Here is a 115343-nt window from a genome sequence, read left to right as displayed (position 1 = left end):
TACTAAAGTGAGCGAGGCTTAGGCTTCGCTGTGCAGACAATTTAAAGTATGCTGCCAAGGATAATTGATGCGTGTAGCCCTCAATTGAGGGTTCTTTCTTGATAACAATTACTTCATTCGACCACTACATAAATATAATGGATTATTAACGCCAAATGTCATATTTATTAAATAATCATCTACACGAGGACAATAAATATGACTACCAAATCAGATCAAACATTAAATGAGCAAAAAGAATCTAATGATGACAAAGGGGATCAAGATTCTTATGAGAATACAAAACCAGAGAAAAAGCCTAATGCGGAACCTGAGAATCCGCTTAGAGAACAAAAATAGCCTAAATGTTGAATAAGCATTTTTAGACTGTTTGATACTTAAGGAATGCTGTTTTTTATTAAATCATGAGCAGCATTCATGATAATGTAATTTATTTTTGTATAATAATTACTCATTTATCAATATTTTCTAAACAGATAACTGAGGATTATTTATGAAAATTACATTTAAAAGAAGTTTAGCTATCTTACTTTTTACCTGCATGGCAAGTATGTCTTTTGCTAATACAGCAGGTATGAATCTATCCCAACAACTCAGTGTAGAGAACTTTATCCAGCTTTGTGTATCGAATGCACCTAAAGAATTGACCAAGGCAGAAGCCACGAAATTCTGTAAATGTGAGATGACCAAAGGTGTAGGGATACAGCAGAATAATATGGTAACAGATAAACAGCATTATGAAGCGATAGAAAAATGTACAGGCAAGGAATTGCTTAAAAAAGCAATTGATGCTGGAACTAAGCAGAATAAATAATGTTAGCATTACTAAAGTAGGTGGAGTCCAAGCTTCATCTCATTATTTACATGTTTACAGAACCTCACCTTTTGGGTGTGGTTTTGAGTCAAAACTTTTTATCTAAGATAGAAGCCGAGACAAAATAAGAATATCCCTGGTAACATAGATAGCAAACCAACAGCCTTTGCATCATAATGATTTTTTATATGCTTGTGGAACATATAAGGACCAAAAATCATTCCAGAAAAAGCCAGAGTAAATCCACTAATAATCAAAAATGCTGACATATTCAAACTTCCTTTTATACTACATAGATGGTTTAAGTTAGTGAATCACTTTAATTTCCTTAGCATCATGAATACTTGAATTACCTTTAATATCTGTAACAAGACAGGAACCTTTTAAGCATATATCTGTAAGATAGTATGATATGTACTGGCTTTTTTCATCCTTTATATTAACTTTTGGAAATTTTTTCTCTTTTTTATTATGAATAGTAGCTAAAAAGGATTCTTGTGCAGCTTTTTCACCTTTATAAATAAGTACACTTCCTACATCAAAAAATTTTAGTGTTCCAATCAATAGAAAAATTAATAAAAGATAATGTAATATAAAAGAAAATTGAAATTTTTCATAGATTAGGTTTTCTTCATTTTTTTTATGGTAAGAATAAATATTTTTATTAAATGATATATAGAAATTATTTATTTTAATTTTTTTACTAATTACATTAATGATATAAATGGTTCTAAAATATAAAGATAAATTTTTATGTATATTGTCATTTATGATGGTTTTTTTATAAAAATGTTTATAAATTAAGTAGTATAAAAATATGAAAAAGAATGTAAGTTTTGAAAAGACCTCTAATAATATTTTCTTCCAACCAGTGAGAGTAATGCTTGCAATTAGCGAAACTAGTAGAAAAAGCATAATTAAAGAAAAGAACTTATCAATACCAACAAGAAGACCGTCCATTACCATGCTAGGTATTGGAATATCAAAAGCATTAATACTATACTCAAAATATTTTATATAACCGTAGTTATACCAGTAGCCACACCAATAAAGAAAAATAGTAAAAACTGATGTAATAAATGCCCAGTCGAAATTAATATTAATTTTCATATATCACTCTTTTTTAGAATTTCTTCAATTCACCAGCACAAAGCTAGTATTTCCCCAGATTGCAACCATAAGACAATCACGACTCACCCAGTATATCGCCTAATTTTTAGGACTAAAACTAACAGCCCGAAAAGAAATAGATACCAGAGCGAATCCCCAAAGCTTGCAGAGGGTTGATCTAAGCCATATCGCTTAACCAGTAAGATGATAAAAATAACAAGCAGCGATAAAAATAAAAAATCCACGATATGATCTTCTTCTATTGTTCCACTAACTTTGAAAACAATCTTTTGTTCTGTTCAAAAAATCTAGCTAAACCATATCACAATGCCTCATGATGGGGTATATTATCTCAATAAACTTGTTATATAAGTCAATATTGTGAATAACATGGACAAAAAAACTCAAAATTTTAAACCGTTAAAAATTGTCGCAACGCCTGGGCATATAAAAACTTTAACAGAAGCATCCGCAACTAAGGCATTGAGTGAGCTTATTTGGAATGGTTTTGATGCATCATCTCAAATAGTAACTGTAACACTTAAATATAATTCTATGGAGGGTCTTGACTCTATCATTGTTGAAGATCAGGGTGATGGAATTCCATTTAAAGATGTAGCATCATACTTTGGAGAGATTGGTGACTCATGGAAAAAATTAAAAAAAGATAACTATCATCACCCTTTACATGGTCAAAATGGTAAAGGACGATTTAAAGCATTTTGTTTAGGTGCAGATATAGAGTGGGAAACGACTTTCTTAGATCAGAATAAATATAGTACTTATTCAATTCTTGGTAATCATAATCAAATTGAGGAGTTTAAAACTAGCGATTTAGAAAATAATGATAAAGGTCAAAAAGGGACTAGAGTTATTATTTCAAATTTATTTAAAAAAGCCGATGAATTAATAAAAGATAAAACACTAAATGAATTAACGAAATGTTTTGCAGTATTTTTAACTGAGTATCCAAATTTACAATTGAATTTTAATGGAGTAAAAATAGATCCTAAAAGTGTTCAAATATGCTCAAGAAATTATGATCTAACAGAAGATTGTAGTTATATTACAGATCACTCAGTAACACTAACTATCGTTGAATGGGATATAGAAACTGATCGAGTCATCAATTTATGTTCAGCAAAAGGTATCTCCTTAAATGAATACGAACCAAAAAATAGAATTAAAGCGAAAGGTTTTAATTTTACTGCATATTTAAAAAGTGAATATTTTCAAGAATTAGAAAATACAGGGACATTAGGATTAGCTGAACTCGAACCAACAGTAAAAACTATCATTGATATTGCAATAACGACTATTCAGGCACATTTTAGAAAAAGAATTTCAGAAAAATATAGTGGTATTGTTCAAGAGTGGAAAGATCAAGATATTTACCCATATAAAGATAAAAGTAGTCTGACTTCTGTAGAGAAAGCTGAACAAGAGGTGTTTGATATTCTTGCTGTGAATGTACAAACATTTTTACCAAATTTTGATAAAACTGAAACGACATCTAAGAAATTTATGTTTAAACTAATTGCTCAAGCTATTACAGAAAATCCAGAATCTGTTCAAAAAATTATTACTGAAGTTTTGGGTTTAAGCAAAGAGGATCAAGATAAATTGGCAGAATTATTAAACAATACTGAACTTTCTTCAATTATTTCATCTGCAACGATTGTGGCAAACAGGTTAAATTTCCTAGATGAATTAGAGAGTCTTCTATTTGGGGACAAGACTAAGAAAATCTTCACTGAAAGAGACCAATTACATAAAATGCTTGAAAATGAAGCATGGATTTTTGATGAAAATTTTACTTTATCTCAATCTGAAGAACGTTTAGAAACGGTACTAAAAAAGCATATCTCCAAACTAGGCGATCGTGAAGATACAATAGAAAGCTTTGATCCAGTACTACTCTCAGATGGTAGAACAGGGCGTATTGATTTGATGCTAAGTAAAGTAAACCAAACACGTCATGGAGAGTTTGATTACTTGGTTGTGGAGCTAAAACGACCATCCAAAAAAGTTGATGCTGAAGTCATTGTTCAAATCAAAAAATATGCCACTGCTGTTGCTATGGATGAAAGATTTCATAATGTTCCAGCCAAGTGGACTTTCCTCGCTATTTCTAATGAGTTGGATGCTTATGCGGAAGAAGAATCTAATCAAAGAAATAAACCAAAGGGTTTAATACATGATTCTTCACAGCAGAATATTACAGTATGGGTTAAAACGTGGTCTGAAATTATTGCGAATGCAAGAGCCAAGCTACAGTTTATTAATCAGCATCTGCAATATGAAGTCACACAAGAAAGTTCTCAGAAGTACTTAAAAGAAGTACATGGGAAATATATTCCTAAGTGTATTGATAATATTTAATTTTACTATAATATCTTAAATGTAGTTTAAATTGGAATTTAAAGCACTATATGAAATTGATATATGATTTGTTAGAGTTGGATAAAAGAAATGATATTTCTTATTCAATTGGATTTATTTCTAATATTTTAATTTTGACTTTATTACTTGGGTTTTTTTTGAGTTTTTTAATAATATCTATTTTTTTATTGGTTGCTTTCATCAATAAATTTATTTTAATGATTGTTAGTTCTAATATTTATATGAAATTTATTATATTATTTTTTTTGCTAATACTTTTAAAATTAAGGCAAAAACAAGATCTTGCGAAAGATATTGATATGAAATTGAAAAAATATTTCAATAGACAAGATACTGAAGGATTAATTAAGTATAAAGCAATTATAATGATGTTTTGTGTATATATTTCACTATGTCTTTTAGGATTGATGCTATATAAGTTTACAGGAAATCAGATAAGTAATTCAAATAAATCTGATATTATTAATATATTTATTTGGGCAACCTATCTTCTCGCACCTATTGTCGCTATTTGGGTTTTTAGTGATTGGAGAATTCAAAAGAAGTATGAAGTTAATAAGGAAGTATCTTTAAATCTTCTAACTGTTATTCTAGAACTAGAAAATTGCTTAGAAGAATTAATGGCAATCACTACTGAATTTAGATGTTTAAAAAATGATGATGAGCTTAATTTTTTTGGAAAAAAATGTGATGAATTGTCTTTGAGGTTTATTGATTTAATCAATAAATTAAAATCAAATAACAATATGCATCATGGTTTAGTAAGAGATTTTAAAGGAAATAAGATTATTTCATTAGAAATGTTGAATAGTGCTGATAGTTTTTTTCAAAGTTTAATTGATATGGTTTTTGAGATACATGATAATTATGACTCTGATATTAAATTGAAAAGCATTGTAGATCAATTACTTCAAGATACAATAAAAGCAGTTGGTGAAAATCAAATCTCATATAGAGATTATTTTGGTCCAATTAAAGAATTATTAAGTAGTGAGTGCCAGCCCTATAGAAAAGCATCTTTTAAATTAGACTAAAAGTGTCCAACTTTTGGGGTGAAGTTCATCACGGTGCTTTTTATAATTCACCTAAAAAAATAACTTTTCTGTCAGCGACCCATTCAACACCGCTTCGCGGTTCAATATCGATAAGATAATAATAATTGATGAATAACCAGCCAACATGCTCTTTAAAACTAAAACCATACTGACTTGGATAATCAGACATATTATAATAATTCATGTCTGTCTTTCCAATAAAATCAAAGCATTGTTCACCTAATAATTTGATACATGCGGTGCTAATACTCATTGTGATTTTTAAGCGTGTTTGAAAATGGTCTAAATCTTCTTTTAATATATTAACCAGATCTCTTGGCACCACAAAATCTGGATTTGCATAGACTCTACAACCAAAAGACTTTATGAAATACTTAAATAAATTAGTTTGTTGAATAGCAAAATCTTCTCCATATATTTCTTCAAAATCAATAAAGCGTCTTTCTAAAATTAGTTCACTATTATTCAAAACATATTCAATGAATTTGTCATATGCACGGTCATATGGCTGACTCAGAGTATTATTACATTGCTTACATAAATCTTTTAGATTTTTAATTATATCAGAGTTAGCACCTTGTAATTTAGTTTCTTTACCATTTTTAAAGTGTATGGGTTGCTTTTCATTTAAGTTGCGATATGAGCCTTTGCCATAAGCCCGAACAATATCTGTTTTTTTTAAAGCGTGTTCTGATGTATCTGCAATATTTTCTTCGCATATCCAACATAATCGAAGTCCATTCATTTATTAAATCCTAAGACTTTTTTTCTTGAAATAAGATAAAGTTAGCTTTCATCACTTTTTTTAAATGCATTAGGAAATAGTCTTTCTGCATTAGATCTAATTTCAGAAATCAAAAGATCATATTTTTCGATTTTTATTTTTAATTCACTATTATTTGATTTCTGTTGCAACATAGCCACTAAATCATCTCTTTCAGACAAGTAACGAGAATGCATTCCCATAAGATAGGCAGCAACGATTTGGTTAAGTCCTTCAGCAGGGATTGTTTCAATAAAACTTTCTTCAAGTCGGTACACTGCCTCAGCATTAATAGACCTTCCACTTTCTTTAGCCGCTTCTTCAACTTTTTGTTTAAGCTCAACAGGTACACGTAAGTTGAATTGAGGGTCATTTCTAGCCATTACATAACTCAAATAAATTTTTTATAAGAATATGATAGTACGGTACTAGACACAATATTAGTACGGTGCTAACATTAGTACCGTAATAGCACAAGAGGAACAAATTGTGGCAAGATCAGATACACAAATGGCAGTTCGTATACCGCCTGAATTACATGCTTGGCTTAAAGAATTAGCTGTGAAGCATGATCGTTCAATGAATTATTTAGTCGTGAAAGCGATTAAGCAATTTAAGCAACAAATGGAGATTTGAAAATGAATGCGTTAACAAAGCTGCAACAAGTAAAATTCATGTCTAGTCGTGAAATTTCAGAATTAACAGGTAAACGACATGACAATGTTGTTCGTGATACTCGTCAAATGCTTGGTAGCTTAGATGACTCAATATTGAGTCATGAAGAATATCAAGAGCTTAAAGATAATCGTGGCTATACATCTGAGTTTTTGTTGAATAAAAATCTAAGCATCACTTTGATGACAGGTTATGACGTAAATGCACGGCATAAAATCAATGTACGTTGGCAAGAACTGGAAGCACAGATCAATAAACCAATAGACCCAATGCAACTCCTAGCTAATCCAAACCTGTTACGTAACGCATTACTGACCTATTCAGAGAAAGTCATTGAACTAGAGCAGAAAGTCGAAGTCATGCAACCGACCATAGATGCATTTGATCGCATCGCTACAGCAGACGGCAGTTTATGTCTAACCGATGCAGCCAAAACTTTACAGCAGGAACCACACAAATTTAACAAGTGGCTTAATCTGAATGATTGGATCTATAAACGTACTGGCAGCAAACATTGGGTTGCTTATCAGGAGAAAATCAAATCAGGGTATTTAGAACATAAGGTTAAGGATATTCCAATGCCCGATGGCTCGATCAAGATTTCAGAGCAGGTGAGAGTGACACCAAAAGGCTTAACCAAACTTTCTAAATTATTGGGTAACAACAATGTTTAATTTAGGCAATAAAAAAGCCCTCACGAAACTTGCAGGAATCAAGGGCTTTCAGTTGTCAACATATAGGAATATCAACGATGAATAGTATAGCTCATGTTATACCTGATATGCAAAATTCTGGATCAGAAGAATCGAAACCTTTTGTATATTATGGTTGCGCGGAAAACTTTTTTACCACCGATCAAAATGCAGATGACGCAGATGCTCATGATGTTGCAAATATCTTATTAACACAGGCCTTGGCCACAGCAAAACTTTTGATTGATAACGGTTCAAGTATCAAGTTAGGTTTTCGATTCAGCCATAGCATTATTATTGATGCGATTTCAGGTATGGAAACTCAAATCGAAATGGCATTAAAGGCTTTGAATCACCAAGCACAGGAGCCAAAACTATGAACATGGCAATGAAAGATCAGGTCATCGTGGTTAAGGCAGACTTAAAACACATGATCCAATTATTAGGTTTTGCCAGTGATGTTGCCGGACAGCTTGATGTCATGTGTAAAACCATTGAGGAAAAGGCAGCAGAGCGTAGCGATGTAAAGGCTTTGGCACATGTTGCACGTTGCCACGCAGAAAGCTGGGCAAATCTATTTGATTGCGACCGGGAAGAATATCAGGATAAGTATTTTCCTAAACCTTGATATAATGTGCCTGCTTGAGATAATGGCTTTATGCTAAAATCAGCAGGCATAATCTCAATATGGGATCATATAGGTGATAGATATGAGTAAACGTCTTAAAGATTACAATGTTGATGAGCGTAAGGATCGTCCTGCTATTTCAGGGCAAATTTTACCTATTTCTTTTGGAAAAGACGAAGCGACTAAACGTGTTGTTATGCACAGCGCAAAAAGAGTGATTAAGCAGCATAGAGAAGAAATCCAAGAGCTTGCATATAAATGAATCTGATTAATTCAACATTTGTTATAGCAGTTCATGATGAGATTTTGAGACAGACAGGAGTTGGTCGAGAAGGTTGCAACATTGATAAGCTTGAAGGTGTTTTAAGCCGTATTGACCAGCAGATGTATTACAACAATGTTCAGGATTTATTCGAAATAGCTGCATGGTTTGGTATTGCTTTAGCAAAAGGTCATGCATTTGTTGATGGTAACAAGCGGACAGGACTTGCGGTAATGCTTACGTTTTTGGAAATTCAGGGTGTAACTATTAAGGAACAAACTGGTCTGGATGATCTAATGGTAGATATCGTTGAAAGCCATGATGAGCATGAGATTTTAGCTCAGAAAGTATCAGACTTTTTATATGAATTATCTGAGATTTAAAATGATAAAAAGATACGCCAATTGGTACACTGCGTAATATTTATAAACAAGCTGGCTGGGAATGGAGGTAAATATGTTATATCCAGTATATGTTCATAAAGATCCTGATACTGCCTATGGCTTAACTTTCCCGGATTTTGAAGGCTGCTTTAGTGCTGCTGATGAAATGCAGGATATTCAGCGTATGGCACAAGAAGCGGTAGAATGCCATTTCGACGGTGAAGATATAGCATTACCTGAGCCTTCTAGCCCCGAACAATGGATCGGCGATGAACGCTTTGAAGGAGGGTATTGGTTATTGGTAGACATCGACATATCAAAAGTGAATACAAAATCCGTGCGTATTAATATCAGTATGCCAGAAGCATTGGTAAAACGTATCGATGCGGTTGCCAAGAAACAACATCTTAGCCGTTCGGCTTTCTTGGTAAAAAGTGCAGAGATGGCTTTGCAATAATTAAAAAGTGATTTAAGCAGAAAAAAGGAATCCGCATTGGTTTCTTTTTTTATATAAAAGAGCAGGGCACGTTTTCGGGCACAACTATTATAATCTAATAGAATCTATAAGATTTTAAATATTTGAAAATAAACGAATTAGCCTTTAATAGAAGCTATCCAAAAGTATCGAATATAGTTCGAGTCTCTCCGTCCATATTTTGTAATAAAAGCAATGAAGTTAAATAATTTGGTTTAGAAATTTTCCTCTTAAACTCTATTTTCTTATTTAAAACTAAATCCAGTTTATTTACGTGCTATGGAGATTTCCCTGAACAAAAAACAGTATGTTTTCCGCTCAGCTATGCGCTTATGGTAATTTTTATTATTTTTTTGTATTTTTTGATTTTTTGTCATTTATTTTACTTTATTCATTGTTAGACTTAAGCACTATGAAGAGCATTGGAATATTTTTGAAAAATCATCATTTTTTCTCGGCAAAATTGCATAAAAATGTTTTTTTTCTTTAAAAATTCTGTATGATCGGCTGCCTAGGACTAAGATAGAACAAAGCATTATCCTAAACTAGCTACTATGGTATAAGTCTTAGATTGCTAAGGCTTATTTCTTTTTACCCTTATCTGAGATGGTAATCCGATATGAGCGTATCTTCAAACGATCCAACTGCCAAGACTAATGAATATTATTTGACCCGCCAAAGTCAAATGGAATCAAATGTTCGTAGTTATCCTCGTAAATTACCTTTAGCAATTGCGAAAGCGAAAGGCTGTTGGGTCACCGATGTCGAGGGTAATGAATACCTCGACTGTTTAGCTGGTGCAGGTACTCTGGCATTAGGTCATAATCACCCTGCTGTAATCCAAAGTATTCAAGACACTTTAGCAAGTGGTTTGCCACTGCATACCCTTGATTTGACGACTCCATTAAAAGATGCTTTTACAGAAGCATTGTTATCTTATTTGCCGGGTGGTCAGGAAGAGTATTGCTTACAGTTCTGTGGTCCATCTGGTGCAGATGCGACAGAAGCTGCAATTAAATTGGCCAAGACCTATACTGGCCGCAGTACAGTGATCAGTTTTTCTGGTGGCTATCATGGTATGACACATGGTTCATTGGCAATGACCGGTAACCTGAGTGCAAAAAATGCTGTGAATGGTTTAATGCCATATGTACAGTTTATGCCGTATCCACACGAATACCGCTGCCCGTTTGGGATCGGTGGTGAAGCAGGCGTTGATGCGCTAACGTATTATTTTGAACAGTTGATCGAAGACGTAGAAAGTGGCGTAACCCGTCCTGCTGCGGTGATTCTTGAAGCCATTCAAGGTGAAGGCGGTGTCGTTATTGCCCCAACAAAATGGTTGAAAAAAATTCGTGAAGTGACAGAAAAGCACAATATTGTGTTGATTCTGGATGAAGTACAGGCGGGTTTTGCCCGTTCTGGAAAAATGTTTGCATTCGAGCATGCTGGAATTGAACCTGATGTGGTGGTGATGTCTAAAGCTGTTGGTGGTAGCTTGCCGCTGGCGGTATTGGGTATCAAACGTAAATTCGATGCATGGCAACCAGCAGGACATACCGGTACATTCCGTGGTAACCAGTTGGCGATGGGTACAGGTCTTGCGACTTTAAATACCATCAAAAAAGATAATCTGGCTGAGAATGCACAGCAACGTGGTGACTTTTTACAGGCAGAATTGAAAAAACTTCAAGCAGAATTGCCTTGTATCGGTCATGTGCGCGGTCGTGGTTTGATGATCGGTATCGAAATTATTGATGAGCGTCAGGCACCAGATCATCTGGGTGCTTATCCAGCCGATTCACAATTGGCAGCAGCGATCCAAACAGCATGTTTTGACAATAAACTGATGCTGGAAAAAGGTGGTCGTGGTGGTACTGTGATTCGTTTACTTTGTCCGCTGATTATTACGCAAGAAGAGTGTGAAGAAGTATTGAAACGCTTTAAGAAAGCTGTGGGTGAAGCACTTATTGCTGTACGAGGCGCGCAATAATGGTTGATTTTGCCCAGCATCGTAAAGCGTTATTGTGCAATGATGCACAGTCTATTGCCGATTATCAGTCGGCAATGACTGATGCCGTCAAGGCTGTATCTGCATGGTTGCAAAATGACAAAATGTATACAGGCGGCAGTATTAAGGAATTGCGTGCAGCGATTTCCTTTAATCCGTCTCAACAGGGTATGGGCTTACAACCAGCATTAGAGCGCATGGTTGAGCTTTTCCTGAATAAAAGTCTGAAAGTCCATCATCCACATTCTCTGGCACATTTGCATTGTCCTACCATGGTCACCAGTCAAATTGCCGAAGTGTTGATTAATGCCACCAATCAATCTATGGATTCTTGGGATCAAAGCCCAGCTGGTTCTTTGATGGAAGTACAGTTGATTGACTGGTTACGCCAAAAAGTTGGTTATGGCACAGGTACCGCAGGTGTGTTTACTTCAGGTGGTACGCAGTCCAACTTGATGGGTGTATTACTGGCACGAGATTGGTGTATTGCCAAAAACTGGCAGGATGAAAATGGTCAGCCTTGGTCTGTACAACGTGATGGTTTACCTGCTGAAGCCTTGAAAAAAGTTAAAGTGATCTGTTCTGAAAATGCGCATTTTTCTGTGCAAAAGAACATGGCTATGATGGGCATGGGTTTTCAGTCTGTGGTTACTGTCCCTGTGAATGACAAAGCCCAGATGGATGTTGATGCGCTGGAAAAAACTATGGCGCATTTGCAGGCAGAAGGTAAAATCGTGGCTTGTGTGGTTGCAACTGCGGGGACGACTGATGCCGGTGCGATTGATCCATTACCACAGGTGCGTGAAATCACCCGTAAATATGGTGCGTGGATGCATGTCGATGCAGCTTGGGGTGGTGCATTAATTCTTTCGAATGCTTATAAGCATTGGTTAGATGGTTTATCTTTGTCAGATTCTGTGACACTGGATTTCCATAAGCATTATTTCCAAAGCATTAGCTGTGGTGCATTTTTACTTAAAGATGAAGCAAACTATCGATTCATGCATTATGAAGCGGAATATTTAAATTCTGCCTATGATGAAGAACATGGTGTGCCAAATCTGGTATCAAAATCATTGCAAACCACACGTCGTTTTGATGCATTAAAATTATGGATGACCATTGAGGCATTAGGCGAAGAGCTGTATGGTTCGATGATTGACCATGGGGTTAAACTGACGCGTCAGGTTGCTGATTATATCAAGGCAACAGATGGGTTGGAACTTCTGGTTGAGCCACAATTTGCATCAGTATTGTTCCGCGTGGTACCAAAAGATTATCCGCTTGAGTTTATCGATAGCCTGAATCAGAATGTGGCCGATGAATTATTTGCCCGTGGTGAAGCCAATATTGGTGTGACGAAAGTGGGTGATGTTCAGTCATTGAAAATGACCACCTTAAGCCCTGTCGTGACATTTGAAGATGTTCAGGGTCTTCTGGCATTGGTTCTTGTTGAAGCAGACCGTATCAAGGATGCGATTGCGACTGGTAGCTATGTACCAGCAATTGATTAAGATGCTGTAATTAATGTAAAGAAAGACTGCTTCGGCGGTCTTTTTTTTGTTTAATTTTTATAGTGGATAAATATATAAGAGGTTTAGAGCTTAATTACTCAAAAGAATAATTAAAGAGAAAATATTTTTAGAAGTGAAATTAGATTAAAGATAATTGGTAATTAGCACTTCTTTCGAGCTGCCTTTTACCGTGTTATAGCAGCTATGATTATAATTATGATGTAAATGGATCACATGGTAATTTTTAGCCCACTCGATCAATAGATCGTTGGTTTTTCCCTTATGCACAAGCACATTGGACATGGCGAATTTGATCTTTTGACGATTTAAGCTGTCGAGACAGTCATGTAATTTTTGTTCTTGTTCCTGAGTCCAATCCTTAAATCCTCGATTACCATCATTATAACTGCCCGTGGTGATAAAATAGGGTGGATCCAGATAAACAAAATCATCAGCTGTAAATTGGGTCTGAGTTAATAATTCACAAAATGGCAGTTGCGAGAATGCCACCTGTTTGCTTTTCAGTTGATTTACAAAATGGATGAGTTTTTGTCGCAGTATGGTCGAAAATTGGCTTCTATTTGCACCAAATGGATTGTTATATTGGTGTTGATTATTAAATCTAAACTGATAATTAAAGGAGTAGCACATCAGGGTATAGGGCATCATCGGCTGTTTGTGTCGGTTATAATCCTGACGTAATGTTAAAAAACCTTGTTTATTGTCTTTGCTCAGTTGATATTGGTCAATATAAAACTGAATGCTTGTCAGCAAGTCATCAAGGTCCTGCTGATAGAAGGCTTGAAGAATTTCAATTACATAACAATTAATATCATTGATAATGATTTGATTTGCATTGCTATTGACAGCAACATTCGCGCCACCAGCAAACACATCATAAAACCTTGAAATGTTGTTCGGAAAATGCGGCAAAATCTGCGGCAGTAGCTTAGCCTTACCACCAATATAATTCATCGGGCTGGGGTGAATTGCGCGCGATGCAGATAATTTGATAGATGCAGAATCCATAGGTTACTCGATATATTGCGATTTAAAGTAGCAATAAGACGAAAAAGTTTAGCCTATATTATACTTTTAAGTGGTTATATTTTTAAAAACAGTCAACACACTTAAAGTAATCTATTATGACGGGTTTTCATAGATTCAGCATGATTTTTGCAAAAGTGCCAATTGGCAGATCAGTGTTTGGTATCTTAGATTAAGAGAAAGGAAATAGAGAAGATAATTAAGGTGATGATCAATAATCCTGTGGTTGCGATTGGCTTTAGTGGATTATTGATCTGCCCACAAGCAACTTAGTGCGTGCGTGGTTGAATAACTTGCTGGATTTCCCGACGAGTATAACCACGGGAAAGCAATAATTTTTTAAGACCAGAAATAAGATCAGGATCTTGTGTGGTGCCAAGAATCTGGAAAAGCTGTTCGCAAGATTTCGCAGCGAAATCATTTTCAATACATGTAATATGATTCAATTGGGAATTGTGCTGTTGATTAGACAGAATAAAGCGTTGCAAAAAACTCATATAACAATCATTAATAACCTGACATAGCGCGCACTATACGCTTTTAAAATAAAAAAACAACAGCTGTTAGACTAAAATTAATAAAATATAATTCATTGATTTTTAATATTAAAATAAAATTTATGTGAAATACATCACATCTTTGATGCTTCGATTTTCAGCGAAAAACTGTCAAGTCATGATGAAATTTCTAAAAAATATGGATGCACGTTCGCAATGTGATAAAGATTTTTGTGCACTATTTGAGTGAGATGTAAGTAAAATTTATGCCCGTTTTTTTTGCAGTTGCACCGAAATTGCCCAAGCAATATGCTCATTCACTACTGCCTCATGTTCGCTAAAATGTTGCTGTAGGGCAGCTAAAATCTGCGTGGAAAAAGGGGCATTTCCCAAAGCGACAGCAACATTGCGTTTAAAACTTTGAAATCCGGTACGGCGAATGGCACTGCCTTCGGTCTTTGCCAAAAATGTGGCTTCATCCCATTGCCAGAAATCCAGTAAAGCGGTTTGATCTAGGCCATGCCGGGTTTGAAAGTCATCGAGTGTGGTCACTTTAGCATAGCGATTCCACGGGCAAATTAGCTGACAATCATCACAGCCAAAAATACGATTACCGATTTGTGCACGCAATTCAAGTGGAATGCTGCCTTTATATTCAATGGTAAGATAGGCAATACATTTTCGTGCATCTAACATATATGGTTCAACAATCGCTTGGGTGGGACAAATATCAATACAAGCCGAGCAAGAACCGCAATGTTTACTGGCTGGTGTATCAAAGGGTAATGCCAGACTGCAAAACAACTCACCCAGTACAAAAAAAGAACCGGATTGTCGGTTGATCAGTAAGGTATGTTTACCTGTCCAGCCCATACCGGCATTTTCGGCCAGAGTTTTTTCAAAGATCGGGGCAGAATCACTAAAAGGACGGGAACTAAAAGGACCAATTTTGGCTTCAATACGCTGTGCCAGTTGCTTTAATCGGCCACGCATGACTTTATGATAATCCCGTCCTCGTGCATAACGTGCGATAATGCCAAGATCGGGTTGGTCTGGCACATAACGGGCTTGTGGTTTATCTTGTAAATAATTCAATCGAACACAGATGATACTTTGTGTATCTGGAACAAGCAGGGTCGGATCGGCGCGTTTATCCAGATTTTCTTCGAGATAGTGCATATCGGCATGATAGCCATTGTCCAGATAACGCTGAAAATGTGCCAGTTGATCCTTGGTATCAGGTTTTGCAATTACACAGTCATTAAAACCCAGTGCAATTGCCTGTGCTTTAATCCAGTGTTTTAATGCTGGGGGATCATCACGTAAGCCGAGATCAAGGGTCGATAAAGATTTAGACATGTAAAATCAAAAAGAGATTGCTAAAGATAGAGGGAAAATATGAAAGCGTTGTTTGGATGTCATCCAGTTTATCATAGCCAGTCGGTACAAGCATGGGAGAAGCGATGGTTTGCGGCAAATAATTGTTCCTATGGGCTGATGCAGCAGGCGGCATTGGCCATGACCTTGCAGATTGAAAAAATGCTATATCAAAAGCAACTGGTACATCAGGAGATTCTGGTTTGGTGTGGACAGGGCAACAATGCAGGCGATGGCTATCTGATTGCTAAATATTTAAAACAGAAAAGTTTACATCTGACCATTTATGCACCGCAAGCGGCAATGAGTCAGGATGCACAGCGTGCCAGAGATGAAGCCATTGCTGCCGGTATTCATATTTATTCACAATTGCCACTAGACAAAAATTATAATATTCATGTCGATGCGCTATTTGGTGTTGGTTTAAACCGTCCGTTGGATCAATTTCCACAACAGATCATTACCCAATTGAATACACAACCGGGCTTTAAGATTGCGATTGATATACCCAGCGGTTTGCATCCCAATACAGGTGTACCTTTGCCGGTAGCCGTTAAAACGGATTTGACCTTGTCGGTAATGGCATTAAAATTGGGATTAGTCATTGGTCAGGCACAGAATTATGTTGGTGAATTAATTGAGTTGCCGTTAATTCCCAAGGATGAACAATTAAAACCCAGTGCCTATATTAATTATAACAAACCTGTTTTAGCCAAAAGACAGGCAACACAGCATAAAGGTAGTTTTGGCCATGTGCTGGTAATTGGTGGTCATCCCAATATGGGTGGTGCTGTGATGATGGCTGGAGAAGCAGCCATGGCAAGTGGTGCCGGCAAAGTTACGGTCATGTGCGATGCCAGACACCATACTGCGATTGTGGCACGTAGTCCGAATATTATGCTTAAAGACATTGCACAGACTGATGTTGCTGCATTAAGCAAATTTTTGGCGCAAATTGATGTGGTGTGTTTTGGTATGGGATTGGGACGTGATGCTTGGTCAGAAACCAATTTCCATATGGTAATGAATGCACTAAAACAACACTCTCATATACATACGGTTATTTTCGATGCCGATGCGTTATGGTTTTTGGCACAATATCAACATGATATTCAATTACAAGCGCAGTGGATTGCTACGCCACATTCGGGAGAAGCCGCACGTTTATTGGCGTGTAATGTGGCAGACATTGAACAGGACAGGGTCGCTGCAATTGAACAATTGCAACAACAGTATGCGGGGAAATGGTTATTAAAAGGCGCGGGTTCGTTAACGCTGGAACAAGATTCGCAAGGTGATCTGCATTTGGACATTTGTGCATTTGGCAATGCGGGCATGGGAACTGCCGGTATGGGTGATGTGTTATCGGGTATGATGGCAGGCTTAAAAGCACAGTTTAAAGATGAAATTTCTCTTGCCGAGATTGTGGCTTTGCATGCTTTAGCCGGTGATGAACTGGCCAAACAAGGGATGCGAGGCATACAGGCACAGCATATGGTCGATGCAATTTATCAGGTGGTAAATATTTAGACTAAAGGATATTTATATTCTTTTGATGATGAATGGATGCTCACTTTGGTGAGCATCGTTGCTAGGTGCAATGATTAGAATATATTTGACTTTGTTTTTGAACCAAATAGTGAAGAGATTGAATCGCAAACCTTAAAAACGCAGTTCCAGACTGGCTTGTACAGTGCGTCCCGGTGTTGGCATACCGATTACTGTACCGGGATCAAAGGCATACCGATTGGTTAAATTCTCAATGCTCACATTAAGGTTTGCATGTTGATTTAACTTATATCTGGCAAACAGATCAATCAGTGTATCAGCAGGAATATCTTCTACAGCACGACCAGTAATGGCCGTACCGGCAAACCAACCACGTGGATTGTGTTTTTCCGAATGATAGCGTACACGTGTACCAATACTTAAGTCTTGATCCAGAAAGTTTTTCGCAAGGGTTAAGTTGATCGTACGTTTGGGTGCGATTCGGGTACTGATCAAACTCCAGGCATCGCCTACCGCATTACATTGATTTTTCACCGGACAAATTTTTGCCGTTGCATTAAAGGTTGCATTGGCTTCGATAGAAAAAGCAGGATGTTGATAATTAGCATTTAACTCGGTGCCTTTCAACACAACTTTGTCATAATTTTTAAAGGCCAATAAGTAAGTTTCCCACCAGCCGGAATCAGGGCCGGGCGGTATTGCACCTTGGGATAAATAATCTTTGATATTATTGTAAAAATAATTGAGGCTGACATTTAATTCATCCTTTGCAGTGAACAGATCCGCATATTGTCCCTGAAGGCCGAGTTCTGCATGACGTGAATTTTCTGCCCGAATGGGATTATGTGGATAATAATTAAATGTTTCTCGTGATTCTGTTGATTCAAACAAGCTTGGATTGCGATAGCTATTGCCAAGTTTGCCGTATAGATCAACTTGATCATTGAGATGAAAAGCGGCATGGGTTAAGACATCAACATGTGCTTTATAATCTAGCGTACGCTCCCCGATATAATCCGTGGTTTTCGATTCATGCAGACGAGTGCTTAAGGCAAAATCAGCAATTTTTGTGGCCAGATTGGTGGTCAGAAATGCGGCTTGACTCTGGCGTTTGGCATTGCGTGCAGAATCAAATTCATAGAAATATCTCGGTTGCATACGCTGTTCATCGGCACTTAAGCCATATTCCAAGACAATAGGGAGTGTGGAAAAACGACTTTTATTACTGATCTGTATTGCTGTACGCTCATCTCGATAGCTTGCCCGATATTGGTCTGCCAATGATCCCCAGTTGGTCCATAAGCCATTATGCTGATGCATCTTGGCATCGGTTTTTGCAATATTAATGTTTAAGTCAATTAAGCCATGATTGGCAGGATTATAATGATATTCTGTACTATAGGCATTGACATTGGCATTACCCAATGACCACTGTGCCATCGAATCTCTGCCTGCTGGTGGTGTCCAATAGTCTGGGTAGTTCGGATCATAAGTAGGAGCCTTATACCAATAAGCTGCCAGAACTTCACCTGCCTGTTGCAGATGTCGGCGAAAATTGAGTTCCAGACGTTGTTCATCGGTGATATTCCAGCCTAGTTTCATAATCCCGGATTTATTTTGATAACTGGTATTGACCACTTCCTGTCCCGGACTCACCATAGCACTTTCCTGTTGATAGTTTTCCTTGCCGTGTGTTCCGGCAAAATAATTGCCGACTTTACGCTGGCTATAGGCTGCAACTAGATCCAGTAAATCATTGCGATAGGCAAAAGCGGTAGTAAATGCACCATTATTGAATTTGCTACTGCTAAGATGATTGGTTAATAAATAACGATCCTGCTCTCGCGTATTTTCGGGAATATTGGGTGTCTGGTTATTGTTATAGAGTGTGCCTTTAAGCAAAACCCCGACATTTTTATGTTCAAGTAAAATATCATTAACACTTAAGGTTTTCATTTGTACAGTGCCACCGATTGCGCCTGTGGCATAGCGATTATTGGATGCACCTTTTTCTACGCTGAGCTGACTGATTAAGTCCATATCGATATAGGTACGGTCACTTTCTCCCTGATAACCACGATGTGTATGGGTCGCTTGTAGACTCCCATCAATAATGACAGGTACCCGGCCTTCGCCTTGCAAGCCACGAATCCCGACATCAATTGCGCCAGCTTCATTTCGTAGACTGTTTAATTGTACGCTGGCAATACCAGCAAAAGCATCACCATTTGCTGTACCCCGAAATTGCTGTAATTCCTCCCGACCTTTGCTGGTCGTGCTAAGAATAGGCTCGGCTTTAACAACGAGCACAGGAAGTTGTACCGGTACATCCTCTCGTTTGGCTGCAACCGTAACCAGATCCTGACTGGGCTGTTGTTCCGGTGCGGCTTCAGCATGTGCAGTATCTTTTATGGCGAGAAGATAATTATTATTCTGTTTGATGACATGATAGGGCTGGTTTTGCAGGATTTTGGCGAAACCTTGTGCAACACTGTATTGACCCTGTAATCCTTCGCTACGCTGACCTTTTAGCAGTTCACGATCAAAGCTAAATACCACACCGGACTGGGCTGCAAAGCTAGATAAAACATAACCCAAATCATTTGCTGCAATTTGATAGTTCTGTAGCTGTTGTACAGAAGCTTGTGTCTCTTCAGCATGCGATATTGAAAAGGGGAGAAATCCTAGGCATAACGCCTGCACCAACATTGGCAAGGCTTTTTTACGAAAAATCATGATCACCTCAAGCAAAAATTTGTATGAACATCCTTAATACCCGTTAAGCGTTTAATAAGTGACATGAAAATGATAATTATTTATAAATAAAATTTTAAAGTTTTGTATTTTAAAGTTTTTTAATCTATATCTGGCATTAGGGTATTCCTAATCTATGGATTAAATAAACAGTAAAAGGTAATTAATGTTCAACATGCCTCTGTTTCTTTTGTGTCTGTTGATGCGAAGTTCTGGCTTTTATGACCACTAGCCGTTGATTTAAATAAGTTTGTGCATCTACTGGATAACTTTGTTGTAATGCCTGAATCAATTGATCAAGATCATGTAAAGGAAAAGAACCAGAAACTTTAATATTTTCGATTTCAGGTGCCAGACGGAAATAACGTTTTTGATAACGTCCAAGCTGTTGAATCAGGGTTTTAAGTGGCATGTCATAAGCCATAATTACCTGATTACGCCAAAGATATTGGTTGGGTTGTACAGGTTGTTTATCAAAACTTTGTCGTGCATCGAAACATAATTGTTCGCCAGCATGCACAATCTGTGGCGTATGGGAATCTTTAAGCGTGATTTTAACTGCACTTTCTAATACGGCAACACAGCTTTGTTGCTGTTTCTGCAATTGCTGTACACTAAATACGGTGCCAAGTGCCTGTATATCTGCATATTTGGTGGTGACAATAAAGGGTTGATCTTTGTATGCAGCCAGATGACCTGTCTTAATCCAGATTTCACCATAATGTAAATGAACTGAACGTTGTTGCGCTGTATATTGTACATCCAGTGCCGTACTGGTATTGAGATCCAGTTGTGTACCATCTTGCAGTAAAATCTGCTGTTGTTCTCCAAGGGCAGTGTAGTAATCGGCAAATAAACGATAGTACCAATTGTCCTGCCAGAAATAGATTGCCGTACTTGCAAATAATAGACTTAGTACCAGTTTGCCCAGTATCTTACGACTATGTTGCTGTCCATGTTGTAAAATAGCGTCTGAGTTTTGCGGTACATCATTGAGCACATTGAGCAATTTTTCTGCCTTTTGCCAGGCTTTTTCATGTGCTGGACTGCTGTGTTTCCACTGTTCCAGTTCTTGTAATTGTTGCTGGCTTAATTCACCTGAGCGAATTTTTAAGAGCCATTCGGCGGCTTGTGCGAGGATTTCCTGTTGATTCATGCTGCTGCTTAGTCATCCATCACGGTCAGGCAAATGGTCATGGCTTGCAAAAGATCACGTATTACAGTTCGGGTTGAAATATTTAAACGATTAGCAATTTCTTGTTGGGTGATGCCTTCGAGTTGTGACCAGATAAACACTTGACGTTGTCGTGTCGGCATATTGTTCAATAAATCATTGATTAAACATAATGCTTCAATCGACTGTAATTGCTGTTCGGGTGAAATATGATACTGTTCAGGTTGAGTTGCCAAGGCCTCTTTATAGGCTTTTTCAATTGATTGACGCTGATACCAATTGATCAGAATACCTTTGGCAATGGTGGTGAGTAGGGCACGAGGTTGTTCAAAATGAAATTGTTCGTGCCGTTTCAGCACACGTAAAAAGGTATCATGTGCCAGATCAGCGGCATCTTCTGAATGGTTTAAGCGCTTTCTTAACCACTGATATAACCAAGAATGATGCTCTTGATATAATTGCTGAAACGAATCACGCATAATAAATATTAAATGTAAATGATAACTATTCTCTTAATTGTAGCATAACTGCAACTCGAATGTAAAAATAGAAAGATTTTTTTATTTGTATTGGTATCTGGTTGGTGCTACTGAGACGCTTGTAACATAGCGTGGTGATGTTACAAGCAATGATAAGGACTTAAGGTGATTAATTTATTTTTTCAAAAATAAAATCATTAATCTGGTGTCCTGCTTCTAGTCCACGTTTTTCGAATTTTGTCAGCGGACGCCATTCGGGACGAGGATAAGACTTATTTTTTCCTGCCAGATTGTTTAAACGCGGACGGTGTTCGAGAATATCCAGCATCCATTCTGCATAAGGTTCCCAGTCGGTTGCAGCATGGAAAGTACCACCGACTTTTAGCTTTTGTTCTACCAAAGCCATACGCTCGTGAATCACAAAACGGCGTTTGAAGTGACGTTTTTTCTGCCATGGATCGGGGAAATATAGTTGAATACAATCAATGCTGTCATCAGGCATTTCTTTTAAGACCTGAATGGCATCGGCATCGAGTACACGTAAATTATTTAATTCTGCCAGACCAGCTTCGTAAACGCATTGTGCAATACCTGGAATATGCACTTCAATTCCGACATAATTACGTTCAGGATTGGCCTTGGCCATAAGTACCAGCGAACGTCCCATACCAAAACCGATTTCTACAGTCAGTGGCCGTTCCGGATGAGGAAAAGCCTGACGCAAGTCGCCAACTGGATATTGCAAAATAAATTCCTGATGCTTTTCCAACGCTGTACGCTGTGAAGTATTCAGAGGTGACGAGCGACGCATAAACGTCACAATTTCACGATGTTCGGTAAGATTATCCAGATCTTGGATATCTTGTGTTGTAGCGTTTTGCAAATGATCTGACATGGGGACAAAAAGAATTTAAGAAAAACTGCGCTATTCTAAAAGGATATTCCGATTTGGGCAACTTAAGCTGAAAATACATTATTGATTCAATGAGAAAGATGTTTGTATTTCAGCACAATAGCCCTCATATTATAGTGAAATGGGGCATTTAGAGATTTTGATTTAAAAAACCGATAGTTTTTATAAAAACATTCTGTTTTACCTATCATGGAAAAAAGCCTACTATACAGTTAACGAAATGAAAGACTTTATTATTGGAGAATAAAGATGTTAGACCAAAATGTAAAAACACAATTAAAAGCCTATTTAGAGCGTTTGGAATCTCCCATTGAAATTATCGCCTCCCTCGATGATTCTGATAAATCTGCGCAAGTGAAAGAGCTTGTCGGTGAGATGGCCGAGCTTTCTAATCAGGTGACTGCCCGTTATGATGGTACACATCACCGTCGTCCAAGTTTTGGTATTGCCAAAGCTGGAGAGCAACCACGGGTATTCTTTGCCGGCTTGCCAATGGGACATGAATTTACATCTTTAATTCTGGCTTTGCTACAAACTTCCGGCTATGCACCAAAAGTGTCTGATGAAATTCTGACACAAATTAAAGGGTTGGATTTAACTGCAAACTTTGATGTATTTGTTTCTTTAACCTGTCATAACTGTCCGGATGTAGTACAGGCATTAAACTTGATCGCAATTTACAATCCGAATACCACTACCACCATGGTTGAAGGCGGTTTCTTTAAAGAAGAAGTCGAAGAGCGCAAAATCATGGCTGTACCGATGGTGTTTCAGGATAATGAACATTTCGGTCAAGGTCGTATGACCATTGAAGAAATTGTTGCAAAACTGGATAGTAACTCTGCGGAAAAAGAAGCTGCCAAAATTAATGCCAAAGATGCGTTTGATGTATTAATTGTTGGTGGTGGCCCAGCAGGCGGTACAGCAGCGATTTATGCAGCGCGTAAAGGGATCAAAACTGGTATTGTGGCCGAACGCTTTGGTGGACAGGTAATGGATACCATGGACATCGAAAACTTTACCACTGTACAAAAAACAGTGGGACCAAAATTCGGTGAAGATTTAGAAGCGCATGTTCGTGCCTATGGCGTAGACATCATGAATCTGCAAAAAGTGAATAAAATTACTGGTGCAGATCAAACAGCCAATGGTCTGGTCGAACTAGAACTGGAAAATGGCGCAAAACTTGAATCCAAAGCAGTGATCCTGTCTACAGGTGCACGCTGGAGAAAAATGGGCGTTCCTGGTGAGGTGGAATATGCGACACGTGGTGTTGCTTACTGTCCACACTGTGATGGTCCGTTATTTAAAGGCAAACGTGTTGCAGTCATTGGTGGTGGTAACTCAGGTGTTGAAGCGGCCATTGACCTTGCCGGTATCGTTGAACATGTGACACTGTTCGAGTTTGATACCAAATTACGTGCCGATCAAGTGTTGCAAGATAAGTTACATAGCTTACCAAACACTACAGTCATTATGAATGCGTTAAGTACAGAAGTAGTGGGTGATGGTAGTCAGGTAACAGGTCTGAAATATAAAGATCGTGCGACTGATGAAGAACATCTGGTCGAGCTTGCAGGGATTTTTGTTCAAATTGGTTTGTTACCAAACACAGATTTCCTCAAAGACAGTGCAGTGGAATTGACCAATCGTGGTGAAATTGTGATTAATGAACGCAATGAAACCAACGTTCAAGGTGTATTTGCCGCAGGTGACTGTACCACTGTACCGTATAAACAAATCATCATTGCCACTGGTGAAGGTGCCAAAGCGTCTTTAAGTGCATTTGATTATCTGATCCGTTCCGGTCAATAGTTCATTATTGATAAAACCAAAGTCATGTAAATGGCTTTGGTTTTTTGTTCAGATAGAGCTTTTATTCTGGTTTGATGGTAATAATAGGGATAGGGCGTCTATTTCGCCACCAGCGGAATAGAAAAAAATGATTCCATGTCTTTTGATAGCTTATGCTCATGTCTAATTTTAGAGCATCTTGCTTGAATTTATCGGATTTTATGTCTGATAGATTTAATATTTCTAAACTAATTTGAGGATTAGTTAAAATAGGCGATAACAGTTCTTTAAGTTTTTGTTGGTATGCGGTCATCAGTGATGCTGGACAGTCTAAAATAACGTAGCACTGTGTGCTTAATCCCCAGCAATAGATTTTTTTAATCTGTGTATTTTCTAAACCAAAATCATATAAACAGTTTCTAAAGGTGCGAGGAGGTAAAGCATTTTCCCATAACTGTTCACTAATAATCGGATTCTGTATAGATATTACTGTTAACATCATTTTTTTTAATATTTCAATATCATTATCAAATAATATTACCATTGGTTGTTTTGTGTTTTCTGGGAATAATTGCTGATGTAATTCTGATGGAAATTGAATATAAACGACAGTATTTTCATATTGTTGTTGTACATTTTGGAATAGCTTTAACAAGACAATTTCTAAGTTAAGTTTATGGTATACAATATCTGATTGTTCTGCTTCAACTAACATTGTTGGGGTAGGAGCAAATGCCATTGCTTGAATAATATAAGTTTTTTGTACTATACCTTGGTCATCTTCAACATCTAAAATGCTAATATGGGGAAATATGGCATGTTCTGTAGAATTTTCCATTTCAGTTGATATTGATTTATCACAGCTAAGATAGACAGGGAAATAGAAAAAATGATCCAAATTGGAACTTAGCCAGACTAGCGCATCTACTCTGTTACTTTGTTCTTCCTCATCTCTAAAATCATAAAGAAATTGCATTATAGCCTTATAAGAATTTTTATCTGCAAGAAGATTTTGTTGTTCTTTCATATATTGACCTTTTTATTAATTATTTACATAAAATAAAAAAGTGAGGATAAACCTCACTTTTTATAATAGAAAAATTACTTTTCTACAAAAGCACGTTCAATTACATAATCACCTAGTACACCCATACGTGGTGACTCTTTTAAACCAGCTTTATCCAGCAAGGCAGCAACATCGGTTAAAAAGTGTGGGCTACCACACAGCATGGCGCGGTCTGTTTCCGGATTGAAAGGTGGCAAACCGATTTTCTCAAATAATTCGCCTGTTTCGATTGCTGTTGTCACGCGACCTTCATTTCTAAACGGTTCACGGGTTACGGTTGGGTAATAAATCAGTTTGTTTTTGATATCCAGTTCTTCAAACCATTCGTTGTTTGGCAGTTCATTTAAGATCAGGTCTTGGTAAGCAAGTTCGCTAATCCAGCGTGTACCATGCACCAGAATTACTTTTTCAAATTTTTCGTAGGTTTCAGGATCACGAATCAATGACAGGAAAGGTGCCAGACCAGTACCGGAAGAGAGGAAATACAAGTTTTTACCCGGATTTAAATCGTCATGTACCAGTGTACCTGTTGGTTTTTTTGAAATCAGGATTTCATCACCAACTTTTACTTTTTGCAAAATAGAAGTTAATGGACCATCCGGCACCTTGATTGAGAAAAACTCCAGTTCTTCTTCATAATTGGCACTGGCAATAGAGTAAGCCCGCATTAACGGCTTTCCATTCACTTCCAAACCAATCATCACAAACTGACCATTTTTAAAACGAAGTGCAGTGTCACGAGTAGTTTTAAAACTAAATAAAGTATCGTTCCAATGGTGAACGTGGGTAATACGCTCTACATTAAATGCAGCCATCTATTTCTCAATAATTGTCCAATAAAAACAGTTTGCTATTCTAATCTAAAATGATTCTCGATACACTGAATATAATTAATGGTCTTTATCAAAAAAAATGATGAACAACGTCTTATTATTGCCAGTAATTGGTTATATGCATTCACCTTTTATTGAAAAATTTGGTATTCCACGGCAACCAAATTTAGTAAATTCAATATCTTATGTGGTAATGAATCCACCCTATGACGACCTAAGTGCTTTTATTGGGATAGAACAATTTAGTCATATCTGGTTACTTTGGCAATTTCATGATAATAAAAGAAAAAATCATGATAAAGATTTCCAGCCGTTAATTCGTCCTCCCAGATTGGGTGGTAATCAAAAAATAGGAATATTTGCCAGCCGCAGCATGTATCGACCTGCGCCTGTAGGGTTGTCTGTGGTGCAATTAATTGAAGTAAAACGAGTAGGCAAAGAAACACGAGTTTATGTCAAGGGTTCCGATTTACTCAATGGCACGCCGATTATTGATATTAAACCTTATCTGGTTTATGGAGATGCTGTTGCCGAGGCAAAAAGTGGTTATGCGCAGGAAGCACCGTTATTATTAGCCGTATTGTGGCAGGAAAATGCCCGCGAACAACAACAACGGTTATTAGATACAGGACATTTAACGCCAGCTATACTGTCAGAAATTGAACAGGTTGTTGCACTTAATCCAAAACCTGCCTACCAAACAGATGAGAGCAAAATTTATGGACTGAGTTATGCACATGTCAATGTGAAATTTAGGATATTCACTGATCATGTTGAAATGATTTCTATTGAATTGATCGGAGCATCTTAGGCGTGTATTGAATGGATTGTCATAAAATTGAGATATAAATGTCACAAATATTAAATGTTTGACGGTGAAACTCTAAAAGTTTAATTTTAGGGACACTATATATAATGAAACATCAAGCATTTAAAATGTTAAGTCTGACGGTTGCTTTAAGCTGTTTTATCGGGTTGGCGGGATGTAATGATTCTAATGATGATCAGGAACAAACAGTTGTTACGCCTGAGCAGCCGGTAGATACACGTGATCAACGCTTTTTAGATGCAAAGACAGATGATGTTCTGGAAGTGAGTATCTCGGATTTAAATCCTACCCAGGGTGCTATTGGTTATGATCAGATTTATTATAAATTAGGTCGCTGGCAAGGCGATTGGGAACGTACTACATGGTTATCCAATGATGCACAAGAGCTGGATTATCTCAATAAAACTGTGGGTAAAAAATTTAGTGATTATTGTGAAGATATGGGTGGGGTTGAGGGCAAGGACTTTGAGACCATTGATGCCCTGAAAAAGGCCAAACTTAGTGATCCTAGTACTTTTGCATGTAAAGAACAGCTGGGCTCACAAACAGCCAGTTTAAAAACCGTAGTGGTTGGCTATGACGGTAAACTTTATTTAACCGATGGTCACCATACCATGACGGAATTTTTGGAATTACCCGATGGTGGTAAGGACCTCAAAGTTTTTGTTCGTGTTGCTGGCAATTATAGCGATTCAACCACAGCAGATGAGTTCTGGGCAAAAATGGTTAACAATGGGCAGGCATGGCTGAAAAATGGTGCCAATGAAACCATTACTTATAGCCAGTTACCTAAGAATCTAGGCCTTAAATCTACCAGCAACCCGGATGGAATGGAGAATGATCCGTATCGTTCACTGGTTTATTTTACCCGTGATATTGGCTATAGCAAAGTAGATGGTGCCGCAGATTTTGCAGAGTTCCTATGGGAAGACTGGTTCCATAAACAAATTGAAGCAGGTTCGGTTCCGGCTTTATCGGATTTCCATTTAGATATCAATCAATACACAATTGAAGAGATTCTTGCAGAAACTTCCATTAAAAAGACTTTATTACTGTCAGGGAGTGCGACCGGTTATCAGGCTGCTGTTGCCAATTATTCGATTTTGATGGGATCAACTCAACCTACAGACATTATCTATGGAGATAAAACCGCACAGGATATGGGCGCGCTGGATATTAACACTACGCGTGATAGCGATGATTTTAATGACTTGGTGCGTACAGATGTGAAAAAAGACGGTTCACCACGTACTGGTGGTAAAATCTGGTATGCCATCAAGTATCAAAAATGTGGGGTTCCACAGGATCAAGTTAGCCGTGCGTGTTGGGGCTGGTAATATCAATATAGTTCATTAATCCTGAAATAAGTGAAAGTACAGCTTTAATACATCATGTTATTAAAGCTGTTTTTTATGCCGAATAGAATTTTTTAAATGATGATAAGGTGCTAAGATAAAAAATAAATCTGTTGTATATAAGAGTTACATTGATGCAAACACAATTGGCAGGATTACCGCAACATTTGAAAATTGATTTGTATTGGTGTGTAGAGCAGTTAAAACTGGATCATAAACTCAGTGAAAAAGATGCCAATTTAATTTTAACCACATCTCGATCCAGAGAACAATTAACATGGCATCCGTTGCAATGGATTGCCTATTTTAGTGTGCAGGATATTAGCAGTCCTGAAACAAAATTAACCCTAAACAGGTTATGTCAATGGCTGGCGCAAAAAGCACAGATTGACTATTTTGTGATTGATCCACTTAAAGCAGATGTCAGTCTATTGACTCAGGTTATGTCGCAAGAATTTGCCTTGCGTAATCGCATACTGGCGGTAGAGGTGGATGCCGAACAGGTGGTGATTGGTACCGATCAACCTTTCTCTTTAAGCTGGCAAAATGATTTATCCAATACCCTTAAACATCAAAAACTGGAGATTGTTCTTCTTAATCCGGAGCAATTGACACGTTATTTACATGAATATTATCAGGTTAGTCGGGCAGTGGCGTCAGCACAGGGACTGGGTGCATTTAAGTCGGATAAAAGTGTAGAAGCATTATTACAGCTTGGGGATGTCAGTAATAATCCGGATGCCAATGATCAACATATTGTCCGCATTGTCGACTGGATCTTACAATTTGCTTTCGAACAAAGTGCCAGTGATATTCATCTGGAACCACGTAAAGATATGGGCCGAGTGCGTTTTCGTATCGATGGCGTACTGCATAATATTTATGATATGCCAACCAATATCTTAATTGCAGTGATTGCACGGATTAAAATTCTTGGGCGCATGAATGTTGCAGAAAAACGTAAACCACAGGATGGACGATTAAAAACACGAACACCGAAAGGTCTGGAAACAGAATTACGACTATCCACTTTACCCACCGCGTTTGGTGAAAAGATGGTAATGCGGATTTTTGATCCAGAAGTGTTGGTGCGGTCTTTTGCTCAACTGGGGTTTAGTGGGCAATTACTCGAGACTTGGCAGCAACTGACGGGTCATACCCATGGCATTATTTTGGTCACTGGTCCGACAGGTTCGGGAAAAACCACCACTTTATATTCCACACTCAAGCAACTGGCAACGGATGCGGTCAATGTCTGTACGGTGGAAGATCCAATCGAAATGCTTGAGCCAAGCTTTAACCAGATGCAGATTAATCCAGCAATTGATCTGGGCTTCGCCGATGGAATCAAGGCCTTAATGCGTCAGGATCCGGATATTATCATGGTTGGTGAGATTCGTGATCAGGATACGGCAAATATGGCGATTCAGGCTGCATTAACTGGGCATCTGGTTTTATCAACTTTGCATACCAATGATGCACCATCGAGTTTAACCCGATTGGGCGATTTGGGTGTACAACCTTTTTTATCTGCTGCAACTATTCTGGGGGTGCTGGCACAACGACTGGTTCGAACACTCTGTCCGCAGTGTAAAACGGCTGTTCCTACTGATGTGGTTTTGTGGCAAAAACTAACTCAGCCGTGGAATGGCAATGTTCCTCCTATGGTTTATGAAGCAGTGGGCTGTGAACATTGTCGACATACCGGCTACAAAGGACGTGTAGGCTTATATGAAATGATGCCCTTAAGCCATGATTTAAAACGGCTGGTTGGGAAAAATGCATCTCTGGACCAAATCCGGCAACATGCTTATCAAGAAGGATTGCAGCCATTAAGACTGGCAGGGGCAAAACGTATTGCGGAAGGAGTAACCAGTTTGGAAGAAGTCATGCGGGTTGTACCATTATAAATTGGAGAGTGTTTAATAAATTAATGCGATCTAATTAGATCGCATTAATTTTTCCCACGTGTTGTATTTTATTCTTTGCTACAGTTAAATTTATTTGGTTAGAATTAAACGGTTATTACGTGTTAAACGTAAACGGTATTCTTCACCGGCATGTAAAATGCGAATTTCACGACCCAATGCAAATAGGTTGCTAGAATGTAGCATTGGTAGGTTGTGCTGAGTTTCGTTGCTGCGAGTAAATAAGGTAAAAGGTGCGTTCATTGTCGTTGCTCCGTGGTGTTTGCTTAACGATTTAAATGATAATCATTATCGAATACATCTGTCAATTATTTTCAATAAATTTTTTGTATTTTTTCGTGGCAGATTTACATATTTTTACAATGAGTAGGTAGGAGTTAAAACGGTGCAAAAAGTTGTTCATGTTGCCATTGGTTTGATTATGCATCAGGGTAAGATTTTGGTGGGCTGGCGCGATGAGAGTTTGCATCAAGGTGGATGTTATGAATTTCCCGGAGGGAAAGTTGAAGCACATGAAGATAGTCGCCAGGCGGTGATTCGTGAGATCAAAGAAGAAGTGAATCTTGAGATCATTGTGGTCAAACTATTTCATCGCTTGCAATTTGAGTATCCGGATCGTCATGTCAAGCTGGATTTTTATCTATGCAGATTAAGTGATGCCGGACAACAGGCTTTTCAGCATTGGCAATGGGTAGATATAGATCAATTGTCGCAGTTAACTTTCCCAGCAGCAAATGATGTGATTATCAAACGATTGAACTGGACAAGATATCTGGCGGTGAGTCCGGAAAATATTGAGCAACGTAGGCCAAAAAATAACATTGAATTAGTCTATTTAAGAACCAGCAGTGTACCTGAGCTAAAATTGATTAGGATGCTTCAGACATATTTGCCACAGATCAAATTAATTCTACGTTTACAAGATTATCTTGTCTTGGATCAGGCATTACAACAACAGGTGTTTGCTATTCATTTCAATGGCGAGCAACTTGCACAATGTCAGGATTTGGCAGAGTTTGAGAATATTAATATTATTGCAGCCTGTCATTGTACCGAAGATATTGTAAAAGCCAATCAATTGGGATGTGATGCAATTTTATTAAGTCCGGTATTGGCAACACCAAGCCATCCGGAGCAACAGGGTATGGGTTGGCCGCAATTCCACCATCTTGCAGCACAAGCCGAGATGCCGGTGTATGCGTTAGGCGGTATGCAAATTGAAGATTTACCTGCTGCACAGCAGCATGCAGCTTATGGTATCGCAGGTATTTCTAATTTCTGGACAGCGTGACTTTTTATACGATGCACAATATTGGATTGTTATAAAGAAAAGCGGCTTTTTTTATCGCCGCAATTCGATACCGTCCTAATATTTTGCGATATTTTGCTGTGCTTGCTGGATTAAGACTGCATTATTGCGTAATTGTGCCGATTGCAGAATTTGCTGCCATAGTTGCTTGCGCTGGGCATTATTTTGGGCAAAGGTGAGTCCTTTGCGAGCAAATGCTTCTGCGCTTGTACCTTGTTTTTTCAGATTGGCAAGACGGGCAAGCTCCCGATAAACATCAGCAGATTGAGGTGCGATACGCTGTGCCTGAATCAAATAGTTTTCTGCACTGGCAATATCGTTATTGCGTAAACTTTGCAAATAATCTTCCATCAGTTTTTGATATGCAGCAATCCCACGCCCATCTTTTAGGTTAGAAGGCGCAGTTGTTTGTGGTGGTAAAATCACGCGAGGTGGTACTGATGCTACAGGGGCAGATGGTAAGGGTTGTGATTGGGACTGGATACCATGATCTGGCAATGGTGTGATTTGCACCTTGGAACTGGATTCAGGTGTTTGTTGAACCACAGGCGTTTTATCTTCTGGAATAGGGACAGAAGATTTTGAAACTGGTGGTGTGGTTTGACAGCCTACCAAGAAGGCAGCAGCACATAGCAGCAATGTATAGTGACAGTGTTTCATTAATTGGTACTCCCAATGGTATAGCCACCACGTGAAATCACCTGCGGTTTGGGTTGTTCTGCCGGTTTTGGTGATTCGCTTTCACGGATAAAGTTTTCAATTGCATCACCACTTTGGTGCTGATCTGATGGTGTTGGCGGAATTGGATTGCCAAATTCATCAACATAGCTTTCCTGTGGCATGCTTGATTCTAGTTGATAATGTGATAGACCGCATGCTGTGGCCTGACGTGGAATAGTATTGGTAAGCATAGGGATATACATTGCGCCAGCACAGCCTTGTGCAGACAACAGATTTTGCGTGCTATCAATCCATTGCCACTGTACATCATTTGGTTGTGGAATATTGTTTGGCGTATTTTTAAGCTGTTTCATTACATTGATCCATACCGGCAAGGCACCTGATGAACCTGTTAAACCAATCGGTTTATTGTTGTCTTCACCTAACCATACAACAGTAAGATAGTTGCCGCTATAACCAGCGAACCATGAATCACGGGCATCATTGGTGGTTCCTGATTTTCCGGCCAGACCCAGATTCGGAAAGCTATTGAAACCTGCACGGCCTGTACCAGAACTCATGACCTTTTGTAAACCATAATTGATCAGATAGGCAGTGGCTGGATCAATGGTATTTTGTACCTGCAAACTATAGCGTTGTAAGAGTTGTCCATTGGCATCGACAACCGAACGAATGGTGCGAGTTGGATAATTAAACCCGCCAGTGGCAAAGTTCTGATAAATACCCAAAACTTCCAGCGGAGATAAATTGACTGCACCCAATAAAGCGGAAGGGTAATTTGGAATATCAGATTGTACGCCCAAACGACGTAAATTATTGGTAAATGTTGGTATGCCGGCTTCCCAACCCAAACGAACAGCCGATAAGTTATATGAGTTGGCAAGTGCAGTTTGTAAAGTGGTTAAACCATGTTCTGTCCCACTGTAATTCTTTGGAATCCAGTCTTTTTCCCCGACACCTTTAATCACGATGCTGGTGTCCTGAATCGGGCTGGCCCAATTGTAGCGACCGGATTGTAATGCCTGCATATAAATCACAGGTTTAAGCAATGAACCGACCTGACGTTTGGCATCAACTACGCGGTTAAATCCGGTAAAGTTTGCGGTACTGCCAATTGCAGCAATAATTTCACCATTTTCCGGATGTGATACCACAACTGCACCCTGTAAGCCTGTCAGTTGTTTTGGATTGCGTTTAACCAGTTGATTCACAGTATTTTCAAAACTGTTCTGAATACGGGTCTGTGCGACCGGATCAAGTGTTGTAAAAATGCGTAAGCCTTGATTAGTTAAATCATTTTCCTGATATTCCTGTTTTAACTGGCGGCGCACAATATCCATAAAGTCTGGGAAACGAACGGCAGTTACCCCCGGTTTATTCATGACACCCAGTGGTCGGGCTTTTTCTGTTTCATATTGTTCCTGCGTCAATTTGCCCATCACCAGCATGTTATGGAGTACAACATCACGACGTTCTGTGGCACGTTCCGGGTTTTTCCACGGGTTGTAATAAGAAGGACCATTGACTAGACCGACCAGAAAGGCCAGCTGTGCAGTATTTAACTCGCCTAAAGGTTGACCAAAATAAAATTGCGATGCCAGACCGTAGCCGTTGACAGAGTAATTGCCATTTTGACCGAGATTTACTTCATTTAAATAAGCTTCAAGAATTTCATTTTTGTTGTAATGCAATTCCAGTAACAAGGCCATTAATGCTTCGTTAGCCTTACGTTTATATGTTTTTTCCGGACTTAGATAAAAGTTTTTGACCAATTGCTGTGTCAGGGTAGAACCACCTTGACGTTTACCGCCAGTGACATTGCTCATCAATGCTCGGGCAGTACCACGAATAGAAATACCAAAATGCTTGTAGAAATTACGATCTTCTGTAGCAATCAGTGCATCAATTAAAGGTTGTGGCACTTTATCCAGCTTAACCAGTACTCGGTCCTCATTATGTTGCGGATAAATACCACCGATCAACATCGGTTCAAGACGCAAGATGCCGGTACTCGATGGTTGTGTGGTGCGGATGGTACTAATTTTATCCTGAACAAAATTGACTTCAATTACACGTTCCGGATCGCTATTGTCACCAAAATCAAAGCCACGAGTATGGATAAATACTTGGCTATTATTACTATTAAACGTACCGGGTTTATGATAATTATCCGAACTTTGATAATTTAATAATTTTAACTCATCTAAAATATCTTGGCGGGAGACATCAGACTGCGCATAAATTTCTAGCGGACGGGCATAGACTTTGGCGGGAATATCCCAGCGTTGTCCTTCAAAACGATCCCGTACAATATTGTCGAGCCGAACCAGATAGATGCCAAGCGCAATAAATACGACAAGAAAAATAATGACAATAATTGAGCTGACCAGACCGATACCACGTTGTTTCTGCATTGATATAAAATTCATAAAGTCAAAAATAAAGTGTGTAAATAATGCGATAGCATTTCTGTATATGCAATGCTAACTATGTTGTAAATTGCTAATAAAGTATAAATGATCTTTAAACATAAATAATAACTTTTTAAAGTATCAGGATTTTTTGTAGAATTTTTGATGAAAAAATCATAATAGCGCTTTTAGCCAATTGGTGTAAAACCCGCAAAGTGTTATGATTAAAGACTAATTCCAAGGGAGTGAATTGGGTGCAACATCATTTCTCGAGAGCATTTCGGAATATCGGTTTAATAGGTCGTCCTGGAAAATCTTCTGTCGTTGAAACGCTTACGGCAATTTATCAGTATTTGCTGGAACGCGGCTTACGTCCAATATTTGATCATGAAACTGCCGAGCTAGGCCAGTTTAACAATGTTCAAACCAGTACGCGTGCGTTACTGGGACAAGTCACAGATCTGGTTGTAGTAGTAGGTGGCGATGGTTCACTTTTGCATGCAGCTAGAGCTTTGGCAAAATATAATGTCCCGGTGGTTGGCGTCAACCGCGGTCGTTTGGGATTTTTAACAGATATCTCACCGAATGATGTCCTATTGAAATTGGGTCAGGTGCTCGATGGCGATTATGTTTTTGACCAGCGCTTTTTACTGGAAACTGAAATTCGCTCGCAAGGTCAAACGGTTTATCGTGATATTGCGCTCAATGATGTCGTACTGCATTCGGGTAAATCAGTTCATATGATTGATTTTGAACTGAATATTGATGGTTTGTATGTCTATCGGCAGCATAGTGATGGCTTGATTGTGGCATCACCGACAGGCTCGACTGCCTATGCTCTATCTGGAGGTGGCCCGATTGTACATCCTAATATGGATGCGATCGTGCTGGTGCCGATGCATCCACATACTCTAACATCTCGTCCGATTGTGGTCGGTGGACAAAGTGAAATCAAAATACTCATTCAGGATAATCAGATTTTGCCGATGGTCAGTGCTGATGGACAAAATAGTGTTAGCTTGCAGGTGGGCGACTGGTTATATATCAAAAAACATCCATTTAAACTGACCTTATTACATCCACCAGGTTATGATTTTTATGCGGCATGCCGTACAAAATTACGCTGGAATCAGGATTTTGAATCTTCAGATGATGAGCAAAATTAGGAGCACATATGAATATTGAACAAATGTTAAATACCTTGACCCCAGAAATTGTTGAAAAACTCCGTACTGCGGTTGAAATTGGTAAATGGGGCAATGGTGTGGCACTAAGCAAGGAACAACGCGAAATCTGTATGCAGGCAGTGTTGGTTTGGGAGCATAAAAACTTACCGGAAACAGAACGTACCGGCTATATCGATCGTGGCAGTAAAGAAGAAGATGAACATTGCGATTCACATACGGCCGAGCATGATGAAGAAGTCAAACCGATTCGTTTTATTTAAACCGGTTTTGCCACAGTTCTAAGGCTTTGTGTTGTGCTTGTGGATAATCGTCTGCAAGTTGCATGGTCATTAAGGCAATTGCCAGGGTTTCAATAATGGCTTGGGTACCATAGTCGTGTTCGGCATGACCTAGCCAGACCTGTTTAAAAAATTCCAGATCAAAACTTTCCTCACCAACCGAACGATCCGGATTGAGTTTTGGTAATTCCAGTTCATAGCATTCGCCATTTTTAATGCCGCAAATTAAGGTTTTGGCATCTGGATTACGCTCAAATTCACCACCTTCACCTTTAATCACCGCACTATTTTGATAGCCAAGTTGAAATGCGGCCTGTTGATGTGAAGCACGATAGGCCGGATGAAAAATCGCCTGTAACGTGGCTTTTGCATTATAGGGATTAATCAGGCGGCAAAGTGTATGAACCGGCGAGCGCAGACCTAGAAACTGACGAAATTGAATCATTTCTGCCAGTTTTGGCGACAGTAATTGTAGTGGAATGAAAGCAAAGTTTTGTTGATGAAGATGGTCTTTGACATCTTCTATACTGTCGCATACAGCATAGTCCAGATATTTTACTGCATCTTCGGTATAAAGCCGATTAATGGTATGACCTGCTACACCATGCATCACCACTTTATAACCATGCTGTGCAAGTGTCAGGGCAGACAATAAGAACCACGGATAATGTTTGCGTTTGCCCGCATAGCTCGACCAATCCAGATCAACATCGAAAGGTAAAGCTGGTAGATTCAACATATCCTTGCTAGCTTTTACAAATCCTGTTAATTCATCGACAGACTCTTCCTTGACGCGCAGCAGCATTAAAAATGCACCAATTTGCAGATCCAGTGCTTCACCTTTTAAAATCATTGAAAAGCCCTGATAGGCTTCTTCATAACTCAGTGAGCGGCTACCCGTTTTGCCCTTACCCAAAATACGAACATATTGTGCAAAAGGATGTTCTTCCAGGGCATAAATATTTCGTTTCAGGGAATTTGATGTTGGCATGGGCAAGTTACTCAAATCTTACAGGCAGAAGATGATCATAGCATTTAATGTTGATTTGATCATAGATCACAATATTAACAAGTTGATAAAATTGTGCAGAAATCTTCAAAACATTTGAGATATGAATGACCCAGTGATCAAGATTCTAATTGTGGTTGTTGCAAGTGTGGAATTTCTGCCCCATAGGCGAAGCGTTCTTTCCAGTTACAGACATCGGATACCACACATTCACCACATTTGGGTTTGCGTGCAGTACAGCAATAACGCCCATGTAAAATCAGCCAGTGATGTGCATCATGAATAAATTCTTTGGGAATCACTTTTAATAGGCGTTGTTCTACTTCGAGGACATCTTTACCTTTGGCCAGTCCTGTACGATTACCTACCCGAAAAATATGGGTATCTACTGCCATAGTGGCTTGTCCAAAAGCCGTGTTTAAAACTACATTGGCAGTTTTACGACCTACACCTGGTAATGATTCCAGTTCTTCTCGGGTTTGGGGCACTTCACCATGAAAACGCTCCAGTAGAATTTTACAGGTTTTAATTACATTTTCTGCTTTGGCATTATATAAGCCAATAGTTTTAATATAATTTTTAAGTTTTTCCACGCCCAGATCATACATATGCTGTGCATCTGGTGCATCGATAAAAAGCTGTGTGGTCGCCTTGTTGACACTGACATCCGTTGCCTGTGCGGAAAGTAGTACAGCAATCAGGAGTTGAAAAGGACTACCATAATTCAGTTCAGTTTGTGGATGCGGACGTTGTTCGCGTAATCGTTCAAAAAAAATCTGAATTTGCGCCTTGGTCATCGCTTTACTGGAAGATTGTGCTTTAGTCATGATTTAAGCATCCATTAATTCTGCCAAACGTCGTTCCAGATCATCCAGCTGTTGAGTTTTATTCTGGTCATTGCGTAACGATAACTGTTTTTGTAATTTTTTGATTTGCGTGCGAATTTTTGCCAATTCAATGGTGGTTTGTGCATCCTGTTTATGGACAGGTTTTGTTTGTGGCGCAAGCGCAATGTTTTCACCAATAATGGCTTGTAACTGTTCCGTCGATGCACTTGCTTGCGTAATTGGGCTGGCATGGGTACGCAGATTGCGCCGAGTTTGTTCGCGGAGTAAATGTGCTTTATAGCGTTCACGCAAATCATTTTGTTGTACGATCCGTTCTGCTTCGCTCGGTAATGGCGAGGTATCTGCAACCAGATCAATACAATCGACTGGACAAGGTGCAAGGCACAACTCACAGCCTGTACATAAATCTGTCAAAATACTGTGCATCATTTTACCACTACCGATAATGGCATCGACAGGGCAGGCAGCAATACATTTGGTACAGCCAATACACTCGTCTTCACGAATGACTGCTTTAATGCGCTGCGGTCGACCATCTGTTGCAATGTCCCATACACTTGGTTCGGCAGTCAAATTTTCCCGATTTAACAGTTGGGCTAAAGCATCGGCGACGGGTTGTCCACCGGGAACACATTTATTGGCACTTTCACCCTCGGCAATGGATTGTGCATAGGGCAAACAGCCAGCAGCATGACCACATAAGCCACATTGGGTTTGCGGTAAAAGTTGATCAATTTGCACAACGAGAGATTGCAGTGGCGAAGACATAGGCTGATGCAAGGAAATATATCGGTAGAACGGGAAATAAGTTTGAGTATAACAAAAAATTGTAGACTCTGGGGAGAAAGCATGATGTGAATGTTGAAATAGCAAATACATCATATCTGCTGAAAAATGGTGCAAATTAAATGTGAAAATTAAAAAAATCTTGAGTTGATAAAAAAGATGATATTTATAATATATTGAAAAAATAGATATTTTTTATTTTGCACTAAAATAATGCAAATCATTCATTTTTGAAATATTCAGTATTAACTATATAAAATGCTGTATTTTATATATAAAAAAATTATATCGATAAAAAATATTGTGAATTAAGAAAAATAAGTATTAAATAAGTGCAAAATTAACTTTGGTGCATAAAAATGCACTATTTGTAATCACTTACAATTGAGGGTCGTGCATTGAAATATAACAATCTGGGTGATTTTTTAAGCTATGTCAAATCTCGTGATCAACATCAACCGGAGTTTCTACAGGCGGTAGAAGAGGTGATGATGAGCTTATGGCCTTTTATTGAAAAAAATCCGCAATATGCAGCACAAGGTATTCTTGAGCGTCTGGTTGAACCAGAGCGAGTAATCCAATTTCGTGTGGCATGGGTGGATGATCAAGGCCAAACCCAGGTTAATCGTGCATTTCGGATTCAGTTTAATTCGGCGATTGGCCCGTTTAAAGGGGGGATGCGTTTTCATCCATCGGTAAATTTATCGATTTTAAAGTTTTTGGGTTTTGAACAAACCTTTAAAAATGCATTAACCACACTGCCGATGGGTGGGGGTAAAGGTGGTTCGGATTTTGATCCCAAAGGCAAGTCTGATGGCGAAATTATGCGTTTTTGTCAGGCATTGATGCTTGAGCTTTATCGCCATCTTGGCTCAGATACCGATATTCCTGCCGGAGATATTGGTGTTGGCGGCCGTGAAGTAGGTTATATGGCTGGGATGATGAAGAAACTCAGTAATGATACCTCCAGCGTGTTTACAGGTAAGGGCTTGTCCTTTGGTGGTAGTTTAATGCGTCCAGAAGCCACTGGATTTGGTACCGTTTATTTTGCTGAAGAAATGTTAAAGACACGTGGTGAAAGCTTTAGCGGAAAAACTGTTGCAGTTTCTGGTTCGGGTAATGTGGCACAGTATGCCGCCGAAAAAGCCTTATTTTTAGGGGCAAAAGTCGTTACCTTATCTGATTCCAATGGCACAGTGTATTTAAAAGATGGTTTTAGTGAAGAGTTGCTTGCCGAAGTGATGGAACTGAAAAATGTAAAACGTGGACGTATTTCTGAGTTTGCATCCAAACATGGATTTGAATATTTTGAAGGAAAAACACCGTGGCATATTCCTGTGGATATTGCCTTGCCTTGTGCGACCCAGAATGAGTTAAATGGTGATGATGCAGCAGCTCTAATTAAAAATGGTGTGCTCTGTATTGCAGAGGGCGCCAATATGCCATCTACACTTGAGGCGGTAGAGAAGTTTATTGCCGCAAAAGTTCTGTATGCACCAGGTAAAGCATCCAATGCTGGAGGAGTGGCAACTTCTGGTCTGGAAATGTCGCAAAATGCCATGCGCGTTGGTTGGACACATGGGGAAGTGGATGAGCGGTTACATGCCATCATGAAGAATATTCATGCCAACTGTGTGTACTATGGTAAGCAGCAAGATGGCACAATCAATTATGTAGATGGTGCGAATATTGCAGGATTTGTCAAAGTTGCCGATGCCATGCTGGCACAGGGCATCTACTAGATGAATGTATAGTGGGTAATTCGGGTGAAATTATTGCTAGCTTAATATTATTCAGCTTTAATTTTTAACTTATTTTAATCAATTGTTTAACTTTCCAGCCGATGTATAGGACATGCTATACATCGGATTTTTTTGAATGACTTTTGATTATATTGTTATGGCTTTTACTCGAGCATGGCGGCCATGTAGGACAAAATATAAGGCAATACAGGCCAGCGCAATCCATGCACTATAAAAATACATTTGTGCATAGCTAATATGATTAAGGACAAAACCTAGAATAAAAGGCCCAAAGCCTAAACCCGCATCCAGTGCAATAAAGAATGTTGAGGTAGCCAGTTCCATTCGTTCCAGTGATGTGCTTTTCACAGCAATTGCTTGTGCAATCGACTGCATATTGCCAAAGCCTAATCCCAATAATGCACCACAGATTAGCAACAATGAGCCTTGTTGTACAACACTCAATAGCAATAATGCCAGTGCCAGAATAAAGAGTGCTGGATACATCACGACATTTTCACCTTTTTGATCCATCAATTTTCCGGTAAATGGGCGCGAGGCGAGAATGGCGATGGAGTAAACCAGAAAAAATAATGCCGCAGATTGTTCCAGTTGTAATTCCTGTGCATAAAAGTTGATAAAAGACAGTACACTGGAATAGCAGATAGAGGCAATAAAGACCACGATTGCAATTGGCACAGCTTTGATTTCAACAAAATTTTGTAGCAAGGAGGTTTTTTTGACCTCTTCGTCTAGGCTCAGGTTTCTCTCTGGTAAAGCAGGAATTTTAATCAGGAAGCTGATGCCAAGACATAGTAAAGCAATGATCATACTAAGACTAAAAATCCACAGATAGGATGCATGTAAAGTCAAATAAATACCAAGTAATGGTCCAACTGCGGTGCCGACAGTACTACTTAAACTATAATAACCAATACCTTCACCACGGCGAGTCACGGGAATGATTTGTGCGATGATTGCCCCGAGAATAGAGCTTGCCAAACCATAACTAAATCCGTGGATAAAACGTACAGCCAATAAAAAATCGCTAGAAGTGGCAATAAAATACAGTCCAGCACTGATACAGAAGCCGGTTAATCCTAGCCATAAGGTTTTTTGTCTACCGAGAATATTGGTAAACTGACCAATCATAAATCGACCAATCAGGGTTCCAACAATAAACAAGCCAGAAATCAATCCAGCTTCTGCTTTGGAGGCATGCAATGCAGTCACTGCATAACCTGCAATCACCACCACCAGCATATAAAATACCAGCACCATCATAAAATTAATCAGACTGGTCAGAATAAAATCTCTGCTCCATAAACGATTTTTATTCATGTGAATCAACCTTTTGCAAATTATTTAAAAATTGCGCCAGAACGTCGGTGGCGTGTTGTAAAGCCTGCGGATCAATATCCTGTTTATATTTTGCTTCAATTAAATCAATTTGCTGCTTACAGGTCTGGTAATGCTTCAGACCTTGTGGGCTAAGCGTAACGATTTTTTCGCGTCGATTACTTGCAGGAAGATAGTCAATCAATTGTTTGTTTTCCAGATCGACAATTCGTTTACTGATCGCTGGCTGTGAAATATTTAGTGCATTGGCAATATCAGTCAAACTGCATGGGGCCAAATTGTCAATCGTGGCCAGCACTTGCCATAAAGAATAATTTAAATCTTGTGTTTGCAGATAAACATTGATTTTATCTACAAAAATACGGCTACTTTTTAAAAGTACGGACCGAAATGGAAGTAGGGTAGGCATAATATTAATCTTATTAATAGTTAACTATGTTAATTATATATCTGATTATGAATTTTGCAATAGTATTTAATTTGTTCACTGCAAATTTTTCAATAATGTATGGATTAAAGCTGATAAAATTGGGTTCCAATAGAACAATGCTGATATTAAAAGCATTTGATTTTTATAATATAACTTTTGAATTAAATGCGTTAGTCTAAGGAAACCGCTAGATTTATCATCATACAATATTGAGGTCAGAATGAATTTTCATATCAATCCCGATCATTATTTGCAAACAGCTCAGGGACGTATTTTTTCTGAAGCCAGTAATCGACTGGCATGGCAAAAATGCTATGCCGATTTGCAGCATTATCTGAGTTCTTCATCCGCCATACGATGTATTTATCTGTTGGTGGGTGCACAAGGATCGGGTAAAACCAGCTGGGTAAAACATAAAATGCAGGTGCAAACTGACTGTATTTTTTTTGATGCCATTTTGGTAAAAAAATCTGAACGCATGCCAATTTTACAATATGCTCAACAATTTGATATTCCATGTGTTGCAGTATGCCTGATGACACCACTGCAACAATGTCTGGAGAGAAATCGACAAAGGCCTACAGATGAGATTGTCAATACGGCGGCATTAAGAAATGTTTATCATGCTTATGAGCAACCTACACTCGATGAAGGGTTTACCGATATTTTGTTTATTACGCCGGAATTGAATGTGCAGTGATCATAATGCTTTTAACTGAGTATGAAGGTGGTGTTTATGCCACATTCTTCAACAAAATTTTGATCGTGTGATACCAATATAACTGCACCTGTAAAGGAAGAAATAGCTGCGGCTAGTAATTCCCTTGATTCAATATCCAGATGATTTTCCGGCTCATCAAGCAATAATAAATCAACTGCTTCTGCATGTTGGCTTAAACCTAATAAGGCGACTTTTAATTTTTCACCACCACTGAGTTGATGCAAGGGATAAAGTGCTTTATCACCACGAATTCCCAATTGTCCAAGTAAATTACGCCATTCACTATCACTATATTGCGGATTAAACGGTTTTAACTGTGCAAGCGCATTTAATTGTTGATCGCCAAAATAAAAATTCTGATCCAGATATAACAGTTTGGCCTTACAAAAAATATCACCCGATTTTGACTTTAACAAACCTGCAATGGTTTTTAACAGGGTAGATTTTCCAACACCATTGTTCCCGACCATATGTATTTTTTCTCCCGCAGATAATGCCAGCGTAATTTTTTGCTGTGAAGCAAAGGGCAGCATGACATCTTTCAACCGCAGGATTTCGCCGGTTTTGTGCTGCGGAAAAGAAAATTGAAAGCGTTGTGATTGTGTCTTTTCCAGTTGCAGTTGTTTTTCCTGCAATTGTTGTCGCGATTGCTGAATTTGCCGCTGTTGCTGTTGTTTGAGGGCAGACTGACTTTGAGTTGCCTGTTCCTTTTGATAATCCAGTAATATTTTCGCTTGTGAACCCGATTCACGGATTTTCTTGCCAGTCTGTTGCCGTTTTTGCGCTTTCATCAAGCTATCATGTTGCTGGATTTTAAGTTGCTTTAACTCACGTTTTTGTTGGTTTACATTGCGTGCCAAAGCCTCAACCTGTAACTGGTGTTGCGTTAGATAATGATCATAATTTCCCTGATAATAGTGAATAGCATTGTCCTGTAAGGCATAAATATGCTGCATCTGTCTAAGCAAGTTCCGTTCATGGCTAATCACAAGACAACCTGCCGGATGTTGCTGCAAAGACCGAATCAGCCATTGGCGATTTGCTGCATCAAGATGATTGCTAGGTTCATCCAATAACAGATAATGATCTTTTAATAGAAATAATCGACACAATGCCAGTTTGGTTTTTTGCCCTTCACTTAACTGATCACACGGAAAAGACAAGTCTATTGGAAGACTGGCATCATTCAGGATTTGCTGCCACTGCTGAGGTAGATGCCAAAGTTGCTCGACACGATCAAAATCGGAGAAACTGGCCTGATTATGTTCAATACGTTGAAATATCTGATAAAGCTCCTGCACATCCAGCGCTTCGGCAATGGTCGCTGCGGGTGTATGAAATTGTGCGAGATAAGCATATTGGCATCGCCAGTCAATTTCCCCGGTTGCCAATGCAGGATCGAAGTGATTTAGCATCGACATGAGCAAGGATTTACCCTGACCATTACGTCCAATTAAGGCAGCACATTGGGCAAAAGGGAGTTGAAAACTTAATTGCTGAAAAAGACAATGCTGAGTAAAAGTAACAGACAGCGAACGAATAATACATGCCTGACGGGACATAGTGTTTCCTCATACAGGATGTACAAAACCAAATCTTAGAATGGAAAAATTTTGAAATTACAAAGAGAAAATTGAAATCAGTACCAAGGTCAGATTGTTTTGCACATCAAATCATTTAAAAATAGAAAAACTGAATTGATGAAACAAAACTTACTTCATTGGCGTAGACTCAAAAAATAATGATGGGGTAATAATAACGGGATAGTGGAATGATAAGAATTGTATCTTTTTTAGTCAAGGTTTTATTCCCATTGATGAATACTCATCTCAAAATATCATGCCAATTTTTTATACATAAATCTTAAAAAAAACTTGTCAAACGGCATCGTAGCGGGTACTGTAAGTGCAAGTTTTATATTTTTGAAAGCAAATGTTAAAGCAACCTTTAATTCACAACGCATCTTATTATTTTTGGCAATTTAGTTAATTGCCTGAATGCGTTTGGGCAAAATAAAGGTTGCCCACCCAGTTAATACCTGATCGGCAACCCCGGTCAGGTTTTTTTATATGTGTAATTTATCGGAGTAATCACAACATGACATATCAATTTTTTAGCAGCGCACGATTTTATCAGTATTGGACTTTGACACAGCATCAACCAGCATCCTTAAATATTTTAGCGAGTCATCCATCATGTCAAAACTTAATGCACAAATAAATCACGCTGTATCCTCTGAAACTGTTCTGGCAACGCCATGCCAGCTTAAACAGTCTTTGGCGATTTCTGAACAATTACAACAAAATATTTATCAACATCGGCAAGAAATTAAAAATATTTTAAATGGTGATGATGCCAGATTTCTGGTGATTGTCGGTCCATGCTCAATTCATGATCCAGACGCAGTATTAGAATATGCCAAGCGCCTGAAAAAATTTGCAGATCAACACCAACATAGCTTAAAAATTGTGATGCGGGCTTATCTGGAAAAACCACGCAGTACCGTCGGTTGGAAAGGTTTTGTCTATGATCCGAGCTTAAAAAATAAAAGTGATATGCAGCAGGGCTTAATCTTAAGTCGAAAACTGTTAATTGATCTGGCTGAATTAGGTTTAGCGCTGGCGACAGAAGTTTTGAATCCAATGCTGGCGACATATTTTGATGATTTATATAGTTGGGGTGCAATCGGAGCGCGTACCAGTGAATCACAAATTCACCGTGAAATTGCCAGTCGTTTACCTTATGCAATTGGTTTTAAAAATGGCACTGATGGTAATGTGAATATTGCACTGGATGCGATTCAATCTGCGTCTTTACCACATAAGTTTTTTGGCATGAACAGTGCTGGACAGCCGGCAATGTTGACAAGCAGTGGTAATGACAGTTTACAGATCATTTTACGTGGTAGTAATCATGGCACCAATTATGATCGACATTCGATTCATGCTGTTGCACAAAGCTATGGCAAACGTGGTATGAATCCTGCCATTATTGTCGATTGTAGTCATGGCAATAGCCAGAAAAATCCAGATTTGCAGCCAGAGGTTTTATCAACGATTGCCGAAGAGCTGAACTCAACAGGCGTAAAAGGTGTAATGATCGAAAGTCATTTGGTTCATGGCAAACAGAGTATTGATGCCGAACCTATGCAATATGGCTGTTCAATTACCGATGGTTGTCTGGGCTGGGAAAAAACGGCACATGCACTTGAGCAATTGGCAAGTAAAATTACAAAGCAAAGACAACAGCACGCTATGCCACAGGAAGCTTTGGTTTAATCTAAATGTAGAACACAAGCCTCTTTATGGTGATTGATATCATTAAAGAGGCTTGTCTCAAGGCAGTGGCAAGCGCTTTGCGACAAAGTTGTAATATATTGATTTAAATAAACGGATTAACGTCGTCTTAAGCCGCGACCACGACCTCTTGCCATACCACCCAAGGCATTGAGAACTGCCATTTTATTTAAGCTGCCAGAGGCGTGTGCGTGGCAAATGGCTGCGGCAAGCGCATCGGCGGCATCTGCTTGTGGTTTAATGGAAAGATTGAGTAAACGCATCACCATCATTTGGACCTGTTCTTTATCGGCTGCACCATAACCAACAACCGATTGCTTGATTTGTCGGGCGGTGTATTCGGAAACTGCCAGATCCAGATTGACCAGTGCTGCAATCGCTGCACCACGTGCCTGTCCGAGTTTTAAAGCAGAATCTGGATTCTGCGCCATAAATACCTGTTCAACTGCGGCTTCGGTTGGTTGATGAAATTTAACGATACGATCCACACCCGCAAAAATTTTTTTAAGCCGATCTGGGATATCCTGACTTTCGGTACGGATTGTACCGGCATCGACAAAACGTAATTTTGACCCTTCTTTTTCGATAATGCCATAACCGGTCAAACGTGATCCCGGATCAATGCCGATAATTAATGTCATCTTGCCCTTTAAATTTTTTGATTCACCCTTATTGTTACATAAATAGACGTAAAAAACTTGCTGTGCTATAAAGTTTAACTTCTATTTGCGTTCTAACTCCGAGTACAACCTTAAGACAGGCATCAATATTTATGGGACTGATTTTATTTATTTTAATTGCAATTGTCGCTGAAATTGTGACATGGATCGTGGTCGGAGATTGGGTCGGCAGTGGTTGGTATGTGTTTTTCTGGTTTATTGCTGCTTTTTTCATTGGTCTGAATATGATACGTGGCAGTACCTCACATATTATGCCGCAAATGCAACAAATGCAGATGACTGGTCAAATGAGTAGCGATCCTCAGGTCAGTAAATACATGACTCGGGCAATTGCAGGATTCTTATTAATGATTCCTGGTTTACTCACCGATGTGGTCGCGTTATTGATGCTGATTCCTGCGGTGCAAAATGTCTTTAAAAAAGCAGCGATTGATGCCATGCAAAAACGCCAGCAAGCCATGATGGAAAAAATGATGGGCGGTATGGGGGGTATGAGCGGTGCATCAGGTCAAGGTAATCCTTTTGCAGACATCATGCGCCAAATGGAAGAAATGCAACGTGGACAAATGGGTGGACGGGGTGCCAGCAACGACGCCAATATTATAGATGGTGAAGCAAGAGAAGTTGAACCTGAGCAAAAACGGATTGAAACCAAAGATAAAGAATAATCTTTATTATAAAAAAGCCTTGTATTTTACGATGCAAGGCTTTTTTTGTGTTAAAGTTTTTTACAAGGAAAGTATAAAAATACTTTATTTTTAGCTTAAATTTAATATATGATTACTTCTCAATACGTCCTAATTCCTGTAAATGTAATCTTAAAATACGTCGCAGCTCCAATACTGCTTCCGGACTATATTGAATGGAATGTCCACCATGAATTATTTTTTCCGATTGGGCACCATCCAGATGGGCACTGTAATACGGCACAATACCGTCAGTGATGGTCTTGGTATCATTGGAATTGGTATCGTTGCCCATAATTACGTGATATTTGACCTTCGGTGAAATTTTGGTATTTGCGGTAATTTGCATAAATGCTGATTTTTTACTGAGATCACTTGGACCATTTTGCAAGAAGTCCTTACCAAATTGTTTTAAATAATCTGTGGTTAAATCACCGGATAAACCATGGCTAATGGTTTCAAAGCTTGCGGTTAAAAAGCTTTGTGGCAATTTGATGATTTTACGAGCAGCTAAAGTAAACCAACGATCTGCAAAATCCGTACCTCTAAATGGTGATGCGACAAAAATGGCTCGGTCAATTGGCGGTGTCAGCGCATGCATGGTTAAACGATCTTGAGCAGGACCGAAATTTTTAACCCGTTCATATTTGCGTAAATTATTTTTTTGCAGATAACTGAGGATTTGAGGGGTAAAGTCATCATCACTTACCAGTAAACGACTGATGACACCACCCATACTATGACCCAGCAGAACAGCATGTTGCGGTGGTTTGTTTGGGTATTTAACGGCTAGGTCATCAAATGCCTGTTTTAGTAAGGCATAGATTTGATAGCGACTTTCGATGATCGGCATATTGGTTGAATAGAAGATTTGCCAGACCTGATAATTATCCCGTAGTACGCTATCACCCATGATGTCATTGGTCATAGCAATCCATGCCTCTGGGCTACTGGCCAGACCATGAATCATGACAATGACTTTTTTATTCGGATTATATGGTTCAAGCATAAACAGATGTGGCATGATCAAGTTCTGTTCCCGATCAATTAATGTCCAGTATGCTGCTGCCCCTAGATTATCATTGGCTAGCCACAAGCCATATGGTGCAGAGAAGTTGGCTGCCAATGGAAAATTCTGATGGGCGATCTCGATATTTTGATAAAAATTTGGGTCAATGAGGCGTAAGTTGAATGTTTTACTGTTAAGAATTTCATCAACTGAACCTCTTTGACTTGGCTCAGCAACAATGGTGGCTGCTAAAAATCGTGCTTCAACAATATTGGGATGGTCACTAATATTTTTACTTTGAATAAAGGGATTAACCATGTATTGATCAAATTGTTTGGTGTCAGGTTTTGCCATTTGCAGGGTAAACTCGGAACCAAAACCATCACGACGGCTGATTGATCTTAAACCGGAAAAGCCTAAATTATAAGTAGAAATTAATTTTTCCAGATGGAGCGAATTGAGATTTGGATATTGTGTAATATCAATATGATAGTCGCTATTACCCATTTTTAGAGTAGAGTTATAATCGGTATGGTCGGATTGACGGGAATCATTAAAGGCATTGACCAGATTGGCAATGGCTTGATTATAAAAATCCCGAACCTGTACCTGTCTATTATCAAATAAGCGTTGTGCTGGGGGACGCTTGGTTGAGAATAAATAGGCATAACTATAACGAATCGACTGGTTTAAGGATTCAAGTTGTTGATTTAAGCATTGGTCTAATTTTTGTTGTATCTGTAATTTTTCATTTTCATCTTTAAACTTCACCACAATATTTTTGGGATTGCATTCTTTGGATTGCTTTAATTCAATGGCGTTTGCAAGATAAACTTCGCTTCCTGTTGATAATAATTGTTCATCCTGAATTTCCGTAATCTGCCGTAATTCTTTCATGCAGGTTTCTGGCTGATTAATACATTTATTGGCTTGTTGTCCGGTCATGGACAGTACATTCAGACTGGCTTCACTTAATTTATTTCTGGTCAGAATATTGTCACGTTCATTACTTAAGGAGGTGCCTAACTTTTGTTGTTTGACGCTGACCACCTGACAACCAGAAAGGATGCCAATACTTAAACTCATACCCAATGTAAGTGTCAATATTTTAAGCATAATAGGAGTTTTGTTGGGAGTTAGGAAGATTTAAAAATAAAGATTTTAATGGCGTGTGTCTAGTCTTTTTAAAAGACCAGTCATTCATTTTGACTGGTCTTGATCTATTACATTGATGGATTGTATAGCCACCTGTTTTATAAGGTGCTAGGGAGATAAAATTATATAAATTACTTCATGATTTGCCATACATTGTAGCGTTTACCTGAATCCATTTCTGCAATCAGCTGATCGGCCACTTGGGCTTCACTTGGGTATTTTACCTTGTAGTTTTTCAGTGTTGTGATGGCATTTTTCTTTTGTTCCATATAGATGTAGTTGTTTGCCATCGACAGATAAGCTTCCTGTACGCCTGCATCTATTGCATTTTGTAAATAAGGCATGGCTTCTTTAAATGCGCCACCTTCGGACAAGCCAAAACCTAACCAGAAATTAATGGTTGGATCTTTTGGTTTCATGGCCAAAAGTCGTTTGGCATAACTGAGAGCTTTCGGGCCATAAATTTCGCCCATATCCAGATTACGCGCCATACTGCTGGCTTTTGCTGCACGCATTAACACATCATAGGAAGCATTTGATTTTAATGCAAGCGGATCAAGCGTGTTGATAATTGTTTTTAATCGATCGGTATAACCGTCGCGTTCACGCGTACTGGTAAAACGTACAGGATAATGACGTGCTTTGCCTTCTAAAAGATTAAAAAAATCATCAATTTCAGTTACATCAAGCTCATTATCTTGTGCCAGAACAGCAAACTTCAGGGCTTTATCCTTGCTATCGGTCAACGGGATAATAAAACGATTTTTATCCAGAATAACTTTTTCAGAATTTGGATTACTTGGATCACTATTAACCTGTAATTTGGTCACGGGTGCATTGGCGGCATTTAGAAGATTTACTTCAAATTCTGGTGGTTGGGTGTAGTCATGTGGATTTAAGGCATAAAATGGTGCAGTAATCGCAGGTTCGGTAAATACAATGGGTTCAACTTTGGTGGTTGCTTGTACTTTATCTTGCTTGGTTGGCAAATTCGAACAACCAGCGATCAGCATAGTTCCCATTCCAACTGCAATTAAAGGCTTTAAATTCATCGTCATCATCCAGGTTTTTTGTTTATGTAGGAAATAGAGCTAAGTCTAGGAAAAAAACGTCTTTCTTTCAACTTAAGTTACGTTAATCCGGCAATTTATTATCAATTGTTACGTCATACTCACGTTTTACTTCATCCAAAATTTGTTTGTCCTGTTTTGACAAAGGAGATACACGTGGTTTTTTAAATTCAGGATCAAGTTTGCTTAGTTGTGTGCACATTTGTTTGATCTGTAATTCATTTTTTTGTAGACGGTCCATCAAAATACGGATACCTTCGAGCATGGTATCAGGTTGTTCCTGAGATGCTGCATAAGGCTGGAAGTCTGAACTTTGTTCTTCCTCATGATCCCGTTGTTCAGGCTGATCTTTGATAATAAAGCGGGCAGGGTTTCCTACCGCAGTGGCATTGGCCGGCACTGCTTTGGTCACCACAGCATTGGAGCCAACTTTGGCGTTCTTCCCAACAATAAATGGCCCGAGGATTTTTGCCCCAGCACCAACAATCACACCATCTTCGAGTGTAGGATGGCGTTTACCTTTATTCCACGTGGTCCCGCCAAGGGTTACACCATGGTAGAGTGTGACATCATCACCAATTTCGGCAGTTTCACCAATCACCACCCCCATGCCATGATCGATAAAAAAGCGTTTACCAATTTTTGCGCCGGGATGGATTTCGATACCTGTCATCATACGGCTAAATGCTGATAAGGTGCGGGCAGTGCCTTTAAATTCTTTTTGCCACAGTCGATGTGCCACCCGATGAGCTATCAGTGCATGAATACCGGGATAAGTGGTCAAGACTTCCAAGGTGTTCCTTGCCGCTGGATCACGATCAAATACGGCTTGAATATCTTCTTTAAGCTGTTTAAACATCTGATTGCTCTCCGTGCGTATTTTTTTGTTTTGGTGGATGCCATGTACCTTTTGCTAGTGCTTGTACTCGGGTAAAGACGCCACGCAATAAATGGTATTCCATCCGGTCTAATTGTATGCGTCCAAACAGGCGACGCAAGCGCAAAGGCAATAATCTCGGATTTTTTTCATCAAGGAAATCAATATCGATTAATGTTTGTTCGAGATGAGGATAAAACTGCTGCATTTGATGTTGTGTTACCAGTGGTTCATCCCATTGCATGGATTGATTTTGTACCAAGGGCATAGTTTCAGATTGAATAGCAGGCAGATCAGTCAAAGCCGCCATACGCAATTCATAACATACCACCTGAATAGCCTGTGCGACATTGAGCACGCCATAATCTGGATTGACTGGAATGGTTAAATGATAATTGGCTAATGCCAGTTCTTCATTGGTTAATCCACGATCTTCACGACCAAACAATACCGCGATATTTTGCTGTTTTTGTGATGCTTGAATAATTTCTTGTGCTGCGGGGCGTACATCCAGTAAGGGCCATGGAATAGTACGACTGCGGGCGCTGGTACCAAACACAAGGTGGCAGTCCGCAATCGCCTGTTCCAGTGTATCAACAACTTTAATCTGTGCGATTAGATCACTTGCACCGGCAGCAAGTGCATCGATATCAGGATGTGGAAAGGTTTTTGGATTGACCAGCACAAGATGCTGGAGTCCCATGGTTTTCATTGCACGTAATGCTGCCCCAATATTAGCAGGCAGGGTGGTATTAACCATGACGATACGGATTTGATTTAGACTTACAGGATTAGAGGTGGTGGACATTCAATATTGATTAATGAAAATAAGTGAATTGATTATATAAGTTTCTGAACATAATTTTAATGAATTGCAGAATAAATTTTATAAAACGTCATTTTTAGCTAATTTTTTGATATGGGAATACCGTATCAATGGTGTTGGTGTATAAAACTTTGCCTGAATTAAGAGCATAATATAGGGTAGGCGTTACATAACGATTCAATTCATTCATATTTTACCTATGCTTTACTGTTTGAATATATCTCATAAAGAAGGAGTTACCTATGTTCAAAAATAAAACTTTCACTGCCATACTGGCAGCTACGATGCTTTCCACAAGTATGCTTTCTATTGCTGCGCCGGGAGATTTTGGTCCGGATCAACAAAGAAATAATCAGAATCAACAAAATTACGGTCCGGGACCATCAAATGATCAGCATAGACACGATCAGGAGCAACGCGGTAACCCACAAGGGTATAATGGTCCTAACCAGCAAGTTCAAAATAGAAATAACGGACCGCGACCATCTGAAGATTGGCGCCGAGGACAAGCTGTACCACAGGAATACAGAGGTCAGAGCCATTATGTAAATGATTGGCAAAGCCGCAATTTACCACAACCGCCTAAAGGCCATCGATGGCTTGAAGTGAATGGGGACTATGTCTTGGTTGCAATCGCAACAAGCAATATCACCACAATTTTTATGGGTAACCATTATTAATCTAGCAGTTTTCACAAGAAGCGGAAACATTATGCTGTCTGACTGGATCAGGCAGCATTTTTTATGGTCAATTCATTGATGAAATGTTAACAGACCTTAAGAATACTGGGCATAATCGTCAAGATGATAAGTAGAATCATCCTTCAACATGCCTTCTGGATCGATATCTGGATTGGGATTTTTAAGTGGTTTGACATCCTGCAAACGATAATTTGATTCAACGATTTGCACAGCTTTGGATTTGACTTTGTAATCTACTCGAATATGTTCCTTCCCAATGCTTTCCCTCAGTCTAAACATCAGTTCATCACATGGATAGACGCACCACTCATCATTTGGATGCAATTCAAATTCTGCAAATTCAAAGTTAAGTTTTAATCGTACTGGAATATGTACCTGCTGATCTATATTGATAAAATCAGCAATGGCGTGCTTCAACTCTTTGGCAAGATTGCGGGGTAAATCCTGCTGATCAAACTGGATATAAATGGCTTGTGCCCGTTTTTGCCGAATTTCATTCAGGGTAAAGGCCTTGCTTAAGCGTCCCATTGGGCGATCAAACCCTTCACGCTCATATACTTCGCCTTCTATGATAATGACTTTATCAACCTGAAGAATATCTTTAAAGCGTTCATAACGTTCACGGTTGGTTGAGACTTCCAGTCGGGCTGTCCCATCATCAAGCGTGATCAATGTTCGATTGGGAAAGTGGGCAACATCAAGTATTAGTCCGGTAAAGACTGTGGTCACGCCACGACGGGTTGCAGTCACTGCATTGAGGGGATGTGGAATAAAGCACTTCAACTCATCTCGATAGACATCGATTGGATGTCCGGTGAGATAGAGTCCCAGCGTATCTTTTTCACCTTTGAGGCGAACTTCATCACTCCAGGGTTTGACCGGTTTTACAGGTTTTCGCTGAACTTCTTCGACTTCACCAAATAAGTCCATAATACCGGTTTCACGGTTATTTCGTGCTTGTTCGGCTGCCTGAACTGCTTCTGGCAATTGTGCCATCAATGTTGAACGCTCTATTCCCAGACAATCCATTGCACCAGCCCGAATCAGGGCTTCCAACGTGCGTTTATTGATCTTTTTCAGATCAATGCGGTGACAAAAATCGAATAAATCTTTAAATTCTCCATCCTGTTGACGTGAGTCGATTACCGACTGCATCGCCTGTTCACCTACACCTTTGATTGCACCAAGTCCGTAGACAATGGTGTCGGGTTTAATGGCTTTAAAGCGATAATCCGACATGTTGATAGAAGGTGGTAAAACCTCAAGATGATTACTACGACAATCGTCAATTAGAAAGACCACATTATCGGTATTTTGCATTTCCGAGGACATCACCGCCGCCATAAACTCAGCAGGGTAATGGGCTTTTAGCCATGCAGTATGATAGGCCACCAGTGCATATGCCGCAGCATGTGATTTGTTGAAACCATAACCTGCGAATTTTTCCATATAGTCGAAAATATGGTTGGCTGTGGCTTCATCAATATTCTTCTTGGCTGCACCTTCAATAAAGATTTGGCGATGTTTCACCATTTCTTCAACTTTCTTTTTTCCCATGGCACGGCGCAGTAAGTCTGCACCGCCCAGTGTATAACCTGCACAATACTGTGCGGCCTGCATCACCTGTTCCTGATACACCATGATGCCATAGGTCGGTTCCAGCACACCTTCAAGTAAAGGGTGCAGATATTCAAATTCGCCGCCATGCATCCGATGGATAAAGTCGGGGATTAGATCCATTGGTCCGGGACGATATAACGATACGAAGGCAATAATTTCTTCAAACTTGCTTGGCCGTGCCTCTTTCAGCATGCGTTTCATGCCGACGGATTCAAACTGGAATACCGCAGTAGTATTGGCACTGGCAAAAATTTGATAGGCGTCGGGATCTTCAAGTGGAATATGGGAAATATCCACTTGTTGGTCTGCGGGCAGGCGTTTATTGATGTTCTGTACTGCATCTTCAATGACAGTCAGGTTACGCAAGCCCAGAAAGTCGAATTTAACCAGACCGACGGCTTCTACATCATCTTTATCAAACTGACTAACGCGTCCACTACCATCTGCCTCACAGCTTACTGCGGAATAATCGGTGATTTTCCCCGGGGAAATCAAAACACCACCGGCATGTTTACCGGTATTACGGGTGATACCTTCAAGTTTAAGTGCCATTTCCCAGATTTCAGCAGCATCATCATATTCAGGATTGGATGGATTGGTGACCATATCCTTGAGTTGCGGCTCCATTTCTAGCGCCGTGGCCAGATCAACACCCAAGGGCTTGGTGGGCACCAGTTTAGAAATTTTATCGGCTAAACCATAGGATTTACCCAGTACACGAGCCACATCACGAATAGCACCTTTTGCTGCCATGGTACCGAAGGTGGCAATTTGCGATACTGCTTCCCGGCCATAATGACGGGATACATAATCAATGACACGGTCACGTCCGGCAATACAGAAATCCACGTCAAAGTCAGGCATGGAAACACGTTCTGGATTCAGGAATCGTTCAAACAGTAAGTCGTAACGCAGTGGATCAAGGTCAGTAATTTTTAAGCTATAGGCGACTAGCGAACCTGCACCCGAACCACGACCTGGGCCAACTGGTACGCCATTATTTTTTGCCCACTGGATAAAGTCCATCACGATAAGGAAATAGCCGGGGAATCCCATTTTAAGGATAATATCAATTTCGTATTGCAGACGTTCATCGTATTTTTTGCGTTTTTCCGGCCAGTGTTCATCACGTTTTTCGACCGGATATAGATAATTCAGGCGTTCTTCCAATCCTTCTCGGGAAATATGGGCAAAATAGGTGTCTGTGGTAAATTCAGGTGGAATTGGATAGTCGGGTAGGAAATTTTCGCCTAAAGTTAAACTAACCGTACAACGCTGAGCGATATAAACGCTATTGGCAATGGCATGTGGCAGATCAGTAAACAGTTGCTGCATTTCTACTGCGGTTTTAAAGTATTGCTGATCACTATAGGTGCGTGGCCGACGGTCATCGCCGAGTACATAACCTTCGGCAATACAGACACGGGCTTCATGCGCTTCAAAATCTTCCTGTTTGATAAAGCGTAGATCATTGTGCGCGACAATGCCGATTTTATAATTTTGGGCAAGTTTACAGGCTTGCTGGATAAATAATTCTTCATTTGGGCGACCAGTACGGGTGATGGCAAAGTACACACGATCACCAAAATGTTCAATCCATTCTTCAAGCAAAGGCTGTGCTTTTTGCGGATTGGATGAACATAGCGCCTGACCGACATCACTATTGATACCAAGCAATGCAATCAGATCATCCGATTGATTAAAAATCCATGTTTTATCGACAATCGGAATATCAAGTTTTAATCCTTCGGTAAATCCTTTGGATACCAGTTCGGTTAGATTACGCCAGCCATGATTATTCATTGCCAACAGGGTAATACGGTGCTGTTCATCAATGATTCTAAGATCGCTACCAAAAATTGGCTTAATGCCTTTATTCAGGCAGGCTTTATAGAATTTAACAGCGGCATGTAGATTGGAGAGGTCCGTTAATGCCAGTGCAGGCATTTTTTCTGCTGATGCAGCTTTGACCAAATCAGGTATCCGAATAATGGAGTCGGTAATGGAATATTCGCTATGAATACCTAAATGGACAAATTGATTCATCGTTTCTATTACACTCAATCTGGATTAACGGTTAGAAATTTGTGTAGGAAGTTTAGCACGACTGGCATGGCTTCTTAAGATTTTAAGCGGCTTTTTGCCATGTAAATTCTCATCCGAAGGCATTTTAGCCAATCTTAAAATTAATTCTTAGATTATATCTATCTAAATTTTATCAATAAAAAACCAAATCCGAAGATTTGGTTTTGATGCGTAAGCATTTGTGATGAGTTGATCATATTTTGCTTGTTGAATAGCAATCAAGCTTGATCAAATTCTGTCAAAGTTACCGTTTTAGTCGTCTTTTAAAGCAGGGTCTTTGATATCAACATAGGCATTGGCACGGATTTCACGTAACCAGCCATCAACTTCTGCATCAAACTGACGTTCGCCTAAAATCTGTCTTGCCATACGACGTTGGTATTCATTGGTCATGTCGACCTGACGGGTATCTTCCACTTTTAGAATATGCCAGCCATATTGTGTCTGGAAAGGTTGGCTGATTTGTCCAACCGGTGTATTTTTCATTACTGTTTCAAATTCTGGCACCATGACACCCGGTGTTACCCAGCCCAAACTACCACCATTACGTGCTGATCCCGGATCGGCTGAATAGGTGGCAGCCAGTTCGGAAAAATCCGCACCTTGTTGTAAGCGTTGATAGATTTGATCGATACGTTGTTTGGCATCTTCGGGACTAATGACTTCCGATGGCTGAATCAAGATGTGGCGAGTAGAATATTGATTTACCAGCGCCTTCTTATCATCAGCTTTACGTTCAAGTAATTTGAGCACATGCAAACCATCATTGGCAGGGATAAGATCGGTGGTTTGACCAATCTCCAGACCACTGACGCGGGCAGCGAGGTCGGCCGGAATATCTGCCAGTGCTCTAAAGCCCATGTCGATACCTTGAACATCCACCTTGTCATTGCTAAATTGTTTGGCAATGGCTTGCACATCATCACTGCCATTTAAAGCTTGTTTGACTTGTGCTGCCACATTGCTCACTTCTTCGGTCGTTGTGTTTGCAGATTTTGGTGCAATACGTACATGCAGGGTACGTACCTGACTACCTAATACAGCCTGACCTTGTGGTGATTTTAAAAAGTTATCGACGTCACGATCAGAAATTTTGATACGTGACATGACTTGCTGCTGGCGTAAGCGAGTGACATTTAAGTCTTCTGCAACCTGTTCACGTAGCAGGGCATATCGTCCTGCACCAGTGCTATCCACGTGTTGCTGGAATGCCTCAAGTGAAGAATAACCTTCCTGTTTTGCAATGGCAGACACTGCATTGTTTAATGCTTCCGGATCGGGCTGGATGCCAAAACGTTTGACTTGTTCAACCTGTACCTGACGCAAGATCAACTGATCAAGCACATTTTTACGTAGAATCTGTTCTGGTGGGACAGTTTGTCCTTGTTGTTGTAATTGTTGTCTCACAACATCCACAGCCTGATCCAAATCGCTTTTTAAAATGACACTGCTATCGACAACAGCAACGACTTGATCAACCACTTGTGCTGCATAAAGCTGTGATGTAGCGAATAATGCAACTGCCAGTGTCGTATTGCGAAACATTTTTAACATAATATGGCCATTCATTTAACGTTGAGTCCAATTTTGGTTGACATGATCAAAACCGATCACACGATTTTCAAGTAAAGAGGTAAGTTTACCAGACAGACCACCTAAACCTTTAAGTGAGAATTCTGCCATAACTGCCCGTTTGGGTGATATATCTGAAGCGGTTGGATCATCCAAGTCATTATAATATGAGCGACCATATACAGATATGCCCCAGCAGCAAGATTCATAATTTAGCCCAACCAGAACTTCACGCGTAAGATCATTATCAATGTCGTATTGTACATGGCCTAAAATACGCCAATTGTTGTTAATTGGTTGTATAAAAGAGGTCGCAACTTGTTGATAAGGTTGTTGACCCTGATCGCTGACTTCACGGCGGTGATAATATCCAAGATTGTATAAGCGGCCTTTTTCATCAGCATAATTTAATGACACATTATTTAAAGCACTTTTACCATTGGAGAGCCATGCCGCATTGCCGACCACATTAATGGTATTGCTCAATTGGCTTGAGACTGTTACCACCGGACCGGTACGACTGGAGGTTGCCACCTGATCGGTTTCATTGAGCTGAACTCTACGATCGGCAAAATAATAGCTTTGACCAATACTGGCTCGCAAGCGTTCCAGACCAATCTGATCATATAAGCGATAAGTCAGACCAAGTGAGGCAAAATTGTTGTCTTCCAGACGATCGTGACCATAAAAGCGATAAGGACTAAATAATTGATCATAGCTTAAAGAGGCAGATGCACTGTCAAAATTTGGAAAACTGCTCTGATTTTTATAGGGCGCATAGGCATAGAAAATGCGCGGACTCAAGGTTTGTAAAACACTGCCTTCTTTTTCAAAAATCATGCCTGCATCAAGGGTAAATTGTGGTACGGCGACAGATTTTTCGATGGAATTACTATTGACCGAATCGGTGACGGTATTGGTCGTATCCTGATCAAAAAAAGTATTGATGCTGCGGGCAGTCAAAGTCGGTGTCACAAATATACCCGGTGTACGGAAATTATAATTGACCGAAGCCTCGTTATAAATTCTGGTTCCGCTAGGATTTTTTTCGGCGATCTCGGCGGTCGGGTTATCCAGTGACTTTTTAAAATAAGCTGAATCGTTGAGGAATGAATAGCTTAATCCGGTAAAGTCGCCACCCTGATATTGAAAAATAAACTGTGGTAAACGTGCATAAGGACGTTCTACATCGGCAATGCTCTTGTCGAGAGTCTGAAAGTCTTGCACTTTTAATTGCGCAGTAATACCGGGAATGCCATTGGCATAATACAGTGCCCAAGTTCTTTCCTGATACACCTGATCCTGACTGTTTGGAGAATTGCCCAAATCGGTAAAATAGTCTTTATCCGAAACGTAGTTTAAATCCAGTGTGGTACGCCATTGCGGATCAATTTGCCATAAATGTTGCAGATGCAGTTCTTTTCGGTCTTCATCATCGTAACGCTGATCACTGGGTAAATATCCGCCCCAGAGATTACCAGCACCAAACGATTCGGTTAAATAACGAAAATCACCTTCAATCATCACGCCACGTCCACCGAGATAACGTGGTGTTGCAGTCAGGTCATAATTCGGTGCCAGATTGAGGTAGTAAGGTACACTTAACTGTATGCCACCATCATTGGTATAACCAAAAGAGGGCGTCAAAAAGCCTGTGGTTCTGCGGTCGTCAATTGGAAAATTAAAATACGGAATCGGCAGAACAGGCACATCTTTGATATACAATCGTGCATCTTTGGTAATGCCACGACCTGTTTCCTGATTTAATTCAATGGTTTTTGCCTGAATCCGCCAAGCAGGACTAGCACTTGGTTCACAGGTGGAGAAGCTGGCATTTTCCAGTTCGACAGTATTTGCACCAGTTCTTTTGATTTGTGTTGCGTAGCCATGCGCTTGTTGCTGTTCACTAATATAGAAACTATCTTTTAAGTCGCCTGTCTGGTCTTTTAAATTATAGGTAATTGCCTCGCTTTTGGAAAAAAGACCGCCTTGTGCCAATTGTACATTGCCTTCGGCTTTGGCATAGGTTTGGGTATTATCCAGTTGAACTTTGTCTGCACGGATACTGCGGCCATCTTGATCAATGGTGACATTACCTTCTAAAAAAGATGTCCCAGCTGGATCATAATAACCTTTGTCCGCACCAATGATGGAGGTTGTTTGTGAGGGATCGCTTGCTGCTTTGCTATCTTGACCTATTGGTGTAACCCATGTTCCCGAACAGAGCGTGGACGGTTTGATATTGCCTTGTTGTGTTGATGCGGCGAGTTGCTGTGGCGTTAAATAATACTGCTGGTAAAACTGTTCTCCTTTGGCATAGTTAGCTGCATAGGCGTTACGGGCAGAATTTTGTTGTTCTGACTGTACATTATTTCCCTGTGCATTGTTTTCGGCAATTGCAAGCGTCGCAGTACTTAGACTAATTAGCCCAAGGATTGCTTGTAGAAGAGAGTTTTTCTTTAGCTGTTGTATCATAACAATGTCAACACAAATAATTTCGCAAATATTTTCATTGCATCATAGAGAAAAAAATCCGAAACGACTACACTTATAGCTGCAAATAATGCGGTGTTTTTGCAAGTATAGGTAGTGAGTGAATGCAAAGAGAACAGATTGTACAACAATGGCTAGAACAAATAATTGAAAAACAGGCCTTTGAAATCAAATATTTACCGGGAGATGCAAGTTTTCGACGCTATGCTAGAATCCACCTTCCCAATCAAACCTATATGTTGATGGATGCGCCACCAGAAAAAGAAGATTGTCTGCCTTTTGTTCAAATCGCAGCCTATCTGGAACAGCATGGTGCGCGTGTACCACATATTATTGCACAGGATTTGTCGCAGGGATTTTTATTACTGGAAGATTTTGGTGATCATTTGCTCGCCAATGCTTTAAATGCACAGACTGTTGATGCTTATTATCTGCAAGCCTTTAAACAAATTATCCAGTTGCAGGCGATTCCGGTTGACCAGCTGATTTTTCCAAAATACAGCATAGAGAAACTTATTCAGGAAATGCGTCTATTTGATCAATGGATGTTGCCTGATCTAAAAATTGAAGTCACCGAAAAGCATGCAGAGCTATTACATCGCAGTTATCAATGGATCATTGAAAATCTGGAACATCAGCCACAGGTGTTGGTACATCGCGATTATCACAGTCGTAATCTGATGATACTTGACGGTGAAAATGATCTTGGTGTTATCGATTTTCAGGATGCGGTAGTTGGACCAGATACCTATGATTTAATTTCAATCATACGTGATGCTTATGTACAGTGGCCATCACAACAGGTACAAAAGTGGATTGCCGAGTTTTATGCCATGTTGCCTGAGCAAGCCCGCAAAAATCGTGATTTGGCACAATTTCAACTGGATGCCGAGATCATGTCGATTCAGCGTCATTTGAAGATTTTGGGTATTTTTGTGCGTCTTTATGTGCGTGATGGTAAATCAGGATATCTTAAGGATTTGCCACGTGTGATGTGGTATCTGCGTCAGGAATTGGCACATTGTTCGGCATTACAAGATTTTCAGCAGTTCATCGAAATGGAAGTGATGCCCGCATTTATTGCAAAATATGGTGAATATACCGAGCTTGGGGACGTTGCATGAAAGCCATGATTCTTGCAGCCGGCTTTGGTAGTCGCATGCGTCCTTTAACCCTTGAAACACCAAAACCTTTACTTAAAGTAGCTGATAAACCATTAATTGTTTGGCATATCGAAGCCTTAAAAAAGATAGGTATTACCGATATTGTAATTAATGCGGCTTGGCTCAAGCAAAAACTGGTTGCAGCACTGGGTGATGGTGCGCAATATGGAGTAAATATTCACTGGTCACTTGAAGATGAGGGGCTGGAAACCGCAGGTGGTATTATTCAGGCATTGTCCCAGTTGGGTGATGAACCGTTTATGGTGGTGAATGGTGATGTCTGGAGTCGTTACGACTTTGATAATTTATCAAAACTGAATCTGGGTAATGATCTTGCACATTTGGTGTTGGTAGAAAATCCGCCACAACATCCGAATGGGGATTTTTTGCTTAAACAGAACCGAATTTATACCTTTGAGCAAGCACAGGACGGTGAACCTTTGACTTTTGCCGGGATTAGTGTACTTTCACCTAAGCTATTTGCAGACTTGCCACAGGGCAAACGACCTTTGGCACCCTTGCTTAAAGCTGCCATGACACAGGGTCTGGTGAGTGGTGAAAAAATGGCAAGTTGCTGGGTGGATGTAGGCACACCGGAACGCTTGCAACAACTTGATCAAAAAATTCGTATGCAATTGATTTAAAACACGGCATTTAACAAAAATACCATTTGTGTTTTGGGTAATGTTCCACGTTATAATACTGCCATAATTCAACTGACCAGATAATTTTATGCATCCTTTTTATCAAAGCCTGCAACAAGGTGTAAAGGCTTTAAACCTAGAGCTATCATCAGATGTACTTGATCATTTGCTTAAATATCAGGATGCATTGGTGCTCTGGAATAAGGCATTTAACCTCACAGCAATTCGTGATCCAAAAGAAATGCTTGTGAAACATTTGCTCGATAGTTTGAGTATTCTGCCTTATTTGCCCGAAGGTCGTCTGATTGATATTGGTACTGGTGGCGGTATGCCCGGTCTGATTATTGCTTTGTGCCAACCTGAGCGGACTTGTGTACTACTCGATTCAAATGGTAAAAAAATTCGTTTTTTAAAACAGTTTATTGCTGATATGAAGCTGCCTAATGTGCAAGCGGTACAGACACGAGTTGAAGATCAGGAACATATTGACAAACTGGGACATTTTGATGTGATTACCAGTCGGGCATTTGCATCCTTGCTGGATTTTGTTAGCCTGTCAAAACCTTATATGCACGAACATTCTGTGATTGCTGCAATGAAAGGTGTTGTGCCAACCGAAGAGCTGGCACAATTGTCTGATTATCAACAACAGGTGATTCAGTTAAAGGTTCCGCATTTAGATGAACAACGGCATTTGATTTTGTTAAGTGCGTCATAACGATGAGAAAATGGATGAAAATAAAGTGGTGCTGTCATGGCTAAAATTATAGCAATTGCAAATCAAAAAGGTGGCGTGGCCAAAACCACGACTGCTGTAAATTTGGCAGCCTCATTAGCCATTTTAAAAAAACGGGTGCTCTTGGTCGATCTTGATTCGCAAGGCAATGCGACCATGGGTTCTGGTGTGCAAAAAAATGAATTAACCTATACCGTAGCTGATGTTTTGCTGGGAGATGCGCCGATTGAGGCAGCAGTTACCAAAAGTGAAGCCTTGTACAAAGTATTGGGCTCCAATCGTGAATTGGCCGGGGTGGAGTTGTCCATTGCCGAGCAGGCAGAGCGTGAATTTATTTTACGTGATGCCTTAAAACAAATAGAAAAATCCTATGATTTTATCATCATTGACTGTGCACCAAGTTTAAGTCTGATTACGGTAAATGCTTTATGTGCTGCTGATAGCGTGCTAATTCCGATGCAGTGCGAATATTATGCCTTAGAAGGCTTGGCTGATTTATGCCAGACCATTGAACGCATTAACCAGACCTTGAATCCCGATTTGGAAATTTTGGGCGTCGTGCGTACCATGTTCGATGGTCGAAATGCATTGGCAAAAGATGTATCGGCAGAGCTAGAAAATTACTTTGGTAAAAAACTTTTCGATACAGTGATTCCGCGTAATGTACGACTGGCAGAAGCACCTGCGCATGGTTTACCGGTGATTTATTTTGAAAAAAGTTCCAAAGGTGCAGTGGCTTATTTGAATTTTGCCGCAGAATTGATGAAGAAAGTAAAACAGGGAGCAAAAGCATGACAACCAAAAAGCGTGGTCTGGCAAAAGGGCGTGGTCTGGATGCTTTGCTTGGTTCAATTCAGCGTGAAAAACAAACCCTTGCCGAGCCATCAGCAGTGATTGCAGATGGTCAATTGGAAAGTGTTGATGTGGCACTGTTACAAAGAGGTGTCTATCAACCGCGTCGACATATTGATGAGGACGAGTTACAGGAACTTGCCGAATCCATTAAACAACACGGGGTGATGCAGCCCATCGTCATTCGTAAACTTGCCGATCAGGACAGTTACGAAATTATCGCCGGTGAACGTCGCTGGCGTGCAGCACAATTGGCAGGCTTGAGTCATATTCCGGCAATTGTACGAGATATTTCCGATCAAGTTGCCATAGCCTTGTCATTGATTGAAAATATTCAGCGTCAGGATTTAAACCCGATGGAGCAGGCGTTGGCATTGCAACGCTTTCATGAAGAATTTGGTTTAAGTCATCAGGAAATTGCTGAAACAGTCGGTAAAGCGCGCGCAACAGTCAGTAATTTATTGCGGTTATTAAGTCTGGAAAATTCGGTAAAAGAATTATTAAATCAGCAAAAAATTGATATGGGACATGCCAGAGCATTGTTGCCGCTGAAAAAACTTGAACAGGCACAAGTTGCAGAGCTGGTTGTGAAAAAAAATCTATCGGTACGTCAGACCGAGCAATTGGTACGTGAATGGTTGGAACCCAAGACCGAGAAACAGGATAAAAAAATGGTCAATTCGGATATTCACCAGTTAACAGATCGCCTAGCGGAAAGATTTGGCGCACAGGTACAGATTGATCACAATACCAAAGGCAAAGGCAAAATTGTGATTAAATATCATTCGCTGGAAGAGCTTGATGGAATTTTAAATATTTGCTTACCAGATGCTTAGTTTATAAAAAGTTTTAAAAAGAGGGGTGTATGTGGGAGTTTATTAAAGCTGGCGGATGGCTGATGCTGCCTTTGCTGGCGTGTTCGATTGCAGCAATGGCGATCATTATTGAACGATTTATGCGTTTAAAGCGTTCACGAATTATCCCAAAAAATTTAGTCAATGAGATTATATTACGCTCAAGTAGTGATAATCTCACGGTACAGGATCAACAAGAGTTATTTAAGAGTCCTTTAGGCAAAATTTTGCAAAAGGGATACATGTTTCGTTTTAAAAATGCCGAATTTGTAAAAATTCAGATGCAGACCGAAGCGAGCGTACAAATCTCTCAACTGGAAAAAAATATTAATTTTTTAGGCACAATTGGTGCAATTTCACCTTTACTTGGTCTGTTAGGGACAGTGCTTGGTATTATTGAGGCATTTTTGGCAGTCAATTCTGGTGGCGTTACCGATCCGGCAATGCTGGCCAATGGTGTATCGAAAGCATTAATCACCACTGCGGCAGGTATGATTGTGGCGATTCCGGCACTGATTGCATACCGTTATTTTCAGCGGGTTGTGGTAGAGTTGGTGGTTGAAATGGAACAGCAGGCAACCATGTACCATGCCATATTGTTTTACAGTAAAGCCAAAAGCGCTGCTTCTGATACCGAGCAGGAGCCAGTTTAAGATGAAGTTTAACCGGCCACGCGTAAATGAAATAGAAGTCAATCTCACACCAATGATTGACTGTTTATTGTTTTTACTGGTTTTTTTACTGGTTTCGACCAGTTTCAATCAGCATAGTCGGGTTAATCTGACCTTGCCCGATGCACAGGGTGTACCACCAAAATCATACGACGATAAAGTCGAGGTTGTGGTACAGTCGTCGGGTAAATATCTGGTCAACGGGCAGGCGCTTGCAGGTAATGATGAAGTACAATTGACGACGGCGATTAAACAAGCCACAGCAAATCGCCATGATATGCCATTGATCATTGCTGCGGATGCCAAAGCAACGCATCAGGATGTGGTACGGGTGATGGATGTTGCAGGTAAATTAGGATTTATGAATATTAATATTAGTACCAAAGTTCCGGCTCGAGGCTACAATTAGTGAAGCGTGATTTGCAGGTATATTTTCGTTTACTGTCCTATTTAAAAGGATACTGGCGTGTTGGCTTGCTGGTATTGCTGGGTTATGCAATTAATGCAGCGACAGAAGTCTCGATTGCCCAGTTGATTAAATACATTATTGATGCGATTAATGATACCGATCAATCAGCCAAGAACCTTTTTCCCGTTTTAATTATTTCTTTGTTTTTTTTCCGCGGAATTGGTGCATTTCTGGGGAGTTATTTCTCCGCAGTGATTTCCCGTAATCTGATTTTTACCATGCGGCAGCAAATTTTTGAAAAATTGGTGAAATTGCCGACACAATATTATCTAGATAATTCCAGCGGACATATTTCCGCCAAAGTCATTTATAATGTTGAACAGGTGACTGCGGCCTCCACCGAATCCTTAAAAACACTGGTTCGTGATGGTTTAACTGTCGTCGGTTTATTAGGCTATCTGTTTTATATCAACTGGCGTTTATCATTAACCATTTTAATCATTGCGCCACTGATTGGTCTGGTCATTAGAAATGCCTCAAAGCGGATGCGCAAATTATCGGTGCAATTGCAAAATACCATGGGTGATGTCAGTCACGTGGTACAGGAAACAGTAAATGGCTATTCTGTAGTGAAAGGCTATGGCGGACAGGAGTATGAACGTCAGCGTTTTCATAAGTATTCACTGGAAAACCTGCAAAAAGGCTTAAAACTGGTGGTGGTCGTCAGTTTAAATTCACCAATTGTACAATTAATTATGGCTTTGGCCATGAGTGCAGTAGTCTGGATTGCATTGCGGCCACAAATTCTCGGTGGGACGACTGCTGGCGAGTTCGTTGCATTTATTACGGCTGCGGGATTATTGAGTAAACCGGTCAAAGCATTGACTGAGGTGAATGAGAAAATTCAGCGTGGACTTGCTGCGGCACAATCGGTGTTTGATTTACTGGATACTCCTGATGAAGATAATCTGGGTACATTAAAACCGGCAATTCGCGGTCATATTCAATTTCAGAATGTCAGTCTGTCTTATCCTGATGGAACTGAGGCTTTGTCACATTTAAGCCTCGATATCCAACCCGGTGAAACGGTAGCATTGGTTGGGCGTTCCGGTGCGGGTAAATCAACCCTGGTAAATTCTATATTGCGTTATCAGCAACATAGTTCCGGTGAGCTTTTGGTTGATGGGTATAAAATTGAAGATATCGAGTTATTGCATTTAAGACATAATATTGCGATTGTAAACCAGCAGGTGATTTTATTTGACCGTAGTGTACGTGACAATATTGCCTATGGTGAATTGTCAAATGCCAGTGAAGCGGAAATTGTTGCCGCAGCAAAAGCAGCATATGCACATGATTTTATCATGGAGTTACCACATGGTTATGACACCATGCTTGGTGCCAATGGATTGAATCTTTCCGGTGGACAACGTCAACGTATCTCAATTGCTCGTGCCATGTTGAAAAATGCACCGATTTTGATTCTCGATGAGGCGACCAGTGCGCTCGACAATCAGTCTGAGCATTATATTCAACAGGCGCTAGATCGTGCGATGCAGGGCAGAACCACCATTGTCATTGCACATCGTCTGTCCACCATTGAAAAAGCAGATCGTATTGTGGTGATGGATCATGGTCAGATCATTGAGGAAGGTACCCATCAGTCGCTTCTGCTTAAGCAGGGTGCATATGCCAAACTACACCAGCGCCAGTTTAGTCTGGATCCCCAGATAGGATAAGCAAACCATGGATTTGGCAGATAGAATTCAGCAGGCGTGGCAAAAACAGTCATCCTGGCTGATCTTACTCCGTCCTTTATCCTGGTTATATCGGGGCGTTTTTTTATTTCAGAAATCTTCTCAAAGCAAACATGCCTATCATGCCCCTGTGCCGGTGATGATCATTGGTAATATCACGGTTGGGGGCAGTGGAAAAACCCCGTTAATTATTAATCTGGTTAAATATCTACAACAGCAGCACATCAGTGTGGGCGTGATTAGTCGAGGGTATGGTGGCGAAGGGCCATTTCCTGCCTTAGTGAGTGACCAATCGCTTGCTTCACAGGTGGGTGATGAACCGAAATTGATTGTTCAATCAACGCATGTTCCGATGGCAGTGGGTGCAAATCGGCAGCAGGCGATTGAACTATTGCTTGGACACTATGAGCTTGATTTGGTTTTAAGCGATGATGGCTTACAGCATTTTGCCTTACAACGTGATATTGAGTGGGTGGTGGTAGACAGTGCGCGTGGCTTTGGCAATGGGCGATTATTACCAGAAGGTTTTTTGCGGGAACCTTTGTCCAGACTAGAAGATGTGACTGTTATTGAGCACAATGCACATGCCAGTTCTGCCCTGAATATGCATCTTGCAGTCGGACAGCCCTATTGTCTGGGAGATGACAGTCGGGTCTTTGATGCAACAGTTCATTATCAGGCTGTGGTGGGTATTGGTTTTCCGGAGCGTTTTTTTCAAACACTGGCTCAGATCAATGTGCAATATACTGCACATGTTTTTGCTGATCATCATCGATACTGTCTAGATGATTTTAAAACATTTACTGCACAGCCGATCATTACCACAGCCAAGGATGCAGTAAAGTTACAGCAGCTTTGGGCAGATCAACCTGAGCAATTGCAACGGATCTGGGTGGTTCCTGTAGAAGCGATACTGTCTGATGCATGTTATCACCAGTTAAATAAACAGTTACGTCAACTGGATATCGCAGTTTCTGATGATTCATTTTAAAATTTAAGTGTAAAGCCATGAAAAAACATATTGTTATTCCTGCCCGCTATTCCAGTTCCCGACTGCCGGCCAAGCCATTATTACAAATTCATGGTCGTGCCATGATTTTACGGGTTGTTGATCAGGCACGTAAAGTCGAAGGTTTTGATGATCTATGTGTGGCAACCGATGACCAGCGTATCGTGGAATGTTGTGTTGCCGAGAATATTGATGTTGTTTTGACATCTCCAGCGCATCCATCAGGAACCGATCGTTTAAGTGAAGTGGCAAAAATTAAGGGCTGGGATGCAGCGGATATTGTGGTCAATGTCCAAGGTGACGAACCTTTATTACCTGCATCACTGGTACAGCAAGTTGCCGATTTATTGATTCGCTATCCACATTGTGCCATGGCAACCCTATGTGAACCGATTCTTCATCTGGACGAGTTTGAACGTGATAGTATTGTTAAAGTGGTGATGTCCAAACACAATGAAGCATTGTATTTTAGCCGTGCCACGATTCCCTATGATCGTGACGCAGCCAAAAATGTGGAATGCAATACAGATAAAACTTTACATCAACATGCATACCGCCATTTGGGTTTGTATGGGTATCGGGTACAACTTTTACAGGATTTTGTGGGTTGGCCGATGGGGACATTGGAACAACTGGAAAGTCTGGAACAATTGCGTGTACTTGAAAATGGTCATCGTATTGCAATTGATGTTGCACAGGCGAATCTTCCGCCAGGCGTGGACACCCAACAGGATCTGGATCGTTTGAACGCAATGCCGCGGCAAACCTTTGAATAGTGTTTGATCTATTTAAATTTTATTAATTTTTTATTGATCAATGGATCGTGTAATTTTTCTATGACAACTGCCCAATCTGATAAAATTCAAGCTTTACTGCCATGGCATACTGTGGTGTGGCAGCGTCTGGTTGAGCGATTTCCTAATATCGGGCATGGGCTTTTGTTTTATGGGAAAGAAGGCTGTGGTAAACAGCAGTTTGCCGAGCAATTCGCACAGTGGCTATTGTGTACCGAAAAACAAGGCATGTCCGCCTGTGGACATTGTGCCAGTTGTCGCTGGATTGCTGCGGGGACACATCCACAATTAAAACGGATTGCGCCGGATTTTGATGAGAAAAAACAAAGCTACGCTGCGATCAAGATTGACCAGATTCGTGAGATGGGTGATTTTGTCCAACAGCGGGTTGAAGGATGGCGTGTGGTTTTAATCGAACATGCCGAATATCTGAATATTGCTGCGTCCAATGCCTTGCTTAAAACACTGGAAGAGCCGGGCGAGCGAGTTGTCATGATTCTGGTCAGTGATGCCATGCTGAAACTGCCTGCCACTATTCGCAGTCGGGTACAACAATATGCGCTGGATCGTATTTCATCTGATCAGGCAGAGGCCTATCTTGCTAAACAAACTATTGTTGGTGCTGATGATAATGCGCAAAGCCAAATAGCTCCGATAGACCAAAATCAACTGACCTCAATTGCCTTGTCACTGGCTGCTGAAATGCCATTAAAAGCCGAGCAAATTTTACAGACCGAATGGTTCCGGCAGCGGCAAAGTTTTGTTGATGCATGGATTGATCTGGTCAATAAAAAAGCTTATCCCATGCTATTTTCCACCCAATGGTCGAAACAGCTGGATTTTCGAGAGCTATTGATCATGTTGCGTTATTTGATTCAGGATTGTATTGCCTTAAAGCTGCAACAACCGGTGAAACAAACCGATCTGCAACTGGATAAACTGGAAAAATTCTATTCCTTGCAACAATTGTTTGCTATATATACGCAAATCAATAAAATAAATGGCATGTTATTGCAGAATGTGCAAACCCAGCTTATTTTTGATGAATTAACCGTTCAGTTAATGAATGTTGATTTTACATAACGATTCGGGAGAAAAACAATGCTACCAGCACGCGGTGGTGCAATTATTCAGGCAAATATGCCAGATAAAGAGAGCTTACAAGCATGTTATATGCCATTCGTTTCCGGTGGAGGTTTATTTGTTCCTTCACAACAATCGGTAAAGTTTGGTCAGGAATTGCTGGTGATTGCGAGTCTGCCGGAACAATCATCAAAATTTCCGGTCACTGGTAAAGTGATCTGGATTTCTCCCAAACAAAACAATTTAAAGCCACAGGGTTTTGCGATTCAGCTTTCGGGAGAAAAAGGTTTTGCTTTTCGTAATGAAGTGGAACGCCTACTGGCTGGCAGCCTCAATTCCGAAAAACCGACATTCACCATGTAATTTTTCGCGCATATCGTCAAAATGACAGCTGAATGTCATCCCTATATTTAAACCGAGGATAAACTGTGTTTGTAGATTCGCATTGCCATTTAACTCTGCTTGATTTATCACCTTATGCAGGGGCACTCGATGGTGCAATTCAAGCAGCAAAAGCTGCCGGCGTGAATCAGATGATGAGTATTTCCGTGGAACTGGATGACCATGTTGCACTCTCTAAAATTGCAGCACAATATCCGGAAATCGGTTATAGCGTGGGCGTGCATCCATGCGAAAATCCAGAGATGATGCAGCGCGCAACAGTAGAAAAGTTGGTTGAGCTAGCGCAGTCGGACAAAGTTTGGGCGATTGGCGAAACCGGACTGGATTATTTCCATAGCTGTGAATTTATCGAACAGCAAAAAGCCTGTTTTATCCGGCATATTCATGCTTCACAGCAGTTGCATAAACCTTTGGTTGTTCATACCCGTAATGCCAAACACGATACCATTGATATCCTCAAGGCAGAGCATGCCACACATGGTATTTTGCATTGTTTCACTGAGGATTGGGATACAGCCAGAGCTGCATTGGATTTGGGTTTTTATATCTCTTTTTCCGGGATTATTTCTTTTAAAAATGCACAGGATTTAAGAGATGTCGCAAAACAGGTCCCGTTGGATCGTCTTTTAATTGAAACAGATAGTCCGTATCTTGCACCTGTGCCTTATCGTGGTAAAGCTAATGAACCGAAATATGTGCCTTTTGTCGCACAGACACTGGCCACGATTTTTGATACAACAGTTGAGGATATTGCTGCCATCACGACAGCAAATTTTGAGTGTATTACACGATCAAATAAAGTCTAAATGAGTATCGTGAAACTGGATGTTTACACATGAAAAATCTGGAAACACAATTAGATCGACAAGCACAGTTTAAAGCTCGTGAACAGCTAATATTCTCAACTGCGGAACAATTGCTGCTGGAATATGGCGAGAACGGCATGACGCTTGATGCACTTGCTGCCGAACTTGATCTTGCCAAAGGGACCTTATACAAGCATTTCCAGAGTAAGGACGAACTCTATTTATTGCTGATTATTCGTAATGAACAAATGTTGCTGGATATGATTAAGGATACTGAAAAAGAATTTCCGGAACATCTGGCCTTTTTTATGCTGCACCATTTGCATCATCCAGAACGTACCGTAATCTATCATCAGATTGAAGAGCGTTTGTCGATGAGCGGACATGGTTTACAAACGCTTTTTAATGAGCTTTATCGTATCCGTAAAAAACGCTTACATATTATTATTCGTTTGACCGAACATTATCTCAAATTTATACAAAGTCCGATGCCGGTGCGTGATTATCTGGCTTCTATCTGGTCGATGACACAGGGTGCCGCAGCAATTTTAAATTCATCATTTTATCAGCGTTATTTGGGTTCTCGGGATACTTTAAGAGTTTCCTATATTGAGCAGGCACTTGCATTACCCAAACCAACACGGGAAGCCGTGTTGAATGCACAAGAGTAACAGCAGCATGCCTAGTCGCCATTTTCAAAAGCATCAGTCACAAGGTGGCTTTACCTTGATTGAAGTAATGCTGGTGATTGTGATTATGGCTATTCTTGCCAGTTTGATCGTGATGAATACCGACGGAATCGACCATCGTAAGGTGATGCAAAGCAGGGAATTGCTGGCACTGGATTTGCAAAGAATCAGGCTGGAATCGGTTGATCAGGGACGGGTACTTGGACTGGTTTTTTTATCTGCAACTGATGTGGCACCCGCAGCATATCAGGTGGTCGAATATACCGAAAATCAGACGGATCAAGGCACGCAGCCGCTTGGCGCAACGACTGTCACGACAACATATCGCTGGCAGGCAGCCACAGATTTTCAGACCAAGACTTTACCCGATAATACTTCATTACAGATTCAGCCGATGGATCATGGCTATAACCTTGAGGTGTTGAATACCCGCCAAGGACAAATACCACAACTGATTTGGCTAGGAAATGGAGAAGTCCTGCCAGTTCGCATTCAGTTGTATTTCCAGCAGCAGCCAGTGGGCGAGGCAATCGAATTAAATCATCTGGGGTTGGTTGTTGATCAAAGTGGTGCATCATGACACAGCATTACGCAGGAAGACGTATTCAGGCTGCATTTACTTTGCTCGAGGTTCTGGTGGCTTTGGCAATATTTGCAGTCACTGCACTGGCATTGATGAAAATTGCCATGAATAACACCCAGTCAATCCAGCAAAATCAACTGCGCACCGAGGCACATTTTGTCGCCATGAATGTCGCTGAAGAAATCAATATCAGAGGTGAATGGTTGACGGGTATCGCCAGTGAAGAACGTAGTGAGCAGGGTGAACGTTGGAAAGTGACACGCACTGCAACAGCCACGCTTAGTCCAGATGTTCAAAAAATAGAGATTCAAGTGGCATATATTGATCCTGATCTTCAGAATGTAGACAATGCGCAGGGTATTACCAGTTTATCGGTGTTTAATTATCGTCAGGCACAACAGGCAGGAACAACGCAATGAGCTTGGATAATAATGTGCCTGTATCTCATCTCGAGCATAGCTCGCGGTCTTCTTGCGAAGCAACGCGTCTCAGGGCAAAGCGATACTTTACGAATCCTCATTCAGGTTTTACCTTGATTGAAGTACTGGTTGCTATTGCAATTTTTGCAGTATTGAGTGCAACAGGCTGGATTGTATTTGATCAACTGATTAAAAATCGAGATCGTAATGCCGAACATGCACAGTCGCTTACCCAACTCCAGTTTGCCTATGCACAAATGTTGCGTGATCTGAGCCAGGCTGTACCGATTGCAGGGCAACAAAATGGTCAGCTACAGCCAGCATTGCAACTGGCTAGTCAACAACTCAAGTTTAATAAGGCAGGCGTGATTGATCCGTTGCAGCAAGGACTGGACGCATTCGAATCGATAGAATATGGTTTTGATGCTGGCAAACAGGCATTGGTTCGATATAAAAAACCTTATATTTATCAAAAACAAAGTCAGGATGTTCCGGGCGATGTGGTGCTGGCACCGATTGAAAATTTACAATTTCAAGCACTTGATCCTGCTGTACAGTCACAATGGCCGATTCAGAGTGTGACCGATTCAGACGCACAAAATTATATATTGTCGCAATTACCCAAGGGCATTGAGGTTAAATTTACCTATCAGGCAAGGGAATATCGTTGGGTCTTTGGTCTGGTCACCGCATTGCCTGATCTTGAGCAGACGCAAAATACGCAGGATAGTGAAAATGACAAGACTTCCTGATCGTATAGCATCAAAACAAATCCCGTCACAACAAAAAGGTGTTGCTTTACTGACTATTTTGATCATGGTGGTTTTGGCAACGATTCTGGCAGCTAGTATCCTAAAACATCAACAGGCCAATCTGGATGAAACCCGTATGTTGCTTAGGCAAGATCAGGCTTTATTGTATGCGCAGTCGGCAGAATATTTTTTCTCCGAATTACTGGTACAGGATGCCAAGGACAATAAAACTGATAATCTCAATGAAAACTGGGCCAAGCCTTTTCCGGTTTTTCCGGTAGAAGATGGTTTTGTCAGCGGAGATTTGACGGATGAAAACAGTAAATTCAATTTAAATGCTTTATTAAGCAAAGATGGTACTGTGAATCCGACAGCACGTGCTTTTTTCGAAGCCATGTTGCAGCGGTTGAATCTGGATCCAAATCTGGTCGAGGCCGTGATTGACTGGCAGGATGCGGATGACGAAACCATCGGTGCAATGGGTGCAGAAAACAGTTACTATCAAGGTGTACAACAGGACTATCTGGCGCCCAATCAAATGTTCACCAGCATTGAGCAATTGCAACTGGTGCGTGGTTTTGCCGGGGAGCCTTATCAAAAGTTAAAACCGTATATCACCGCACTGCCACAACATGAAACCAAGATCAATATCAATACCACCAGTGCTTTTGTGCTGAGCTGTTTGAATGAGCAATTAAATCCGTTGGCTGTGGCGAGTACCTTGCAGCAGATGAGGGAAAATATGCAGACCTTTGAAAATTTTTCCAGTATTTGGCAAGCCGCACCATTTTCTGCGGTGGAAGAGGGTCAGAGAAATCAGTTTGCTGATTTATTTGATGTGAAATCTTCTTTCTTTACTGCCAATATTACTGTGAATCTGTCTGAACGGCAGCGCTCATTACGTAGCTGGTTGTATCGCTATGATTCTACAGTGCAAACTTATCAACGCAGCTGGTTGGTCTTGCCGCATCAGCAGTAAAAACCATGCTCCAAGTGAGTTAAAAAACAATAGATGATATTATAGGACAATGGAACTGGACGCATGTCAATGTCAAATATAGTGGAACATACGATTGCTTTTACTGATCAGGAACTGCATTTATATAGCCGACAGATTTTACTTGAAAGCTGGGATATTGATGCACAAGAGCGGCTAAAAAATAGTCGTGTTTTGATCATTGGGGCCGGTGGAATTGGTTGTAGTTGTGCAGAGCTTCTGGCTCGGGCAGGTGTGGGGCATCTTTGTATTATTGATTTTGATGTGATTGAAACCAGTAATTTACAACGTCAGATCGCTTTTGAACCAGAAGATATTGGTCAATACAAAGTACAGACGCTGGTGCGACGCTTAAAAAAAATTAATCCGCATATTGAAATTGAAGCAATCACAGCGAAATTTGATCACAACTTTGTCAATCAGCACCTGTTGAATTTTGATCTGGTCCTCGATGGCTGTGATAATTTTGCAACCCGCTATCTGGTCAATCAGATGTGTGTTGCACAGAATATACCTTTATTGAGTGCAGCCGCAATTGGCTTGCAGGGGCAGTTGCTTTTTGTGCATGGGCAGCCATGTTATCAATGTATTTTTCCAGAACAGGATGTTGCAGATGAAAGACGCTGTGCAAACTCCGGTGTTTTGGCCACTACACCTGTGGTGATGGCAAGTTTGCAAGCACATCATGCCTTGTTATATTTGGGACTGGCCCAAGCACCATTGCTGAATAAACTGTTGCTGTGGGATGGTGTAAGCATGAAACAGCGGATTTTAAATATTCAGGCAGATAAAGACTGTGCCTGCTGTGCTGCAAAAGCATAACGCTATATTCGCAAAAAATTGGCAAAAAGTTTGCTACAATCTGCTATAGGCTAACAGAGTTTAAATATCATTATGCGTAAAAAACAATTATTTGCAGGATTACGATCTGTGGCACGCATTGGCGAAACGGCTGTCGTTGCAGCAAAAGCAGGCATTAAATATGCAACTGACAAACCCAGCAATGCCAAATTAATGCGTGAAACATTCGAAGAATTAGGCTCAACCTATATCAAGCTCGGACAATTTATTGCCAGTACACCGTCTTTATTTCCACGGGAATATGTCGAGGAATTTCAGAAGTGTCTGGATCAAACGCCGACTTTACCGTTTGCCTATATTGAACAGGTGTTACAACAGGAATTCCCCGGTCAGAATCTTGCTGATATTTTTCAGTCGATTGACCAGAAACCATTGGCATCTGCATCGATTGCACAGGTGCATGCAGCGGTGTTAAAAACTGGCGAAGATGTGGTGATTAAAGTTCAAAAACCAAATGTCGAAACCATTTTATATACCGATCTCGGCGTCGTGCACTTTGCCACCAAGATGCTGGAACGCGTCATGCCGAAAGTAAAATTTGCCTCGCTATCGGATATCGTCGATGAAATTCGAACCCGTATGGTGCGCGAAGTAGACTTTATTGAAGAAGCGCAGAATCTGGAAGATTTCGTTAATTATTTACAGCTAACACAAAATGTGTCTGCGACAGCACCGAAAGTCTATCATCAGTTTTCGACCCGACGAGTGCTGACTATGCAACGGTTATATGGTGTGCCGTTGACAGATATTGATGTGGTTAAGCAATATAGCAAAGATCCTAGTCAGGTATTGATTTCGGCAATGAATACCTGGTTTGGAAGTCTGATGATGTGTAAAAGTTTCCATGCCGATCTGCATGCTGGTAATTTAATGCTGCTTGAAGATGGACGTATTGGTTTTATTGATTTTGGTATTGTCGGGCAGTTAAATCCTGACGTATGGGCAGCCTGTATCCGTTTTATGGATGCGCTACAAAACACGCATTATCAGGATATGGCCAGCAACATGCTACAAATGGGCATGACGGATCGTGATATTGATACCAATGTGCTGGCACAGGATCTGGAACGTTTATTTAGCGGTGTTTTACTGGCCGATCCACAGCAATTGTTAAGTACCAATCCGGCAGATTTGAATGACATCATGCTGGATATTGTCGCTGTTGGCGAACGTCATGGCATTCGTTTTCCGCGTGATTTTGCCTTGCTGTTTAAACAAATGCTATATTTTGATCGTTTCATGCGGGTTTTGGCACCTTATACCGATATTTATGCAGATAATCGACTGAAAATGTTGCATGATATTGAGCCTCATTCCAAACTGATTCATTAAGCAATGCACGATTTAATCCTGATCGAAGGTTTAAAAGTTGAAACAGTTGTTGGCTGTTTCAACTGGGAACGACAAATTCAGCAACCCTTACTTCTAGATTTAAAAATCTGGACCGATCTTGCTGTGGCCATGCACAGTGATGAACTTGACGATACCCTGAATTATGCCGAAATTTGCGAGTTGGCAAGCCAAAGCATCGTGCAGGCACAACCCGAATTGATTGAACATGCGGCAGATCTGGTGCTGCGTTGTCTGTTTAATCATTATCCAAGCATTGATAAAATTAACATTATTATTCGTAAGCCTGCTATTATCCCTGCTGCACAATCTGTCGGTATTCAAATCGAGCGTCACCGTGACTATTTATGCGATCGCAATCGCCAGTAATTTAGACAAAATTCAAAACACACAATTTGCCCTGACTGCCTTAAAACAGCTGGGGACATGCCAAATTTCGCCAATCTATGAGATTCCCTGTCGGGACGGGGTTGGTGCGGATTACTGGAATGCAGCATGTCTGGTGGATTCACAGATTGAATTGAATGAGTTACTTGAATTATTAAAAACCTTGGAAGCACAAACAGGACGTAAACGTCCATCGCATAGTATTTCTCTGGATATCGATCTGATTGCATTTGGACAGGATTTAAGTGCCATGCAATTCAATCCGAAAAAAATGCCATTGGCCGTAGATGTTATTATTCCTCTGGCAACTCTATGGCACAGTAAAGACCTGCCTAAAGTTGCCCATCAATATAAAACGATTGATGCATTGATTTAAAATGAGAACAAGGGATTCATGTCTTATTCTGCTGAAATTATACTTTCTAGAATCCCTGTATGCTGTATAACATTAGATTAGTTCAGTCAGCGCCTGATTGACGCTGTTTGCTAAAGCTGACGTGTTTTTAAATCATAGCGATAGGCAATCCAGAAGATCATTAAACCGATAAGACTTAACACAAACCCAATCCAGATTGGTGATAACCAACCCAGTTGATGATCAATTGCCCAACCCGCAAGAAATGCGCCTAAGGCATTGGCAATATTAAAAGCGGAGTGATTAAGCGAAGCTGCCAGATTTGGTGCTTCTCCAGCCACATCGATTAAACGTGTCTGGATTGGACCACCTAAACCGATCACAGTAAAACCAATTAAGAAAAATGCGATAAATGCACTATAAAGATGATCCATGCAAAAATATGCGATCACAAATGCACAGGCAGAGCCGATCAATACACCAACAATGGTTTTATTCAGGTTTTTATCGGCAAGCCAGCCTGAAATTAATCCGCCCAGCACCATGCCAATACCGAAAATAGCCAGTACCAACGGTACATGTTTGATATCGGCATGGGTATAGTTGGTGAGGATGGGAGAAGCATAGCTATAGACCGAAAACATTCCACCAAAACCAATCGCTCCAACCGACAGGGTTAGCCACATATTGATATTTTTTAAGCCGGATAATTCATTACGAATACTGGCATGCTGTGGTGTTTTGGTGACAGGAACAAAAATAGCAATAGCGACCAGTGTGAGCACTGCAATCAGTGAACAGAGTTGAAAACCTATTTGCCAGCCAAATTTTTGACCGAGCCATGTTGCCAGTGGTACGCCGATCACATTGGCAATGGTCAGTCCCATCATCATTTGTGTAATCGCGCTTGAGCGTTTTTTCGAGCCGGCAAGATCGGCAACCACCAAGGCTGCCAGACCAAAATAAGCACCGTGTGGTAGACCGGCAATAAATCTGGAGAGCAGCATGGTTTCTGGAGAGTTGACCCATGCAGTGGCAAGGTTTGCCAGTGCATAGAATAGCATCAGACCAAGGAGCATTTTTTTACGGGGTGCTTTTGCTGCCAAAATAGCAATAATGGGCGCACCGATGGTAACGCCGATGGCATATGCACTGATAAAATGCCCGGCCGAACTGATTGATACATTAAGCCCCTGTGCAATTTCCTGAATGAGTCCCATCGCCAGAAATTCGGTAGTGCCGATACAGAAACTGCCAATGGCTAGGGCGAAAATAACCCATTTGAGATGATAATTTTTGCCAGTTGCAGGCACGGGTGGTATAGACATATCACAAACAGATCAGGTAAAAACAATGCGCTAAATTAGCATAATTTTTATAACTTCCATAAAAATCATTGTTGAATTAGCGAACATTTAGATTTTGACTTTAGAGAGCATCTTTATCTGAGTTAACTCTTAAAAATCTTATCCATGATGATCTGGATGCTGAATCTTATCCAGTATGCTGCAATGGGCACTTTCGTCGCCGGCACAAGAAGCAATCAGGTCTTGTAAATAATCAACCATATGCTGCATTTGTGAAATTTTTTCCTGTAATTGCTGGACATGCTGCTGCGCCAGTGCCTTGACATCGGCACTATGGCGCTGCTCATTTTGCCAGAGCTGGATTAAAATTTTGATTTCATCAAGGGAAAAGCCCAGTTGACGTGCCTGATAAATAAATTTAAGCCGCTCAATATCAGCCGGAAAATATTCCCGGTAACCGGCTGCGCTACGAACTGCCTTGGGTAATAAGGCAATCTCTTCATAATAGCGAATCATTTTGGCAGAAATGCCTGCGGCCTTGGCAGCTTTGCTGATATTCATGATTTATAAAATACTCTTAATCGTTTCTAAATCGTATTTCAATGTTGTGAAATACGAATCCGTTTTAACCTTAAGGCATTGGTTAGTACAAATGTGGAGGACAGTGCCATGGCTGCCGCTGCAAACATGGGCGAGAGTAGTGTGCCGTTTATGGGGTATAGGATACCTGCGGCAATTGGAATCAAGGCCACATTATAGGCAAAGGCCCAGAACAGGTTTTGTTTGATATTACGAATAGTTGCCTGAGACAATGCAAACGCATTAACCACACCTTGAATACTGCCTGACATTAACACTACATCGGCTGTTTCTATGGCAACATCAGTTCCTGTACCAATAGCAATCCCGATATCAGCTGAAGCAAGTGCTGGTGCATCATTAATACCATCACCAACAAAGGCAGTGACGCCATATTGCTGTTTTAATTGAGTTAATGCCTGTACTTTTTCTTCCGGCAAAACCTCTGCAATCACGGTATCTATGCCAAGCTGTGCGGCAATGTTTTCTGCGGTGGTTTTATTGTCACCACTGATCATGGCTACTTTTAAACCAAGTGTGTGCAAAGCCTGAATTGCAGACAGGCTATCAGGTTTAAGCGGATCGGCAATAGCAAGAATCGCAAGTACTTGATCATCTATCGCCAGATAAAATGGTGATTTACCCTGATTGGCCAGTTGTTCGGCTTGTATGGAGAAATGGCTAACCGATAGGTTCAGCGATTGCATAAAACGTACTGCACCCAGATAAACCTTATGTTGCTCAATCTGGCCTTGGATACCACTACCAACGATAGCCTGAAACTGTTGAATTGGAAATAAGCTTAGATTTTTTTCTTTGGCTGCATGAACTACGGCATCAGCAATGGGATGTTCGGACTGTGATTCCAGTGAGGCAGCATAACGCAGCAAATTGGTTTCATCTTGTCCTTCGACACAAATAAAATCGGTAAGCTGTGGTTGACCTAAAGTTAAGGTTCCTGTTTTGTCAAAAGCCACGACTTTACTGTCTTTGAGTCGTTGTAAAGCTTCCCCTTGACGGAATAACACGCCCATTTCGGCAGCACGTCCCGTACCGACCATAATTGAAGTTGGGGTAGCAAGACCCATGGCACAGGGACAGGCAATGATTAATACAGCGACTGCATTGACTAATGCTAGGCTTAAACCTGCCTGTGGTGCAAAGAATAGCCAGACAAAAAAGGTGATCAATGCCAAGAGCATCACTGCCGGAACAAACCACAGGGTAATCCGATCAACCAGAGTTTGAATAGGGAGTTTTGATCCTTGTGCTTGCTCAACCATGTTAATAATTTGGGCCAGAACAGTCTGTTCGCCTACAGCAGTGGTTTTGACTGTGAGACTACCTTGTTGATTTACTGTACCACCGATTACTTTATCATGAATGGTTTTGGCAACTGCAATCGGTTCTCCAGTCATCATCGATTCATCGACATAACTTGATCCATCAATGACAGTTCCGTCAGTTGGGATTTTTTCACCAGGTTTTATCATGATAATATCATTGCTTTGTAATGACGTTATCTCTACATCTTCAAAGTGATCACCATTTTTACGATGGGCAATTTTCGGTTGTAAGGCAATCAGATGTTGTATTGCCTGAGTGGTACGACCTTTTGCTTTGGCTTCAAGATAACGTCCAAAGAGAATCAGCGCAATAATCACCACAGCCGATTCATAATAAACCGCAATACTTTGCTCCGGTAAAAGCTGTGGCAGGAATGTTGCAATCACAGAATAGCTATACGCTGCAAGTGTACCGACTGCAACCAGAGAATTCATATCCGGTGCCGCACGAAATAATGCCGGAATACCAATTTTATAGAACCTGCGTCCCGGAAAAATTAGCACCAATGTGGCCAGAATAAACTGAAGCAGCCAGCTATTATGCATGCCGATATTTGCCATGATCCAGTGATGAAAGGCTGGAATAAGATGGCCACCCATCTCTAATATAAAGACAGGCGCGGCGAGAACCACTGCGAGGATTAAATCTTTGTATAGACTTTGGGCTTCTTCTTCGCGTTTCTGATCCAGATCTCGATTTTGTTGTTGCTTTAGGATTTGTGCAGCATAGCCTGCTTTTTCAATGGCTGTGATTAGATCCTGTGCTACTGTCGGCGCATTAAAATCGACATCAGCACGTTCGGTTGCCAGATTGACACTGGCACTTTCTACACCTTCAACTTTTTTTAAGGCACGTTCAACTCGCCCGACACATGAGGCACAGGTCATTCCCTCAACTGCAAGCTGAATATGTTGTGCTGTAGCGGCATGATGTAAGCTTGCCGAATAACCAGCCTGTGTGACTGCTTGAATTAAATCTTCGGCTTTTACCTGATTATTGGCATCAACATTTGCCCGCTCGGTTGCAAGATTGACATTGGCATTTTCTACACCTTCAACTTTTTTTAAGGCACGTTCAACTCGCCCAACACATGAGGCACAACTCATCCCGCTAATATCCAGATCAAATTTTTGTTCTGATGTGTTTTGCATTGGTCATGCCTCTCATCTGTGTGTGGTTCTTAACAATATTATACGACTATGAACTTTAACCCTATGGTAAGGTCAAGGATTATTTTATGCTTGACCTTACCATGATAGGAAACTTTATATTGGTAATTATTGAATTTTTGTATAGTGTTTTAACTTGGTTAAAGCGAAATACGATAACGATTAATCAGGTGAGCTATCCGGATTCAGTTTTTGTCAGAACATAAACAGTAGGTGAAAAAATGAAATTTACAGTTGAAAATATGTCTTGTGGTCATTGTGTGCGTGCGATCAATAATGCATTACATGGTGTAGATGCCGCTGCCAAAGTAAATGTAGATTTGGCCAATAAACAGGTCGATGTTGATAGCGATACGCTAAGTGTAGATCAGGTGATTGCAATTTTACAGGAAGAAGGTTATCCGGCAACTTTAAAAGCCTGATGATATAAACCAGTAATCAAATGACGAAAGGAGAGCAGCATTTGGCGACTCTCCTTTATATTTATTAGGTGTCTTATTTTGATCTTTCAGATTTTCTGAAAGAATCTAATTTTATTATTCAAATAACAAGATATATGATGGCTAACATCAATTAATACAATTTTTGTGAGTTTATCATGCAAGCCAAGCAACAATTAAAACAGCGTATAATTCATGCGGTGTGTTATGAGTTGATTTTATTAATCATTGGCACACCATTACTGAGTTTACTGTTAAAAGCGAATTTACTACATACCACGGTATTGTGGGTTCTCATGAGTGTGATTTCTGTGTTCTGGAACATGTTGTTTAATCATTACTTTGAGAAACTTGAAAAGTTTCAAGGCTGGACCCAGCGTACACTGGTAATCCGTATCTTACATGCGATTGGATTTGAAGGTGGATTATTGATATTTACCGTACCGATGATTGCATGGATGATGAATTTAAGCTTGTTAAATGCTTTATTACTGGATATTGGTCTGGCAATAAGTATTATGGTTTACACGTTTATCTATCAATGGTGTTATGACATTATCATGCAGCGTTATATGAAAAAGGCTGCATCATAACTACAGCATGTAAAAGGTATGTCTTGATGGCATACCTTTTATTCTAACTAGACAATATTTCCTTTAAATACTGCATACCTGTACTTGCCGTCATATGAATCCGTTGATATTGCTCTGGAACTCGGCTTTGATCTGCCTTTGGATCAATCAAGAAAGCTAAACAATCACTCTGAATTTCATCAACCAGTGCTGCAACTGGATAAACACTAAGACTTGAACCAATCACAATAAAAATATCAGCTTGACGTACAAGGCCGATGGCGCGTTCATATTCCGGTACAGCCTCGCCAAACCATACTACATGTGGCCGTAAGGGATAACCTTGTGGACATCGATCCCGTTCCAGATCAAGCGCCCAGCCTTCGATTGGATAAAAGGTTGTTGTATATTGTGCGTCTGGTGCCGAGCTTTTGGCAAGTCTGATATTACCGTGTAAATGCACGACATTGCGACTCCCGGCACGTTCATGTAGATCATCAATATTTTGGGTAATCACAGTCACCGAAAATAGTCTTTCCAACTCAGCGATTAATTGATGAGCAAGATTAGGCTGTGCTTCAAGAATCTGTTTACGACGCTGGTTATAAAACTGTTGTACCAATTCTGGATTTTTCGCCCAAGCTTCAGGTGTGGCGACATCACGCACATCATAATTTTCCCAAAGCCCATCATGGTCACGAAAGGTCTGAATACCACTTTCTGCACTCATGCCTGCACCTGAAAACACCACCAGCTTTTTCATAGCAACCTATTCAATCAAGAGAATATTAGTTTGAGTTTAATGGAATGTACTTAAGATAAAATCAAAATTTCTAAGATGTTACAATAAATTCATGACTATTTTGTAGGATTAAAAGGATTAAAATTAGATACATCAAGATTATTTGTTTTATAAATAAAAAGTAGCCAGTTTATTTGTCGAAATAAGAAGATGAGAGCAGATGTTTATTATTATATTGATAAATAAGCACTCCAGAATGCCGCTACAGATCATTACCCTTGAACCCTAAAGTTCAAGGTGGACACGACGCATAATTTTTCGGTTTTCTACACAAGGCAGACATACACCAAAACTATGCAGACCATATCCGTAAGTGATGATATCGGCTCAGGGGAATAGACCTATTGGCGAACATCCCAGAGATGAACTTATTATAACGGCTATCTTTGGATTTGTAAAAAGCTGCGTGAGCGATTGATCTAAATATAACAAATTTCGCACTTAATCTTTCAATCCAATGTTTAAAAAGAGAATATTAGCCAATATTTTTAAGTTGTTGATCCAGATCATCAATAATATCGCCAAGGACATGTTCACACTGGCTATAGCTTTGTAAGGATTTGTTTAACTCCACCACATCCTGCATCAGTTGTAGGGCAACCATGACAGCAATTTTTTGATTGTCCATGCGCGGGTTGGCAGTACGCATTTCACGGAACTTTTGTTCTAATAATTCTCCAGCACCCTTGAGTTCATTTTGCTTGTCTACCGGACAGCCAAGTTTGTAGGTGCTATCAAGTAACCATAATTCAACTGCTGCAATATTACTCATAGGATTTGCTCTCATCTGCATTTGGGTGGGCTAATTGCTGAATTTCCTGTGCATAGGTATCTTGTGATGTACCCAAAATTGCCAAACGTTGAATAATCGCTTCAACCTTATGCTTGGCCTGCTCATTTTTTTTCAACAATTGGTCACGGTTAAACGTGAGTTCCTTGATTTGTTGTTGTAATGTTTCATTTTGATGAATGACCGTTTCGTAGTCTGTTTTTAACTTGTTGCGTTGTTCAATTAATGCCTCAAAACGTTTACGCAGTTCGGCACAGCTATTTTCCAGACGAACATATTTGTCATGTAGCGTCTGATGTTCGCCTTGTAATTGCTGCATGCCATCTTTGTATTGTTTTAGTTCAGACTGGCTGCTATTTAGGCGATTTTCCAAATCTTTGGCTAGACCTTGCGACTGTAAAAGTTCAGACTGTATCTGTTGAGTAGATTCAGCATGTTGCTGTTCTTTATTCGATAAACTTTGCTGCAAGTTTGCCGAATAATTGATAAGCGTTTTAATCTGCTGCTGTAAATGCTGTAATTCTTCTAACATAGTAGTATCGCATTAAACCTATTTACTCGATAATATATTATGCAGTATAGAGATTGGAAATACGAATGCAAGACGATATTAGTGGTTGGAAAACGTGGGAAGAAGTTTTTGGGGGTATTGAGGAATTATCAAGCCCAAGTGAGTTACATGGAATTTTAACGGGTATTGTTTGTGTAACCAACCCGCCAACACAACAAGAGTGGATTTCAATTCTCAATACTTTGCAAATTCCCCCACTTGATGACGAAGCTTTGGCATTGCTGACTGAAGAAGCTGAGGATATTGCTGCGGCATTAAATGATGATGAACTTGATTACTTACCGATGTTACCGGATGATCAGCATGCGCTTGAAGAACGTGTTGCAGCCTTGGCAGATTGGTGTGCAGGGGTAGTGCTTGGTTTCGGTCTGGCATCGGGACATATTCGTAGCGATGAAGAAGAATGGATCGAACATTTACAGGATGTCGCTGCCGTTGAATTTACTGAGGGTGATGATGACGAAGAAGGCGAAGAAAGCTTTAATGAACTGTATGAGTTTGTACGCCTGATTCCGCTGAGTTTGTCTACTGGCCGTAAAAAATTACCTGTTGCCGACACCTCATTGCTTAAAAATACCTTATTTGCCAATAAAGGTAATAATGTAGTAGAAATGTTTACTCCGCACCGTCCAAGCTAAATTGATATATTTAAGGTTAAGTCATGTCTAAACTCGATCAATCCGTTTTTCGTTCACGTCGTGAGCGTCTTGTACAGGCAATGGGAAGCAATGCGATTGCAATCATTGCGACACGAGATGAAATGTATCGTAATCGTGATGCAGATTATAAATATCGAGCAGATAGCAGTTTTTATTACCTGACTGGATTTGATGAACCAGAAGCAGTGGCTGTGCTAGAAACAGATGAAAATGGCGACTATAGCTATACTTTATTTTGTCGTGAACGAAATCGTGCCATGGAAATCTGGACTGGCTATCGTGCCGGAATTGAAGGTGTATTGGCAGAGTATGATGCCGATCAAGCGTTTAGCATCGAAGATCTTGATGATGAGATTGTGCCATTTTTACTGAATAAAGAAAAATTATTCATTCGTTTCGGTCAGATCAAAAAGTTTGATGTGCGTATAGGTGAATGGTGTAATCAGGCCAATAAAAAGCAGCGTCAAGGTGGCGGTGCACCGCAGCAGATTATTCAACTGGATGCGATTTTAGATGAAATGCGCCTGATTAAATCTGCCGAAGAAATAGAGTTGATGCAAATCGCTGCCAATATCAGTGCCAAAGCCCATACACGGGCAATGCAGGCTGTGCGTCCGGGTATGATGGAATATGCGCTAGAAGCCGAACTCAACTATATTTTCGGTCAACAGGGCTGTGTCCCGTCCTATAACAGTATTGTCGGCGGTGGTGCAAATGGCTGTATTTTGCATTATGTCGAAAATAATAAACCGCTTCGCGATGGCGATCTGGTGTTAATTGACGCAGCTTGTGAATATCAGTGTTATGCTGCCGATATTACCCGTACTTTTCCGGTGAATGGTCAATTCTCAGCTGAACAACGGGCTTTGTATGAAGTGGTGCTGAAAGCACAATTGGCTGCAATTGAAGCAACTCAGGTGGGTAATCATTATCGCCATCCCCATGAAATTGTGACCCGAATTTTGACTGAAGGTCTGGTTGATCTGGGACTGCTCTCAGGTGAAGTAAACGAACTTATTGAAGCTGAGGCTTATAATCAATTTTATATGCATGGTACAGGGCACTGGCTAGGTATGGATGTGCATGATGTCGGCACTTATAAAATTGATGGGCAGTGGCGACCTTATCAGGCAGGTATGGTGGTGACTGTTGAACCAGGTCTATATATTCAGCCTGATGATGAGACTGTTGATGCTAAATGGCGTGGTATCGGTATTCGTATCGAAGATGATGTGGTCGTGACAGAACAGGGACCACGCGTATTAACCAAAGATGTGGTTAAATCCATTGATGATATCGAACACTTAATGCGTCATTAAACCCAAGCAAGCATTAAAATTTACCAACATCAGCTGGATCGTCAGGGCATTATGCTTGTCAGTGATTCGGCTTATTGTTATATTGAATATTCAATGCAATGGGAAAAGAGGTGTGCCATGTCGATGACGCATAAATTTGATCAACAGGAACGTCAGGTTGCAGAGAAAGCAGTAGACGCCTTGCATGATGCCCAGCAAAAAGCATTGGCAACGCATGATGTGCTGGTGGTGAAGGATGATCATTTGGTCCTGCTGTCCAAAGAGGGCATTGAAAAAGTGATAAAACCTGTACATTCTGCAATATCAGTGGTTCGTGGCAGCAAGATTATACGTACAGCCTAAGCTTCTGATTGGTGCTGTTAGATGGCGAAAGTCCCTCGTTTGCGAATGTTTGCAGGTCCTAATGGTTCTGGCAAGAGTACCATCAAAGAAATTATTCCTATAAAAATACTGGGCGTTTATCTCAATGCCGATGATATTGAAAAACAATTACGAAAGACTCCTCAATTTGATTTTTCTGTTTACGACTCACATATTGACGCAGATGCTTTTTTGGATTTTTTAAGCCATCATCAACGGATTACAATTGATCCAGAGTGTCTGTCGATACAGGGAACACTATTGGATTGCAGTAAAATAAGCATAGATTCCTATTTTGCCTCGACGCTTGTAGATTTTTTAAGGATTGAGTTGTTAAGGCTAAAAAAGTCTTTTACCTTTGAAACCGTGATGTCACATCAAAGTAAGGTAGAATTTTTACAACTGGCACAGCAGCAAGGGTATAGAACTTATTTGTATTATATTGCGACGATTGATCCTGAAATTAATGTCTCCCGGGTGCAATATAGGGTACAGACTGGTGGTCATGCTGTTGCAAGAGATAAAATCATTAAACGTTATTACAATAGTTTGGAATTATTAATTGATGCTATTTTTGCTGCCGATCGGGCATTTATTTTTGATAATTCCAGTGATGGCGGACAGCATGCATTTTTATGCGAGATTAATGCCGGACAGGAACTGGTATTACAAGCGGATACTGTACCGCAATGGTTTCAACATTATGTGCTACAACGATTTTAATAAAGGAAATGTATATGGATAATCCAGTCATTATTGTTGGCGGGGGAATGGTCGGATTAAGTCTGGCGCTGATGTTGGCAAAATGTAATATTCAGGTGACATTGCTTGAAGCAATTACATATCCTGATGAGGCTGTTAATCAGGATATTCCATATCATTCTAGTTTTGATGCACGTAATAGTGCCTTATCACGTCGTAGTGTACAGATTTATCAAGAATTGGGATTGTGGGACAAATTACAACAACATGCCACGCCAATTCTACAGGTACATATTTCCGAACAGGGAAGTTTTGGTAAAGCCAAACTGGTCAATACCGAAGAAAAGGTCGAAAGTTTTGGTCAGGTGATTGAAAATGCCTGGTTAGGTCGAGTGCTATTACGTGAAGCTCAACAAAATGCCTTGATTCAATTGATTGATGGCGTGAGTGTTAGTGCGCTCCATCAGGATGCAGAGCAAGTCTATTTAACCGCAACGCAAGCCGAAAAAACATTAAACCTCGTAAGCAAGCTCGTCATAGCAGCCGATGGTCGGGATTCTTTTTGTCGTCAGGCCTTGGGAATCGGTGTTGAAGTGCATGATTATGATCAGGTCGCAATTGTGACCACAGTTCAGACGTCAAAACCGCATCAACAGATTGGTTTTGAACGATTCAGTCCACTCGGACCGCTGGCTTTACTGCCTTTACCGGGAGAATATCGACGCTCCGTGGTATGGCCGGTAAAAAAAGGAACTGAACAGGAATGGCTGGGTGAGCAAAACGATCAGCATTTCCTTGACGCTTTACAGCAAACTTACGGTGACCGTGCTGGTAAATTTGAAAAAACTGGTAAGCGGTTTTGTTATCCATTGTCACAGGTACTAGCACATCAACAGGTTTCAGGTCGTGTGGTCTTGATGGGAAATGCAGCCCATACCATTCATCCAGTCGCAGGTCAGGGCTTTAATTTGTGTTTACGCGATGCACATGTACTGGTGCGATATTTACAGCATCAATTTGCACAGCATCTGGATATTGGCGATGAAAGCGTATTAAAGAACTATGAACAGGCCCGTTTGGCTGATCAGAAAAAAGTTATTTTCTTCTGTGATCATATTGTGCGTGGATTTAGCAATAATAATCCGATTCTCAAACTGGCACGGAATACCGGGCTTTTAGCCTTTGATCTGGTACCGGGGATTAAGCCGATGGTGGCAAATTTTGCAATGGGGTTAAAAGCATGACACAACATCAGGCAAAAATTCATCAGGTCATCATTATTGGCGGTGGTTTGGTCGGAGGTCTTACTGCATTATTACTGGCCAAAGCAGGGATTCAAGCTACTGTGTTGGACGCTTCACCCCGTTTGCAAGAATCACACGTGCTGGCACAGGCTAATCCACGTGTATTAGCCATTAATCTGGCATCCATGAAATTGATGCAACATGCGGGTATCTGGCAGCATTTAAAACGACATGAGCCTTATAGTGGTATGCAGGTCTGGAATCGTGATGGCATGGGGGAAATCCTGTTTGGACAGGGTACGGTACATATGCCTATGCAACATGACTGGCTAGGAAGCATGGTTGAACCAAGTATTTTGAATCTTGCCATTCAAACCGAGTTGCAACAAGAAGTTAAGGATTACCGCAATGAAGTTAAAGTAATCCGAATAGAAAAATTACCACATACATGGCAAGTGACTTTAAGTACAGGCGAGCAACTTGAAACTGAATTATTGATTGGTGCCGATGGCGCAAATTCATTTGTACGAAATCAGGCCGGGATTGAGCTGGATATCCTGAATTACCAGGAAACTGCCATCAGTTGTGCAATCCGAACAGAAAAACCGCATTTACATATCGCAAGACAGATTTTCTTAAGCACCGGACCACTGGCATTTTTACCCATGCACAGTCTCAATCCAGCACAGAACGGTTATTGGCAATCTATTGTCTGGACTTTGCCATCCGACTATGCCGAGGAATACAGTCAATTGAGCGATGCAGAATTCCAGCAAAAAGTGACTCAAGCCAGTCATTATATGTTGGGAGAGGTACAGCAAGTGGTTTCACGGGCTTTTTTTCCGTTAATTGCACGTCAGGCACAGCAGTATGTAAGTGAGGGGCTGGCTTTGGTTGGCGATGCGGCACACGTTATTCATCCACTGGCAGGACAAGGGGTCAATCTGGGTTGTCTTGATGCAGGTGTATTGGTGGATTGCCTGCTTAAAGACATGCAGCGTGGGGTATGGGCAAATCTTCAAACCTTGCGTAAATATGAACATCAGCGTCGTTTGCATAACAGTATGATGATGCATAGTATGTCTGGGCTTGGCTGGATTAATAAAGCTCAGTTAAAGTCATTACAATGGCTGCGAAGTGAGGGCATGCATTTTGTATCCGGACAGCCGAAGGTCATCGAATTCTTTAGCGAACAGGCCAGCGGTTTGTCCGCATTACGTCAGACACGGTATCTTTAAGGCAAAAATTTGTATTTATGTTTAAAGATTGAACAAAAGCAACTTTATGATGAAAAAATACACAAAAATTTGAAAAATAGGACTAGGCGAAATGATTTTTGATTGCTAAATTTCGCCTAAATACACTGGAAATTTTTTATGGGGCAGGAGAACGATCATGTCTGAAGCAAATGACTATGATGAAGATCGTGAAGATCAAACAGTAGACGAAGATGAGGCCAAAGCAGCACAAAAAGGTGGCGATGAAGATTCTGGAAATCTATCTGATGCGGATCTTGCAGAAGCCGAAAGTTTGACTGTAACAGCGAAGCAGCATATTCGTGAACAGTTGGAAGACGAACTGGCGCGTTTTCTGGCACAGGGTGGCAAGATTACACAAGTGCCAACAGATGAATCTGCGAAAGATTAAAAGCTGTTTTTCGTTAAGTACAAGTGCTTAAAAAAAGCAGATTGGTGATCCAGTCTGCTTTTTTATTTGTATGCGTTATAGATGCAATAATTGCTTATTGTACCTTCACAAATTTGGTTTTCGCATTTAAGGTTATGGTTTCATCAATTAAATTTTCAAAATGCGTCATGCCCCACTTGGTACGATCAATCTGTGTGCTGGCAGTCATTGTTAAGGCATCACCTTCAGGATTGATGTTGAGCGTCCATGTAGTAGGTTTGGTAACGCCATGCATGGTCAATAGACCATCCATTTTGTAGCGGTTACCAGAAAGTGCTGTAATCGCGGTGCTCTTAAAGGTTAATTTCGGGTATTTGCTGACATTTAGACCATTACTGCCTTTGTACAAAGGTGTTTTAATGCCTGCACTCAAGCTTGAGGCATTAATCTCAAGATTAATTTTAGTGTCCTTTATATTCTTGGGATCAAATACTGCATTACCTTGAACTTTATTGAAGTTTGCCTTGGTTCCACCTGTACCTTGTGTGGTAAAGCCAACATTGGATTTCGAACCGTCCAGATTCCATTGTGCTGCATATGTCTGCATACTGAATATACTCAGTGTTGCAAAGGCAAATCCATAGATGATTGGCATATTCATAATTTACTCCTTAATCTTTGATCTTGTTCCATCTAAGTTCAAGTATAGACCAGTAAAATGTAAAGAGTTGCGTGATGCTGTGAGCAATTGAATGCGTTTATGCAACATTCATTGGAAAAAAAGCAATAAAATGTTTAAAAACGCATCAATATTTGATGTTCAAGTCAAGAGAATGAATATCTAGTTTTCTTCTGCTTCTAATTCCAATGCACGTTGATACAGCACTTTTTTCTTTAAACCGGTCAGGTCCGCCGCCAGTTGCGATGCTGATTTTACACTCAGGTCCTGAAGTAAGCGTTTTAATAGCTCATCTATTTTATCTTGTTGGTGATCTTGTTCTAGTGGATTACCTGCAACCACCAGCACGATTTCACCTTTTTGTTGATTGGGATCCTGTTTAACCCATTCCAGTAGTTCCGCAACCGGTTTTTGTACAATGGTTTCAAAGGTTTTGGTGATTTCACGGGCAAAGCCCACAATACGCTGCTCACCAAAAATAGTTTTGATATCTTCAAGACTATCTACAATACGATGCGGTGCTTCATAAAAGATAATGGTTTCGGTATGGTCTTTGAGTTGTTGTAACTGGGTTTGCCGCTGGGTGCTTTTTGATGGCAGAAAACCAATAAACAGGAATCGATCACTTGGTAAGCCCACACTGGAAAGTGCTGCAACAGCTGCACATGCACCAGGCACAGGTGTAACCCGTATACCAGCCTGTTGTGCTGCACGCACCAGACGAAAACCAGGATCACTAATCAATGGTGTCCCAGCATCACTGATCAGGGCAACATCTTCACCATTTTGTAACTTTTGGATAATTGATTTTATTTTATGATCTTCATTATGATCATGACAGGCAGTTAAAGGTGTTGTGATATTATAGTGCTTTAACAAAGGTGCTGATTGTCTGGTATCTTCTGCTGCAATCAATTTTACAGATTTTAGGACATCTATCGCACGATAGCTCATGTCATCTAAGTGCCCAATTGGGGTTGCAACGACAAATAATTGAGCACTCATAAGGAAAAACTCCATGTTAAATAAGAAATTAAGTTTAAAGGCTTTTGCCAGTTTGACACTTGCTGTTTCGACAGTTGCCGTTTCTGCAATGGCGCAGGCAGAAATTCTGGTTATTCTACCTGAAACCGGTGCGATGGCGAGTGCAACGGACAGTATTAAGCGTGGTTTAATACAAGCCAATCATCAATCGAGTAATAAATATAAGTTTAAATTCGTTGATATTCATCAACAGCCATTATCCAGTATTTTGCAAAAAAATGTCAGCAAAACGACAGAATTGGTGATTGGACCATTGGATAAACAAAATGTTGAGCAATTACTTAAACTTCAACCCAAGATTAAAACGCTGGCATTAAATCAGGTCAGTGGGAAAGCGGCTAATGTCTATCAGTTTGCCTTATCCAAAGAAGAAGATGCACTGGCATTAACCAAACGCATGCAGTGGGACGGTATCGACAATCTCATCGTATTGCGGGATCCAGATACAATTGAACAAACCCAAAGTTTTTATGATGCTATGGTACAGCTTTGGGGCAATAAAATGGAAGTCAAAGAAAAACTGCCATTTTTCTCCAAGAAAAAACAGGGTGTCTTGCTATTAGGATCGGGTAAATGGTTAACCCAGCAAAAACTACCGAGTAAAAATATCTATACATTGCCTTTCGCAATTGAAGAAAAGCAGCCAATTCCAGAGGGTATGATTTATTGTGATACACCGGCACTTTATACCGGACAATGGTCAGATGTAATGGATGCATATAAACAAAAGCCGGTAACAATGCCATTTCAGCGGTTGATCGCATTTGGTGGGGATGCATGGCAAATTGCGGATGTCTTACAAAATCGTAAAAATAATAGTGTCGTTGAATTTAAAGGGCGGACTGGACAGATTCGAATTGTCGATAATATTATTTCCCGTGAGCCACAGTGCTTTCAATCACAAAAAACTGCTGTAAAAGCCCTGTGATAGATGTATAAGACTGCTGAAATTGGACGATATGCTGAACAATGGGGATTGGCATATTTACAGCATTGGGGTTTAAAGTATTTACACAGTAACTTTCATTGTCGTTACGGCGAAGTCGATTTGATCATGCTGGATCAAGATTGTGTGGTCTTTGTTGAAGTTCGGGCGAGAAAGCATAGTACTTTTGCGACAGCACTAGAAAGTGTAGATGAGAAAAAGCAGGCAAAAACCATTTTAACTGCACAGCATTTTCTACAGAAATATCCTCAGTATGAGCAGTTTGATTGTCGTTTTGATGTGATTGCACTGGATTATTACTCAGTAAATGATCTAATCAATCATTTGAAGAAAAATTCTATGGATTTATTTACGCAACAAACGGTAAATTTACAGTGGATCAAAAATGCTTATACAATGTAATAAAATGAGCTTTTCAAAATAGTGGAAGACCTGGAGTCCTTGTGTGAAAACTTTTAAAATTGTAACACTGTCGTTATTTGTCGCATTAAGTACAGGATGTGCCTCCTTTATTGCCAATAATACCTCAAGTGCTGTAGGTACCGAATCTGGTGAACGTAGCCTAGGACAGGTCGTGATTGACAAGTCAATTGAACGGACTGCCAAAATTAACCTGTATAAATTGGATGCCCGGTTTAAGCAATCCCGTATTAATATCGAAAGTTTTCACAGCAGTGTGCTGTTAACCGGTCAAGTTCCTGATCAACATTTAAAACAATTGGCAGAAGACAATGTCAAATCCATGACTGATGTCAAAGCAGTACATAACTTTATTACTGTGGGCAATCAGGTGAGTTATTCCACAATTATGCAGGATCTCGGTGTAACGGCAAATACCAAGGCTTTATTGCTAAGAGCACCCTTGATTCGTGAAAGCAAAGTCCTCATTCACACTGAAGATGCGGTACTGTATGTCATGGGCCGTTTGAATAATGCTGAAATTGCCGATTTAAATAATGTTTTACAAAACGTTGGTAATGTCACCAAGATTGTCACGTTAATTGATAATGTTGAACAGAATCAAAGTAGTGCTTCTGCTTATGCTGCACCGGCAGCGAGCAGTAATGTCGCTGGGGTTGGCTTGGGCGCAGTTACCACAACGCCTTTGGCAGATCCAACACCGGTTGCTATTGATCCTAATCAGGAACAGCCTGTCAATGATCAAGTGCCAGCACAGGATAATATACAAAGTGCGCCTGTGAGTGCTGAGCCATAACTGCCAATGCATATCCCGTTTTTAAAAAATTTCCGCTGGTATGACGTTCCGAATTATGTGCTAAATCAGTTAACAGTGGGCAATCATGCCCAGTGCCGAGCTGATTTAAGCTATGCCACGGCATCGGATCGACAAAAGCTAGATTTATATATTCCAAAAAAACCTCGTACTAATAATGCTTTGATTTTATTTGTACATGGTGGTTCATGGCAACATGGCAGTAAGACCGATTATATTTTTCTGGCACAGAATCTGGCGAAATATGGTTTTTATGTGGCCTGCATGAATTATCAGCTTGCACCTGAACATCTTTATCCGACCTATGTTGAAGATGTGATTCAGGCAATCAACTGGTTATCGGCGGCACAACAAGCCGATCAATATGGCTATGCTGCCGATCAGATCATTTTGCTCGGACACTCTGCCGGCGCGTTAAACGTCATGGCAGCAGTGTATCATGGCGCACAATTTCAGTATTCGATTCAAAATCTAAATGCTATTCGAGCTATAATCGGTATCGCTGGCCCTTATTCGTTTGAACATCGCGGTGATCCAATTGCACAATATGCGTTTGATCAAACTGTGGCGCCAGAATTGATTATGCCAAGTTTTTTTACTTTTCATAATTCTATACGGCATTTGTTGCTATTGGCGGGTAATGATCAACTGGTCGGTGACTACAATACCGAGAAGATGCAACAGGCATTACTGCATGTACAAAATGCGGTAACTGTCTATCGTATTCCCGCAACGACGCATATCAGTATTATTGCCACGCTGGCAGAAGGTATCGATAGACTGTTTAAAACCCGACAGGTGATGCTTGATTTTATTGATCAGCCTGAGGTTAATTAATCAGTTTTAGATTGATCAATATGTGATAAGTGTTGCACCATATCATCAATCATTTTGTAGGCGATACTTCCCGGGATGGGAATCTTGGGAAGTTGATCAAATGCAAAAAATTTTGCATCAGCAATTTCTTCTTCCTGTAATACGATTTCGCCACTGTCATATTCGGCATGAAAGGCAATCATTAGATTGGAAGGAAAGGGCCAAGGCTGGCTGGAAAGATATTGCAGATTTTTTAATTTAAGTCCGACTTCTTCCATGGCTTCACGTTGTACGGCCTGTTCCAGTGTTTCTCCAACCTCCACAAAACCAGCAATCAAACCATACATATTATTTTGATTGCGGTTGGCTTTTGCCAGAAGAATTTCATTGCCTCGGGTGATGATGGTAATAATACAAGGCTGCACCCGCGGGTATTGGTAGTAATGACACACAGGACAGACCATGGCAAATTGCGTATCATGTTCGACGGTTTCATGTCCACAATGACTACAAAACTTATGGTTTCGGCGCCATTCAAGCAGTTGTTTGGCTTTGGATGCCTGTTCAAATTGATGAGATGACCAATGCATGATCAACTCACGAATCGGAACCAGTTGGTAGCCTTCGGGTAACTGGGTATTCGGGTTAATATCCCGCACAATGACTTTATCTTTCACCTGTTCGACAAATAGATCATTCTGGATTGCCTCGATGCGAGGCAATTCCAGATTTTGATTGACGACCAGACTTTGTTCACTAAATAAATAGGCAAGATATACAGACATAGCTTAGGCGACCGCTTGTTCTAATGTGACAATACTTTGTTCACCGACTTGCATACTTTTTTCAATCAAAGGCTGTTTATTCTGCATTTGTTCAAAAAAGAAATCTGCACTGATGATGGCATTGGCCAGTAATCTTAATTGATCCAGTGTTAAAGTTTTATTGTTTGGCAGAATGTTTAGCTCAATAAGATTGGCTGCTTTTTGCAAGATATTATGTCCTTGAGTAGATTCAAGGAATAATAATGCACCAGAAACTTCACGTAATTGCTCAGCCAAGGTTTGCAAACCGCTATTGTCCTGATCCTGTGCATACTGTGTCACTTGATCACAGACTTTGGCAAGGGTTAGGCGCGACTCGTGACACAATGCTTCCTGTGCTTCTTCAACTTTTGCCAGCGTAATCTGGGTATTATTAAATTTAAGCTTCAAACGGGTTGGTGTATAGTTACGCTCTAAAATTTGCAGGGAATTGGTCGCAAACAATAATGTATTCATTAAGCGATCCGCATTTTTTGGATCGGTCAGATTGTCATTGGCTCGGATATGATCTGCTTGTTGTTGTAATTGTCGGGCAGCATCATTCATATTGATCACATCAAGAATTTTTGCAACTTCACTTAAATTCTCATAAATATTTTCTCGTACTTCGGCACTTTCAATGTGTAGCCCCATTTCAATCTTGCTGGATACTTCTGCAATCTTTTGACTGAGTAAATCGGCAATGGTCTGAATGGTATCAAAATCTGGTCCATAGAGCTGGCGGCTGAGTACTTCAAGCTGGTTATCACTTAAAACATCATCATAGACACTCAGCTGTTCACGAATTTCCTGTGAAACTTCGGAATCTTGACTTAAACATAAGCTTAGAATATCGGCGAAATCGTGATGAGTTGCAGAAAAAATTTGTGGAGATTGCGCAAAGGTTGTGCTTTGACGTTCAATGTTGATCAATACACGCAAACGTGGATCAGTCAAAATAGTATGGTCAAGATGTTTGAGTGCCAGATACACAAATTCCCAATAACGTGCAGAAGATGTGCCGACCGCTTGCGTAGCAAAATAATTGCCGCATAAGGCCATCGCCCGGAAATCCAGTTCACTTGCCTTACCTTGTAGGATATGCAATAGACTGAGTTTATATAATCGCAGTACATATTGGCTGGCAGGGAAATTTTCCAGTGCATCGAATTTTACACTAGGTTGTAGCGTTTCCAGGAATGTATTGAGGAAAATACCTTCACGAGTTAAAGGTAACTTTAAAGCCATCTCAAGTTTATTGATGACCGGAATCAAAAATTGAGGTGCCCGGGTTTCTCGAATACACAAGAAATCAAGATAACGTTTAATCATACTGGTCGCTTCGCTCATGGCTTCGACATCAGTTTGTTTGATCTGTGATTTTTGTGAGTCCTGAATGACTTTTTGCATGACTTTTGCCACCAATTCGGTGAGTCGTGCAATATAGCGTTGATCAATTAAATTCAGGACATGAGCGCACTGTTCCAGATTCACCAGTGCATCATCAATGCCAAAAGGTAATGAACCATCTTCGATTAAACTTGTTACCCCGTTTTCAACGTTTTTAATGGTGCTATCTATTTCTGTTTTAACAATTAATAATGTGGTTGAATCAAAATGTGAAGAGGATTGAAATGACATCGGCTTTCACCTTTCCTTAGTTCATATATTTTGTTGCCCGCCCAGTCTTGCGATAGCTGACAGGTGGGCGCTGTTGTTACGATAGCACTGTATCTTAATAAGATAAAGGGTGCTTTTTACAAATTTAGCTTTTGATTCATCGCCTATATTTAAGATTAGTTTAGAGATTAATCAACACCTTAATTTTCGCTATCGACAGTTTGTGCAAATAGGCAAGGCTGTTGATTTTTCTCTTCAAATTTTTTCATCCATGCCGCATGTGCTTCAAGTTCTTCAGGATGGGGTAGGATCAAGGGAATATCGATTTCAATGGATAGACGTTTTGCCTGTTGTTCGGAACTTTCTGATGCATAGCTGCTTTCATCAATATCCAGACTTACTTGACCACCAGTCATGGCAAGATAGACATCCGAAAGAATTTCGGCATCGAGTAAAGCACCGTGGAAGGTACGGTCACGTGCCGGGATTTCATAACGACGGACTAAGGCATCCAGAGAGTTTTTTTGTCCGGGATGCTTGCGTTTGGCAAGCAAAAGGGTATCGGTCACACTGCACACACTGGATAGTTTTCCGAGTCCAGCCCGATCAAATTCGGCATCGAGGAAGTTCATGTCGAAGGTGGCGTTATGTGCAACGATTTCAGCACCTTTTAAATAGTCAAACAGGACGGCAGCAATTTGTTTGAATTTTGGTTTATCCGCCAGAAACTCATCGCTTAAACCGTGAATGTTTTCAGATTCTCCAACTTTTTTCTGTGGATTAATATAAATATGGATTGAACTACCGGTTAAGCGGCGATTAATCATTTCAATCGCACCAACCTCAATAATACGATCACCATCCTGATAATAAAAACCTGTGGTTTCGGTATCAAGAATCAGTAAGCGTTCACCATGTTGTGGATTGGTGGTTTCGGTAATTTTAATAAATTCGGCAATTGCAGGATCTATCGCAGGCGCGGCATTAGTTTGATTGACAGCCGTTAACGATTTAGACAGCTGAGTGTCAGTCTCTATCGGGGAATCTATCAATACTTCAGCTGCTGTTTCAGTATCGAACTGATCTTCCTCGGGCATTTCGTCCAGTCCAAAAGGATCGTCCAGAAGCCAATCCTGTGTTATTTCAGACTTGGTATTTTCATTGTTCATGTTATTACCTGTGTTACTGCTCAGTTTTTTTTTAGTCACCGCATCTGCACCGAGATTTGCCAAACGGTCTGCTGCTTCATTCCCTTCATGTCCGGCATGTCCTTTAATCCAGTGCCAGTCGATTTGCCGATTTTCGCATAATGCATCAAGTTGTTGCCACAAATCAGGATTTTTAACATTTTTCCAGTGTTTTGCTTTCCAGCCTTTGATCCATTCGGTGATTCCTTTTTGAACATATGAGGAATCGGTATAGATGGTGAGCTTTGCATCATTTGGACAGGCTTTGATGCCTTCGATTGCCGCAGTCAATTCCATACGGTTATTGGTGGTGTCCGCTTCACCCCCAAATAATTCCTGCTGATGCGCTTCGGCATCAATGATTAGAGCACCCCAACCGCCAATTCCGGGATTACCACGGCAGGCACCGTCTACATAGAGTGTATAATCTTGCACAAAATTTACCATATCGACATCAACTTCTTAAAAATGGCTAGGGTCTGTTGAGAATCCATAAATGGATTGCGTTATAGGCTAAGTATTCTCAAATTTGAATTGATATTGTAAACATAAATCCCGAAAGTTACGTATGACAGTTTTATTTTTTTTAATTTCTTGTAACATTTGCGGTGAAACCTATACATAAAATTGCATTGTAATGATGACAGGGTCATCTACAATGCTGTTTTTATCCTATCTGTCTTAAATTTTTTGGAACTTCGTATGCTTAAACCAACCGCTTTGGCATGGCAAAATGCAGTAAATCAATCGTTTAAACTCTCTATTTTAACGGCTGCGCTTGCTTCCATCGGGATTTTGTCAGGTTGTACATCGACACCGCAAACAGGGCATGTTTCCAAAACCAAATCCGTTTCCAAAAGTGATTTGCTTGATGCAGATAGTTTTGATTCATTAGAAGATTTGTTGTATGCGACAGATATGCGCGCGGTTGAAAGTGATCGCCTGCAAATTTTGCGACACGGTGATGTCTGGAAACGTATGACCGTGGGCTTTAAGCTCAATCTAAATGTTTACAATCCACGTATTGATGCACAACGTAGCTGGTTTATTTCACGGCAGCCGTATCTGGACCGTTTAAGTGCGCGTGCCAGTCGTTACTTATACTATACCGTAAAAGAAGCAGAACGCCGTGGTATTCCAACAGAGTTGGCATTGTTACCGGTAATTGAAAGTTCCTATGACCCGGCTGCTACCAGTAGTGCCGCAGCCGCAGGTTTATGGCAGTTTATTCCAAGTACCGGGAAAATTTATGGTCTGCGTCAAAGTGAATTGTATGATGGCCGCCGTGATGTCGTAGAATCCACCCGTGCAGCATATGAATATCTCACCAGTTTATATAATCAATTCGGTTCGTGGGAATTGGCGCTGGCATCTTATAATGCAGGGCCCGGACGCATTCAACAGGCAATTAACCGTAATATTGCCGCAGGTTTACCGACAGATTACTGGTCGTTGAAATTACCCACAGAAACCATGAACTATGTGCCACGGTTCCTTGCAGTGGCACAGATTATCAGCAAGCCGCATCAATATGGTGTGGCTTTGCCTCCGATTGCCAATCGTCCCCACTTTCGTGAAGTGGAGATTCCAGGATCAATCGATCTGAATGAATTGTCACAATTAACCGGTGTGAGTCGGGGTGAATTATATGCGCTCAATCCTGCACACCGTGGTAATTACACCGATCCACTGGCACCTAGACGCATTCTGATTCCAAATGAGGTGAGTGCTTCCGTTGATAATCAGATTGCAAAAATGAGAACAGTATCCGGTTCAGGTGGTTTATGGGCTGGTGGCAGTGCACCGTTGCCAACTCTACCAGTGGCAACGCCTACAACCAGTAGTACAGTAACCACGCAAGTGACGACTCGAAGTCCGTCTACAACGACGATCACGACACCTGTGGTGACTGCATCGGCAACGCCTGCTCGTCCAAACATTATCACACAAGCCACCAATGCTATAAAACAGTCAACACCTAAAGGCTCTACTGCATTGGCACAATTTGCTGCAAATGCAGACGTACCAAGTGCTCCACGTTTGCCAGTTTCTATTACTCCTGCGGCAAATGTGAAACAGATTGCAGTTGAACCGCCAATTAGCGACGCGGAAAAACAAGCTATTCTTGCCAATGACACCACACTTTCGACAGCAAATCTGTCTACCGCAAAACAAACTCAGATTGTTGACAAAATTGTAGAGCCAGCACCAACAGATGCGGAAAAACTACAAGTGGTACAGGAACTTGAAAAAATCGCACCAAAAGGCACAGAAATTGTTGACCCGATGGATGGTAAAATTAGATTAACAGCAATACAAAGTAGTCAGTCTATCGCCGAACAAAAGGGTGAAGATGTAAAAATTACTTACGCCTATCCAAAAGCAGTGGCAGATGCCGAACGTAAAACTAATTCTGAAGCAATTGCCAGAAATACTGGAAAACCAGCATTTGAAACCCGAGATGAAGTGGTTGTGGTTGCGCCTAAAGGCAAACGTGATATTTATACGGTTCAGTCCGGCGATACTCTAGCAACTATTGCAGCAAAATACGGTATTAGCTGGCGTGATATTGCAACATGGAACCAGATCAATGCAGAAAGTCCACTTTTTGTCGGTACCCGATTATATCTATATGACGTTAAGCCTGTGCAATCCAGTGCAGCCAAAACTGCAAACAAAACTGAAAAATATGTGGTCAAGGCCGGCGATAGCCTAACTTCTGTTTCACAGCAGTTTGATGTCAGTATTCAGGATCTGGCAGCATGGAATAATTTATCAGTTACCAGTAATTTACTCCGTGGACAAAGTTTAACACTGGTCGAACCGAAAAACTTTAAAGCTGCGGACAGCAAAAACGCGCCAACGAGTAGTACCAATAAGGCCAAAGCGGATGAGATTCAAACTGAAAGTTATACAGTAAAACGCGGTGAATACTTAAAATTGATTGCTGATCGTTACAACATTTCAAATGCCGAACTTGCAGCATTGACACCGAACCTCACAGCATCGAGTAATCTACTGGTTGGGCAGAAAATTAATGTGCCTAAACAAACGACTAAAACTGAACGTAATGCGCCTAAGCAGGAGCAGCAAAGCAACAGCACTAGCAGTATAAATAGCAATATTAAAACCACGACCTATACGGTGGTTGCCGGGGATTATTTAAGTACCGTGGCACAAAAAAATAAAATGAGCCTGTCCGATCTGGCAGCCCTGAACAACCTGACCACAAACAGTAAGATTTTTGTCGGTCAAAAACTGAAAGTTGCAGCACAGGAACCTGAACGACCTGCTACATATAAGGTCCAAAGTGGTGATACACTGACCAGTATTGCCAACAAATTTGATATGACTGTACAGGATCTTGCCGATCTGAATGGTCTAAGTAGCAATGCAAGAATTACCCGAGGTGCAACGCTTAAACTTGAAGGTCAAAAGCAGTCTGTCACAACACAAGACAACAGCAAGGCCAAAACAAGTCCACAGGCAGAAGCCAGTAACACGAGTAACAATACAACTGCCAGTTTTAAAGGTGCGACAGAAAGTTATAGTGTAAAATCTGGTGAAAGTCTGACTGCTATTGCCAATCGTTACAGTTTGTCGGTTGGCGATCTTGCGGATTTAAATAACCTGAAATCGAATGCATCCTTACGTGTCGGACAGAAATTAAAAGTTCCTAAGTTAACCGCGAGCTATAAGGTAAAAAGTGGTGATAGCCTAATTCGACTTGCGAAAAATTATGGAATCAGCACCGAAGAATTAGCGGAAATGAATAATCTTAAGCCAAATAGCCAGCTACAATTGGGACAAACCATCACCGTACCAAATAAATAAAACCATTCGGGGATATAATGGGATTGCAGATACGCTTTGGACAGCTGCTAGCTTTTACAATAGGCACGACTTTGATTAGTCATGCCTATGCTGCGGTGCAAACGTTTAATTATATTAGTTTGGATGCAAAACCTTTGTACGCGGGTGCATCGGTTTTACCTTACGCCAATGCCAGTGCGCCTAAAGGGGGAAGTATTGTTCTGCCTGCAACAGGAACATTCGATAATTTCAACAGCATGAATGGTAAGGGATCACCTGCTGAGGGTGTTCAGTTTTTGTATGACAAGTTGATGTCATCTTCACTGGATGAACCCGGTGTGATGTATCCCATGCTTGCCACCAGTGCAACTTACGATCCTGATAAGCCCAAATATGTGATTTTCCATTTAAATCCCAAAGCCAGATTTAGCGACGGGTCGCCTGTGACTGCTCAGGATGTGGTATATACTTTTAAAAAATTACTGAGTGAGGGTGCACCAGGATTACGTATTTATTTTTCCGAAGTTGAAGATATCAAAGCCTTATCAAAATATGATGTGCGTTTTGATTTTAAATCGGATGACAATAAAGAAATGCCGCTGATTGTATCTGACATTTCAATATTTTCTGAAAAAGATTTAAAAAATAAAGATTTTACTCGAGTAACCATGCAGGCTCCGATGGGCAGTGGTCCATATCTGGTGGATAAAATTGATGCCGGTCGTTCTATCACTTACAAACGTAATCCTAATTACTGGGGTAAGGATGTGATGGTCAATAAAGGGGCCTATAATTTTAATCAGATTAAATATGTCTACTACCGCACGCTGGATATAGCCTTTGAAGGATTTAAAACTGGGCAATATACTTTTCAAACCGAATATGTATCGCGTCGCTGGGCAACTGAATATACCTTTAATGCTGCAAACGCTGGATTGATTAAAAAAATAGAGTTTCACCATCACAATCCGATTCCGACGCAAAGTTTTATTTTAAATTCTCGCCGCAAACCGCTGGACGATATTTTCTTTCGACAAGCCTTAACTTATGCCTATGATTTTGAGTGGCAGAATAAGGCATTGTTTTATGGAAAGTATAAGCGCCTACAAAGTTTTTTTGACAATAGCGAACTTGCGGCTACTGGCAAGCCCTCTGCGGCGGAATTAAAAGTATTAAATCCCTATTTGAATCAACTTGCCCCTGTGGTGAAACGCGGTGTTTTAATCGACTGGAAGTATCCAGTATCCGATGCCAGTGGTTTTAATCGTTATAATTTAATGGTGGCACGGCAAATGTTGCTTAATAAAGGCTATCGTTATAACCCGCAAGGACAATTGCTGGATAAGCAAGGCAAAGTTATCCGTTTTGAGTTTTTAATTCATCAGGATGGTCTAGAGCGGACATTGATGCCTTTTGTGCGTAATCTCAAAAAACTCGGCATTACCATCACTGTGCGTAAAGTAGATGTACCGCAATATATTGAACGTAAAAAGAATTATGATTATGACATTACCACCGATGTGATGCCGCAATCACTAACACCGGGAAATGAACAGGCTCGTTTCTGGAGTAGCCAATCGGCTGATGAGCCGGGCAATTATAATTATGCTGGCGTCAAAGATCCGGTGATCGATGCTGTTATTAACAGAATTATTCGGTCTCAGCGTCGTGAAGAACTAGTGACCAATACCAAGGTACTCGACCGCTTACTGCGTGCCGGTTATTATCAGATTTTGACTTATGGCAAAGGGGCAGACTGGTATGCATTCTGGGATATGTATGATTATCCGGCAGTTCAACCCAAGTTGGGTGTCGGTTTAAACTACTGGTGGGTAAATCCGGCAAAGGCACAAAAAGTTAACCAATATCTAAAACGACAATAATGGCATGATTTTCTTTCGGGAATTTTGTTAAGGAGTAGCACATGGGAACCTATATTTTAAAACGCTTGCTACTGATTATTCCGACCCTGTTTATTATTTTATTGATTAATTTTGTGATTGTGCAAATTGCACCGGGCGGTCCGGTGGAACAGGCTATTCAACAGGCAGAATCTTTACAGGGTATCAATGGGAATAAGGCGGGAGGCGAAACTGCTGCCGTGGACAGTAATTATCAAGGTGCCCGTGGTCTAAGTCCGGAAATGGTTGAGGAAATAAAAAAACAATATGGTTTTGACAAACCAGCACATGAACGCTTCTGGCAAATGTTAAAAGGCTATTTAAGTTTTGATTTTGGCACCAGCTTTTTTAAAGATAAACCCGTAACCCAACTGATTTATGAAAAATTTCCTGTCACAATTTCGCTAGGGTTGTGGAGTACTTTACTGATTTATCTGGTGTCAATTCCACTTGGCATTAAAAAGGCCAAAACGCATGGTTTGTTGTTCGATAAGAGCACTTCGTTATTATTGGCAATTGGTTATGCCGTACCGACATTTGTATTTGGGGTGTTATTGATCGTATTTTTTGCCGGAGGTTCTTATTTTCAGTGGTTTCCACTACAAGGTCTGGTGTCGGAAAACTTTGCTCAATTAAGTCCTTTGGGAAAAGTAAAAGATTATTTCTGGCATATGGCTTTACCTCTTTTGACGATGGTGCTGGGTGGTTTTGCCGGACTGACTTATTTAACCAAATATTCATTTATGGATGAGTTATCCAAGCAATATGTACTGGCTGCCCGTGCCAAAGGTTTAAGTGAAAATCGGGTTTTATATGGTCATGTCTTTCGTAATGCCATGTTGATTGTGATTGCTGGGTTGCCGGAAGCATTGATCGGGATTTTCTTTGTCGGTAATTTATTCGTAGAAATTATTTTTAATCTGGATGGCATTGGTTTGTTAGGTTTTGAGGCCATTACCCAGCGGGATTATCCGGTGATTTTTGGAACGCTCTTTATTTTTACCCTGTTAGGTTTGGTCTTAAGACTGATCAGTGATGTGATGTATCAGATCATTGATCCCCGCATCGATTTTGAAACACGGGGAGCAAAATAATGTCGCCAGTCATGCAGCAACGTCTTCATCGTTTTAAGCAAAATAAATTGGGTATGTTCTGCCTAGTGATCTTTGCCATTATTTTTGCAATTTCCATGTGTGCAGAACTGATTGCCAATGATAAACCGATTTTGGTGTCCTATAAAAATCAGCTCTACGTACCGGTGTTAAAAACTTATCCGGAAATAACCTTTGGCGGTGTGTTTGAAACCGAGGCCGATTATAAAGACCCAGTCGTACAACAATTGATTCAGGCAGATGGCTGGATGCTCAACCCGATTATTCCGTTTTCTTATGACACACCCAATTTACAACTGAGTGTGCCTGTACCTTCCAAGCCCACTGCACAAAACTGGCTCGGCACTGATGATCAGGGGCGTGACGTATTGGCACGGGTAATTTATGGACTACGTATTTCGCTGCTTTTTGGTATTTTCCTCACGGCTGCTTCTGCGCTAATCGGTATATCGATTGGTGCAATTCAAGGCTATTATGGCGGCTGGATTGATCTTGGTGGACAGCGTATTTTAGAAGTATGGGGTGGTTTACCACAGCTGTTTATGGTGATTATTCTGGTGAGCATGTTTACACCCAGTGTATATTGGCTCTTTGTGATCATGTTGTTTTTTGGCTGGACAGCGTTGGTGGGACTGGTGCGCGCCGAGTTTTTACGCGCTAGAAATTTTGATTATATTCGCGCTGCAAGGGCACTTGGTGTATCCGACCGAAAAATTATTTTTCGTCATATTCTACCCAATGCATTGAGTTCAACCTTATCGCAATTGCCGTTCTTACTTACTGCCAATATTACAGCTTTAACGGCACTGGATTTTCTTGGCTATGGTTTGCCACCAGATGTTGCTTCTCTGGGGGAGTTACTGGAACAGGGCAAAACCAATTTAAATGCACCATGGCTGGCATTGTCGGGATTTTTTACCCTGGCGATTGTTTTATCATTATTAATCTATATCGGTGAGGCCACACGAGATGCATTCGATCCAAGACAACGCTAAGGCTCAGAATAATCAAATGCAGGACAATATCTCAGCCGAAACTGCATTATTACATGTTGAACAGTTAAAAATTCAGCATGAGCAACATACATTGGTGCATGATTTAAATTTTGAGCTACATCGTGGACAAACGCTTGCCATCGTCGGGGAAAGTGGTTCGGGCAAATCTATCAGTAGTCTTGCCATCTTGGGTTTATTACCTGCCAATCTGACTGTTTCCGGACAGATCAAACTTGATCATCAGAATTTATGCCAATTCAATCAAAAACAATGGCAGCATATTCGTGGACAAAAAATTGCCATGATTTTTCAGGAACCGATGACAGCACTTAATCCTTTACATCGGGTGGAAAAATTGATTGGTGAATCCCTGCTTTTACAAGGATTATCCACGCAACAGGTCAGACAGCGTGTCATTACATTATTGTCCGATGTAGGTATTCCCGATCCCGAACAAAAATTAAAGCGTTATCCACATGAGTTGTCTGGTGGTCAACGGCAGCGTGTCATGATTGCCATGGCACTGGCACTTGATCCAGAGATTCTGATTGCCGATGAACCGACCACTGCACTTGATGTCACCTTGCAGGAACAGGTGTTGCAACTGCTGAAATCCTTGCAGCAGCAGCGTAATATGGCGATGATATTGATTAGCCATGATTTGAAACTGGTTGGGCGTTTTTCCGATCAGGTGATTGTGATGCAAAAAGGTATCGTAAAAGAACAGGGATTGACTCAGGCTATTTTTAACAATCCTCAAGATGCCTATACCAAAAATTTGCTGGATCATGATTTTGGTGAGGCATTACAGGTGGATTCGCAGCATACTGTGTTGCAATTAACCAATCTACAGGTGCGTTATCCGATTAAAACAGGTCTATTCAATCGCATCAAGGATTATGTGGTGGCGGTAGAACCGATCACACTGGATTTAAAACAGGGTGAGTCGATTGGGATTGTTGGAGAAAGTGGTTCCGGAAAAACCTCATTAGCACTGGCAATTGCCCGTTTAATCGACAGTGATGGACAGATTCAGCTTGAGAATCTGCGTCTGGACCAATTATCAGAAAAATATTTGCGTCCTTATCGACATCAATTCCAGATAGTCTTTCAGGATCCGTTTAGCAGCCTCAATCCCAGAATGAATGTCGAGCAGATTGTCGGAGAGGGCTTAGAAATTCAAGGTGTTGCGAAATCTGAAATCTCACTTAAAGTAGAGGAAGTGTTACAACGGGTCGATTTACCTGCACATTTTTCCAGTCGTTATCCACATGAATTGTCAGGTGGGCAGCGGCAGCGGGTGGCATTGGCGCGAGCTTTAATTTTGCGTCCAAAACTGATTATTTTGGATGAGGCTACATCGGCACTGGATCGAACCACACAACGTGCAATGGTAAAATTATTGCGCGCATTACAGCAGGAATTTCAGTTTAGTTATCTGTTTATTAGCCATGATCTGGCGGTGGTGCGGGCATTATGCCAGCGTATCTTGGTACTTCATCATGGCAAAATGGTGGAATTTCAGCACACGGCACAATTATTTACACAACCACAAGATATTTATACACAAAAACTCATTGAAGCGAGTCTTTTGACAATGTAAATTGTCAAATACATGTTGCATCATAATCACATCCAATATAGAGTAATTACTCTATATTATCGATTCGATGCATAGAGAAGCATCATCACAGAACACACAGGCATAAGTGCCAGCGCTCTAGGAAGCACTAACAGCAAATATTTATAGGGAATCGACATGGTAAAACTACAAGATCAACTGAAGATTCGTGCTAATACTTTTAAAAATCGTATTATCAAAGCATCAATGAGTGAGGCTTTGGCCAATGATTTGGGTCAACCCAATGCCGACCATATTGGATTATATGAAGTCTGGGCAAAAGGTGGTTTGGGTTGTGCCATCGCAGGCAATGTCATGGTTGATGCCAGAGCGAAAAATGAGCCCGGTGTGGTCGTGCTTGAAAATGAGCGGGATATGGCGCGATTAAAACAATGGGCGGATGTAGGTAAACGATATGGCATGATCCAGTTGTTACAGCTTTCGCATCCTGGTCGCCAATGTCCACGAGGCTTGAATCGGGAAACAGTTGCACCTTCTGCGGTTGCATTTTCCTCAGCTTTATCCACCACATTTGCTACACCTAGAGCATTAACCGAAACAGAAATTTTGGACATTATTCGCCGCTTTGGTGAATCTGCCCGTCTGGCAAAACTTGCCGGATTTGAAGGCATTCAATTGCATGGCGCACATGGCTATTTAATTAGTCAATTCTTGTCGCCATTGACCAATATTCGTCAAGATCAATGGGGCGGTAATATTGAAAACCGTATGCGCTTCTTACTGGAAATCTATCATGAAGTACGCAAACAAACAGGTGATGATTTTATTATCGCAGTAAAACTCAATTCCGCAGATTTTCAGCGTGGTGGCTTTAGTGAACATGATGCGATTGAAGTCGCCAAAGCAATTTCGGCAGCAGGAATTGATTTTATTGAAATTTCCGGTGGAACCTACGAAGCACCTGCGATGGCGGGTGCAAAAGCGGAAAAACGCAAACAGAGCAGTATCGCCCGTGAAGCTTATTTTCTGGAATTTGCTGAATTAATTCGGGGACAGGTAAGTTGTCCATTAATGGTAACGGGTGGTTTCCGTACTGTTAAAGGCATGAATGATGCATTGGCAAGTGGGGCATGTGATTTTATCGGGATTGCCCGTCCATTTGCAGTTGAACCCCAATTGGCAAATCAACTGCTTAGTGGTCAAGATGTTAAATATGCAGTCAAACCAATCAAAACCGGCATTGCATTGATCGATAAAATGGCCATTATGGAAATTATCTGGTACGCGGCACAGTTTAAAACCATTGCTCGCGGGCGCCAACCAAATCCGCATTTATCACCATTAAAAGTATTGTTTCATTATGCCCGGCGCAACATTGGTACAGTGATTTCCGGACAATTAAATTCACGGAAGGCCTCGGCATAAACTGTCAAATAGCGTATTTTTCAGCCATTTCAGGTTTATTTTCAGGATAATGGCTGTTATGCTTGGACTAATGTTTTTACATTTTATACTGATATGACTTTCCAGATGAACACGCGTCATCAGTCTTATATGTTGCTGTTTATGGCGCTTGCTATGCTGATCAGTCAGGTCTATGCACAGGTGAGTATCATCAGTATGCAGGCTGTGCATCAGCCGCTTACACAGCAAAGTCATATACATCATGTGCAAGTGCATTGCCATGATTCAGCTCGTAAAGTAGTGAATCTAGAGCATAATCATATGGCTATGCCGGATTGTCATGAACAAACCGATTCGGTGTCAAATGAACAGGCAATCCAGCAGCAACAGAGCAGCCATCATCAAGTCGCCTGTCAGGATTGTGCACAGTGGCATTGTCAGATGAATGCATTTTATTTTTATTCATTGCATCATGCACTGAATTTAGATCTTAAAATTACTCCGGACAGCATATTCAACTCTCATTATCGTTCGCAATATATTCAACAGCCCAATATCCCACTATTACGCCCACCAAGAATCTTATCTTAATCAAATCAATTTTAAAAATTAACAGATTAAGGTAAAAAGTAATGCAAAATAAATTTTTATCCATGTTGATGGCAATATATTGCCTTTGCATGGCACAGTGGTCATGGTCTGCGATTCGGGAATATCATCTTACGATTGCAGAACAAAGTATTAATATCACAGGACAAGCAACAAAAAAGATTACTGTCAACGGGCAATTTCCAGCACCCACTTTATTCTTTGAAGAAGGTGATGATGCAGTGATTGTGGTACATAACCAGCTTAAAAATCAGGACAGTTCAATTCACTGGCATGGTTTGTTATTGCCAGGTTTGATGGATGGTGTACCGGGATTTAATCAGTTTCAGGGAATTAAGCCGCAGGGTGAATTTACCTATCGTTTCAAGATTCGGCAAAATGGCACCTATTGGTATCATGCGCACAGTAAGGGACAAGAACAGGATGGACTATATGGCGCTTTTATTGTCTATCCCAAAGGCAAAATACCCCTGAGCCATGATGAACATACCGAACAGGATCAGATCATTATGTTGTCCGACTTTCACCTATCAAGTGGTGAAAGCATCATGAAGAATCTAAAAAAATCAGCTGATTATTATCAAAATCAAAGAGAAACGCTGTTTGATGTACTGCGTCAAGTCAAACAAAAGGGTTTGGAAGGTACATGGCGGGATCGCAAGATGTGGAATCAGATGCGGATGCTAAAAACCGATTTATCTGATGTCACAGGCTACACATTCTTGGTCAATGGTCAAACCCCTGAGCAAAACTGGACCAGTAGATTTAATGCAGGTGAAAAAATCCGTTTGCGCTTTATCAATGCTTCGGCAATGTCATTTTTTGATGTACGGATTCCCGGTTTAAAAATGACAGTGGTTAGCGCAGATGGACAGGCGGTACAACCTGTAACAGTCGATGAGTTTCGTATTGGCACAGCAGAAACCTATGATGTGATAGTTGCACCGCAGGACACCCAATATCAAATTCAGGCGGAATCCATTGATCGCAGCGGTTTTGCACTGGCAACTTTGCTGCAAAATAATAGCACAGCCAAAATTTTGGTGATGCCACAGCATCGTCCTCGGGCATTGCTGTCGATGCAGGATATGCCAATGCCGAACATGCAGCATGATGCTGAAGATCATTCACAGCACTTTACTGGTGTAGAAAAGCAAACAGGAGATCAGCAGACAGTAGAAAGTCCAGAAAATATGCATCAGAATAGCGCGTATGCGCATGACATGAGTAATATGGGCATGATGCATGATCATATGTCGAACATGTCTGAAGCTTCCTCATCACATACGCATGATATTAATCAAAATATACAACAAACGCCAAACCATACGCATGCAGTTGAAGCAAAAACCGGAACAACACAACAGCAACTAACAGTTGAAGGCTGGGCAAATGCGTCTACGCCACAGGGACATAAGGCTTTGCAATATGCAGATTTAAAAGCCTTACATCCACAAAGTGATATACGAGCACCAGAACGTGAAATCGTGATCCATCTTGGCGGTTCTATGGAACGTTATATCTGGACCATGAATGGCGACAAATTTAATCAGGCCAAACCGATTCAGGTGAAATATGGCGAACGTATTCGTCTAAAATTTATCAATGACAGTATGATGGCGCATCCGATGCATTTACATGGCATGTTCGTACAACTGGAAAATGGACAAGCAGCACAGGATTTACCCAATAAACATACCTTAATTGTGCCTCCAAATCAGACTGTGACAGCTTTATTGACAGCTGATGAGTTGGGTGAATGGGCGATTCATTGTCATTTGCTCTATCACATGACTACCGGAATGATGAATAAACTGATTGTTGCAAATGTCGCAGCAAAAGTGATCAAGCCTGCTGCACATTCGGATATGAATCAAGGAGATCATCATGCACATCACTAAATTTGCCATGAATGTTAGACTTGATTTGATCAGTATTGGTTTATTGACTATTTTATCTTCATCACTCATTTATGCATCTGAACCAGATACGAGTTCAATTCAATTGCATGAGCATTCCAATGTAATTGCAAATGATGGACAAAATATGCATCAACATGGCAATGAAATCTATCAATTGGTAGAATTGGAGAATAAATGGCTTGTCGATGATGATGGACAAGGCCAATTGAAATCTGCACTAAAATATTGGATTGGAACTGATGAGAACAAACTGTATCTTAAGTCCCATGTTAATCGGGCTGAATCGGCATCGGCGGATTATGATGTATCACTTTTATATCGTCATTTGTTATCTGAGTTCTGGGACATTCAAACCGGAATTAAACATGTCAAAGATCGCAATCCGGATCGTTCGACAAATGCTGCAATTCTTGGTCTGCATGGTTTGGCTCCGTATTTCTTTGAAACGGATGCCTATGTTGAAATTGCCTCTAATGATCGGGTTAGCCTGATTCTGGAGAGTTCGCGAGATATTTTGCTCACCCAGAAGCTGATTACCCAACCTTTTATTGATGCCACAATAAGCATTCAAGATCACAGCCCATATGCCAGACGTTCCGGCTTAACTGAATTGAATGTCGGGCTACAAACCCGCTATGAGATTTCCAAACAGGTGATGCCCTATGTTGAGTTTTCATATCGTTATGACAAGGGATTGAAATCGGAACAGCCAAATGATAAAGATACCGGACTTTATGGCGTAGGAATTCTATTTAAATTCTAATTCAGAATATTTTTATGCTAAGTTGTGCCAATACCTTCTCCGTTGGGAAGGTATTGATATCTCGTTTATATCTGGTTATAGACCAGTTTCATAGTCTTTACTGGATAATAAATTGTCTACATCGGCAATATTGTGCGGTTTAATTTTATAAATCCAGCCTTCGCCATACGGGTCTTCATTTACTTTTTCCGGATCATCTTCAAGTACAGTATTGATTTCAACCACCACACCAGATACTGGAGCATGAATATCGGATGCGGTTTTTACCGACTCGACGACACCAGCTTGTTCGCCAGCAGTCAGTTCTTGTCCAACATCAGGTGCTTCGACATATACCAGATCACCCAACGCATCCTGTGCATGATCACTAATTCCGGTCACGATAAGATCGCCTTCGATACGAACCCATTCATGTGTTTTTGCATAACGTAAATTATCTGGATGTTGCATAAATTTTCCTTAATGCGGTTATTAGCGATATCTTATGACGCTTTATACAATGTTATCCCAAAAAAGCAAATGATTTTATCTGCTATAAATATGGATCTTTACGCCAATTGCTTGGGCTGCGGCCACTCCAACGTTTAAAGGCACGACTGAAATTGGCCACATCGGAATAACCGAGTTCATCGGCAATTTGTTCCAGACTATAATCGGTCCGTGAAAGCAGGGAGGTCGCGCG

Annotated in this window: 113 protein-coding genes and 1 other RNA gene (2 of these 114 cut by a window edge); 71 read left to right on the top strand and 43 right to left on the bottom strand. The window is 40.5% G+C overall.

Going from position 1 to position 115343, the window contains the following annotated elements; translation table 11 throughout:
- The 3 genes from CAP51_RS09870 to CAP51_RS09865 form a co-directional block, all read left to right on the top strand.
- On the top strand, positions 1–22 hold the 3' portion of the coding sequence (locus CAP51_RS09870; protein ID WP_087620595.1) for an NlpC/P60 family protein. 734 nt of this gene lie to the left of the window's left edge; only the last 22 of its 756 coding nucleotides appear in the window; its start codon lies off the left edge, out of view; its stop codon occupies positions 20–22.
- Between the two features lie 176 nt (positions 23–198).
- A complete protein-coding gene (locus CAP51_RS17345) occupies positions 199–339 on the top strand; it encodes a hypothetical protein (protein ID WP_171294772.1) in 141 nt (46 codons plus the stop codon).
- A gap of 211 nt (positions 340–550) precedes the next feature.
- On the top strand, positions 551–814 hold the full coding sequence (locus tag CAP51_RS09865) for a hypothetical protein (protein WP_140404429.1): 264 nt from the start codon (positions 551–553) through the stop codon (positions 812–814).
- A 306-nt stretch (positions 815–1120) separates the two neighbouring features.
- On the opposite strand, the gene CAP51_RS09860 is transcribed toward CAP51_RS09865, so the two are convergent.
- Positions 1121–1924: a hypothetical protein gene (locus CAP51_RS09860; protein WP_087620593.1), complete on the bottom strand. Its 804-nt coding sequence runs from the start codon at positions 1922–1924 to the stop codon at positions 1121–1123.
- Positions 1925–2314: 390 nt separating this feature from the next.
- Between CAP51_RS09860 and CAP51_RS09855 the strand changes: the two genes are divergently transcribed.
- Entirely contained in the window at positions 2315–4306 is a 1992-nt protein-coding gene (locus tag CAP51_RS09855; protein WP_087620592.1) for an ATP-binding protein, read from the top strand.
- 68 nt (positions 4307–4374) lie between these two features.
- A complete protein-coding gene (locus CAP51_RS09850) occupies positions 4375–5361 on the top strand; it encodes a hypothetical protein (protein ID WP_171294771.1) in 987 nt (328 codons plus the stop codon).
- Positions 5362–5401: 40 nt separating this feature from the next.
- Here the strand turns inward: CAP51_RS09850 and CAP51_RS09845 are convergent, their stop codons facing one another.
- Positions 5402–6127: a hypothetical protein gene (locus CAP51_RS09845; RefSeq protein ID WP_087620590.1), complete on the bottom strand. Its 726-nt coding sequence runs from the start codon at positions 6125–6127 to the stop codon at positions 5402–5404.
- A gap of 41 nt (positions 6128–6168) precedes the next feature.
- Positions 6169–6528 (bottom strand): Arc family DNA-binding protein, encoded by a 360-nt coding sequence (locus tag CAP51_RS17475; RefSeq protein ID WP_245809123.1) that lies wholly within the window; start codon positions 6526–6528, stop codon positions 6169–6171.
- Between the two features lie 106 nt (positions 6529–6634).
- On the opposite strand from CAP51_RS17475, the gene CAP51_RS09835 reads away from it, so the two are divergent.
- The 9 genes from CAP51_RS09835 to CAP51_RS09795 all read left to right on the top strand — a co-directional run bounded on the left by CAP51_RS09835 (position 6635) and on the right by CAP51_RS09795 (position 12785).
- Positions 6635–6781 carry a CopG family ribbon-helix-helix protein gene (locus tag CAP51_RS09835; RefSeq protein WP_087620589.1) on the top strand — a complete coding sequence of 49 codons (147 nt, stop codon included), beginning with the start codon at positions 6635–6637 and terminating at the stop codon, positions 6779–6781.
- A gap of 2 nt (positions 6782–6783) precedes the next feature.
- Entirely contained in the window at positions 6784–7494 is a 711-nt protein-coding gene (locus CAP51_RS09830; protein ID WP_087620588.1) for a phage antirepressor KilAC domain-containing protein, read from the top strand.
- A gap of 77 nt (positions 7495–7571) precedes the next feature.
- Entirely contained in the window at positions 7572–7892 is a 321-nt protein-coding gene (locus CAP51_RS09825) for a hypothetical protein (protein ID WP_087620587.1), read from the top strand.
- Positions 7889–8140, top strand: a complete 252-nt coding sequence (locus tag CAP51_RS09820) for a hypothetical protein (RefSeq protein ID WP_087620586.1) — start codon at positions 7889–7891, stop codon at positions 8138–8140. Before CAP51_RS09825 ends, CAP51_RS09820 begins: the two co-directional genes overlap by 4 nt.
- A gap of 82 nt (positions 8141–8222) precedes the next feature.
- Positions 8223–8402 carry a hypothetical protein gene (locus tag CAP51_RS09815; RefSeq protein ID WP_087620585.1) on the top strand — a complete coding sequence of 60 codons (180 nt, stop codon included), beginning with the start codon at positions 8223–8225 and terminating at the stop codon, positions 8400–8402.
- Positions 8399–8785, top strand: a complete 387-nt coding sequence (locus tag CAP51_RS09810; protein WP_087620584.1) for a type II toxin-antitoxin system death-on-curing family toxin — start codon at positions 8399–8401, stop codon at positions 8783–8785. The genes CAP51_RS09815 and CAP51_RS09810 overlap by 4 nt, the downstream gene beginning before the upstream one ends.
- Before the next feature lie 73 nt (positions 8786–8858).
- Positions 8859–9242 (top strand): type II toxin-antitoxin system HicB family antitoxin, encoded by a 384-nt coding sequence (locus CAP51_RS09805; RefSeq protein WP_087620583.1) that lies wholly within the window; start codon positions 8859–8861, stop codon positions 9240–9242.
- 637 nt (positions 9243–9879) lie between these two features.
- Positions 9880–11253, top strand: coding sequence for a diaminobutyrate--2-oxoglutarate transaminase (locus CAP51_RS09800; RefSeq protein WP_087620582.1), 1374 nt, complete (start codon positions 9880–9882; stop codon positions 11251–11253).
- Positions 11253–12785, top strand: a complete 1533-nt coding sequence (locus CAP51_RS09795) for a pyridoxal phosphate-dependent decarboxylase family protein (protein WP_087620581.1) — start codon at positions 11253–11255, stop codon at positions 12783–12785. Before CAP51_RS09800 ends, CAP51_RS09795 begins: the two co-directional genes overlap by 1 nt.
- 144 nt (positions 12786–12929) lie before the next feature.
- Here CAP51_RS09795 and CAP51_RS09790 read toward each other — a convergent pair whose 3' ends face one another.
- The 3 genes from CAP51_RS09790 to queG form a co-directional block, all read right to left on the bottom strand.
- The gene (locus CAP51_RS09790) at positions 12930–13814 is read right to left on the bottom strand and encodes a DNA adenine methylase (RefSeq protein WP_087620580.1); all 885 of its coding nucleotides are present in this window, start codon (positions 13812–13814) and stop codon (positions 12930–12932) included.
- Positions 13815–14101: 287 nt separating this feature from the next.
- Positions 14102–14329 (bottom strand): hypothetical protein, encoded by a 228-nt coding sequence (locus tag CAP51_RS09785; RefSeq protein ID WP_087620579.1) that lies wholly within the window; start codon positions 14327–14329, stop codon positions 14102–14104.
- Positions 14330–14593: 264 nt separating this feature from the next.
- Positions 14594–15688 carry a tRNA epoxyqueuosine(34) reductase QueG gene (queG, locus tag CAP51_RS09780; protein ID WP_087620578.1) on the bottom strand — a complete coding sequence of 365 codons (1095 nt, stop codon included), beginning with the start codon at positions 15686–15688 and terminating at the stop codon, positions 14594–14596.
- A gap of 39 nt (positions 15689–15727) precedes the next feature.
- On the opposite strand from queG, the gene CAP51_RS09775 reads away from it, so the two are divergent.
- Positions 15728–17236 (top strand): NAD(P)H-hydrate dehydratase, encoded by a 1509-nt coding sequence (locus CAP51_RS09775; protein WP_087620577.1) that lies wholly within the window; start codon positions 15728–15730, stop codon positions 17234–17236.
- 132 nt (positions 17237–17368) lie between these two features.
- On the opposite strand, the gene CAP51_RS09770 is transcribed toward CAP51_RS09775, so the two are convergent.
- The 4 genes from CAP51_RS09770 to trmB all read right to left on the bottom strand — a co-directional run bounded on the left by CAP51_RS09770 (position 17369) and on the right by trmB (position 22517).
- Positions 17369–19951: a TonB-dependent receptor gene (locus CAP51_RS09770; protein ID WP_087620576.1), complete on the bottom strand. Its 2583-nt coding sequence runs from the start codon at positions 19949–19951 to the stop codon at positions 17369–17371.
- A gap of 181 nt (positions 19952–20132) precedes the next feature.
- Positions 20133–21125 (bottom strand): FecR family protein, encoded by a 993-nt coding sequence (locus CAP51_RS09765; RefSeq protein ID WP_087620575.1) that lies wholly within the window; start codon positions 21123–21125, stop codon positions 20133–20135.
- Positions 21126–21133: 8 nt separating this feature from the next.
- Positions 21134–21622, bottom strand: a complete 489-nt coding sequence (locus CAP51_RS09760) for a sigma-70 family RNA polymerase sigma factor (RefSeq protein WP_087620574.1) — start codon at positions 21620–21622, stop codon at positions 21134–21136.
- Between the two features lie 169 nt (positions 21623–21791).
- Positions 21792–22517, bottom strand: coding sequence for a tRNA (guanosine(46)-N7)-methyltransferase TrmB (gene trmB, locus CAP51_RS09755; RefSeq protein WP_087620573.1), 726 nt, complete (start codon positions 22515–22517; stop codon positions 21792–21794).
- A 267-nt stretch (positions 22518–22784) separates the two neighbouring features.
- Between trmB and ahpF the strand changes: the two genes are divergently transcribed.
- The gene (gene ahpF, locus CAP51_RS09750; protein ID WP_087620572.1) at positions 22785–24350 is read left to right on the top strand and encodes an alkyl hydroperoxide reductase subunit F; all 1566 of its coding nucleotides are present in this window, start codon (positions 22785–22787) and stop codon (positions 24348–24350) included.
- 61 nt (positions 24351–24411) lie between these two features.
- Here ahpF and CAP51_RS09745 read toward each other — a convergent pair whose 3' ends face one another.
- Positions 24412–25356 carry a hypothetical protein gene (locus tag CAP51_RS09745; RefSeq protein ID WP_087620571.1) on the bottom strand — a complete coding sequence of 315 codons (945 nt, stop codon included), beginning with the start codon at positions 25354–25356 and terminating at the stop codon, positions 24412–24414.
- 74 nt (positions 25357–25430) lie between these two features.
- Positions 25431–26210 (bottom strand): ferredoxin--NADP reductase, encoded by a 780-nt coding sequence (locus CAP51_RS09740; protein ID WP_087620570.1) that lies wholly within the window; start codon positions 26208–26210, stop codon positions 25431–25433.
- Between the two features lie 97 nt (positions 26211–26307).
- Between CAP51_RS09740 and tsaA the strand changes: the two genes are divergently transcribed.
- The 3 genes from tsaA to tfpB all read left to right on the top strand — a co-directional run bounded on the left by tsaA (position 26308) and on the right by tfpB (position 30322).
- Positions 26308–27039, top strand: a complete 732-nt coding sequence (gene tsaA, locus CAP51_RS09735; RefSeq protein ID WP_087620569.1) for a tRNA (N6-threonylcarbamoyladenosine(37)-N6)-methyltransferase TrmO — start codon at positions 26308–26310, stop codon at positions 27037–27039.
- Between the two features lie 104 nt (positions 27040–27143).
- Positions 27144–28394 (top strand): ParB/Srx family N-terminal domain-containing protein, encoded by a 1251-nt coding sequence (locus CAP51_RS09730; RefSeq protein WP_087620568.1) that lies wholly within the window; start codon positions 27144–27146, stop codon positions 28392–28394.
- Between the two features lie 152 nt (positions 28395–28546).
- On the top strand, positions 28547–30322 hold the full coding sequence (tfpB, locus tag CAP51_RS09725) for a type IV pilus assembly ATPase TfpB (protein WP_087620567.1): 1776 nt from the start codon (positions 28547–28549) through the stop codon (positions 30320–30322).
- Positions 30323–30412: 90 nt separating this feature from the next.
- On the opposite strand, the gene hemP is transcribed toward tfpB, so the two are convergent.
- Entirely contained in the window at positions 30413–30583 is a 171-nt protein-coding gene (hemP, locus tag CAP51_RS09720; RefSeq protein ID WP_087620566.1) for a hemin uptake protein HemP, read from the bottom strand.
- Between the two features lie 142 nt (positions 30584–30725).
- On the opposite strand from hemP, the gene CAP51_RS09715 reads away from it, so the two are divergent.
- Positions 30726–31631, top strand: coding sequence for an NUDIX domain-containing protein (locus tag CAP51_RS09715; protein WP_087620565.1), 906 nt, complete (start codon positions 30726–30728; stop codon positions 31629–31631).
- 75 nt (positions 31632–31706) lie between these two features.
- Here CAP51_RS09715 and CAP51_RS09710 read toward each other — a convergent pair whose 3' ends face one another.
- Both CAP51_RS09710 and mrcB read right to left on the bottom strand, forming a co-directional pair.
- Positions 31707–32309, bottom strand: coding sequence for a tetratricopeptide repeat protein (locus CAP51_RS09710; RefSeq protein ID WP_087620564.1), 603 nt, complete (start codon positions 32307–32309; stop codon positions 31707–31709).
- A complete protein-coding gene (mrcB, locus tag CAP51_RS09705; protein WP_087620563.1) occupies positions 32309–34744 on the bottom strand; it encodes a penicillin-binding protein 1B in 2436 nt (811 codons plus the stop codon). Before mrcB ends, CAP51_RS09710 begins: the two co-directional genes overlap by 1 nt.
- Positions 34745–34995: 251 nt before the next feature.
- Between mrcB and CAP51_RS09700 the strand changes: the two genes are divergently transcribed.
- Positions 34996–35907 carry an NAD(+) kinase gene (locus tag CAP51_RS09700; protein ID WP_087620562.1) on the top strand — a complete coding sequence of 304 codons (912 nt, stop codon included), beginning with the start codon at positions 34996–34998 and terminating at the stop codon, positions 35905–35907.
- Between the two features lie 8 nt (positions 35908–35915).
- Complete coding sequence (locus CAP51_RS09695) at positions 35916–36188, top strand: YeaC family protein (protein WP_087620561.1); 273 nt, start codon at positions 35916–35918, stop codon at positions 36186–36188.
- Here CAP51_RS09695 and CAP51_RS09690 read toward each other — a convergent pair.
- The 3 genes from CAP51_RS09690 to CAP51_RS09680 form a co-directional block, all read right to left on the bottom strand.
- Positions 36181–37197: a glycosyl transferase family protein gene (locus tag CAP51_RS09690; protein ID WP_087620560.1), complete on the bottom strand. Its 1017-nt coding sequence runs from the start codon at positions 37195–37197 to the stop codon at positions 36181–36183. The genes CAP51_RS09695 and CAP51_RS09690 overlap by 8 nt on opposite strands.
- Before the next feature lie 137 nt (positions 37198–37334).
- A complete protein-coding gene (nth, locus tag CAP51_RS09685; RefSeq protein ID WP_087620823.1) occupies positions 37335–38012 on the bottom strand; it encodes an endonuclease III in 678 nt (225 codons plus the stop codon).
- 33 nt (positions 38013–38045) lie between these two features.
- A complete protein-coding gene (locus tag CAP51_RS09680; protein ID WP_087620559.1) occupies positions 38046–38831 on the bottom strand; it encodes an RnfABCDGE type electron transport complex subunit B in 786 nt (261 codons plus the stop codon).
- Positions 38832–39232: 401 nt separating this feature from the next.
- On the opposite strand from CAP51_RS09680, the gene gdhA reads away from it, so the two are divergent.
- Positions 39233–40591, top strand: coding sequence for an NADP-specific glutamate dehydrogenase (gene gdhA, locus CAP51_RS09675; RefSeq protein ID WP_245809137.1), 1359 nt, complete (start codon positions 39233–39235; stop codon positions 40589–40591).
- A gap of 147 nt (positions 40592–40738) precedes the next feature.
- Here the strand turns inward: gdhA and CAP51_RS09670 are convergent, their stop codons facing one another.
- Together CAP51_RS09670 and CAP51_RS09665 are read right to left on the bottom strand one after the other, a co-directional pair.
- Entirely contained in the window at positions 40739–41932 is a 1194-nt protein-coding gene (locus CAP51_RS09670; protein ID WP_087620557.1) for an MFS transporter, read from the bottom strand.
- On the bottom strand, positions 41925–42359 hold the full coding sequence (locus CAP51_RS09665; protein ID WP_087620556.1) for a MarR family winged helix-turn-helix transcriptional regulator: 435 nt from the start codon (positions 42357–42359) through the stop codon (positions 41925–41927). The genes CAP51_RS09670 and CAP51_RS09665 overlap by 8 nt, the downstream gene beginning before the upstream one ends.
- Positions 42360–42600: 241 nt before the next feature.
- On the opposite strand from CAP51_RS09665, the gene CAP51_RS09660 reads away from it, so the two are divergent.
- Positions 42601–43080 carry an AAA family ATPase gene (locus tag CAP51_RS09660; RefSeq protein ID WP_087620555.1) on the top strand — a complete coding sequence of 160 codons (480 nt, stop codon included), beginning with the start codon at positions 42601–42603 and terminating at the stop codon, positions 43078–43080.
- 11 nt (positions 43081–43091) lie between these two features.
- On the opposite strand, the gene CAP51_RS09655 is transcribed toward CAP51_RS09660, so the two are convergent.
- On the bottom strand, positions 43092–44663 hold the full coding sequence (locus CAP51_RS09655; protein ID WP_087620554.1) for an ATP-binding cassette domain-containing protein: 1572 nt from the start codon (positions 44661–44663) through the stop codon (positions 43092–43094).
- A gap of 633 nt (positions 44664–45296) precedes the next feature.
- Between CAP51_RS09655 and CAP51_RS09650 the strand changes: the two genes are divergently transcribed.
- Positions 45297–46379 (top strand): 3-deoxy-7-phosphoheptulonate synthase, encoded by a 1083-nt coding sequence (locus CAP51_RS09650; protein ID WP_087620553.1) that lies wholly within the window; start codon positions 45297–45299, stop codon positions 46377–46379.
- 116 nt (positions 46380–46495) lie between these two features.
- Here the strand turns inward: CAP51_RS09650 and ruvC are convergent, their stop codons facing one another.
- Positions 46496–47038: a crossover junction endodeoxyribonuclease RuvC gene (gene ruvC / locus CAP51_RS09645; RefSeq protein WP_087620552.1), complete on the bottom strand. Its 543-nt coding sequence runs from the start codon at positions 47036–47038 to the stop codon at positions 46496–46498.
- 131 nt (positions 47039–47169) lie between these two features.
- On the opposite strand from ruvC, the gene CAP51_RS09640 reads away from it, so the two are divergent.
- A complete protein-coding gene (locus tag CAP51_RS09640) occupies positions 47170–47745 on the top strand; it encodes an FxsA family protein (protein ID WP_087620551.1) in 576 nt (191 codons plus the stop codon).
- 112 nt (positions 47746–47857) lie between these two features.
- Here the strand turns inward: CAP51_RS09640 and CAP51_RS09635 are convergent, their stop codons facing one another.
- The 4 genes from CAP51_RS09635 to CAP51_RS09620 form a co-directional block, all read right to left on the bottom strand.
- Positions 47858–49858 carry a lipase family alpha/beta hydrolase gene (locus CAP51_RS09635; RefSeq protein ID WP_245809122.1) on the bottom strand — a complete coding sequence of 667 codons (2001 nt, stop codon included), beginning with the start codon at positions 49856–49858 and terminating at the stop codon, positions 47858–47860.
- 200 nt (positions 49859–50058) lie between these two features.
- Positions 50059–50979, bottom strand: a complete 921-nt coding sequence (locus tag CAP51_RS09630; protein WP_087620549.1) for an ABUW_2363 family tetratricopeptide repeat lipoprotein — start codon at positions 50977–50979, stop codon at positions 50059–50061.
- A gap of 82 nt (positions 50980–51061) precedes the next feature.
- On the bottom strand, positions 51062–51856 hold the full coding sequence (gene cysE, locus CAP51_RS09625; RefSeq protein WP_087620548.1) for a serine O-acetyltransferase: 795 nt from the start codon (positions 51854–51856) through the stop codon (positions 51062–51064).
- Positions 51849–52682: an RNA methyltransferase gene (locus CAP51_RS09620; RefSeq protein ID WP_087620547.1), complete on the bottom strand. Its 834-nt coding sequence runs from the start codon at positions 52680–52682 to the stop codon at positions 51849–51851. The genes cysE and CAP51_RS09620 overlap by 8 nt, the downstream gene beginning before the upstream one ends.
- 260 nt (positions 52683–52942) lie before the next feature.
- Here CAP51_RS09620 and CAP51_RS09615 point away from each other — a divergent pair, with 260 nt between their 5' ends.
- Positions 52943–53380 (top strand): RcnB family protein, encoded by a 438-nt coding sequence (locus CAP51_RS09615; protein WP_087620546.1) that lies wholly within the window; start codon positions 52943–52945, stop codon positions 53378–53380.
- Between the two features lie 96 nt (positions 53381–53476).
- Here CAP51_RS09615 and dnaE read toward each other — a convergent pair whose 3' ends face one another.
- The 3 genes from dnaE to CAP51_RS09600 all read right to left on the bottom strand — a co-directional run bounded on the left by dnaE (position 53477) and on the right by CAP51_RS09600 (position 61153).
- Positions 53477–57067: a DNA polymerase III subunit alpha gene (dnaE, locus tag CAP51_RS09610; protein WP_087620545.1), complete on the bottom strand. Its 3591-nt coding sequence runs from the start codon at positions 57065–57067 to the stop codon at positions 53477–53479.
- A 291-nt stretch (positions 57068–57358) separates the two neighbouring features.
- Positions 57359–58675 (bottom strand): peptidylprolyl isomerase, encoded by a 1317-nt coding sequence (locus tag CAP51_RS09605; RefSeq protein ID WP_087620544.1) that lies wholly within the window; start codon positions 58673–58675, stop codon positions 57359–57361.
- Positions 58676–61153, bottom strand: coding sequence for an LPS-assembly protein LptD (locus CAP51_RS09600; protein WP_087620543.1), 2478 nt, complete (start codon positions 61151–61153; stop codon positions 58676–58678).
- Positions 61154–61275: 122 nt separating this feature from the next.
- Here CAP51_RS09600 and CAP51_RS09595 point away from each other — a divergent pair, with 122 nt between their 5' ends.
- The 22 genes from CAP51_RS09595 to CAP51_RS09490 all read left to right on the top strand — a co-directional run bounded on the left by CAP51_RS09595 (position 61276) and on the right by CAP51_RS09490 (position 78765).
- Positions 61276–62295 (top strand): aminoglycoside phosphotransferase family protein, encoded by a 1020-nt coding sequence (locus CAP51_RS09595; protein WP_087620542.1) that lies wholly within the window; start codon positions 61276–61278, stop codon positions 62293–62295.
- Complete coding sequence (gene murU, locus CAP51_RS09590; RefSeq protein ID WP_087620541.1) at positions 62292–62978, top strand: N-acetylmuramate alpha-1-phosphate uridylyltransferase MurU; 687 nt, start codon at positions 62292–62294, stop codon at positions 62976–62978. Before CAP51_RS09595 ends, murU begins: the two co-directional genes overlap by 4 nt.
- 88 nt (positions 62979–63066) lie before the next feature.
- Complete coding sequence (gene rsmG, locus CAP51_RS09585; protein WP_087620540.1) at positions 63067–63696, top strand: 16S rRNA (guanine(527)-N(7))-methyltransferase RsmG; 630 nt, start codon at positions 63067–63069, stop codon at positions 63694–63696.
- Between the two features lie 36 nt (positions 63697–63732).
- Positions 63733–64509 carry a ParA family protein gene (locus CAP51_RS09580; RefSeq protein ID WP_087620539.1) on the top strand — a complete coding sequence of 259 codons (777 nt, stop codon included), beginning with the start codon at positions 63733–63735 and terminating at the stop codon, positions 64507–64509.
- The gene (locus CAP51_RS09575; protein WP_087620538.1) at positions 64506–65402 is read left to right on the top strand and encodes a ParB/RepB/Spo0J family partition protein; all 897 of its coding nucleotides are present in this window, start codon (positions 64506–64508) and stop codon (positions 65400–65402) included. The genes CAP51_RS09580 and CAP51_RS09575 overlap by 4 nt, the downstream gene beginning before the upstream one ends.
- Positions 65403–65431: 29 nt before the next feature.
- Positions 65432–66073 carry a MotA/TolQ/ExbB proton channel family protein gene (locus CAP51_RS09570; RefSeq protein ID WP_087620537.1) on the top strand — a complete coding sequence of 214 codons (642 nt, stop codon included), beginning with the start codon at positions 65432–65434 and terminating at the stop codon, positions 66071–66073.
- A gap of 1 nt (position 66074) precedes the next feature.
- Positions 66075–66500, top strand: coding sequence for an ExbD/TolR family protein (locus CAP51_RS09565; RefSeq protein WP_087620536.1), 426 nt, complete (start codon positions 66075–66077; stop codon positions 66498–66500).
- Positions 66500–68239 (top strand): lipid A export permease/ATP-binding protein MsbA, encoded by a 1740-nt coding sequence (msbA, locus tag CAP51_RS09560; protein ID WP_087620535.1) that lies wholly within the window; start codon positions 66500–66502, stop codon positions 68237–68239. The genes CAP51_RS09565 and msbA overlap by 1 nt, the downstream gene beginning before the upstream one ends.
- 7 nt (positions 68240–68246) lie before the next feature.
- Positions 68247–69248 carry a tetraacyldisaccharide 4'-kinase gene (lpxK, locus tag CAP51_RS09555; RefSeq protein WP_087620534.1) on the top strand — a complete coding sequence of 334 codons (1002 nt, stop codon included), beginning with the start codon at positions 68247–68249 and terminating at the stop codon, positions 69246–69248.
- 17 nt (positions 69249–69265) lie between these two features.
- Positions 69266–70042: a 3-deoxy-manno-octulosonate cytidylyltransferase gene (gene kdsB, locus CAP51_RS09550; RefSeq protein ID WP_087620533.1), complete on the top strand. Its 777-nt coding sequence runs from the start codon at positions 69266–69268 to the stop codon at positions 70040–70042.
- Positions 70043–70102: 60 nt separating this feature from the next.
- On the top strand, positions 70103–71143 hold the full coding sequence (locus tag CAP51_RS09545; protein ID WP_087620532.1) for a DNA polymerase III subunit delta': 1041 nt from the start codon (positions 70103–70105) through the stop codon (positions 71141–71143).
- An 18-nt stretch (positions 71144–71161) separates the two neighbouring features.
- Positions 71162–71506, top strand: coding sequence for a PilZ domain-containing protein (locus CAP51_RS09540; RefSeq protein WP_087620531.1), 345 nt, complete (start codon positions 71162–71164; stop codon positions 71504–71506).
- 65 nt (positions 71507–71571) lie between these two features.
- A complete protein-coding gene (locus CAP51_RS09535; protein WP_087620530.1) occupies positions 71572–72351 on the top strand; it encodes a TatD family hydrolase in 780 nt (259 codons plus the stop codon).
- A 29-nt stretch (positions 72352–72380) separates the two neighbouring features.
- Positions 72381–73022, top strand: coding sequence for a TetR/AcrR family transcriptional regulator (locus CAP51_RS09530; protein ID WP_087620529.1), 642 nt, complete (start codon positions 72381–72383; stop codon positions 73020–73022).
- Positions 73023–73029: 7 nt separating this feature from the next.
- Positions 73030–73620 carry a pilus assembly FimT family protein gene (locus CAP51_RS09525; RefSeq protein WP_087620528.1) on the top strand — a complete coding sequence of 197 codons (591 nt, stop codon included), beginning with the start codon at positions 73030–73032 and terminating at the stop codon, positions 73618–73620.
- On the top strand, positions 73617–74042 hold the full coding sequence (gspI, locus tag CAP51_RS09520) for a type II secretion system minor pseudopilin GspI (RefSeq protein WP_087620527.1): 426 nt from the start codon (positions 73617–73619) through the stop codon (positions 74040–74042). The genes CAP51_RS09525 and gspI overlap by 4 nt, the downstream gene beginning before the upstream one ends.
- Positions 74039–74794 carry a type II secretion system protein GspJ gene (locus tag CAP51_RS09515; protein ID WP_087620526.1) on the top strand — a complete coding sequence of 252 codons (756 nt, stop codon included), beginning with the start codon at positions 74039–74041 and terminating at the stop codon, positions 74792–74794. Before gspI ends, CAP51_RS09515 begins: the two co-directional genes overlap by 4 nt.
- A complete protein-coding gene (gene gspK / locus CAP51_RS09510) occupies positions 74778–75773 on the top strand; it encodes a type II secretion system minor pseudopilin GspK (RefSeq protein WP_087620525.1) in 996 nt (331 codons plus the stop codon). Before CAP51_RS09515 ends, gspK begins: the two co-directional genes overlap by 17 nt.
- A 63-nt stretch (positions 75774–75836) precedes the next feature.
- Positions 75837–76613, top strand: a complete 777-nt coding sequence (locus CAP51_RS09505; RefSeq protein WP_425426785.1) for a HesA/MoeB/ThiF family protein — start codon at positions 75837–75839, stop codon at positions 76611–76613.
- A 72-nt stretch (positions 76614–76685) separates the two neighbouring features.
- A complete protein-coding gene (locus tag CAP51_RS09500; RefSeq protein ID WP_087620524.1) occupies positions 76686–77984 on the top strand; it encodes an ABC1 kinase family protein in 1299 nt (432 codons plus the stop codon).
- A gap of 3 nt (positions 77985–77987) precedes the next feature.
- The gene (gene folB, locus CAP51_RS09495; protein WP_087620523.1) at positions 77988–78371 is read left to right on the top strand and encodes a dihydroneopterin aldolase; all 384 of its coding nucleotides are present in this window, start codon (positions 77988–77990) and stop codon (positions 78369–78371) included.
- A complete protein-coding gene (locus tag CAP51_RS09490) occupies positions 78340–78765 on the top strand; it encodes a 2-amino-4-hydroxy-6-hydroxymethyldihydropteridine diphosphokinase (protein ID WP_245809120.1) in 426 nt (141 codons plus the stop codon). The genes folB and CAP51_RS09490 overlap by 32 nt, the downstream gene beginning before the upstream one ends.
- Positions 78766–78875: 110 nt before the next feature.
- On the opposite strand, the gene CAP51_RS09485 is transcribed toward CAP51_RS09490, so the two are convergent.
- The 3 genes from CAP51_RS09485 to CAP51_RS09475 form a co-directional block, all read right to left on the bottom strand.
- Positions 78876–80072, bottom strand: a complete 1197-nt coding sequence (locus CAP51_RS09485) for an MFS transporter (protein ID WP_087620522.1) — start codon at positions 80070–80072, stop codon at positions 78876–78878.
- Positions 80073–80210: 138 nt separating this feature from the next.
- Positions 80211–80612 (bottom strand): Cu(I)-responsive transcriptional regulator, encoded by a 402-nt coding sequence (gene cueR / locus CAP51_RS09480; protein ID WP_087620521.1) that lies wholly within the window; start codon positions 80610–80612, stop codon positions 80211–80213.
- Between the two features lie 38 nt (positions 80613–80650).
- Entirely contained in the window at positions 80651–83128 is a 2478-nt protein-coding gene (locus CAP51_RS09475) for a heavy metal translocating P-type ATPase (RefSeq protein WP_087620520.1), read from the bottom strand.
- A gap of 239 nt (positions 83129–83367) precedes the next feature.
- Between CAP51_RS09475 and CAP51_RS09470 the strand changes: the two genes are divergently transcribed.
- On the top strand, positions 83368–83568 hold the full coding sequence (locus CAP51_RS09470) for a heavy-metal-associated domain-containing protein (RefSeq protein WP_087620519.1): 201 nt from the start codon (positions 83368–83370) through the stop codon (positions 83566–83568).
- Between the two features lie 176 nt (positions 83569–83744).
- A complete protein-coding gene (aceI, locus tag CAP51_RS09465; protein WP_087620518.1) occupies positions 83745–84179 on the top strand; it encodes a chlorhexidine efflux PACE transporter AceI in 435 nt (144 codons plus the stop codon).
- Positions 84180–84222: 43 nt separating this feature from the next.
- On the opposite strand, the gene CAP51_RS09460 is transcribed toward aceI, so the two are convergent.
- The 4 genes from CAP51_RS09460 to CAP51_RS09445 all read right to left on the bottom strand — a co-directional run bounded on the left by CAP51_RS09460 (position 84223) and on the right by CAP51_RS09445 (position 86282).
- The gene (locus CAP51_RS09460; protein ID WP_087620517.1) at positions 84223–84921 is read right to left on the bottom strand and encodes an SIR2 family NAD-dependent protein deacylase; all 699 of its coding nucleotides are present in this window, start codon (positions 84919–84921) and stop codon (positions 84223–84225) included.
- A 224-nt stretch (positions 84922–85145) separates the two neighbouring features.
- Positions 85146–85326, bottom strand: a non-coding RNA gene (gene ssrS, locus CAP51_RS09455) — 6S RNA.
- 109 nt (positions 85327–85435) lie between these two features.
- Positions 85436–85732 carry a cell division protein ZapA gene (locus CAP51_RS09450; RefSeq protein WP_171294770.1) on the bottom strand — a complete coding sequence of 99 codons (297 nt, stop codon included), beginning with the start codon at positions 85730–85732 and terminating at the stop codon, positions 85436–85438.
- Entirely contained in the window at positions 85725–86282 is a 558-nt protein-coding gene (locus CAP51_RS09445; protein WP_087620515.1) for a hypothetical protein, read from the bottom strand. Before CAP51_RS09445 ends, CAP51_RS09450 begins: the two co-directional genes overlap by 8 nt.
- 65 nt (positions 86283–86347) lie before the next feature.
- Between CAP51_RS09445 and CAP51_RS09440 the strand changes: the two genes are divergently transcribed.
- The 7 genes from CAP51_RS09440 to CAP51_RS09410 all read left to right on the top strand — a co-directional run bounded on the left by CAP51_RS09440 (position 86348) and on the right by CAP51_RS09410 (position 92252).
- Positions 86348–86959 carry a UPF0149 family protein gene (locus CAP51_RS09440; protein WP_087620514.1) on the top strand — a complete coding sequence of 204 codons (612 nt, stop codon included), beginning with the start codon at positions 86348–86350 and terminating at the stop codon, positions 86957–86959.
- Between the two features lie 23 nt (positions 86960–86982).
- Positions 86983–88299: a Xaa-Pro aminopeptidase gene (gene pepP, locus CAP51_RS09435; RefSeq protein WP_087620513.1), complete on the top strand. Its 1317-nt coding sequence runs from the start codon at positions 86983–86985 to the stop codon at positions 88297–88299.
- A 117-nt stretch (positions 88300–88416) separates the two neighbouring features.
- Positions 88417–88641, top strand: a complete 225-nt coding sequence (locus CAP51_RS09430; RefSeq protein ID WP_140404428.1) for a hypothetical protein — start codon at positions 88417–88419, stop codon at positions 88639–88641.
- A gap of 21 nt (positions 88642–88662) precedes the next feature.
- Positions 88663–89382, top strand: a complete 720-nt coding sequence (locus tag CAP51_RS09425) for an ATPase (RefSeq protein ID WP_087620511.1) — start codon at positions 88663–88665, stop codon at positions 89380–89382.
- 14 nt (positions 89383–89396) lie between these two features.
- Complete coding sequence (gene ubiH, locus CAP51_RS09420; RefSeq protein ID WP_087620510.1) at positions 89397–90605, top strand: 2-octaprenyl-6-methoxyphenyl hydroxylase; 1209 nt, start codon at positions 89397–89399, stop codon at positions 90603–90605.
- The gene (locus CAP51_RS09415; RefSeq protein WP_087620509.1) at positions 90602–91843 is read left to right on the top strand and encodes an FAD-dependent monooxygenase; all 1242 of its coding nucleotides are present in this window, start codon (positions 90602–90604) and stop codon (positions 91841–91843) included. The genes ubiH and CAP51_RS09415 overlap by 4 nt, the downstream gene beginning before the upstream one ends.
- Positions 91844–92000: 157 nt before the next feature.
- Positions 92001–92252: a hypothetical protein gene (locus CAP51_RS09410; protein ID WP_087620508.1), complete on the top strand. Its 252-nt coding sequence runs from the start codon at positions 92001–92003 to the stop codon at positions 92250–92252.
- 94 nt (positions 92253–92346) lie between these two features.
- On the opposite strand, the gene CAP51_RS09405 is transcribed toward CAP51_RS09410, so the two are convergent.
- Together CAP51_RS09405 and rsmI are read right to left on the bottom strand one after the other, a co-directional pair.
- Positions 92347–92892, bottom strand: coding sequence for a YceI family protein (locus CAP51_RS09405; RefSeq protein ID WP_087620507.1), 546 nt, complete (start codon positions 92890–92892; stop codon positions 92347–92349).
- A gap of 180 nt (positions 92893–93072) precedes the next feature.
- Entirely contained in the window at positions 93073–93915 is an 843-nt protein-coding gene (gene rsmI / locus CAP51_RS09400) for a 16S rRNA (cytidine(1402)-2'-O)-methyltransferase (protein ID WP_087620506.1), read from the bottom strand.
- Positions 93916–93928: 13 nt separating this feature from the next.
- On the opposite strand from rsmI, the gene CAP51_RS09395 reads away from it, so the two are divergent.
- Genes CAP51_RS09395 through CAP51_RS09380 form a run of 4 tightly spaced genes read left to right on the top strand, consistent with a single transcriptional unit; the run spans position 93929 to position 96971 of the window.
- Positions 93929–94882 (top strand): penicillin-binding protein activator, encoded by a 954-nt coding sequence (locus CAP51_RS09395; protein WP_087620505.1) that lies wholly within the window; start codon positions 93929–93931, stop codon positions 94880–94882.
- Positions 94883–94885: 3 nt separating this feature from the next.
- On the top strand, positions 94886–95302 hold the full coding sequence (locus tag CAP51_RS09390; protein ID WP_087620504.1) for a YraN family protein: 417 nt from the start codon (positions 94886–94888) through the stop codon (positions 95300–95302).
- Between the two features lie 58 nt (positions 95303–95360).
- Positions 95361–96116, top strand: a complete 756-nt coding sequence (locus tag CAP51_RS09385) for a BON domain-containing protein (RefSeq protein WP_087620820.1) — start codon at positions 95361–95363, stop codon at positions 96114–96116.
- 6 nt (positions 96117–96122) lie between these two features.
- Complete coding sequence (locus CAP51_RS09380) at positions 96123–96971, top strand: alpha/beta hydrolase (RefSeq protein WP_087620503.1); 849 nt, start codon at positions 96123–96125, stop codon at positions 96969–96971.
- On the opposite strand, the gene nudC is transcribed toward CAP51_RS09380, so the two are convergent.
- The 3 genes from nudC to dnaQ all read right to left on the bottom strand — a co-directional run bounded on the left by nudC (position 96968) and on the right by dnaQ (position 101007).
- Positions 96968–97735 (bottom strand): NAD(+) diphosphatase, encoded by a 768-nt coding sequence (gene nudC, locus CAP51_RS09375; protein ID WP_087620502.1) that lies wholly within the window; start codon positions 97733–97735, stop codon positions 96968–96970. The genes CAP51_RS09380 and nudC overlap by 4 nt on opposite strands.
- A 3-nt stretch (positions 97736–97738) precedes the next feature.
- Entirely contained in the window at positions 97739–99394 is a 1656-nt protein-coding gene (locus tag CAP51_RS09370; RefSeq protein ID WP_087620501.1) for a hypothetical protein, read from the bottom strand.
- Between the two features lie 179 nt (positions 99395–99573).
- Positions 99574–101007, bottom strand: a complete 1434-nt coding sequence (gene dnaQ, locus CAP51_RS09365; RefSeq protein ID WP_087620500.1) for a DNA polymerase III subunit epsilon — start codon at positions 101005–101007, stop codon at positions 99574–99576.
- A gap of 255 nt (positions 101008–101262) precedes the next feature.
- Here dnaQ and CAP51_RS09360 point away from each other — a divergent pair, with 255 nt between their 5' ends.
- The 9 genes from CAP51_RS09360 (at position 101263) to CAP51_RS09320 (ending at position 114661) form a co-directional block, all read left to right on the top strand.
- Positions 101263–104394, top strand: coding sequence for a LysM peptidoglycan-binding domain-containing protein (locus CAP51_RS09360; protein WP_087620499.1), 3132 nt, complete (start codon positions 101263–101265; stop codon positions 104392–104394).
- Positions 104395–104411: 17 nt separating this feature from the next.
- Positions 104412–106256, top strand: a complete 1845-nt coding sequence (locus tag CAP51_RS09355; RefSeq protein ID WP_087620498.1) for an extracellular solute-binding protein — start codon at positions 104412–104414, stop codon at positions 106254–106256.
- Between the two features lie 41 nt (positions 106257–106297).
- A complete protein-coding gene (locus CAP51_RS09350; RefSeq protein WP_087620497.1) occupies positions 106298–107368 on the top strand; it encodes a microcin C ABC transporter permease YejB in 1071 nt (356 codons plus the stop codon).
- Positions 107368–108381 (top strand): ABC transporter permease, encoded by a 1014-nt coding sequence (locus CAP51_RS09345; protein ID WP_087620496.1) that lies wholly within the window; start codon positions 107368–107370, stop codon positions 108379–108381. Before CAP51_RS09350 ends, CAP51_RS09345 begins: the two co-directional genes overlap by 1 nt.
- Positions 108356–109984, top strand: coding sequence for an ABC transporter ATP-binding protein (locus CAP51_RS09340; protein WP_087620495.1), 1629 nt, complete (start codon positions 108356–108358; stop codon positions 109982–109984). The genes CAP51_RS09345 and CAP51_RS09340 overlap by 26 nt, the downstream gene beginning before the upstream one ends.
- 156 nt (positions 109985–110140) lie before the next feature.
- Positions 110141–111388 carry an NADH:flavin oxidoreductase/NADH oxidase family protein gene (locus CAP51_RS09335; protein WP_087620494.1) on the top strand — a complete coding sequence of 416 codons (1248 nt, stop codon included), beginning with the start codon at positions 110141–110143 and terminating at the stop codon, positions 111386–111388.
- Positions 111389–111493: 105 nt separating this feature from the next.
- Complete coding sequence (locus CAP51_RS09330) at positions 111494–111958, top strand: hypothetical protein (protein ID WP_087620493.1); 465 nt, start codon at positions 111494–111496, stop codon at positions 111956–111958.
- Positions 111959–111999: 41 nt separating this feature from the next.
- A complete protein-coding gene (locus CAP51_RS09325) occupies positions 112000–113877 on the top strand; it encodes a copper resistance system multicopper oxidase (RefSeq protein WP_087620492.1) in 1878 nt (625 codons plus the stop codon).
- Positions 113864–114661: a copper resistance protein B gene (locus tag CAP51_RS09320; RefSeq protein ID WP_087620491.1), complete on the top strand. Its 798-nt coding sequence runs from the start codon at positions 113864–113866 to the stop codon at positions 114659–114661. The genes CAP51_RS09325 and CAP51_RS09320 overlap by 14 nt, the downstream gene beginning before the upstream one ends.
- A 75-nt stretch (positions 114662–114736) precedes the next feature.
- Here the strand turns inward: CAP51_RS09320 and gcvH are convergent, their stop codons facing one another.
- A complete protein-coding gene (gene gcvH, locus CAP51_RS09315) occupies positions 114737–115111 on the bottom strand; it encodes a glycine cleavage system protein GcvH (protein ID WP_087620490.1) in 375 nt (124 codons plus the stop codon).
- 82 nt (positions 115112–115193) lie between these two features.
- On the bottom strand, positions 115194–115343 hold the 3' portion of the coding sequence (locus CAP51_RS09310) for a helix-turn-helix transcriptional regulator (protein WP_420535105.1). It continues 867 nt past the right edge of the window; 150 of the gene's 1017 nt are visible here — the last part of the coding sequence; its start codon lies beyond the right edge, outside the window — the gene reads right to left on this strand; it ends in the stop codon at positions 115194–115196.

It is taken from the genome of Acinetobacter populi, assembly GCF_002174125.1.
GTDB lineage: Bacteria > Pseudomonadota > Gammaproteobacteria > Pseudomonadales > Moraxellaceae > Acinetobacter > Acinetobacter populi.
This window is presented reverse-complemented; position numbering and strand designations above follow the sequence as displayed.

Coding starts and splice junctions, on each gene's coding strand:
- CAP51_RS17345 (WP_171294772.1), top strand. CDS start 199: ATGACTACCAAATCAGATCAAACATTAAATGAGCAAAAAGAATCTAAT.
- CAP51_RS09865 (WP_140404429.1), top strand. CDS start 551: ATGTCTTTTGCTAATACAGCAGGTATGAATCTATCCCAACAACTCAGT.
- CAP51_RS09860 (WP_087620593.1), bottom strand. CDS start 1,924: ATGAAAATTAATATTAATTTCGACTGGGCATTTATTACATCAGTTTTT.
- CAP51_RS09855 (WP_087620592.1), top strand. CDS start 2,315: ATGGACAAAAAAACTCAAAATTTTAAACCGTTAAAAATTGTCGCAACG.
- CAP51_RS09845 (WP_087620590.1), bottom strand. CDS start 6,127: ATGAATGGACTTCGATTATGTTGGATATGCGAAGAAAATATTGCAGAT.
- CAP51_RS17475 (WP_245809123.1), bottom strand. CDS start 6,528: ATGGCTAGAAATGACCCTCAATTCAACTTACGTGTACCTGTTGAGCTT.
- CAP51_RS09830 (WP_087620588.1), top strand. CDS start 6,784: ATGAATGCGTTAACAAAGCTGCAACAAGTAAAATTCATGTCTAGTCGT.
- CAP51_RS09825 (WP_087620587.1), top strand. CDS start 7,572: ATGAATAGTATAGCTCATGTTATACCTGATATGCAAAATTCTGGATCA.
- CAP51_RS09820 (WP_087620586.1), top strand. CDS start 7,889: ATGAACATGGCAATGAAAGATCAGGTCATCGTGGTTAAGGCAGACTTA.
- CAP51_RS09815 (WP_087620585.1), top strand. CDS start 8,223: ATGAGTAAACGTCTTAAAGATTACAATGTTGATGAGCGTAAGGATCGT.
- CAP51_RS09810 (WP_087620584.1), top strand. CDS start 8,399: ATGAATCTGATTAATTCAACATTTGTTATAGCAGTTCATGATGAGATT.
- CAP51_RS09805 (WP_087620583.1), top strand. CDS start 8,859: ATGTTATATCCAGTATATGTTCATAAAGATCCTGATACTGCCTATGGC.
- CAP51_RS09800 (WP_087620582.1), top strand. CDS start 9,880: ATGAGCGTATCTTCAAACGATCCAACTGCCAAGACTAATGAATATTAT.
- CAP51_RS09795 (WP_087620581.1), top strand. CDS start 11,253: ATGGTTGATTTTGCCCAGCATCGTAAAGCGTTATTGTGCAATGATGCA.
- CAP51_RS09790 (WP_087620580.1), bottom strand. CDS start 13,814: ATGGATTCTGCATCTATCAAATTATCTGCATCGCGCGCAATTCACCCC.
- CAP51_RS09785 (WP_087620579.1), bottom strand. CDS start 14,329: ATGAGTTTTTTGCAACGCTTTATTCTGTCTAATCAACAGCACAATTCC.
- queG (WP_087620578.1), bottom strand. CDS start 15,688: ATGTCTAAATCTTTATCGACCCTTGATCTCGGCTTACGTGATGATCCC.
- CAP51_RS09775 (WP_087620577.1), top strand. CDS start 15,728: ATGAAAGCGTTGTTTGGATGTCATCCAGTTTATCATAGCCAGTCGGTA.
- CAP51_RS09770 (WP_087620576.1), bottom strand. CDS start 19,951: ATGATTTTTCGTAAAAAAGCCTTGCCAATGTTGGTGCAGGCGTTATGC.
- CAP51_RS09765 (WP_087620575.1), bottom strand. CDS start 21,125: ATGAATCAACAGGAAATCCTCGCACAAGCCGCCGAATGGCTCTTAAAA.
- CAP51_RS09760 (WP_087620574.1), bottom strand. CDS start 21,622: ATGCGTGATTCGTTTCAGCAATTATATCAAGAGCATCATTCTTGGTTA.
- trmB (WP_087620573.1), bottom strand. CDS start 22,517: ATGTCAGATCATTTGCAAAACGCTACAACACAAGATATCCAAGATCTG.
- ahpF (WP_087620572.1), top strand. CDS start 22,785: ATGTTAGACCAAAATGTAAAAACACAATTAAAAGCCTATTTAGAGCGT.
- CAP51_RS09745 (WP_087620571.1), bottom strand. CDS start 25,356: ATGAAAGAACAACAAAATCTTCTTGCAGATAAAAATTCTTATAAGGCT.
- CAP51_RS09740 (WP_087620570.1), bottom strand. CDS start 26,210: ATGGCTGCATTTAATGTAGAGCGTATTACCCACGTTCACCATTGGAAC.
- tsaA (WP_087620569.1), top strand. CDS start 26,308: ATGATGAACAACGTCTTATTATTGCCAGTAATTGGTTATATGCATTCA.
- CAP51_RS09730 (WP_087620568.1), top strand. CDS start 27,144: ATGAAACATCAAGCATTTAAAATGTTAAGTCTGACGGTTGCTTTAAGC.
- tfpB (WP_087620567.1), top strand. CDS start 28,547: ATGCAAACACAATTGGCAGGATTACCGCAACATTTGAAAATTGATTTG.
- hemP (WP_087620566.1), bottom strand. CDS start 30,583: ATGAACGCACCTTTTACCTTATTTACTCGCAGCAACGAAACTCAGCAC.
- CAP51_RS09710 (WP_087620564.1), bottom strand. CDS start 32,309: ATGAAACACTGTCACTATACATTGCTGCTATGTGCTGCTGCCTTCTTG.
- mrcB (WP_087620563.1), bottom strand. CDS start 34,744: ATGCAGAAACAACGTGGTATCGGTCTGGTCAGCTCAATTATTGTCATT.
- CAP51_RS09695 (WP_087620561.1), top strand. CDS start 35,916: ATGAATATTGAACAAATGTTAAATACCTTGACCCCAGAAATTGTTGAA.
- CAP51_RS09690 (WP_087620560.1), bottom strand. CDS start 37,197: ATGCCAACATCAAATTCCCTGAAACGAAATATTTATGCCCTGGAAGAA.
- nth (WP_087620823.1), bottom strand. CDS start 38,012: ATGACCAAGGCGCAAATTCAGATTTTTTTTGAACGATTACGCGAACAA.
- CAP51_RS09680 (WP_087620559.1), bottom strand. CDS start 38,831: ATGTCTTCGCCACTGCAATCTCTCGTTGTGCAAATTGATCAACTTTTA.
- CAP51_RS09670 (WP_087620557.1), bottom strand. CDS start 41,932: ATGAATAAAAATCGTTTATGGAGCAGAGATTTTATTCTGACCAGTCTG.
- CAP51_RS09665 (WP_087620556.1), bottom strand. CDS start 42,359: ATGCCTACCCTACTTCCATTTCGGTCCGTACTTTTAAAAAGTAGCCGT.
- CAP51_RS09660 (WP_087620555.1), top strand. CDS start 42,601: ATGAATTTTCATATCAATCCCGATCATTATTTGCAAACAGCTCAGGGA.
- CAP51_RS09655 (WP_087620554.1), bottom strand. CDS start 44,663: ATGTCCCGTCAGGCATGTATTATTCGTTCGCTGTCTGTTACTTTTACT.
- CAP51_RS09650 (WP_087620553.1), top strand. CDS start 45,297: ATGTCAAAACTTAATGCACAAATAAATCACGCTGTATCCTCTGAAACT.
- ruvC (WP_087620552.1), bottom strand. CDS start 47,038: ATGACATTAATTATCGGCATTGATCCGGGATCACGTTTGACCGGTTAT.
- CAP51_RS09640 (WP_087620551.1), top strand. CDS start 47,170: ATGGGACTGATTTTATTTATTTTAATTGCAATTGTCGCTGAAATTGTG.
- CAP51_RS09635 (WP_245809122.1), bottom strand. CDS start 49,858: ATGAGTTTAAGTATTGGCATCCTTTCTGGTTGTCAGGTGGTCAGCGTC.
- CAP51_RS09630 (WP_087620549.1), bottom strand. CDS start 50,979: ATGAATTTAAAGCCTTTAATTGCAGTTGGAATGGGAACTATGCTGATC.
- cysE (WP_087620548.1), bottom strand. CDS start 51,856: ATGTTTAAACAGCTTAAAGAAGATATTCAAGCCGTATTTGATCGTGAT.
- CAP51_RS09620 (WP_087620547.1), bottom strand. CDS start 52,682: ATGTCCACCACCTCTAATCCTGTAAGTCTAAATCAAATCCGTATCGTC.
- CAP51_RS09615 (WP_087620546.1), top strand. CDS start 52,943: ATGTTCAAAAATAAAACTTTCACTGCCATACTGGCAGCTACGATGCTT.
- dnaE (WP_087620545.1), bottom strand. CDS start 57,067: ATGAATCAATTTGTCCATTTAGGTATTCATAGCGAATATTCCATTACC.
- CAP51_RS09605 (WP_087620544.1), bottom strand. CDS start 58,675: ATGAATGGCCATATTATGTTAAAAATGTTTCGCAATACGACACTGGCA.
- CAP51_RS09600 (WP_087620543.1), bottom strand. CDS start 61,153: ATGATACAACAGCTAAAGAAAAACTCTCTTCTACAAGCAATCCTTGGG.
- CAP51_RS09595 (WP_087620542.1), top strand. CDS start 61,276: ATGCAAAGAGAACAGATTGTACAACAATGGCTAGAACAAATAATTGAA.
- murU (WP_087620541.1), top strand. CDS start 62,292: ATGAAAGCCATGATTCTTGCAGCCGGCTTTGGTAGTCGCATGCGTCCT.
- rsmG (WP_087620540.1), top strand. CDS start 63,067: ATGCATCCTTTTTATCAAAGCCTGCAACAAGGTGTAAAGGCTTTAAAC.
- CAP51_RS09580 (WP_087620539.1), top strand. CDS start 63,733: ATGGCTAAAATTATAGCAATTGCAAATCAAAAAGGTGGCGTGGCCAAA.
- CAP51_RS09575 (WP_087620538.1), top strand. CDS start 64,506: ATGACAACCAAAAAGCGTGGTCTGGCAAAAGGGCGTGGTCTGGATGCT.
- CAP51_RS09570 (WP_087620537.1), top strand. CDS start 65,432: ATGTGGGAGTTTATTAAAGCTGGCGGATGGCTGATGCTGCCTTTGCTG.
- CAP51_RS09565 (WP_087620536.1), top strand. CDS start 66,075: ATGAAGTTTAACCGGCCACGCGTAAATGAAATAGAAGTCAATCTCACA.
- lpxK (WP_087620534.1), top strand. CDS start 68,247: ATGGATTTGGCAGATAGAATTCAGCAGGCGTGGCAAAAACAGTCATCC.
- kdsB (WP_087620533.1), top strand. CDS start 69,266: ATGAAAAAACATATTGTTATTCCTGCCCGCTATTCCAGTTCCCGACTG.
- CAP51_RS09545 (WP_087620532.1), top strand. CDS start 70,103: ATGACAACTGCCCAATCTGATAAAATTCAAGCTTTACTGCCATGGCAT.
- CAP51_RS09540 (WP_087620531.1), top strand. CDS start 71,162: ATGCTACCAGCACGCGGTGGTGCAATTATTCAGGCAAATATGCCAGAT.
- CAP51_RS09530 (WP_087620529.1), top strand. CDS start 72,381: ATGAAAAATCTGGAAACACAATTAGATCGACAAGCACAGTTTAAAGCT.
- CAP51_RS09525 (WP_087620528.1), top strand. CDS start 73,030: ATGCCTAGTCGCCATTTTCAAAAGCATCAGTCACAAGGTGGCTTTACC.
- gspI (WP_087620527.1), top strand. CDS start 73,617: ATGACACAGCATTACGCAGGAAGACGTATTCAGGCTGCATTTACTTTG.
- CAP51_RS09515 (WP_087620526.1), top strand. CDS start 74,039: ATGAGCTTGGATAATAATGTGCCTGTATCTCATCTCGAGCATAGCTCG.
- gspK (WP_087620525.1), top strand. CDS start 74,778: ATGACAAGACTTCCTGATCGTATAGCATCAAAACAAATCCCGTCACAA.
- CAP51_RS09505 (WP_425426785.1), top strand. CDS start 75,837: ATGTCAATGTCAAATATAGTGGAACATACGATTGCTTTTACTGATCAG.
- CAP51_RS09500 (WP_087620524.1), top strand. CDS start 76,686: ATGCGTAAAAAACAATTATTTGCAGGATTACGATCTGTGGCACGCATT.
- folB (WP_087620523.1), top strand. CDS start 77,988: ATGCACGATTTAATCCTGATCGAAGGTTTAAAAGTTGAAACAGTTGTT.
- CAP51_RS09485 (WP_087620522.1), bottom strand. CDS start 80,072: ATGTCTATACCACCCGTGCCTGCAACTGGCAAAAATTATCATCTCAAA.
- cueR (WP_087620521.1), bottom strand. CDS start 80,612: ATGAATATCAGCAAAGCTGCCAAGGCCGCAGGCATTTCTGCCAAAATG.
- CAP51_RS09475 (WP_087620520.1), bottom strand. CDS start 83,128: ATGCAAAACACATCAGAACAAAAATTTGATCTGGATATTAGCGGGATG.
- CAP51_RS09470 (WP_087620519.1), top strand. CDS start 83,368: ATGAAATTTACAGTTGAAAATATGTCTTGTGGTCATTGTGTGCGTGCG.
- aceI (WP_087620518.1), top strand. CDS start 83,745: ATGCAAGCCAAGCAACAATTAAAACAGCGTATAATTCATGCGGTGTGT.
- CAP51_RS09460 (WP_087620517.1), bottom strand. CDS start 84,921: ATGAAAAAGCTGGTGGTGTTTTCAGGTGCAGGCATGAGTGCAGAAAGT.
- CAP51_RS09450 (WP_171294770.1), bottom strand. CDS start 85,732: ATGAGTAATATTGCAGCAGTTGAATTATGGTTACTTGATAGCACCTAC.
- CAP51_RS09445 (WP_087620515.1), bottom strand. CDS start 86,282: ATGTTAGAAGAATTACAGCATTTACAGCAGCAGATTAAAACGCTTATC.
- CAP51_RS09440 (WP_087620514.1), top strand. CDS start 86,348: ATGCAAGACGATATTAGTGGTTGGAAAACGTGGGAAGAAGTTTTTGGG.
- pepP (WP_087620513.1), top strand. CDS start 86,983: ATGTCTAAACTCGATCAATCCGTTTTTCGTTCACGTCGTGAGCGTCTT.
- CAP51_RS09430 (WP_140404428.1), top strand. CDS start 88,417: ATGTCGATGACGCATAAATTTGATCAACAGGAACGTCAGGTTGCAGAG.
- CAP51_RS09425 (WP_087620511.1), top strand. CDS start 88,663: ATGGCGAAAGTCCCTCGTTTGCGAATGTTTGCAGGTCCTAATGGTTCT.
- ubiH (WP_087620510.1), top strand. CDS start 89,397: ATGGATAATCCAGTCATTATTGTTGGCGGGGGAATGGTCGGATTAAGT.
- CAP51_RS09415 (WP_087620509.1), top strand. CDS start 90,602: ATGACACAACATCAGGCAAAAATTCATCAGGTCATCATTATTGGCGGT.
- CAP51_RS09410 (WP_087620508.1), top strand. CDS start 92,001: ATGTCTGAAGCAAATGACTATGATGAAGATCGTGAAGATCAAACAGTA.
- CAP51_RS09405 (WP_087620507.1), bottom strand. CDS start 92,892: ATGAATATGCCAATCATCTATGGATTTGCCTTTGCAACACTGAGTATA.
- rsmI (WP_087620506.1), bottom strand. CDS start 93,915: ATGAGTGCTCAATTATTTGTCGTTGCAACCCCAATTGGGCACTTAGAT.
- CAP51_RS09395 (WP_087620505.1), top strand. CDS start 93,929: ATGTTAAATAAGAAATTAAGTTTAAAGGCTTTTGCCAGTTTGACACTT.
- CAP51_RS09390 (WP_087620504.1), top strand. CDS start 94,886: ATGTATAAGACTGCTGAAATTGGACGATATGCTGAACAATGGGGATTG.
- CAP51_RS09380 (WP_087620503.1), top strand. CDS start 96,123: ATGCATATCCCGTTTTTAAAAAATTTCCGCTGGTATGACGTTCCGAAT.
- nudC (WP_087620502.1), bottom strand. CDS start 97,735: ATGTCTGTATATCTTGCCTATTTATTTAGTGAACAAAGTCTGGTCGTC.
- CAP51_RS09370 (WP_087620501.1), bottom strand. CDS start 99,394: ATGTCATTTCAATCCTCTTCACATTTTGATTCAACCACATTATTAATT.
- dnaQ (WP_087620500.1), bottom strand. CDS start 101,007: ATGGTAAATTTTGTGCAAGATTATACACTCTATGTAGACGGTGCCTGC.
- CAP51_RS09360 (WP_087620499.1), top strand. CDS start 101,263: ATGCTTAAACCAACCGCTTTGGCATGGCAAAATGCAGTAAATCAATCG.
- CAP51_RS09355 (WP_087620498.1), top strand. CDS start 104,412: ATGGGATTGCAGATACGCTTTGGACAGCTGCTAGCTTTTACAATAGGC.
- CAP51_RS09350 (WP_087620497.1), top strand. CDS start 106,298: ATGGGAACCTATATTTTAAAACGCTTGCTACTGATTATTCCGACCCTG.
- CAP51_RS09345 (WP_087620496.1), top strand. CDS start 107,368: ATGTCGCCAGTCATGCAGCAACGTCTTCATCGTTTTAAGCAAAATAAA.
- CAP51_RS09340 (WP_087620495.1), top strand. CDS start 108,356: ATGCATTCGATCCAAGACAACGCTAAGGCTCAGAATAATCAAATGCAG.
- CAP51_RS09335 (WP_087620494.1), top strand. CDS start 110,141: ATGGTAAAACTACAAGATCAACTGAAGATTCGTGCTAATACTTTTAAA.
- CAP51_RS09330 (WP_087620493.1), top strand. CDS start 111,494: ATGAACACGCGTCATCAGTCTTATATGTTGCTGTTTATGGCGCTTGCT.
- CAP51_RS09325 (WP_087620492.1), top strand. CDS start 112,000: ATGCAAAATAAATTTTTATCCATGTTGATGGCAATATATTGCCTTTGC.
- CAP51_RS09320 (WP_087620491.1), top strand. CDS start 113,864: ATGCACATCACTAAATTTGCCATGAATGTTAGACTTGATTTGATCAGT.
- gcvH (WP_087620490.1), bottom strand. CDS start 115,111: ATGCAACATCCAGATAATTTACGTTATGCAAAAACACATGAATGGGTT.